Annotated in this window: 98 protein-coding genes, 1 tRNA gene and 1 pseudogene (1 of these 100 only partly in view); 37 read left to right on the top strand and 63 right to left on the bottom strand. The window is 59.3% G+C overall.

Annotated elements, in window-relative coordinates; all coding sequences use genetic code 11:
• Positions 1–506: the 3' portion of an LssY C-terminal domain-containing protein gene (locus N554_RS0109575; protein WP_371259470.1), read on the top strand. It extends 265 nt beyond the left edge of the window; only the last 506 of its 771 coding nucleotides appear in the window; its start codon lies off the left edge, out of view; the stop codon is at positions 504–506.
• A 285-nt stretch (positions 507–791) separates the two neighbouring features.
• Complete coding sequence (locus tag N554_RS0109570) at positions 792–1,979, top strand: pyridoxal-phosphate-dependent aminotransferase family protein (protein ID WP_029583264.1); 1,188 nt, start codon at positions 792–794, stop codon at positions 1,977–1,979.
• A gap of 232 nt (positions 1,980–2,211) precedes the next feature.
• Here N554_RS0109570 and N554_RS0109565 read toward each other — a convergent pair whose 3' ends face one another.
• Both N554_RS0109565 and N554_RS0109560 read right to left on the bottom strand, forming a co-directional pair.
• Complete coding sequence (locus N554_RS0109565; RefSeq protein WP_029583263.1) at positions 2,212–3,321, bottom strand: hypothetical protein; 1,110 nt, start codon at positions 3,319–3,321, stop codon at positions 2,212–2,214.
• Entirely contained in the window at positions 3,321–4,757 is a 1,437-nt protein-coding gene (locus N554_RS0109560) for an MBOAT family O-acyltransferase (RefSeq protein ID WP_029583262.1), read from the bottom strand. Before N554_RS0109560 ends, N554_RS0109565 begins: the two co-directional genes overlap by 1 nt.
• Positions 4,758–4,916: 159 nt before the next feature.
• Between N554_RS0109560 and N554_RS0109555 the strand changes: the two genes are divergently transcribed.
• The 3 genes from N554_RS0109555 to N554_RS0109545 all read left to right on the top strand — a co-directional run bounded on the left by N554_RS0109555 (position 4,917) and on the right by N554_RS0109545 (position 8,229).
• Complete coding sequence (locus tag N554_RS0109555) at positions 4,917–7,034, top strand: S9 family peptidase (protein WP_245283563.1); 2,118 nt, start codon at positions 4,917–4,919, stop codon at positions 7,032–7,034.
• An 8-nt stretch (positions 7,035–7,042) separates the two neighbouring features.
• A complete protein-coding gene (locus tag N554_RS0109550) occupies positions 7,043–7,603 on the top strand; it encodes a flavin reductase family protein (RefSeq protein WP_029583260.1) in 561 nt (186 codons plus the stop codon).
• A gap of 188 nt (positions 7,604–7,791) precedes the next feature.
• Positions 7,792–8,229: a cupin domain-containing protein gene (locus N554_RS0109545; protein ID WP_029583259.1), complete on the top strand. Its 438-nt coding sequence runs from the start codon at positions 7,792–7,794 to the stop codon at positions 8,227–8,229.
• A gap of 156 nt (positions 8,230–8,385) precedes the next feature.
• Here N554_RS0109545 and araD read toward each other — a convergent pair whose 3' ends face one another.
• From araD to N554_RS0109520, 4 genes are all read right to left on the bottom strand, one after another.
• On the bottom strand, positions 8,386–10,122 hold the full coding sequence (araD, locus tag N554_RS0109540) for an L-arabinonate dehydratase (RefSeq protein ID WP_029583258.1): 1,737 nt from the start codon (positions 10,120–10,122) through the stop codon (positions 8,386–8,388).
• 267 nt (positions 10,123–10,389) lie between these two features.
• Positions 10,390–11,025, bottom strand: a complete 636-nt coding sequence (locus N554_RS0109535; protein ID WP_029583257.1) for a response regulator transcription factor — start codon at positions 11,023–11,025, stop codon at positions 10,390–10,392.
• A gap of 320 nt (positions 11,026–11,345) precedes the next feature.
• Positions 11,346–11,663, bottom strand: a complete 318-nt coding sequence (locus tag N554_RS0109525; protein ID WP_029583256.1) for a hypothetical protein — start codon at positions 11,661–11,663, stop codon at positions 11,346–11,348.
• A 4-nt stretch (positions 11,664–11,667) separates the two neighbouring features.
• Entirely contained in the window at positions 11,668–12,549 is an 882-nt protein-coding gene (locus N554_RS0109520; protein WP_029583255.1) for a CheR family methyltransferase, read from the bottom strand.
• 615 nt (positions 12,550–13,164) lie between these two features.
• Here N554_RS0109520 and N554_RS0109515 point away from each other — a divergent pair.
• The gene (locus N554_RS0109515) at positions 13,165–14,343 is read left to right on the top strand and encodes a hypothetical protein (protein ID WP_029583254.1); all 1,179 of its coding nucleotides are present in this window, start codon (positions 13,165–13,167) and stop codon (positions 14,341–14,343) included.
• Between the two features lie 122 nt (positions 14,344–14,465).
• On the opposite strand, the gene N554_RS39755 is transcribed toward N554_RS0109515, so the two are convergent.
• Positions 14,466–14,618, bottom strand: coding sequence for a hypothetical protein (locus N554_RS39755; protein WP_156041863.1), 153 nt, complete (start codon positions 14,616–14,618; stop codon positions 14,466–14,468).
• Between the two features lie 300 nt (positions 14,619–14,918).
• Between N554_RS39755 and N554_RS0109505 the strand changes: the two genes are divergently transcribed.
• Both N554_RS0109505 and N554_RS0109500 read left to right on the top strand, forming a co-directional pair.
• A complete protein-coding gene (locus N554_RS0109505) occupies positions 14,919–16,253 on the top strand; it encodes an MFS transporter (RefSeq protein ID WP_029583253.1) in 1,335 nt (444 codons plus the stop codon).
• 127 nt (positions 16,254–16,380) lie between these two features.
• Positions 16,381–16,767, top strand: a complete 387-nt coding sequence (locus N554_RS0109500; protein ID WP_051677425.1) for a hypothetical protein — start codon at positions 16,381–16,383, stop codon at positions 16,765–16,767.
• 53 nt (positions 16,768–16,820) lie between these two features.
• Here the strand turns inward: N554_RS0109500 and N554_RS0109495 are convergent, their stop codons facing one another.
• Positions 16,821–18,323, bottom strand: coding sequence for a GH1 family beta-glucosidase (locus N554_RS0109495; RefSeq protein ID WP_029583251.1), 1,503 nt, complete (start codon positions 18,321–18,323; stop codon positions 16,821–16,823).
• A gap of 554 nt (positions 18,324–18,877) precedes the next feature.
• On the opposite strand from N554_RS0109495, the gene N554_RS0109490 reads away from it, so the two are divergent.
• The gene (locus N554_RS0109490) at positions 18,878–20,032 is read left to right on the top strand and encodes an EAL domain-containing response regulator (RefSeq protein ID WP_245283562.1); all 1,155 of its coding nucleotides are present in this window, start codon (positions 18,878–18,880) and stop codon (positions 20,030–20,032) included.
• 35 nt (positions 20,033–20,067) lie between these two features.
• On the opposite strand, the gene N554_RS0109485 is transcribed toward N554_RS0109490, so the two are convergent.
• Positions 20,068–20,274: a hypothetical protein gene (locus N554_RS0109485; protein WP_029583249.1), complete on the bottom strand. Its 207-nt coding sequence runs from the start codon at positions 20,272–20,274 to the stop codon at positions 20,068–20,070.
• Positions 20,275–20,831: 557 nt separating this feature from the next.
• Entirely contained in the window at positions 20,832–21,263 is a 432-nt protein-coding gene (locus N554_RS0109475; RefSeq protein WP_029583247.1) for a VOC family protein, read from the bottom strand.
• A gap of 260 nt (positions 21,264–21,523) precedes the next feature.
• Here N554_RS0109475 and N554_RS0109470 point away from each other — a divergent pair, with 260 nt between their 5' ends.
• On the top strand, positions 21,524–22,627 hold the full coding sequence (locus N554_RS0109470) for a HoxN/HupN/NixA family nickel/cobalt transporter (RefSeq protein ID WP_081851205.1): 1,104 nt from the start codon (positions 21,524–21,526) through the stop codon (positions 22,625–22,627).
• Between the two features lie 177 nt (positions 22,628–22,804).
• Positions 22,805–24,781: an acyltransferase family protein gene (locus tag N554_RS0109465; protein WP_051677422.1), complete on the top strand. Its 1,977-nt coding sequence runs from the start codon at positions 22,805–22,807 to the stop codon at positions 24,779–24,781.
• A 244-nt stretch (positions 24,782–25,025) separates the two neighbouring features.
• On the opposite strand, the gene N554_RS0109455 is transcribed toward N554_RS0109465, so the two are convergent.
• On the bottom strand, positions 25,026–26,585 hold the full coding sequence (locus N554_RS0109455) for an ATP-binding protein (RefSeq protein ID WP_197033521.1): 1,560 nt from the start codon (positions 26,583–26,585) through the stop codon (positions 25,026–25,028).
• A gap of 252 nt (positions 26,586–26,837) precedes the next feature.
• On the opposite strand from N554_RS0109455, the gene N554_RS0109450 reads away from it, so the two are divergent.
• Entirely contained in the window at positions 26,838–29,588 is a 2,751-nt protein-coding gene (locus N554_RS0109450; protein ID WP_197033519.1) for a LuxR C-terminal-related transcriptional regulator, read from the top strand.
• 200 nt (positions 29,589–29,788) lie between these two features.
• Here the strand turns inward: N554_RS0109450 and N554_RS0109445 are convergent, their stop codons facing one another.
• Both N554_RS0109445 and N554_RS0109440 read right to left on the bottom strand, forming a co-directional pair.
• Entirely contained in the window at positions 29,789–32,659 is a 2,871-nt protein-coding gene (locus tag N554_RS0109445; RefSeq protein WP_051677419.1) for an ATP-binding protein, read from the bottom strand.
• 406 nt (positions 32,660–33,065) lie between these two features.
• Positions 33,066–33,461 (bottom strand): response regulator transcription factor, encoded by a 396-nt coding sequence (locus tag N554_RS0109440; protein WP_029583241.1) that lies wholly within the window; start codon positions 33,459–33,461, stop codon positions 33,066–33,068.
• A 588-nt stretch (positions 33,462–34,049) separates the two neighbouring features.
• Between N554_RS0109440 and N554_RS0109435 the strand changes: the two genes are divergently transcribed.
• Positions 34,050–34,697 carry a response regulator transcription factor gene (locus N554_RS0109435; RefSeq protein WP_029583240.1) on the top strand — a complete coding sequence of 216 codons (648 nt, stop codon included), beginning with the start codon at positions 34,050–34,052 and terminating at the stop codon, positions 34,695–34,697.
• Positions 34,698–34,812: 115 nt separating this feature from the next.
• On the opposite strand, the gene N554_RS35625 is transcribed toward N554_RS0109435, so the two are convergent.
• Positions 34,813–37,200 carry an ATP-binding protein gene (locus tag N554_RS35625; protein ID WP_197033517.1) on the bottom strand — a complete coding sequence of 796 codons (2,388 nt, stop codon included), beginning with the start codon at positions 37,198–37,200 and terminating at the stop codon, positions 34,813–34,815.
• A gap of 506 nt (positions 37,201–37,706) precedes the next feature.
• Between N554_RS35625 and N554_RS37285 the strand changes: the two genes are divergently transcribed.
• Positions 37,707–39,071 carry a helix-turn-helix domain-containing protein gene (locus tag N554_RS37285; protein ID WP_197033515.1) on the top strand — a complete coding sequence of 455 codons (1,365 nt, stop codon included), beginning with the start codon at positions 37,707–37,709 and terminating at the stop codon, positions 39,069–39,071.
• A 118-nt stretch (positions 39,072–39,189) separates the two neighbouring features.
• Here N554_RS37285 and N554_RS0109415 read toward each other — a convergent pair whose 3' ends face one another.
• The 4 genes from N554_RS0109415 to N554_RS0109400 all read right to left on the bottom strand — a co-directional run bounded on the left by N554_RS0109415 (position 39,190) and on the right by N554_RS0109400 (position 43,694).
• Entirely contained in the window at positions 39,190–39,834 is a 645-nt protein-coding gene (locus tag N554_RS0109415) for a helix-turn-helix domain-containing protein (protein ID WP_156041862.1), read from the bottom strand.
• Positions 39,835–40,109: 275 nt separating this feature from the next.
• Positions 40,110–41,831: a ubiquinone-dependent pyruvate dehydrogenase gene (poxB, locus tag N554_RS0109410; RefSeq protein WP_029583236.1), complete on the bottom strand. Its 1,722-nt coding sequence runs from the start codon at positions 41,829–41,831 to the stop codon at positions 40,110–40,112.
• A 131-nt stretch (positions 41,832–41,962) separates the two neighbouring features.
• Complete coding sequence (locus tag N554_RS0109405; RefSeq protein WP_029583235.1) at positions 41,963–42,763, bottom strand: acetoacetate decarboxylase family protein; 801 nt, start codon at positions 42,761–42,763, stop codon at positions 41,963–41,965.
• Between the two features lie 130 nt (positions 42,764–42,893).
• Positions 42,894–43,694, bottom strand: a complete 801-nt coding sequence (locus N554_RS0109400) for an acetoacetate decarboxylase family protein (protein ID WP_029583234.1) — start codon at positions 43,692–43,694, stop codon at positions 42,894–42,896.
• A gap of 581 nt (positions 43,695–44,275) precedes the next feature.
• Between N554_RS0109400 and N554_RS39750 the strand changes: the two genes are divergently transcribed.
• Positions 44,276–44,479 (top strand): hypothetical protein, encoded by a 204-nt coding sequence (locus N554_RS39750; protein WP_156041861.1) that lies wholly within the window; start codon positions 44,276–44,278, stop codon positions 44,477–44,479.
• A gap of 24 nt (positions 44,480–44,503) precedes the next feature.
• Here N554_RS39750 and cyoD read toward each other — a convergent pair whose 3' ends face one another.
• From cyoD to N554_RS0109370, 5 genes are read right to left on the bottom strand one after another with little or no spacing between them, the layout of a single operon-like run.
• A complete protein-coding gene (gene cyoD, locus N554_RS0109390) occupies positions 44,504–44,899 on the bottom strand; it encodes a cytochrome o ubiquinol oxidase subunit IV (protein WP_029583233.1) in 396 nt (131 codons plus the stop codon).
• Positions 44,896–45,531 (bottom strand): cytochrome o ubiquinol oxidase subunit III, encoded by a 636-nt coding sequence (cyoC, locus tag N554_RS0109385; protein ID WP_029583232.1) that lies wholly within the window; start codon positions 45,529–45,531, stop codon positions 44,896–44,898. The genes cyoD and cyoC overlap by 4 nt, the downstream gene beginning before the upstream one ends.
• Complete coding sequence (gene cyoB / locus N554_RS0109380; protein ID WP_029583231.1) at positions 45,528–47,519, bottom strand: cytochrome o ubiquinol oxidase subunit I; 1,992 nt, start codon at positions 47,517–47,519, stop codon at positions 45,528–45,530. Before cyoB ends, cyoC begins: the two co-directional genes overlap by 4 nt.
• Positions 47,516–48,394 (bottom strand): ubiquinol oxidase subunit II, encoded by an 879-nt coding sequence (gene cyoA / locus N554_RS35620; RefSeq protein WP_051677415.1) that lies wholly within the window; start codon positions 48,392–48,394, stop codon positions 47,516–47,518. Before cyoA ends, cyoB begins: the two co-directional genes overlap by 4 nt.
• Before the next feature lies 1 nt (position 48,395).
• Positions 48,396–49,463, bottom strand: a complete 1,068-nt coding sequence (locus N554_RS0109370; protein WP_081851201.1) for a heme o synthase — start codon at positions 49,461–49,463, stop codon at positions 48,396–48,398.
• A 346-nt stretch (positions 49,464–49,809) separates the two neighbouring features.
• Here N554_RS0109370 and N554_RS38140 point away from each other — a divergent pair, with 346 nt between their 5' ends.
• From N554_RS38140 to N554_RS0109340, 6 genes are all read left to right on the top strand, one after another.
• Positions 49,810–50,169, top strand: a complete 360-nt coding sequence (locus tag N554_RS38140; RefSeq protein WP_081851200.1) for a hypothetical protein — start codon at positions 49,810–49,812, stop codon at positions 50,167–50,169.
• Between the two features lie 222 nt (positions 50,170–50,391).
• Positions 50,392–52,476 carry an FUSC family protein gene (locus tag N554_RS0109360; RefSeq protein WP_051677414.1) on the top strand — a complete coding sequence of 695 codons (2,085 nt, stop codon included), beginning with the start codon at positions 50,392–50,394 and terminating at the stop codon, positions 52,474–52,476.
• The gene (locus N554_RS0109355) at positions 52,473–52,676 is read left to right on the top strand and encodes a DUF1656 domain-containing protein (protein ID WP_029583226.1); all 204 of its coding nucleotides are present in this window, start codon (positions 52,473–52,475) and stop codon (positions 52,674–52,676) included. Before N554_RS0109360 ends, N554_RS0109355 begins: the two co-directional genes overlap by 4 nt.
• A gap of 7 nt (positions 52,677–52,683) precedes the next feature.
• A complete protein-coding gene (locus N554_RS0109350; protein WP_051677413.1) occupies positions 52,684–53,853 on the top strand; it encodes an HlyD family secretion protein in 1,170 nt (389 codons plus the stop codon).
• A 63-nt stretch (positions 53,854–53,916) separates the two neighbouring features.
• Complete coding sequence (locus N554_RS0109345) at positions 53,917–55,248, top strand: NAD(P)/FAD-dependent oxidoreductase (protein WP_081851199.1); 1,332 nt, start codon at positions 53,917–53,919, stop codon at positions 55,246–55,248.
• Positions 55,173–55,751 carry a hypothetical protein gene (locus tag N554_RS0109340; RefSeq protein WP_210165374.1) on the top strand — a complete coding sequence of 193 codons (579 nt, stop codon included), beginning with the start codon at positions 55,173–55,175 and terminating at the stop codon, positions 55,749–55,751. The genes N554_RS0109345 and N554_RS0109340 overlap by 76 nt, the downstream gene beginning before the upstream one ends.
• Positions 55,752–55,835: 84 nt before the next feature.
• Here N554_RS0109340 and N554_RS0109335 read toward each other — a convergent pair whose 3' ends face one another.
• From N554_RS0109335 to N554_RS0109285, 12 genes are all read right to left on the bottom strand, one after another.
• Positions 55,836–56,411 carry an NADPH-dependent FMN reductase gene (locus N554_RS0109335; RefSeq protein ID WP_029583222.1) on the bottom strand — a complete coding sequence of 192 codons (576 nt, stop codon included), beginning with the start codon at positions 56,409–56,411 and terminating at the stop codon, positions 55,836–55,838.
• 310 nt (positions 56,412–56,721) lie between these two features.
• The gene (locus tag N554_RS37280; protein ID WP_197033513.1) at positions 56,722–57,123 is read right to left on the bottom strand and encodes a hypothetical protein; all 402 of its coding nucleotides are present in this window, start codon (positions 57,121–57,123) and stop codon (positions 56,722–56,724) included.
• A 48-nt stretch (positions 57,124–57,171) separates the two neighbouring features.
• Positions 57,172–57,609: a thiamine pyrophosphate-dependent enzyme gene (locus N554_RS37275; RefSeq protein ID WP_051677411.1), complete on the bottom strand. Its 438-nt coding sequence runs from the start codon at positions 57,607–57,609 to the stop codon at positions 57,172–57,174.
• A complete protein-coding gene (locus N554_RS0109325) occupies positions 57,606–59,453 on the bottom strand; it encodes a 2-oxoacid:acceptor oxidoreductase subunit alpha (protein WP_029583221.1) in 1,848 nt (615 codons plus the stop codon). Before N554_RS0109325 ends, N554_RS37275 begins: the two co-directional genes overlap by 4 nt.
• Before the next feature lie 3 nt (positions 59,454–59,456).
• Positions 59,457–59,972, bottom strand: coding sequence for a flavodoxin domain-containing protein (locus N554_RS0109320; protein ID WP_029583220.1), 516 nt, complete (start codon positions 59,970–59,972; stop codon positions 59,457–59,459).
• A 335-nt stretch (positions 59,973–60,307) separates the two neighbouring features.
• The gene (locus N554_RS0109315; RefSeq protein ID WP_029583219.1) at positions 60,308–61,246 is read right to left on the bottom strand and encodes a ring-cleaving dioxygenase; all 939 of its coding nucleotides are present in this window, start codon (positions 61,244–61,246) and stop codon (positions 60,308–60,310) included.
• A gap of 103 nt (positions 61,247–61,349) precedes the next feature.
• Entirely contained in the window at positions 61,350–62,135 is a 786-nt protein-coding gene (locus N554_RS0109310; protein WP_029583218.1) for an enoyl-CoA hydratase, read from the bottom strand.
• Positions 62,136–62,219: 84 nt separating this feature from the next.
• Entirely contained in the window at positions 62,220–63,446 is a 1,227-nt protein-coding gene (locus N554_RS0109305) for a CaiB/BaiF CoA transferase family protein (RefSeq protein ID WP_029583217.1), read from the bottom strand.
• A 37-nt stretch (positions 63,447–63,483) separates the two neighbouring features.
• Entirely contained in the window at positions 63,484–64,335 is an 852-nt protein-coding gene (locus N554_RS0109300) for an enoyl-CoA hydratase-related protein (protein ID WP_081851197.1), read from the bottom strand.
• Positions 64,336–64,391: 56 nt separating this feature from the next.
• Positions 64,392–65,612, bottom strand: a complete 1,221-nt coding sequence (locus tag N554_RS0109295) for an acyl-CoA dehydrogenase family protein (protein WP_029583215.1) — start codon at positions 65,610–65,612, stop codon at positions 64,392–64,394.
• 87 nt (positions 65,613–65,699) lie between these two features.
• Complete coding sequence (locus tag N554_RS0109290) at positions 65,700–66,677, bottom strand: 3-hydroxyacyl-CoA dehydrogenase NAD-binding domain-containing protein (protein ID WP_029583214.1); 978 nt, start codon at positions 66,675–66,677, stop codon at positions 65,700–65,702.
• A 21-nt stretch (positions 66,678–66,698) separates the two neighbouring features.
• Entirely contained in the window at positions 66,699–67,616 is a 918-nt protein-coding gene (locus N554_RS0109285; protein ID WP_029583213.1) for an SMP-30/gluconolactonase/LRE family protein, read from the bottom strand.
• 474 nt (positions 67,617–68,090) lie between these two features.
• Here N554_RS0109285 and N554_RS0109280 point away from each other — a divergent pair, with 474 nt between their 5' ends.
• A complete protein-coding gene (locus N554_RS0109280) occupies positions 68,091–68,801 on the top strand; it encodes an SDR family NAD(P)-dependent oxidoreductase (protein ID WP_029583212.1) in 711 nt (236 codons plus the stop codon).
• Between the two features lie 334 nt (positions 68,802–69,135).
• Here N554_RS0109280 and N554_RS0109270 read toward each other — a convergent pair whose 3' ends face one another.
• Complete coding sequence (locus N554_RS0109270) at positions 69,136–69,753, bottom strand: hypothetical protein (protein ID WP_245283564.1); 618 nt, start codon at positions 69,751–69,753, stop codon at positions 69,136–69,138.
• Positions 69,754–71,028: 1,275 nt separating this feature from the next.
• Positions 71,029–72,030 (bottom strand): UDP-glucuronic acid decarboxylase family protein, encoded by a 1,002-nt coding sequence (locus N554_RS0109255; RefSeq protein WP_029583208.1) that lies wholly within the window; start codon positions 72,028–72,030, stop codon positions 71,029–71,031.
• 946 nt (positions 72,031–72,976) lie between these two features.
• Between N554_RS0109255 and N554_RS0109245 the strand changes: the two genes are divergently transcribed.
• Entirely contained in the window at positions 72,977–73,726 is a 750-nt protein-coding gene (locus tag N554_RS0109245) for a Crp/Fnr family transcriptional regulator (protein WP_029583206.1), read from the top strand.
• Positions 73,727–73,761: 35 nt separating this feature from the next.
• Here N554_RS0109245 and N554_RS0109240 read toward each other — a convergent pair whose 3' ends face one another.
• The 4 genes from N554_RS0109240 to N554_RS0109225 all read right to left on the bottom strand — a co-directional run bounded on the left by N554_RS0109240 (position 73,762) and on the right by N554_RS0109225 (position 78,751).
• Complete coding sequence (locus N554_RS0109240; protein ID WP_081851196.1) at positions 73,762–74,049, bottom strand: hypothetical protein; 288 nt, start codon at positions 74,047–74,049, stop codon at positions 73,762–73,764.
• 61 nt (positions 74,050–74,110) lie between these two features.
• Entirely contained in the window at positions 74,111–75,487 is a 1,377-nt protein-coding gene (locus N554_RS0109235; protein WP_197033511.1) for a sugar transferase, read from the bottom strand.
• A gap of 208 nt (positions 75,488–75,695) precedes the next feature.
• Entirely contained in the window at positions 75,696–76,700 is a 1,005-nt protein-coding gene (locus N554_RS0109230) for an NAD-dependent epimerase/dehydratase family protein (RefSeq protein WP_036052751.1), read from the bottom strand.
• A gap of 665 nt (positions 76,701–77,365) precedes the next feature.
• The gene (locus N554_RS0109225; protein ID WP_081851194.1) at positions 77,366–78,751 is read right to left on the bottom strand and encodes a polysaccharide biosynthesis/export family protein; all 1,386 of its coding nucleotides are present in this window, start codon (positions 78,749–78,751) and stop codon (positions 77,366–77,368) included.
• A gap of 132 nt (positions 78,752–78,883) precedes the next feature.
• Between N554_RS0109225 and N554_RS0109220 the strand changes: the two genes are divergently transcribed.
• The 3 genes from N554_RS0109220 (at position 78,884) to N554_RS0109210 (ending at position 82,498) form a co-directional block, all read left to right on the top strand.
• Positions 78,884–79,882 (top strand): WecB/TagA/CpsF family glycosyltransferase, encoded by a 999-nt coding sequence (locus tag N554_RS0109220; protein WP_245283561.1) that lies wholly within the window; start codon positions 78,884–78,886, stop codon positions 79,880–79,882.
• A gap of 211 nt (positions 79,883–80,093) precedes the next feature.
• Complete coding sequence (locus N554_RS41880; protein ID WP_036052748.1) at positions 80,094–80,936, top strand: helix-turn-helix domain-containing protein; 843 nt, start codon at positions 80,094–80,096, stop codon at positions 80,934–80,936.
• Between the two features lie 332 nt (positions 80,937–81,268).
• Positions 81,269–82,498 (top strand): hypothetical protein, encoded by a 1,230-nt coding sequence (locus N554_RS0109210; RefSeq protein ID WP_245283560.1) that lies wholly within the window; start codon positions 81,269–81,271, stop codon positions 82,496–82,498.
• Between the two features lie 79 nt (positions 82,499–82,577).
• On the opposite strand, the gene N554_RS0109205 is transcribed toward N554_RS0109210, so the two are convergent.
• From N554_RS0109205 to N554_RS0109175, 7 genes are all read right to left on the bottom strand, one after another.
• A complete protein-coding gene (locus N554_RS0109205) occupies positions 82,578–84,191 on the bottom strand; it encodes a GMC oxidoreductase (protein ID WP_029583198.1) in 1,614 nt (537 codons plus the stop codon).
• On the bottom strand, positions 84,181–86,181 hold the full coding sequence (gene asnB / locus N554_RS0109200) for an asparagine synthase (glutamine-hydrolyzing) (protein WP_197033507.1): 2,001 nt from the start codon (positions 86,179–86,181) through the stop codon (positions 84,181–84,183). The genes N554_RS0109205 and asnB overlap by 11 nt, the downstream gene beginning before the upstream one ends.
• 10 nt (positions 86,182–86,191) lie before the next feature.
• Positions 86,192–86,377, bottom strand: coding sequence for a hypothetical protein (locus N554_RS40910; protein WP_029583196.1), 186 nt, complete (start codon positions 86,375–86,377; stop codon positions 86,192–86,194).
• 677 nt (positions 86,378–87,054) lie between these two features.
• A complete protein-coding gene (locus tag N554_RS0109190) occupies positions 87,055–88,470 on the bottom strand; it encodes a right-handed parallel beta-helix repeat-containing protein (protein WP_245283558.1) in 1,416 nt (471 codons plus the stop codon).
• Between the two features lie 91 nt (positions 88,471–88,561).
• Positions 88,562–89,917 carry an O-antigen ligase family protein gene (locus tag N554_RS0109185; RefSeq protein WP_051677406.1) on the bottom strand — a complete coding sequence of 452 codons (1,356 nt, stop codon included), beginning with the start codon at positions 89,915–89,917 and terminating at the stop codon, positions 88,562–88,564.
• A 30-nt stretch (positions 89,918–89,947) separates the two neighbouring features.
• Positions 89,948–91,258, bottom strand: coding sequence for an MATE family efflux transporter (locus N554_RS0109180; protein ID WP_051677405.1), 1,311 nt, complete (start codon positions 91,256–91,258; stop codon positions 89,948–89,950).
• Positions 91,259–91,313: 55 nt separating this feature from the next.
• Positions 91,314–92,267 carry a Wzz/FepE/Etk N-terminal domain-containing protein gene (locus N554_RS0109175; RefSeq protein WP_197033505.1) on the bottom strand — a complete coding sequence of 318 codons (954 nt, stop codon included), beginning with the start codon at positions 92,265–92,267 and terminating at the stop codon, positions 91,314–91,316.
• Between the two features lie 351 nt (positions 92,268–92,618).
• On the opposite strand from N554_RS0109175, the gene N554_RS0109170 reads away from it, so the two are divergent.
• The 6 genes from N554_RS0109170 (at position 92,619) to N554_RS0109145 (ending at position 98,254) form a co-directional block, all read left to right on the top strand.
• A complete protein-coding gene (locus N554_RS0109170) occupies positions 92,619–93,563 on the top strand; it encodes a glycosyltransferase family 2 protein (RefSeq protein ID WP_051677404.1) in 945 nt (314 codons plus the stop codon).
• 124 nt (positions 93,564–93,687) lie between these two features.
• Entirely contained in the window at positions 93,688–94,503 is an 816-nt protein-coding gene (locus N554_RS0109165; protein WP_029583190.1) for a glucose-1-phosphate cytidylyltransferase, read from the top strand.
• Positions 94,500–95,153, top strand: coding sequence for a PIG-L deacetylase family protein (locus N554_RS0109160; RefSeq protein WP_029583189.1), 654 nt, complete (start codon positions 94,500–94,502; stop codon positions 95,151–95,153). Before N554_RS0109165 ends, N554_RS0109160 begins: the two co-directional genes overlap by 4 nt.
• A 16-nt stretch (positions 95,154–95,169) precedes the next feature.
• On the top strand, positions 95,170–96,234 hold the full coding sequence (locus N554_RS0109155) for an NAD-dependent epimerase/dehydratase family protein (protein WP_029583188.1): 1,065 nt from the start codon (positions 95,170–95,172) through the stop codon (positions 96,232–96,234).
• 14 nt (positions 96,235–96,248) lie between these two features.
• Positions 96,249–96,824, top strand: coding sequence for a dTDP-4-dehydrorhamnose 3,5-epimerase family protein (locus N554_RS0109150; RefSeq protein ID WP_029583187.1), 576 nt, complete (start codon positions 96,249–96,251; stop codon positions 96,822–96,824).
• A gap of 62 nt (positions 96,825–96,886) precedes the next feature.
• A complete protein-coding gene (locus N554_RS0109145; protein WP_029583186.1) occupies positions 96,887–98,254 on the top strand; it encodes an NAD(P)H-dependent oxidoreductase in 1,368 nt (455 codons plus the stop codon).
• An 84-nt stretch (positions 98,255–98,338) separates the two neighbouring features.
• Here the strand turns inward: N554_RS0109145 and N554_RS0109140 are convergent, their stop codons facing one another.
• The 12 genes from N554_RS0109140 to N554_RS0109080 form a co-directional block, all read right to left on the bottom strand.
• Positions 98,339–98,644 carry a hypothetical protein gene (locus tag N554_RS0109140; RefSeq protein ID WP_029583185.1) on the bottom strand — a complete coding sequence of 102 codons (306 nt, stop codon included), beginning with the start codon at positions 98,642–98,644 and terminating at the stop codon, positions 98,339–98,341.
• Between the two features lie 664 nt (positions 98,645–99,308).
• Positions 99,309–100,283, bottom strand: coding sequence for a Bug family tripartite tricarboxylate transporter substrate binding protein (locus N554_RS0109130; RefSeq protein ID WP_029583183.1), 975 nt, complete (start codon positions 100,281–100,283; stop codon positions 99,309–99,311).
• A gap of 105 nt (positions 100,284–100,388) precedes the next feature.
• The gene (locus N554_RS0109125; protein WP_029583182.1) at positions 100,389–100,904 is read right to left on the bottom strand and encodes a flavin reductase family protein; all 516 of its coding nucleotides are present in this window, start codon (positions 100,902–100,904) and stop codon (positions 100,389–100,391) included.
• Positions 100,905–100,907: 3 nt separating this feature from the next.
• Positions 100,908–101,822: a fumarylacetoacetate hydrolase family protein gene (locus N554_RS0109120; RefSeq protein WP_029583181.1), complete on the bottom strand. Its 915-nt coding sequence runs from the start codon at positions 101,820–101,822 to the stop codon at positions 100,908–100,910.
• Between the two features lie 25 nt (positions 101,823–101,847).
• Entirely contained in the window at positions 101,848–103,434 is a 1,587-nt protein-coding gene (locus tag N554_RS0109115) for a 4-hydroxyphenylacetate 3-hydroxylase family protein (RefSeq protein WP_029583180.1), read from the bottom strand.
• 15 nt (positions 103,435–103,449) lie between these two features.
• Positions 103,450–104,652: an amidohydrolase family protein gene (locus N554_RS0109110; RefSeq protein WP_036052745.1), complete on the bottom strand. Its 1,203-nt coding sequence runs from the start codon at positions 104,650–104,652 to the stop codon at positions 103,450–103,452.
• Positions 104,653–104,707: 55 nt separating this feature from the next.
• Positions 104,708–105,106: a RidA family protein gene (locus N554_RS0109105; protein ID WP_051677402.1), complete on the bottom strand. Its 399-nt coding sequence runs from the start codon at positions 105,104–105,106 to the stop codon at positions 104,708–104,710.
• 99 nt (positions 105,107–105,205) lie between these two features.
• Positions 105,206–105,841 (bottom strand): MarR family winged helix-turn-helix transcriptional regulator, encoded by a 636-nt coding sequence (locus tag N554_RS0109100; RefSeq protein ID WP_051677401.1) that lies wholly within the window; start codon positions 105,839–105,841, stop codon positions 105,206–105,208.
• Between the two features lie 154 nt (positions 105,842–105,995).
• Positions 105,996–106,787 (bottom strand): ABC transporter permease, encoded by a 792-nt coding sequence (locus N554_RS0109095; protein ID WP_029583176.1) that lies wholly within the window; start codon positions 106,785–106,787, stop codon positions 105,996–105,998.
• A complete protein-coding gene (locus N554_RS0109090; RefSeq protein WP_081851189.1) occupies positions 106,784–107,593 on the bottom strand; it encodes an ABC transporter permease in 810 nt (269 codons plus the stop codon). Before N554_RS0109090 ends, N554_RS0109095 begins: the two co-directional genes overlap by 4 nt.
• Positions 107,577–108,533, bottom strand: a complete 957-nt coding sequence (locus N554_RS0109085) for an ABC transporter substrate-binding protein (protein WP_029583174.1) — start codon at positions 108,531–108,533, stop codon at positions 107,577–107,579. The genes N554_RS0109090 and N554_RS0109085 overlap by 17 nt, the downstream gene beginning before the upstream one ends.
• 41 nt (positions 108,534–108,574) lie before the next feature.
• Complete coding sequence (locus N554_RS0109080) at positions 108,575–109,453, bottom strand: ABC transporter ATP-binding protein (RefSeq protein ID WP_197033503.1); 879 nt, start codon at positions 109,451–109,453, stop codon at positions 108,575–108,577.
• A gap of 893 nt (positions 109,454–110,346) precedes the next feature.
• Here N554_RS0109080 and N554_RS41470 point away from each other — a divergent pair.
• Positions 110,347–110,715 (top strand): hypothetical protein, encoded by a 369-nt coding sequence (locus N554_RS41470; protein WP_156041859.1) that lies wholly within the window; start codon positions 110,347–110,349, stop codon positions 110,713–110,715.
• Positions 110,716–110,850: 135 nt separating this feature from the next.
• Here N554_RS41470 and N554_RS38125 read toward each other — a convergent pair.
• Positions 110,851–111,095 (bottom strand): annotated as a pseudogene (locus tag N554_RS38125) (helix-turn-helix domain-containing protein).
• Positions 111,096–111,252: 157 nt separating this feature from the next.
• Between N554_RS38125 and N554_RS0109060 the strand changes: the two are divergent.
• The 3 genes from N554_RS0109060 (at position 111,253) to N554_RS42930 (ending at position 112,722) form a co-directional block, all read left to right on the top strand.
• Entirely contained in the window at positions 111,253–111,831 is a 579-nt protein-coding gene (locus N554_RS0109060) for a DUF4339 domain-containing protein (RefSeq protein WP_029583170.1), read from the top strand.
• A 164-nt stretch (positions 111,832–111,995) separates the two neighbouring features.
• Entirely contained in the window at positions 111,996–112,301 is a 306-nt protein-coding gene (locus tag N554_RS37270) for a PP2C family protein-serine/threonine phosphatase (protein WP_029583169.1), read from the top strand.
• Positions 112,294–112,722: a PP2C family protein-serine/threonine phosphatase gene (locus N554_RS42930; protein ID WP_029583168.1), complete on the top strand. Its 429-nt coding sequence runs from the start codon at positions 112,294–112,296 to the stop codon at positions 112,720–112,722. The genes N554_RS37270 and N554_RS42930 overlap by 8 nt, the downstream gene beginning before the upstream one ends.
• 156 nt (positions 112,723–112,878) lie before the next feature.
• On the opposite strand, the gene N554_RS0109045 is transcribed toward N554_RS42930, so the two are convergent.
• A tRNA-Ser gene (locus N554_RS0109045) sits at positions 112,879–112,968 on the bottom strand.
• A gap of 142 nt (positions 112,969–113,110) precedes the next feature.
• Between N554_RS0109045 and N554_RS0109040 the strand changes: the two genes are divergently transcribed.
• Positions 113,111–113,974, top strand: coding sequence for an alpha/beta fold hydrolase (locus N554_RS0109040; RefSeq protein ID WP_029583167.1), 864 nt, complete (start codon positions 113,111–113,113; stop codon positions 113,972–113,974).
• A gap of 205 nt (positions 113,975–114,179) precedes the next feature.
• Here the strand turns inward: N554_RS0109040 and N554_RS0109035 are convergent, their stop codons facing one another.
• Entirely contained in the window at positions 114,180–115,274 is a 1,095-nt protein-coding gene (locus tag N554_RS0109035; protein WP_029583166.1) for an ROK family protein, read from the bottom strand.
• Positions 115,275–115,343 lie beyond the last annotated feature (69 nt).

Below are 115,343 nucleotides of genomic sequence, written 5' to 3'. Positions count from 1 at the left end.
TGGACCGGCCCTATCGCGACGCGCCGGTCAGCAGCCTTTATTATCTCGACCGCCGCGAGGACCTCGCCTTCGAAAAGCCAGACGGCAACAGCGCCGATCATCGCCATCATGTGCGTTTCTGGAAGGTGCTGGACGCCGGCGAGGAAAAGCGGCCGGTGTGGCTCGGCGACGCCACGTTCGACCGAAGCGTCGGGGTCAGCCGCTATACCGGCGCCATCACCCATCATATCGGTGCGGATATCGACGCCGAGCGAAAGTTTCTCGCCACCGACCTGGAAGCTGCCGGAATGGTTGAAGCAAAGTATCAGGTGACGGGCATCGGGCCCACGCTGGCGGGGTATAACGGCGGCGGCGATCGCTATTACACCGACGGCGAGGTCTGGATTTTGCGTCTGGTCGAGGCGTGCCAGAAGCGGACAAATCCCGCCGCGATCATTCCCAGCCCGCCCGCGACCGAGATCAAGGATCAAATCTGGCAAGCGATCGCCGGCGCCTTGAATAAATAGACTGCCGCAGGCCGTGATGGCGAGGAGCGAAGCGACGAGGCATTCCAATCTTCCTTGCAGCCCTGGATTGCCTTCGTTGCGCTCGCAATGACGGCTTCAACCCATTATCATCATGTTCCAGCTTGAATTTCCGGTCATTCCCTTGCATCCCTTTCCCAGAGCGTTTTCAAGCGAAGTGGAGACCGGTTCACATCAAGAAGACGCGTCAAATCAAGAATCTAGAGCCCGTTTCGATTCTATCGAAACGGCAAAGGCTCTAGGGCATACCCAAAAGGAATAAACCCAATGGTCGTTCGCGCGGGCCGGGAATTTCTGGCTATCCCCGGGCCCACCACGATGCCCGACGAAGTGTTGCGGGCGATGCATCGTCCGGCGCTGGACATCTATTCCGATCAGATGGTCGAGATGACCGACAGCCTGTTGCGCGATCTCTCGAGATTGTTCGCCACCAAAGGGCCCTCCTACATCTACATCGCCAATGGGCACGGCGCCTGGGAAGCCGTGCTCAGCAACGTGCTGTCGCGCGGCGACAAGGTTCTGGTGCTGGAGAGCGGCCGGTTTGCCATCGGCTGGGGCATCGCCGCGGCCGCCATGGGCGCCGACGTCGAAGTGCTGAAGGGTGACTGGCGGCGCGCGATACGCCCCGCTGAGGTCGAAGCACGGTTGCGGCAGGACAAGGATCACAAGATCAAGGCGATCCTTGCGGTGCAGGTCGATACCGCCTCGGGGGCATATAACGACATCGAAGCCATCGGCCAGGCCATCAAGGCTTCAGGTCACCCGGCACTGTTCATGGTCGATGCGGTGGCCTCGCTCGGCTGCATGCCGTTTGAGATGGATGCGTGGGGCATCGACGTCGCGATGTCCGGATCGCAGAAAGGCCTGATGGCGCCGCCGGGCCTCGGCTTCGTCGCCGCCAACGATCGCGCCCGCGAGGTGCATAAAACCGCCGGACTGCGGACGCCCTATTGGGACTGGACCGAACGCGAAGGCGCCGAGCACTATCGGAAATACGCCGGCACCGCGCCGGTGCATCTGCTGTTCGCGCTGCGCCAGTCCATAGACATGATATTCGAAGAGCAGCTTGAGAACGTCTTCCTGCGTCATCGCCTTTTGGCCGAAGCGGTTCGCCGCGCGGTCGCGGTTTGGGCGCAAGGCCAGGTGCTCGGCTTCAACATCGCGGAAGCCGGCGAGCGGTCGGACACGGTGACAACCGTCGTCATGTCGAACGGCCAAGATCCGGTCGCGCTGCAACGCTATTGCAAGGAGAAATGCGGCGTGGTGCTCGGCGTCGGGATCGGCGACCTCGCAGGCCAGGCGTTTCGGATCGCCCATATGGGGCACGTCAACGCCCCGATGATCCTGGGCACGCTGGGCGTCATCGAGGTCGGCCTCAACGCGCTCGCTATTCCGCACGGCAAGGGCGGCACCGAAGCCGCAATCGAGTGGCTCGGCGAAAGCGTAAGTGCATGATGAGGCGTCATTGCGAGCCAACGGGTCGCGCGAATGCGCGCCCGATGACAGGCTCCGCGAAAGCAGACGCGCGCAAGAGCGCGCTCCTCAGAGTGTGATGGAAAATGCAGCCGGCATTTTCAACCCCGTCTCTAGCCACCTGAACGCGATTCGCTTTTCGTCATGGCCGGGCTTGATTAGAACGGCCAACTTCGTTGGCTGTATTTTGAGTCAGACTCTCAGACGAGGCCCCCTACCGGGGCTGTTCGATCCGGTACGCCTCGATCTGCGTCTTGAGGTGCTCGAGCGGTGCCGTTGGCGCCGCGCGATCAACGACGTATTTTCCCTCGGCCAGCATCGAAAGAACTTTCAAATCGATCGCGGGCGAGTGATGAACCATGTCGGCGTAATTGTTCAGGTCGTGCGTGATTTCCTTTGCCGCGCGGAAGTCATGAAGGCTGACATTCGGATACTGCAGCAATCGTGAAGCTGCGTGGGTCGAGAAATCATACACGATCTTCAGCGTCGCCGGCGAGGTGTCCCGCATCGCCACGAATTGCAGGATTGAATACGGCGGAAAATAGATGTCGAATTTGACATCGGGATTTTTCCCGATCAGGCCGATCGCATCCTGCTCGAAACGCCATATCATCGCGTCATAATTGTACCCCTCCGCCAGATAGGCGCTACGCGCGGCCGTCATGCGCGTGAACGCGGCCAGCGCCTTCTTGGAATTATACGCTTCGGACACGTCATAGTCGGGCCGAAGAGCATTGATATCGTCAACCCGGGCGATCGGAAACTTGAACAGCACGCCATTGGTCAACCGGGCGACCAGCGGCTGCAGTGGCGGAATCGATCGCGCCAGGAGCCAAAGCGATTCGCGCGCCATGGCGCCGTCAAAGAGGTAACTTGCGACACCTTTGGTATTTCTGCGGTAGAGGTCGGCCGGAAGATGGATGTTCTTGTCGATGTCCGTCGCCTCGCGGAAGATCCATTCGTCCATCTGCCAGACCACCCGCTTCGGGCGGCGCTCAACCGCGGCGGCAAGCACAAAACTTTGCTCCTTTGAGCTTGATCCAGGCATTGCCAGCTTTAGTGAACGAACGCCGAGGATCCTGTCCATATCGCTCTGCCGGAAATGAATGGCGAGCGACGTACCCATGAAGACAGTGTCGAAATCCTGGCTTCGGATCAGCCCGGCATTCTGCATGCGCGTATCGGGCGAGTACATCGCCGGAAAGATGCGCGCGGGCCTGAACAGTTGCAGCGGATCGACCGCAAAATTGAGCGCGGCCGCCATCAGGAGGATGAGCCCGCTCGTGCACAGAAGCCGAAGCAGATTCTTGGCCGGTTTACTCATCAGAACCTGAAGTAAATGAATTCGCTCTGCTGCTGGATTCCGAGAATCCCGAAAGCCAGCGCTGCCGCCGACGCATAGAGCAAGAGCGGGCGCAGCGGCAAGGCGCCGGGCGCGGGGCCTACGGTCCGATTCTTGTGGTCATAGCCCATGATCGCCTGCGTGTTCGGGGCAAACAATGCGATCGCGGCGTAGATGATGATGAACAGTGTGTAGGTCATTTCCACGCGACCGAATGCGATCTGCGTGGGGTTAGCCATCTTCGACAGCACATGGATCGCCGTCGCCATGCTGTCGGCGCGAAAGAACACCCAGGCGATGACGACCGACAAAAATGTCAGGATGAACGCGGCAGCATTAGCAACAGGCGCGAAGCGCGGCGCAATCGCGGGACCATAATTGTTCCAGGCGTGATTGATGCAGAGATACGCGCCATGCAGCGCGCCCCATACCACAAAGGTCCAAGCCGCGCCGTGCCAGAGCCCGCCGAGCACCATGGTGATCATCAGGTTCACGTAACGCAGGACCGGGCCATGCCGGTTGCCACCGAGCGGGATGTAGAGATAGTCGCGCAGGAATTGCGACAGCGTCATGTGCCAGCGCCGCCAGAAATCGATGATGCTGGTGGCCTTGTAGGGCGAGTTGAAATTAAGCGGCAGGAAGATGCCAAACATCAGCGAGATGCCGATCGCCATGTCGGAATAGCCAGAGAAATCGAAATAGAGCTGAAATGTATAGGCCAGCGCACCGATCCAGGCCTGATCGAATGTCGGCGCATTGGGGCCGAAGGCGAGCGAGACCAAGGGCTGGATACCGTCGGCGAGACAGGTCTTCTTGAATAGGCCGATCGCGAAGATGATCACGCCGCACAGGATCAGATGCGCGTCGGGCCGTTTCGCCTCGGCGCGCTCGAATTGCGGGATCATGTCCTTGTGGTGAAGAATCGGTCCCGCGATCAGATGCGGGAAATAAGTGACGAACAGCGCGTAATGCGGCAGCGCGTAACGCGCGACCTTTCCCCTGTAAGCATCGACCAAAAACGCGATCTGCGTGAAAGTGTAGAACGAAATTCCAACCGGCAGCAGTATATTGAGCGTCAGACCGGTCGAGAAGATGGCGTTCAGGTTGGCGGCCAGGAAGCCGGCGTATTTGAAATAGCCGAGCGTCAGGATATCTCCGGCGACACCGATCGCCAGGGCTGCAAAGCGCGGTCCGGGGCCCAACCATTTCGAGAGCAGCAGCAGGCCGATGACATAATTGAACGCGATCGACGCCAGCAGCAGCAGCACGAATTGCCAGTTGCTCACGGAGTAGAAGACCAGCGACGCCAGCGCCAGCCAGATCACGGGCGCCAGATTGCCAAGCCGCCCGAGCACGAAATAGCCGGCCAAGGCGATCGGCAGGAACAGGAAAATGAACTGGTACGAGTTGAAAAGCATGGGTCCTTGGTCCCGGGCTCGCCGGAAAGCCTAACCCTACAATCTGTCAACATGCTGGCCGCAGCTCTGGCGCCGTGGCGGCACTTCTGGCAATCCGCTGGATCGCACCGATATGACATGAGGGGCGGCCGCCTCCGCAGGACCAGACGAGAGGACCGAGTGACACAACCGATAAGAACCAAGAGCTCGCAGCCGGTGCCGCTGGCGCCGCGCCGCCCGCATTCATTCACTACCCACGGAATCACGGTGACGGACGATTACGCGTGGCTGAAAGATGCCAACTGGCAGGAGGTGCTGCGCGATCCTTCGATCCTGAACGCGGATATCCGTAATTACCTCGAAGCGGAGAACGATTACACCGACAGCCTGCTCGGCCACACCGCCGGCCTGCAGAAGAAGCTGGTTGCGGAAATGCGCGGCCGGATCAAGGAAGACGATTCCAGCGTGCCCGCGCCGGATGGCCCCTACGCCTATTTGCGCAGATTCCGCGAAGGCGGTCAGCACGAATTGTTCGGGCGCTGCCCGCGCGATGGTGGAGAGATCGAAATCATCCTCGATGGCGACCAACTCGCGGCTAATCATAGATACTTCAAGTTCGGCGGCGCCCGGCATTCACCGGATCATCGGCTCGAGGCCTGGAGCGCTGATATCAAGGGCTCGGAATATTTTTCAGTTCGCGTGCGCGACTGGGCCAATGGTGCGGACCGTGACGACCTTGTCGAGGAAACCGACGGCGCGGTGGTGTGGAGCGCGGACTGCAAGAGTTTCTTCTACGTCAAGCTCGACGACAATCACCGTCCGATGCAGGTCTGGCGTCATCGCCTGGGTACGCTGCAGGCGGACGATCTGCTGGTTTACGAAGAGCACGATTCCGGCTGGTTCACCCATATCCATGAAAGTTCCAGCGGCCGCTTTTGCGTGATTGCCGGCGGCGACCACGAAACCTCCGAGCAGCGGCTGATCGATCTGGCCGAGCCCGACGCGCCGCCGCGCCTTGTCGCGGAGCGGGAGGTCGGCGTGCAATATTCGGTGGCCGACCGTGGAGACGAACTGTTCATTCTCACCAATGCCCATGATGCCATCGATTTCAAGATCGTCACCGCGCCGCTGCGATCGCCGGGGCGTGCCAGTTGGCGCGACCTGATCCCGCATCGCGCAGGCGTCTACATCATCGACATCGAGCTGTATTCGGGTCACCTGGTGCGGCTGGAGCGCGCCAACGCGCTGCCGGCGATCGTCATCCGCGATCTCAAATCAGGCGACGAGCACGCCATCGCGTTTGCCGAGACGGCGTATTCGCTGGACACCATGGGCGGCTATGAATTCGATACGACGAATTTGCGTTTCTCCTATTCGTCGATGACGACGCCGTCGGAAGTCTACGACTATGACATGGCGAGGCGAACGCGCACGTTGCGCAAGCGTCAGGAAATTCCCTCCGGTCACAACCCCGCCGATTACGTCACCACCCGCATCATGGCCACTTCGCATGACGGCGCAGAGGTGCCGGTCTCGATCCTGCACCGCCGCGATCTCAAGCGCGACGGACACGCGCCGCTGCTGCTCTACGGTTACGGCTCCTACGGCATGGCGATGCCGGCGTCGTTTTCCGCCAACCGGCTGTCGCTGGTCGATCGCGGCTTTGTTTATGCGATTGCGCATATCCGCGGCGGCACCGACAAGGGCTGGGGCTGGTATCTCGACGGCAAGCGCGAGAAGAAAACCAACAGTTTTGATGATTTTGCGGCCGCGGGCCGGGCACTGATCGACGCCAAATACACCGGCGCGAAACGCATCGTCGGCCATGGCGCCAGCGCCGGCGGCATGCTGATGGGCGCGGTCGCCAATCGCGCAGGCGAGTTGTTTGCAGGCATCGTCGCCGAAGTGCCGTTCGTCGACGTGCTCAATACCATGCTCGACGACACGCTGCCGCTGACGCCGCCGGAGTGGCCGGAATGGGGCAACCCGATAGAAAGCGCAGCCGACTTCAAGACCATCCTGTCCTATTCGCCATACGACAACGTGGCGGCGAAGGAGTATCCGGCGATCCTGGCGATGGGCGGTCTCACCGATCCGCGCGTCACCTATTGGGAGCCGGCGAAATGGATCGCGCGGCTGCGCGCCACCATGAGCGGCGGCGGCCCGGTGTTGTTGCGCACCAATATGGGCGCCGGCCACGGCGGCGCCTCCGGCCGCTTCAACCGGCTCGACGAAGTAGGCATCGTCTATGCGTTTGCATTGTGGGCGGTGGGATTGGCGGAGCAAACCGGGGCGTGAGAAGAGCCATGCCGAATTATACCAAGAAGGATTTCCCCACCAGTAATGTCCGCCGCTTTCTCGAGCCGGGACCCATCGTCCTCGTCAGTTCCGCGCACAAAGGCGAGACCAACATCATGACCATGGGCTGGCACATGATCATGGAATTCACACCCTCCCTGATCGGCTGCTACATCTGGACCCAGAACCATAGCTTCGAGATGATCCGCAGCAGCAAACAATGCGTGATCAACATTCCGACCGAAGACCTCGCCGCCAAGGTCGTGAAGATAGGCAACAGTTCCGGACGGGATATCGACAAGTTCGCCGAATTTGGCCTCACGCCAAAGCCCGGCAGCCAGGTCCGCGCTCCGCTGATCGACGAATGCTACGCGAATTTCGAATGCAGGCTGACGGATTCAAGCTTGATCCGGAAATACAGCCTGTTCGTCCTCGAAGTGGTGAAGGCGCATGTGGCGACCTCGCCCAAATATCCGAAGACGATTCACTACCGCGGCGACGGCGAGTTCATGATCTCGGGCGCCAACACCAGCCGATATCGCAAGCTGTTCAAGCCGCAGATGCTGTGAGTTCACCGCGGCTCCGCAGGGCATGACAGCGGTAACACAATTTTCAGCGGCGTTGACGTTGCGCCGTAATGCCCGCCGCCCAAATTGAAGACCGGGTTGACGGTATCCGGCCCTGCTATCCGCGCTTCAGATCATGGTTTTTGAAGCCGGCGCTGCATGAGCGCGCAATGCTGGCGAAGGAATATCTCATGAGAAGAATGTATGTAACGGCCGTGGCGCTGATGCTCGCGGCACCGCTGTCCGCGAAAGCCGATCCGGTCAAGATAAGCCCGTTGCTCAGCACTGCCGTCACCTCAAGCGGGCAGCCGATCGTGCTGCCGCAGGGCAAGATCCAGCTCATCACATCGATTTACGAGATTCAGCCGGGCGCCAAATTGCCCGAGCACGAGCATAACTCCCAGCGCTACGGATACATGCTCTCCGGCCGGCTGCGCATCACCAATACCGGGACCGGCAAGAGCGAGGAATACAAGTCCGGTGACTTCATCGTTGAATCGCGCGGACAATGGCACAAGGCCGAGAACATCGGCACGGAGCCGATAAAATTGCTTGTCATCGATCAGGTCGAACCGGGCGAGAAGACCACCGTGCTGCGGAAACAGGACGCCACGGTGGGTCGGAACTGAATCGCCTCAGTACTCGTAGCCCGGGCGCGATGCAGCCGCATAGCGGTGCAACCCTTCGCGCGCCGGCGACAAGCGCTACGCACTTGCGCGCGGGCGACAAGCGCTACGCGCTTGCGCGGGGCGACAAGCGCTACGCGCTTGCGCGGGGAATGACGATCAGTAAATCGATGGTTCGCCGACCGGCGCGCCGAACCCGGTTTCGAGGAAATCGAAATCGCAGCCTTCATTGGCCTGCCGGATGTGGCGCGTGAACATCCAGCCGTAGCCGCGCTCGAAGCGAGGCTCGGGCGGCTTCCATGCGGCGCGGCGCTTCGCAAGCTCGGCCTGGGTCACATCGAGATTGATAGTGCGCGCCGCGACGTCGAGCGTGATGCGGTCGCCGGTGCGCACCAGCGCCAAGGGCCCGCCGATATAGGATTCCGGCGAGACATGCAGGATGCACGCGCCGTAACTGGTGCCGCTCATGCGGGCATCCGACAGCCGCACCATGTCGCGGACGCCCTGCTTCACCAGTTTTGTGGGGATCGGCAGCATGCCCCATTCCGGCATGCCCGGACCGCCCTGCGGCCCGGCATTGCGCAGGATCAGGACATGATCGGCAGTGACTTCGAGATTGGGATCGTCGATCGCCTTCTTCATGGCAGGATAATCGTCGAACACCAGCGCCGGACCGGTATGCTTGAGGAAGCGCGGTTCGCAGGCGCTGGGTTTGATCACGCAGCCGTCCGGGGCAAGGTTGCCCTTCAGCACGGCGAGCGCGCCCTCGGCATAGATTGGGTTGGCAACCGTGCGGATGACATCATCATTGTAGACTTCGGCATCAGCGATGTTCTCGCCGAGCGTCTTGCCGGTGACCGTCACGCAATCGAGGTGCAGATGATCCCGGATCCGGCTCATCAGGCCGGGCAAACCCCCGGCATAGAAGAAATCCTCCATCAGATAGGTGTCGCCGCTCGGCCGGACGTTGGCGATCACAGGCACCTTGCGGCTGGCGGTCTCGAAATCATCGAGCCCGATATCCTGGCCGGCGCGGCGCGCCTGCGCGATCAAATGAATGATCGCGTTGGTCGAGCAGCCCATCGCCATCGCCACCGTGATGGCGTTTTCGAACGCCTTGCGGGTCTGGATCTTTTTCGGCGTCAGGTCTTCCCACACCATCTCGACGATGCGCCGGCCGGATTCCGAACTCATGCGGATGTGGCCCGCGTCCGCAGCCGGAATCGACGACGCCCCCGGCAGCGTCATGCCGATCGATTCGGCGATCGCGGTCATGGTGGAGGCGGTGCCCATGGTCATGCAGGTGCCGTAGCTGCGGGCGATGCCGGCCTCGACATCGACCCAGTCCTTGTCGGAGATTTTCCCCGCACGCCGCTCGTCCCAGTATTTCCAGGCGTCGGAACCCGAACCCAGGGTCTTGCCCTTCCAGTTGCCGCGCAGCATCGGCCCGGCGGGCAGATAGATCGCCGGCAAATTCATGCTGGTGGCGCCCAGCAGCAGCGCCGGCGTGGTCTTGTCGCAACCGCCCATCAGCACCACGCCGTCAACGGGGTGACCGCGCAACAGCTCCTCGGCATCCATCGCCAGCAGATTGCGGTAGAGCATGGTGGTCGGCTTCAGGAAGGATTCCGACAGCGACAGCGCCGGCAATTCCAGGGGAAAGCCGCCGGCCATGAGGATGCCACGTTTGACATCGTCGACGCGCGACTTGAAATGCATGTGGCAGGGTTGCGCGTCCGACCAGGTATTGAGGATCGCGATAACCGGACGGTCCTTCCACTCCTCCGGCGCGTAGCCCATCTGCATGGCGCGTGAGCGATGCCCGAAGGCACGAAGATCGTCGGGCGCAAACCAGCGCGCGCTGCGGAGCGTTTCCGGGGTTTTCTTGTTGGTCATTATGGTCCCTGTTGGATGTCCCGTTAGGTCATCTCACAGGCCGTCCACGCCGAGCAAGCCCCGGCTTTGGCTGTCGTCTATCCAATAAGCGCTAATTTTAAGCGCGAATTCCTGCCACTGACCCGAGGCCGATGGTTCGGATGCAGGATTGATCATTCACCACGGCCGGCTCGACGCCGGCGTTTTGCCGCTCGCCAAGCCATACCGCAAATCCGATATGGCCAGGATGATCCGGAAGGCACTCGCCGGTAATGCCCCGACTGCTTCTCAGGAGTTGCGCGGAGCGGTCATCACAATCCGGATCAGATCGGCTGCGTTTCTTGCGCCGAGCTTTTTCATGATGTTGGCGCGATGATCTTCGATCGTGCGCGGGCTGATTCCAAGGTGGCGCCCGGCCTCCTTGTTGGAAGCGCCGGATGCAAATTGCTCCAGCACTTCGCGCTCGCGCCGCGTCAATGGCTCGCGCCCGGGCAAATGAAGCGATGCGACTTTTGACGCCAGAGCCTCCGCCTGTCGGCGTGCATATGCCCCGATCGCTTCATCCAGCCGGGCAACGATCTCGTTGCCCCGGAACGGCTTTTCGATGAAATCCAGCGCACCGTTCTTGATGGCGCTGACGGCCATGGCGATATCGCCCTGCCCGGAGATCATGAAGATCGGCGCGGGATAATTCTCGCCGTGCAGTTCCTTCAGAATATCGAAGCCGGATTTACCGGGGATATGCACGTCGAGCAGGATGCAGGAAGGGGTTCGCGTTCGCACGACTTCCAACAGCGCGGCACCGTCTGCGAAGCAGACCACCTGATAGCCGGCGGCCGCCAAAACCGTGGAAAGCGTGTCGCGTACGGCAGGATCGTTGTCGACCACGAAAATTTCGCCGCGAGCGGTTAGTTCCTCGGCCATGTGTCATCGTCCATACAATTTGAAAAACGACGCATGCACGCCAGAGAGTGCTCGACTGCCAGATCGGGACTTGCCGTATTTGTATGGGACGATGACTTGCCGCACAAGTCGCGCGAAGGAGAGCACGCATGCAGAATTGAATAGCAGCGGCGCTTCGGCGCAATTTGGTGTGCGTGCAATGTGTGCAACGCGAGCTCGGCGCAGCCGTTGATTTTCTGCTTGGATGCCATGAAATTCAAAACATGGAACCGGCATTCGGCCGTTTCGTCGCAGTCGCAGCAGCATCACCGGACTGAGCGAACTCAGCCGGCCCGATGCATTCACTGGCTCATATGAGTGTCTTGACTGACGCCCGACTTCTTTTTCTTGTTCCTTGCCTTCAGAAACTGGATGTCAATTTCCGCGCCGTTGACGCGGACAAGTTCGCATCGGCGATAGGCCAGGCCGGTCGACGACAACAGCAGAAAGAACTCCTTGAGGTTGAGGCCCTGAATAGACCCCTCCACCGTGAGCATGGCGTCGTTGTCGGATATCGCGTTGAGAACACAATCCCGACGCCACGTTCCGTCAATGCCCATGATGCAGACGCCGTATCCATGACTGAACGTCACGCGCGGGGTTTTGTTGTCATCCATCATTTTGTCATAAACTCGCCATCACAGCGACCTTCGGCGCAACCACGCCAACGGCAGGCATCTTCGTGGGTGTCGCGCGCGCCGCGCCAGGGCGAAAGAGACTGGCGCGTTGCGGACAGGGCTTGAAGGCATCGGTCAACCCGACCACGGTTTCCGCCGCGCCGAGCACGAGGAAGCCGTCCGGCTCGGTCGCTCTGGCAAGTCGATTGAAAGTGTTGATCTTGGTGTCCTGATCGAAGTAGATCAGAACGTTCCTGCAGAAAATCACGTCAAAGGCACCGAGTGCGGAGAAATCGTGCAGCAAATTCAGCTGCCGGTGCTGAACCATCGCGCGAATGTCGGGATTGATTTGCCATAACTCTCCGACCTGCTTGAAGTACTTGAGCAGCATTTGAATCGGAAGGCCACGCTGGACCTCGAATTGACTGTATATTCCGGACCTGGATTTCTCGAGCACCTCCTGCGAAAGATCGGTCGCGAGGATTTCTATTCGCCAGCCGGCGATCGCGGTGCTCATTTCCTTCAGGCACGTCGCCAGTGAATAAGGTTCCTGACCCGTGGAGCCGGCGGCGCACCAGATCCGAATGCTCTTGCGGCTGGCGCGCGCCCGCAAGATTTGCGGCATAATCGAATCACGAAAGTGTTCGAACGGAACCTTGTCGCGGAAAAAGAAGGTCTCGTTGGTGGTCATGGCCTCGACCACCTGGGTGGCGATAGAAGCGGCGCCGCCTTTCATTTTCTGCACGAGTTCGCTGATGCCGGACAGACCGGCTTTCTGCGAAAGCGGCAGCAACCGGCTTTCAATCAAATATTGCTTGTCGGCAGACAGATCGAGGCCGGAATGGTACTTGAGAAGCTTGCGCAGGTATTCGTAATCGGGCGGGGTCACGGGCAGACTCTCGAACGAAGCGAATCGGAAAAATTCCAGGCGGGTATCGCAGAACGATTTCACCGCGACGCGAACACCAATTCGCCAGGCTAGGTGCGCGGATGACAGACGAAAACGCAACCCTGCAGGGAATCTGCCGCGGCGGTTGGTTGATGACTGATGTCTCGACCTGACACAACTTGATACAAACTTCCGACGCGGCCTACACCGGTGCCGCGCCTGCGAAAACTCGTGGGGGCTGCCTGATCCCGCCCAGGTAGCGTAACAGCGCGGTCATTGGCCCGTTGAGCTGACGCAGCAATTTCTTAAACGGGCCTAACCTCGTCGCTGGTTAATTTTTACTTAGCAAGGCCACGAAGATTTCGACAAAGGCTCGAACGGAAAAACGTCGTCATTGCAAGGATTCGGCGCGAAACGATCGCATATCGCGGTGAATGTCGCGATGACGGACCAACCTCCGCAGCTCAACTGAGAAGAGGGCAAACGCATGCCCGTAGTTTCACGGGGCTTTTTTAATCCAGCGAGAACTGTTTGCATGCTTCCATCCCGCCAGCCGCGCCTGTGGGCGGCGGACTGATGCTTAATATTTCGTCAACTTGCGGAAAATTCGCTGTAATGGCCCAGGCCACTCGGATCGAGGCGTATCTGAACAAGCTGACGCCGCTGGCGCGCGGCAGTCTTTTGACCGAACTCGAGCGGCTGGAGGTCTGCGGCACCGAGATGCCCGGCTCCGCAGAGATTCTGGCCAGACTGCGCGCCGAATTCCGCAAGGATGAGTCTGCTCAACATCGCGCCGGCAATCCCTCGCGGCATTTCTTTGCGCCGTTGGAACCGTTGCTCGTCGACGGCGCTCCGGAGCATGCCAATTCCGGCCGGATCCTGAGTGGTTCGCTGTCTCCCCTCTGGGAATGGATCAGCCGAGATCTGCTGCCGACGATGGCGCGCGACTATGTCAAGGAGATCAACCGGCTGATCGCCGCCGACAATCTGCGCCAAGCCCGCCGGGTCGCCGCCACGTTCCAGACCAAGGTCGGCAAATATCTCGATAGCACGCTCAGCTCGCCGGACGGCGCCGATCAAACCCGGAACAAACTCGCGACCTATACTACTTCACGCGCGGCCTATGGCGACCTGATCAAGATGATGTGCGTGCTGCGCGCCCGCGACGCGCTGGCGCAGTTCAATGATGCGCTCCCCTCCACGATCGCAAAGTTCGATGACGCGCGGATTCTCAAGGTAACGGCGTTGCTGGACGCGTTCGGAAAAAAACACCCCGACGCACTTCCCTTTGCGCTGACGCTGGTTGCCAACCAACTCAAAACTTCCTGGCACCTGATCCGTCTTGCCACCAAGGCCGCGCCCAGCAAAAACGCCGCTGACGTCGCTGCCACCCCTTATGCCATTACAATTTCGATGGTGCTCGACCGGCTGGAGGACAAGCGGTTGGCGCTGCGCAGCGCGCTCAAGGCTAATCGGGTTCTGGTCGCCAAGCATCTGCTGACCGATCTCTACGACACCGAATACGCATTGCAGGTCCGGATCGATCTGTTCGACCAGTCCGATTGGGGCGCGCGGCTCCGCGATCTGATGAACGCGATCGCCGTTCTGGTGGAAGCCGAGGTGAGCCGGTTTCCAGACAATATCGGCCATGTTCTGGGATCGCGCAGCCTGCGCCGCCATCAATCCTTGACCGGACGCCTGACTCATCTGGCCTGGAAGGGACGCGATGCGCTGAGCGAGGGAGCGGCCTATTGCAAGAAGTTAGTCGGCCAGCCCGAGAAATCGCGCGCCTAGAGCCTTTTCCGTTTCGATGGAATCGAAACGGGGCTCTGGATCCCTGATTTGGCGCGTTTTCTTGACGCGAACCGGGCTCCACCCCGGATCACGTCCGGGGCAGGCTTTCGCTTGAAAACGCTCTAGACAAGAGTCTTACGGTCGTCGTCCGGTGGAATGCATTGCCGCAACGACGCTGCGAACGCCTCTTGCATTGCAAAGTTCAGGAATTTCTCAATGAAGCGTCCTGAGACGACCAGCCAGAACCACCAGTATGCCATCCGCCGCGTGCTCATTGTGCCGTCCTCCATGCTTGGAGTGACCCCCTGCACCCGTCATAGCGCGGAAGCCTGCGACCCGGTGTGACATGCTTCACATTTGGCAAAGCAGTTACGGCAGAAGTTGACCGCGACGCGCGAGCCTTGAAAGCCGCGTTCTGCCGGCATCGCCTTGGCAATGCTCTTCCACCGTCTCACGCAAGCGTGCCGCGCATTCCTTCAAATCCCTGGCAACCGTGTGGAACCCGGACGTGAGGCGCAAGTTTCCCCGTCAACCGTTCACTTGGCTTGAGAAAACGCCGCCGGAGAGGCACCTTTATGACCAAACCTTCCAATCGCGATGGCCTTGGCCTCACCGCGAGCGAGCATCAGGTTCAGCTTCGCCGCGCCGTCATCGCATCCACCATCGGGACCGCGATCGAGTGGTACGATTTTTTCCTCTACAGCACCGTCACGGGCCTCGTCTTCGCCAAGCTGTTTTTTCCGCACTCAGACCCCTGGGTCGGAACGCTCGAAGCCTTCGCGATCTACGCCGTCGGCTTCATTGCGCGCCCGGTCGGCGCTGCGATTTTCGGTCATTACGGCGACCGTATCGGCCGCAAGTCGACGCTGATCGCGACGCTGCTGCTGATGGGACTGGCGACGTTCGCCGTTGCGCTGGTGCCGACTTATGAGAGCATCGGCATCTGGGGCGCGGTGATCCTGACGGTGCTGCGATTCATCCAGGGCGTCGGCGTCGGCGGCGAGTGGGGCGGCTCGGTGCTGATGTCGATGGAATGGGCGCGCGACGATCGCTCGCGCGGGCTGATCGCATCCTGGCCGCAATTCGGCGTTCCCTGCGGCCTGTTCCTCGCCAATCTCGCCGTGCTCGCCTTCAGCCATATGTCCGGCGACAATTTTTTGACCTGGGGCTGGCGCATTCCGTTTGCCGTGAGTCTTTTACTGGTCGGCGTCGGCCTTTACATCCGGCTAGGCATTCTGGAGACGCCCGTGTTCGCCAAGCTGCTCGCCGAGCGCAAGGTCGAACGCACCCCGATGCTGACGGTCATCAAGCGGCACCCGAAGGAAATCCTGCTTTCCGCGCTGGCGCGCATGGCCGAGCAGGCGCCGTTTTACATCTTCACCGCCTTCATCTTTTCTTACGGCACCGCGTCGCTAAACGTCTCGCGCGACTTCCTGCTCACCGCAGTGCTGTCGGCATCCGTGCTGTCGTTTGTCTCGATCCCGCTGTTCGGTCACCTGTCCGACCACATCGGCCGCAAGAATATGTACGGGATCGGAGCGGCGGTGACCGGCGTGTTCGGTTTCATCTATTTCGCCATGCTCAACGCCGGGTCGGAAACCGTGATCTTTTTGGCGGTGATCCTCTCGCTCATTCCGCACGACATGATGTACGGACCGCAGGCCGCATTGATCGCCGAAAGTTTTACCGGGCGCTTACGCTACAGCGGCGCCTCGCTCGGCTATCAGCTCGCCTCCGTCATCGCCGGAGGCCCGGCGCCGCTGATCGCGACGTGGCTGTACGGCACGTTTCATTCGTCTTATGCCATTGCCATCTATATCGCGATTTGCGCGGTGATTACGCTGGCGGCGACAGCCCTGATGACCGACTACACCGGCAGAGATATTTCCGGGGAGTATCCATCACGGTGATTTCAGGTTTGCAGGCCCGGTTTGTCCGGGATGATCTCCGGGTGCAATCACCCTTCAAGGGTGATCGGACATCTTGGAAAGGGAGATGGCGATGGGTCGAGGGATCGGATCACTAATGGCCATCGTGATGGCGGCCGGCGCTTCGACGTTCAGTTCAGCCACCGCCGCACAAACGGCGACGGCGCCGGCCGAAAACGCGGCGCCGACGGCGGACAATGCCGTTCTGCTCACGATATTTTTAAAGCACGACCAGTCGCGTCCGTTAAGCGACCTCAACGCGCAGCTCGAGAGGCAAGGTTTTTACAAGGCCTTTCCCCCGCCCGGCATCGAAGTCGTGAGCTGGTACATCATGATGGGGATCGGACAAGTCGTCACGCTCCGGCTGCCGGCGCCGCGGCTGCGCGAGGTCAACCGCGTGTTGGAAAACACCGCCTGGGGCAGCTATCGCACGGAATTCTATCCGACCTACGACTACAAGGCGATCGGCATCGGGCAGCACGACAACGCGCAGTAGGGCGTTGCACACTCCCGACGAGAGGTAGCGGACCCCGAACCGGCATTCACCGGCTAAACCACCGCGTTCCTGGCGACGGCTTCGCGGAAATAGGCCGCGCTGAGTTTTGGTATCCGCTTTTGGGTTTTGTAGTCGACATAGACGAGGCCGAACCGGTTCGCAAAACCGTCGCTCCACTCGAAATTATCCATCAGGCTCCAGTGAAAGTAGCCCTTGACGGGCACACCCTCCGCGGTTGCCCGCTGGAGATGCGCGAGGTGGTTACGAAGAAACATGATGCGGTCGGAGTCGTCGACGGTCCCGTTGGCGGACAGCTCGTCGCTCGCTCCGCAGCCGCTCTCGGCAATGTAGATTTGTTTGGCGTTCCATAGCGACTGCACCTGCCGCGGAGCCCAATACATCACCTCGGGACCCAGCAAGTGCCACAACGAAAGCATCCGCGGGTGCGACTTATTGAATGGTATCGGCCGAAATCCCCGGTCCGAAGCCACGACATAGGCGGCGGGCCGGTAGAGGTTGAGGCCGATGAAATCGACCGGTGAGGAGATGACCTCCAGGTCTTCGTCGGTGAATTTCGGCGCGTCATTCCCGGCATTGGCGAGATAGGTGTCGGTGTACTTTCCTTCGAGAATCACGGTCAGGTAACCGGCGTTCATTTCGCGGGTTGCCATCTCCGCCGCTTTGATGTTCTCGGGTGTTTCGATCGCCGGCACCGCCGTGCTGAGATTGTCCGCCGGTCCGCACCTGGTCCCTGCTCTTCCGTTGGCGCGGATCGCCTGGACCGCAAGCCCCTGGGCGAGGACGGCGTTGTGCCGGACCTGATTCAGCTTGGCGTTTGACAGTCTCAAACCCGGAGCAAGTTCGAACCGGACCTTCTTGCCATCGACCATCGTATCAATGCCGCGATGGCCTATATCCACGAACGAGAAGAATTCGTTGATCGTGAAGAAGTTCTTGGTCCGGTCACTAAGCTGCCCCGCGACATAACCCGCATAGTTCGCAAATGCGCCGGCGGTGTCGCGAGATTGCCACCCGCCCTTGTCCTGCAGCGCCTGCGGCAGGTCCCAGTGATAGAGTGTAGGAAATGGTTCAATGCCGGCTTCGAGAAGCGCATCGACCAGGCGGCGGTAGAAGTCGAGGCCTTTTGCGTTCGGCTGACCGGTGCCGTCGGGAAAGATTCGCGGCCAGGAGATTGAGAAACGGTAGGTCCTGACGCCGATATCCTGCATCAGCTTCACATCATCCTTGTAGCGATGATAGTGATCGTTGGCGACGTCGGCGTTGTCGCCGCTCGCGATCTTGCCCGGCGTATGCGTGTAGGTGTCCCAGATCGATGGGCCGCGACCATCTTCCTTGACAGCGCCCTCGATCTGAAACGCTGACGTGCCGACGCCCCAGGAGAAGTCGTCCGGAAACGTGGCGGCACCCTGCGCCAATTTCGGCCGTTTTTCCGCCGATGTCTGGGCGAGGCCGGCCGACGACGGCAGCGTTGTCATCCCGAACGTGGCAGCACTGACGACTTTGGTGAAGTTCCGCCTTGAGAGATGGGTAGACATGTTCACCTCGGTGCATTGCGATTGAAGAAAGCCGCGAGATCGAATTGCTCACGCCGCGAAAGCGAGCAGTGCCAGCCAATGCGTGCGTTCGCTCAGCAGCTCTCCGTTTCAGATTGGCCCATTTTAGAACAAAAACCCGCGCGGCGCTGCACCCGCGTCGAAACGCTCCGGCAGCGCGATCTTTGAAAGCAACAACGCAGGGTTATCGCGCGTGGTCGCGGCTGGAATTTCGCGCGTGTCGTTCTCTTCAATCGCTTGAGCTGCCGCGCCGGTCTTGCCGCGCAGGCTGTCGGTCCGAATGATATGCTTCTGGCCTTGGTTGATGCGCTCAGCGCCACATGCTTGAGCGGTTATAAATAATTTCGCGACAATTTTACTCTTACTGCGCGGTTTAACGTTACTCGGTTAATTCAATTCTGAAAACGAAGTATCTCCATATTTGAATCCATGCGCGCCGCTAGACCGTCTGCACAACGACGGGGAGATCAGCGATGACGGACACTCTGTGCGACGGCGATCTAGCGGAAAGATGCACAACCTTTGGGCGGCGGAAAATGACGCCTCGGGCTTGCGTCGCGGACAGCAAGAAGCACCTGCGAGCATTCCTCACCGACGTGCTTGAAGATCTCGGCTTCGTAACCAGCGAATGCGCAAAGGCCGACCAGCTGGGGAAGATACTGGAGTCCCAGCTTCCGGATCTGATCGTTTTCGGGGTGTCGGTCGATGGTATCGAGGCCGGCAAGATTCTTGAAATCCTGGTGCGCCGAGGATTCGGCGGCAAGGTTCTCACCCTCGGCGCCCGTGAGTCGATCATCGTCAAGGCGGTGCAGCAGGTTGGCGAGGAATACGGCATCGCAATGCTGCCGCCGCTCACCACGCCGTTCGCCGCAGATACGTTGCGTGAGCGAATTGCCATGCTTCTGCCGGAGGAACCGGCCCCTAGCCCGGCAGTCCACGTGCCCGAGGCGCTGCACGCCGGTTGGCTCGAATTGTGGTACCAGCCGAAGATCGATGCCCGCACGCTGGTTCGCTGCGGTGCCGAGGCGCTGGTGCGGATGCGACACCCGACCTGGGGCGTAGTCCCGCCAGGCTATTTTATCCCGGAAGACGACGATCCAGATTTCCTGCGCCTGTCGGATTTCGTGATCGACCGCGCCATGGAGGACTGGCGCTACCTGCTCGATCAGCAGAGCCCGACCGACATCTCGATCAACCTGCCGGTCTCCTTTCTCAGGAATCCCCGGGCGATGCCCGATCTTTGCCACCGGATGCCGACGCATCCCGCATTCGGGGGACTGCTGATCGAAATCAACAGCACCGAGGTCATTGACAATCTGGATCTGCTGATCGAATTCGCGAAGAAAATGCGCCTTCACAATGTCGCGGTCTCGATCGACGATCTTGGGACCGACTGGCCGGCGCTGATGGGGCTCGACACCTTCCCCTTCGCCGAACTCAAGGTCGATCGGCAATTCGTCACTGGCTGCGCCAATGACCGGCTGAAACGGACGGTGTGCCGTCGCATCATCGAACTCGCCAGGGGGTACGGCGTCCGGGTCGTTGCCAAGGGAATCGAGACCCGCGCGGATTTTGTCGCGGCGAACGAGATGGGTTTCGACCTGGTCCAGGGCTATCTGTTCGGCAAGCCCATGGCGGTCAAAAAATTCGCCCGCTCTGCTCTGGCCGAGCCGGTGCTTGTGTCGAAGTAGTGGGATCAGCCGCGTGAAGGAACACTGGCCGCCGATCAGTCGAGCCGGCGGATCTGTTCCTCGGTCACGACGCGCTCGACGTTATCGGTCTTGCTCTTGATGCGATAGCGCGGGCGGCCGTCCGCTTCGATCGGCAGGCACGTGACGATGGTATAGATGCTTCGCTGCTTGAGATCTGCGCGGCCCTGCGGCCCCTGCAGCTGGTGATGGACATCGTCGTTGATCGAGTAATTGTGGGCCATCGCCTGTCCTTCGGTTGAAGACGGGCTTGTAGGCCCGAGCGCCCGGTAAAGCAACAAATCTCGTGGTCTCGGGCGGGCGGGAGAAGCCCGGAGCACGACGTCACTATCGCCGAAATGGCTGCTGCGGCGCCCGAGTCCAGGGAAATGGGGCGGGTGGCGGTGGGCTAAAGACTTCGAGGGCCGCCAGCACCAGCCAAACCATTTTTCGTCAAAATTGAATGAAATTTCAGTGACTTAACAATTAACCGAGAGGCAGCCCGTGCGTCTCTGCCTCACCACAACCTGGATAAATCAGAAAATCCAGGCAGCTGCGGCGTGGCATCGGCGCCACTGGCTGCTTGCCCGGCAGATGTTCTTCGCGGACGGGCGCCGATCGAACGAGGTCCAGACTCATAAAATACACCAGACGATAGCCGCAACGAGGCAGACGGAGGTGAGGAAGTTTCTCGCCAGCCTGTCGTAGCGAGTGGCGATGCGCTGCCCTTGAGCCGACAGAAGGCGTGCTCTGTGTGGCGGCGTTGCTTGCAGGCATGAGCTCTCAGTCGACCTCTCGACAACTAAATGTCCGCAAACACCTCCAGTAGATTTCCATCCGGATCACGGAAGAACAGCGTGCGATGTCCAAAGACCCGGTCAGTGGGCGGTGAGAGCAGATTGACGCCCTGCCGCACGAGTTCGTCGGCGCACTGATCAACTTCGGGAGCGGAAACCTTGAATGCCAGCTGAAGTGAGGCGCTGCCGTTGGGCGTTGGAACATCTGCTGCAGTCAGGCTTGGCTTGGCCAAGGCCAAGGTGTTGCCGCCCACCCGATATTCGATCCAAGCTGGCGAAAGCTCTTTTAGCAGTGGGAAACCAAGGATGTCTTCGTAGAAGCGACGCATCGCTGCCATATCGCGCACGAAAATGACCGTATAGTCGATCGCCCGAATGGCTTGAAAAGCCGAAGCAGACTGCGGCTTCCGTTCGTTCGTGGCTGCTTGTTCATTCATCTATGGGTCCTTAACATTTTTAATCCTCGCGACTGTCGCATGGCCGACAACGCATCGACAACCGATTCATCCTGCAAGGCTTTTATTGGGTTTTGGCCTTGGGCTTTCAAAAAATTTGTCACTCAGGGGCCATTTGCCATACATATTGGCGAGCCGACAGGCGCTCGGCCGACGTCCCACAGGACGGTGGGCGCGCCTGCCGGCAGTTTCGTTTTGGTCTTCCGGCGCGCGATCACCACAACCGATGGATGGAATGCGAGATGGCGACTAGGCCCACGACCACGCCTGCCCCCGTCTTCGCCGTGCCGACGTCTGCTTCCCCGATCGTAGTTCGTGCCACCGGCAAATGGTCCGGCTCTGCCACAGGCCTGTTCGCGGTCTTGATTGCTTTCAATATCGCGGCCTGGGCCTGGGCGCTTGTGGTCTCACAGGGGCGGCCGGCGCTGCTTGGCGCCGCGCTGCTTGCCTGGGTATTCGGGCTGCGCCACGCTGTCGATGCCGACCACATCGCGGCGATCGACAACACCGTGCGCAAGCTGATGCAGCAAGGCGAACGCGCGATGACGGCGGGGCTGTTCTTTTCGCTCGGCCATTCAACAGTCGTCTTCGTCGCGGTCGGACTGCTCGCGGTAACGGCCGCCGTGGTGAAAGACGACCTCGCCACCTTCAAGAGCTACAGCGGCGCCATCGGCGTTTCGATTTCCGCGATCTTCCTGCTGCTGATCGCGGTCATCAACCTGCTCATTCTTCGCTCGGTATGGCGTTCGTTTCGCAACGCCGCGCGCCGCGGCGCCCTCGATTGCGATAGAGGCGATGAGACGCCTGCCGGCGGCGTGATCGGCAGGATATTTCGCCCGTTGTTTCGTTTCGTGAACAAGGCTTGGCACTTGTATCCGATCGGCATTCTGTTCGGCCTTGGCTTCGATACCGCTACCGAGATCGGGCTCTTGAGCATTGCAGCGTCTGACGCCGCGAATGGCCTGTCGCCCTGGCACGCGCTGGTGTTTCCGGCGCTGTTCGCAGCCGGCATGGTACTGGTTGACACTGCGGATAGTGCGCTGATGGTCGGCGCCTACGGTTGGGCATTCGTCCATCCGATCCGCAAGCTGTGGTATAATCTGACGATCACCGCGGTATCGGTCGTGATTGCGCTGTTCATCGGCGGCATCGAAGCGATCGCGCTGATCGGGGAAAAATTCGGGCTCGGAAACGGGTTCGTGGGCTGGATCAGCGAGATCAATAACGATCTCGCCAATTTCGGCTTTGTCATCGTCGGCATTTTCGTCATCGCGTGGGTGGTGTCGGCGACGATCTACTGGCTGAAAGGCTACGACCGGATCGCCACGGCGCAGCCTGCCGAATAACAGCTGGCCGCCGGCCGCGACGCCGGCCGTCGTCACTCATCGACTTCAGGATTTCCTCTCGATCTTCAAACGCTCGCCTGAGAGCGGTACTCTCCTCTAATCCCAAGCCTATCGGCTCGACGCCGGCAATCCCTGTTTCTTCAGAATTTCAACACGATCCGAGGCAATGTCTTGGGTATGACGAAGCCCTTTCCTTCGCCGCAGGCCACCGACCACTACCGCCCGGACATCGATGGGCTGCGGGCCTTTGCCGTACTTGCAGTAGTGCTCTATCACGCCTTCCCGAAAGAGGTCCGCGGCGGCTATGTGGGCGTAGACATCTTCTTCGTCATTTCGGGCTTCCTCATCTCGTCAATACTTTTCGCTGAAATAGCCGAGCACCGCTTCTCGGTCACGACCTTCTATGCGCGACGCATCCGGCGCATCTTTCCGGCGCTTGCTGTTTGCCTGGCCGCCGTGTTGGCTTACGGTTTCGTCTCCCTGACGCCGTCCGAGCTGGCACAGCTGGGCAAGCATGTGTTCTTCGGCGCAGGCTTCCTCTCGAACATAGCGCTATGGAGCGAAAGCGGCTATTTCGACAGCGCCGCCAGCTTAAAGCCGCTCTTGCATCTGTGGTCCCTGGGTATCGAAGAGCAGTTCTACATCCTCTGGCCGGTCTTGCTATGGATGGCCTTCCGGATGAAGGCCAGGGTGGGACGACTGCTGGCCGTGCTGTTCCTGGCCTCCTTCGCAATCAACGTCGCGCTGTCCATCACCAACATCTCCGACGACTTCTATTTACCCGTCTCACGTTTCTGGGAGCTCTTGGCCGGGGCGGGTCTGGCCTGGCGGCGCCGGATTGTCCTTACGCCCCTTGTCCGGTCCTGGATTTCCTTTGCGGGCTTAGCCGCCCTGTTGACATCGGTGGCGCTGTTCACGCCAGACATACGCTTTCCAGGCTGGCCTGCTCTGCTGCCGGTGGCGGGAGCCGTGGCGATAATCCTGGCCGGCCCCGAGGCGACGCTGAACCGAATCGTCTTCTCCAACCGCGCCGTCGTCTTTGTCGGACTGATAAGCTATCCGCTCTATCTCTGGCACTGGCCACTGATTTCTTATGCCTATGTCATTCGTCTGGGCAAGGTCCCGACGCCCCTGATGGCCACGGCACTTGTGGCTGCGAGTTTTCTGCTGGCTTGGGCCACTTACCGTTTCATCGAGTATCCGATCCGCTTTGGGACGCACCGCCACCGTGGCACCCAGATCGTCGCTGCTTGCGTGGCGGTGCTCGGTGCCTGCGGCCTGGCGGTGTGGATCAACAATGGTTTCCCAGAACGTTTCCCCGCCCTTCCCGGCATCGACATGCGCAAGATCGGCGACGCCAAGCTCGATGCGGACTTCAAGCCGACCAAGGGCATGAAGGTGTTAGACCACGACTGGACTTTGGTCGCGCATCTCCGCCACGGCGAGCGCAAGGTGGCGCTAAGCGGCGACAGCCTGCTGTTCCACTACGGGCCCCGCGTGCAGCAACTGGCCGACGAAGGGCAGCTGGCAGCCAATACCTATTTCGTGACAGGCCCCAGGTGCGCTCCGGTGCCGGGACTGATCCAGCGGGACAAATTTGCGCGTTGCGCTGGTTTGCCCGGCATTTTAGTCGACTTGGTACAGCGTGAGAAAGTGCAATCGGTGGTGCTGGGTGCTGCATGGACAGGCTACAGCGACGAAGGCATGCTGATCGAGCGCGAGGGTAAGCGTTTGCCCTTGAACACAAAGGAGGGCATGGACGCCTTCTACGCCAATCTTGAAGACTATGTACGCTTGTTGCAGGGCGAGGGAGCCAACGTCTATTTGGTGCTTGGGGCGCCCGGACACCACCGCTTCAATCCCGGCGAGATGGTGACGCGCAGCCTGACCGGCTTTCAAATAGCTCCGGACGTTGAGAAGGCAATACCCATCGCCGACCTACAAGCCATCCATGCTGCCGTCGACGCCAAACTGCGCACCGTCGGCGAGCACACTGGCGCAACGCTACTCGATTCCTTTCCCGACATCTGCGGCAGCGGCGACGGCTGCTTGCCGTTCTTCGGAGCGGGCGAGCCGAAATTCTCAGACAATACACATCTACGTCCCGTCTTCGTGCGGGAGCATCTGCGTTTCCTCGATCCCTTGTTGAAGTGAGCAGTGGTCGCGAAGGTTGCACTCGCGCCTGCGCGTACTGGTCGCAAAAGTGTTCTGAGCGATGACGCCGTGGCGCTATCGCGCACTCAAAATTGCTCTTCGTTCGTCAAAATTCGCCACCGTCTGCCAGCGATTCACCGATATCCAGGTGTACGCACGCATTCGAAGCGAGCGAGCTCAAGCCCGCGATCGGCATGGAGACGAGCAGCAACGAGACCATCGAGCGCGGGCGCCGCAATTAGGCTCACTGCGCAGGTTCGTCGCGAACATTACTTAGGTGTCCGGAATGGATTGTGAATCTTTCGGCTTTTGGCAGAGCCAAAGGCGCTATTCTCAGTGATTCAGGTTGTTCAGCGACATATTGCGCGTGCCGCAGGGAGATTAAATCGAGCTCGGCATGCTCCTCCAATTTTCCGAGCGCATATGCGCGCGTCGTGTGCAGAAGTCGATACTGAGGCTGTCCCTGGTCAAGCCGAGTTTCTAATAATGACTTTTCAAAGAGACCGGCGATTGCGTCCACAATATCCGAGGTGCCCGAACCTGGATCGCCAGCAACGCCTTGCGCGGCCTCCAAGGTGAAATGGCCGACGAAAAGGGCAATGCGTCTAAAGACAATCCTTTCGATGTCGGATAGCAGGTCGTAACTCCAATCCAATGTCGCCCCAAGAGTCCGATGTCTGCGAACTGTCGTCCGATGGCTCAGTTTCAGCAATTCCAGCCGAGATAGCAGGCGTGCAACAGTGCCTTTGACACCGAGTGCAGCCACTTGACCCGCCGCCAACTCGATTGCCAACGGTAGACCATCGAGTTTTCGGCACATTTCCGCGACAAATGGCGCCTCCTCGTTGGTAAGAACGAAAGTTCCATCTCTTGCAGACACGCGCTGTGCAAACAGTTGAACCGCCGGGTATTGAAGCACGACTTTTGCCGTTTGCGCCGAGCCGCCTGGTGGATACTCGAGAGCACGAACGCGGCAGCAACGCTCGCCCTCTACTTTCAGACATTCGCGACTCGTGTTCAGAAGATGGACCTGCGCCGTTTCCTGGTAGAGTTGCTCGGCAAGCAACGCGACCGCCTCGATCACGTGCTCACAGCTATCGAGAATGATAAGCAGCTTTCGCGAAGCAACGAGGTCGACCAGTTCCAGGCTGGGATCTTTCGATTTGAATGCGAGTCCCAAGGATGCCGCGACAGCCCCCGCAACATGGCGCGGATCGGTGAGGCCTTCCAAATCAATAAAATAGACTTCCCCGCCAAACTCCTCGGCGGCGGCGCGACCAACGGCGGAGGCAATGGTCGTCTTGCCGATGCCGCCGGGGCCAAGCAGTGTTACGAACCGCCCATCTCGAAGCTTGTTCTTGACCTCGCTGATCACCGATTCACGGTCAATCATCATAGGCGGTCGCGGCGGGAGCCTGCCTTGCTGTCGGGACCTGTCGTTCCTGCTCTCTGTACCGCCTGCGAGAGGGACGACGGTGCCGACGAACGAGTAGCCCCGTGCCTTGACGTTTGCGATGTATCGGTTGCCAAATTGGCCGTCACCAAGCGCCTTGCGGATTGCGGCGACGTGGACTCGTAGGCTTCCCTCCTCGACGGTTACGTCCGACCAGACGTGATCGATGAGCTCCTGTTTCGCGATGACCTCACCCGGGCGGTCGGCAAGATAGATCAAAATATCCAGCGCCCGACCGCCAAGGGGCAGCACGTGACCGTCGCGCCGGAGCACCCTCTCGCCAATCGAAAGCTCAAAGGGGCCAAACTGCAGATTCCTACGAACATCATCGTCAGCCGTGGCTCTTGGCATGGACTTGGTCTCTTGTCCGGGATGTTCAATTATCCGTGAGAAACCCAAGCCTGCGTTCCTGATAGACATGAGCTTGCTTCGTCTCTCTGCGGGCAGCTTTGCCCAAAAGGATCAGCACGCGGCGACCGGCGGCGGGACGCTTGCAGCCAATCATGCCCGGCGCTTCCCTCTCGCCAGCAGAGGTCGTAGACTTTCGTCCCTGTCGGTACCCCCCGAATGGGGGGGAGGACTCACGGGGATAAGGGGGAGCCCTTGATCCAGTCGCGCTCGAGCAATCTTGCTATTGGAACGGGCACCCTGCCTGCCAGAGAACAGCTGCCATTCCTCGCGACCAAAATTTTGCCGGCACAATTCGGCGGGCTGGTCGCACGTCCCCGGCTCGTCGCTATCTTGTCCGAACTCCGGGCTAAGCGACTTGCCGTCATCAAGGCGCCAGCGGGCTTCGGCAAGACCTCGCTGGCGGCCGCCTGGGCCGAGAAGCTTGAGCAAAGCGGCAACTGTGTTGGGTGGCTAACCCTCGATTCAGAGGACGACGAGGCCACGCGGTTTCTATTTTACGTATCTCAGGCCCTACACCATGCCTGTCCGGACGTTGGCGCCGGCGCGATTGGGCTGATCCTCGAGAACAACCTGATCGACCCGACAGCGATCCTGTCGAGCCTGATCAACGATCTGGCAGAGATGGAGGATGATGTTTATCTGTTTCTCGAAGACTATCACTGGCTCAGTGCTTCTCGCATCCATCAGACGGTCGCGTATTTTCTGAAGCACGCGCCGTCTCACTGTCACGTGGTGCTTACGACGCGTACCGAACCTTCCCTGCCACTCGCGACCTTGCGAGCCCAGAATCAGTTGGTCGAGATTGATGCCGTAGCCCTGCGGTTTGATATGCAGGAGACACAAGCCTTTCTGGACAGCACAAGGCCTGGAGTCCTGGAGCTCTCCGACGTCCAACTGTTGCAACGCAAGACTGAAGGGTGGCCCGCCGCCCTGCGAATTATCTCATCCATGCGCTCGCAGCCCGGATTCCGCCTGAAGGAGTACGTACATAATCTCTCAGGTTCGCAGCGTCCAATTGCCGCCTATTTGACGGAAATGCTGGATGGGCTTGCGCTCGATTTGGTCGACTTCATGCTACGAACGGCCATTCTTGATCGGCTCTCCGGCCCTTTGTGCGAAGCCGTAACCGGTTCGAGCTCGAGCCGCACAATCCTGGCATCGCTTGCTCAGTGCCAAATGCTGCTCACGCCGCTCGATAATGATGGTGTCTGGCTTCGTTATCATACGCTGCTCGCCGAATATTTGAGACAGAGGCTGGAGACGGACCGCGGCGTTGAAGTTCCCGAGCTGCACGGACGTGCCGCTCGTTGGTATGCCTCCCACGAATTATGGACTGAGGCGGTTCAGCACGCGATCGCAGCCGGCGATTTTGATCGTGCGATCAGCTGGATCAAGAATTGCGCAATGACTTTGATAAAGAGAGGTGATCTCTTCACCCTGCTCGAATGGCAGCGCCAGTTTCCCGATGAACTCATGCGAGGTCAGCCCGAGGTCAGGTTGGCCATCGCCTGGGGATTGGCACTCGCGCTTCGTTTTGATGAGGCCCTGAAGCTCGCAACTGACATAGAGGGCGATATCGCTGCAGCGCGTTTGCCAGATAGCGACTTGCTGCACGAATGCCAAGCGATCCGCTCTGTTGCTATCGCGCTGAAGGATGACAGCGAAAGAGCGCTGCCTCTGGCGGAGGATTGCGTCAGCCTATCTCGAGATCCGTGGACCGCCAATGTCGCCTCCAATGTTGTTCGCTTTGGCCACATGCAAGCTGGCGACCTCAAGCAATTCTACGCGACGCCCTGGATACCCTATTCGCTCGAGGAGGATCGGAGGAACGTCTTCGCATCGGTATATCGGCGCTGCCTTCAAGGGATCGCAGAGATCCGGCAGATCCGTCTCGCCGCGGCGGAGGAGCATTACCGTGAGGGGTTGCGCGTTGCGGAGCAGTATGTTGGCCCGAACTCGGTTGCAGCGGCGTTGCCTGCCAGTCTGATTGCACGGATTTTGTACGAGCAAGGCCACTTGGACGAGGCGGAAGCTTTGGTGATCGATCGCGCATCGCTGATCAACTCTGCGGCGATGCTCGACTGCGTTCGGAGCGCCTATTTCGTGATGGCTAGGGTCGCTGCTGCTCGGATGAACCTCGAGCGAGCCCACACGCTCCTGGAGCGGGCTGAAAACCATGGCATCTCACGAGGCTGGGGAAGGCTGACGGCGGCCGCGACAGCAGAACAAGCGCGGCTTTACCTCAACGAGGGCCGCGTGGATGAAGGCGCGGCGTGCGTCGATCGCCTGGAGCGACTTGCGCGAAAGTACCCCGCGCCCAGGCTTTGCGCTTGGTCGGAAATTCAATGGGACCACAAACTAGCCTACGCTCAATTGTTAGGACGACGAGCCCGCCCCGAGGAGGCGATGACGTTCCTGCGGGAGCTGCAGCGAGAAACCGAAGCAGCACAGCATCGCTATTTCTTGATCCGAATCGAGATTCGTATCTCAGCCCTTCAGCTAAGCGTGGGCAAAACCGCGGAGGCAACGGACCGATTTCGCCGTGTCCTTGCTGCATGCGCGCACGCTGGTCTCTATCAGATCATCTTGGACGGGGGTTCGCTCATCTCCGAGCTCGTTCAGATGGTCCAGCGGAGTGGGAGCATCAGCGAGCATCTAATGTCGTATGTCGATCGGCTCGTGGCCGGTTCTCGAAGGGCTCCGCAAGATCGCATCGTCCCGATCTCCAGAGCCCAGGCTCTGGGCGGATTGAGTGCCCGTGAGACCGAAATCCTCAAGCTGATCGCCCAAGGATTGTCCAACAAGGAAATCGCTCGGAGCCTTGATATTGGTCCTGAGACTGTGAAGTCGCACCTCAAGAGCGTTTTCACCAAGCTGGGTGTGGAAAGGCGCGCGCAGGCGGTATCACGCGCGCAGACCCTGGGCCTTGTCACCACGCAGTGAAGCTAAGCCCAGGTGCCTGACGCCTGCATTCCCGCAAGGTTTCAACAATGATATCCGCGACCAGCTTGCCCATCGCATTCAAACCTTGCTGTGACCATATCTGCCACAACGTGCATCCAACCGCAGATCTGGGCTTGCATCGGAATGCGAGGACTTGAATCCGACTGCGCAGACAGCACACAGTACTCGAAGGTGACGCCCTAGCCGACGGCCGCCCTGGTGCCGGATTGGAGCTGGTTGAGGATTTTCAGGGCGCGCGTGTGAGCGGGGGATACAATTCCGGCTGGCATTCCATCAAGAGCCGCGCTGAGATGTTTGTAGGCTTCTGGCACGCGCCCCTGCTTTAGCAATAGCTCGGCAAGGTCCGTCACAGCCTTCAATTCAAATAGGGTGGCGGACTGGCGTTTCGCCCAGTCGATTGCCGACATCAGACTTCCTTTCGCTTCGAAATAATCCTCAGCCGATCGAGACGCCAAGATAAGCCCCTTCATCCTGAACAAGGCGGGCATGTGCAGAAATTTTCCGACGCGCTGCTGGACATCGATCGCGTTCAGGACCAGCCTCAGCGCCTGCTCGTGCTCACCAACCTTCATGAGAGCCGCGGCCAGATCGCAGGCGAAATCCATATTCAGCATTTCGTGACGCTGAGCGTGAAGCTCCTCCAAAGCCCTCTTAAGCAATGAAATTGCATCAAGGAGATTGTTTTGAAGGAGCAACCATTGACCTCGCAGGCCAGTCGCTATGGCGCAGTATGGTTTCAAGGAGTGCGCCGCCGAGAGATCGCTCAATTCGGCGATGTACTGATCCGACCGTTTGGTGTCCGCCATGGTCAGAAAGACAGGAACGATTAGAGCCAGGGATCGGCAAAATGTGGCCGGATGACCCGATCTTTCACCTTCCTCTATGGCGAGCTTCGCATACTCCAGCGATCGATCGAGCAAGCCTCTATACAGCAGAGAACGCGCCATGCCGACGAGCAAGAAGCTCGTGTAATGAAACAGGTGCTGTCCGGCTCGAAAGCGCGGACCGGATCCCGAGTAGCGGAGACCGGAATCGCAATGTTGTTGTGCGACGATGTGATTTCCCAGCAGATGATTGGAGGCGGCCAACATCGCTTCTGCCAGCGCCATGTCATCGGGATCCCGCGTCTTCAGCGCTAATTTCCTGCTCCGGGCGGCGATGTCGGTCGCACCGCGGATATCCATGGTCCAATGCGAATACATAAAGAGTCCGCTTAGGAGTCTCAGCTCATAGGCAAGGTCTCCCTGATTGGTCGCAATCTCAAGCGCGCGCGAAAAAGACGCTCGAACGTGTTGATCGTTACCTTCAAGATGCACCAATACCAACGGTAGCGATGCATAGATTTCCATTGCCCGGCGAGAGTTTTTATTTCGAGTTCCAAGGCGCGCTATCGCCCGTTCCGCCCACGCCTGGCATTCGATGAGTAGTGATAGATCTAGAAACACTTGTGCTGAAGCGGCGGCCAGTCGCGTCGCTATTTCGTCGTCGCCGTTTGGACCAAAGCTCCATTCGAGCGCCGCACGGATGTTGCTCAATTGGTCGGAATAGGCTGCGGTCCTCCTCGCTCTCGGCAAGGCCAGCATCATCTCGCTCTGCGATTCGAGAAATTCCGCAACGTATTTCGCGTGTCGGCCGGAGGTCACATCGAGCTCGTCATGCTCCTCCAATTTTCCGAGGGCGTATGCCCGCGTCGTGTCAAGCAGCCGGTACCGTTGCTGACCGTCGTCAAGCCGAGTTACGATCAACGACTTTTCGACCAGGCCGGCTATCGCGTCAAAAATTTCTCCGGTGCCTACGCCGAGTTCGCCTGCGACATACCGCGCGCCCTCAAGGGTGAAATGGCCGACGAAAGGAGCAATGCGTCGAAGAACAATCCTCTCTCCGTCAGACAGCAGATTGTAGCTCCAATCCAATGTCGCCTTAAGGGTCCGGTGTCTGGGAACGGCCGTCCGATGGCTTAGTCTCAGCAATTCCAGCCGAGATAGCAGGCGCGCAACAGTGCACTTGACACCGAGTGCGGCCACTTGACCCGCCGCCAACTCGATTGCCAACGGTAGACCATCGAGTTTTCGGCACATTTCCGCGACAAACGGCGCCTCCTCGTCGGTGAGAGCAAAACTTCCCGCTCTCGCCGCCACGCGCTGCACAAACAACTGCGCTGCCGGATATCGAAGCACGGCTTTTGCCGTTTGCTCTGAGCCGTCTGGTGGAAAATCGAGGGGAAGAACCCGGCAACAACGCTCGCCCTCTACTTTCAGACATTCTCGGCTGGTGGCCAGAAGATGGACCTTTGCCGTTTCCCGGTAGAGTTGCTCGGCCACCGAAGCGACCGCCTCGATCACGTGCTCACAGCTATCGAGAATGATAAGAAGCTTTCGCGAACCAACGAGGTCGACCAGTTCCAGGCTGGCATCTTTCGATTTGAGTGCAAGTCCCAAGGATGTCGCGACAGCCCCCGCAACATGGCGCGGATCGGTAAGGCCTTCCAGGTCAACAAAATAGACTTCCCCGCCAAACTCCTCGGCGGCGGCGCGACCAACAGCGAAGGCAATGGTCGTCTTGCCGATGCCGCCGGGGCCGAGCAGTGTTACAAACCGCCCATCTCGAAGCTTGTCGTTGACCTCGCCGATCACCGATTCGCGGTCAATCATCATACGCGGTCGCACGGGGAGCCTGCCTTGGTGCCGGAACTTACCGTTCCTGCTCTCCGTACCGCCGGCGAGAGGGACGACGGTGCCGACGAACGAGTAGCCCCGTGCCTTGACGTTTGCGATGTATCGGTTGCCAAATTGGCCGTCACCAAGCGCCTTGCGGATTGCGGCCACGTGGACTCGGAGGCTCCCCTCCTCGACGGTTACGTCCGACCAGACGTGATCAATGAGCTCCTGCTTCGCGATGACCTCACCCGGGTGGTCGGCAAGATAGATCAAAATATCCAGCGCCCGACCGCCGAGGGGAAGCACCACACCGTCGCGCCGGAGCACCCTCTCGCCAATCGAAAGTTCGAAAGGGCCGAACCTCAGCTTCCTATGAACCGCGGCGCCAGACATGTGTCAGCCAAAATGATGGATTTCCCGCCCCCCTGCCTACCGTCGGTCGGCAGATGCCGCAATTGTGCACGCGTAAAGTTGGCCACAACGAAGCTCGTAGGTTTTCCCCAGCCTTTGGAAAGGACGAATTAAACCTTGGTATATCTCAATCACTCTCAACGCGGAGGGTTGGGCCGAACACCGCGCCGCTGCGACCAATGATGGCACGAGCAGCATGCGTCGGCACGACCGTCCCGCGCTGCGCGTCCAGTCGCTGAACTCGGTTGCACAAAGATCAACCAGCAGATAGCGGACAGGTCTTATGTTCGCGCCATCTGCGATGCCGATGTGAATTGAGTTGCATCGCCGGCGGCCAGCGGAGGCGACCTGTCGCGGGCCTAGTGGCCGTTGACGCAACGTGGGCAATCTAAGGCGCGCCACTATTTCCCTTTGCGCGATCTAGCGCGGCCTGAATACAATTCAGGAGGCCGCTCTCATCGAACGGCTTGGGCAGATAGCAGATGACCCCAGCCTGAAGTGCACGGGCACGAATCTCATCGCTCGGATACGCAGTTATCAGTACGGTGGGAATCTCTTTGCCCAATCGAGACAAATTGTTGTGCAGATCAAGGCCGCTCATATTGGGCATGTCGAAGTCGACAACCAAGCAGCCGGTGCGGCTCAGTTCGGGTGAGCGCAAGAACTCCTCTCCGGACGAAAATGCCTGGGCGACCAACCCCATCGAACGCATTAAAACTTCGATTGCGTTTCCAACCGCTTCGTCGTCATCGACTATGGCAATTATTGGTCCGCTATTTGGCACTTGGCAAGACCGGTAACCGCGAGCAGCGTTTGGAAGAACGGATGTCGTCCGCGAGATTCTTTCTTGTTCAACCTAGGCGCAACCGCTACGTGCTTCGATTATACAAATGTATAGGAACTCAACGATTGGCTTCGGAGGCCAGAAATTTTGTGGTCCATGGAGCAAGCTGCGTCACAGGCATCGACCTGATAACACCCTAACCCCTGTTAACTCACGAGAGCCCCTCCAGCTTGGACCGCGCTGGAGGGGCAAGGGAGGCCGCAGGGAGTGATCGGCCTCGAGGGAGGAGAACTTCACCATAACGGCACGCATTGGCGCTCACTATTGAACTATCGGAAAGATCGAGTACCAAATGGGAATGTGCGCACTATACGAAGGTTGTGCGCTGCCAGCTCTAGTCGGTTCGACCTTGGTCGGCAGCTGGCGCCTGACGCAAAACCCTGGGCCGACTTCAACCGGCCAGTTCGCCGATGGCTGCGATTCGTCGGAGCGGAATTGGGCTAATGGTTCCCTCTATCGTCCACGCGATAATCTCGCTATGCTCCATGTCCGGACCGGTACGCTAGTGCGCATGTCAACGAGGAACATGTGGTAGAGCAACCGCCAACAGTGATAGTCATCGACGATGATCCGGGAGTGCGGGACTCACTAGGCAGGCTGCTTCGATCGGCCGGCTTTCGGGTCAGCCTACTCGGTTCCGTGAGCGAATTTCTCAAGGCAGATCGGCCAGAAGGACCCGCTTGCCTGGTGCTTGACGTGCGGCTTCCCGGCCAGAGCGGACTCGAACTGCAGCGCGAACTAGCAGGTGCCAAAAGACAGCTGCCAATCATCTTCATCACCGGACATGGTGACATTCCAATGTCGGTGCAGGCGATGAAGGGTGGCGCGATTGAATTCCTGACAAAGCCATTCCGAGAGCAGGATTTGCTTGACGCGATTCAGCTCGGTCATGCCCGTGATCGAGCGCGGCTTGAGCAGGAACGAGCTATGGCAGAGCTGAAAGTTCGTTTCGAGACTTTGACGCCGCGGGAGCGCGAGGTCATGGCGTTCGTGGTGAGCGGGCGGTTAAACAAGCAGATCGCAGCCGACCTCGGCGTAAGCGAAATCACGGTAAAAGTTCATCGGGGCCAAGTAATGCGCAAGATGCGGGCATCGTCCTTGCCTGACTTGGCGCGCATGGCCGACCAATTGCAACTGACGCCGACAAAGCCGCGTAACCCAGGTCGCGTTGCCTAGCGCAGACGCTCAGCCTGCATCTATCGCAATGGTCCCATTGAGTCTCACCCTAGAAGGTCAGGGTGCCTGCTAGACTCGACGTCTGCGACGTCTTCGATCCGAAGCGGCACTTCACTCACGATGCGGCGGTCGGATGAGCAGGCGCAATGAAGCCAAAGATAGCGCCACGCGGCACGTTAGGGCTCGCCCACAATCGTCCGTTATGCGCTTCGATAATCGAACGGCAGATCGACAGCCCAAGCCCCAAACCGCCCGGTTTCGTGGTGTAGAACGCCTCGAACACGCGCTCAAAAGCCGCCGGCGCGAAGCCTGGACCCGAATCTCGCACCTCGACTGACACGCCATCCGGTTCGTTACGGGTGCTGATGAGCAATTCCCGCTCTTCTTCGCCGACGTCGCGCATCGATTCGATAGCGTTGATGATCAAGTTAAGTAGTACCTGTTGCAGCTGGACCCGATCTCCCTCGACACGCGGCAAGCCCTCCGCCAACTGCGTCCGCACCAAGATGCTATTGTTTGCGGCCTCCGTACGGGTGAGAGCAATAACCTCAAGGATGGCATCGTTGATCGCTACGGCGTCCTTTCGTGCGGGCGCCCTCTTAATGAGCGCGCGGATTCGCCCGACGACCTCGCCTGCGCGATTACCCTCCCTGACAATAAGAGAGAGCGCGTCATCCACCTCGCGAAAATTTGGCGGCTCCGCGTTTAGCCAGCGCCGAGCGGCTAACGCGTATGTGACTGCCGCTGTAATCGGCTGGTTCACCTCATGGGTGATCGAGGCCGTCAACTGGCCCACCGTCGCGACGCGGTTGGCGTGCGCGAGCTCCAGTTGTGCCTTTCGGTATCGCTGCTCGCTTTCGCGAGCTTCTGCTTCTACTGTCCGCAACGATGCCTCTGCTTGTTGCCCGCGTATGATCGCTGTCACGTCGGTGCCGGTGCCGCGATAACCGCGGAATTCTCCATTGGCGTCAAACACTGGCTTGCCGCTAACCTTCACGTACATTGGAGAGCCGGTACCGTCCACGGAGCAATATACGAAGTTGTGGAACGGCTTGCGTGAATCGAGAGTTGCCCAAACAAGCCGCCACTTCTCCGGTTCGGTTTCAATGTCGCGAGCGTGATCCCAACACAACGTGCCGATTCGATCCGCCGGATTCGAATGAAACGCATTCTCGGTCAACAGCGTAAATTTGTAGTCCGGACCGATTTCCCACAGCCAATCGGAAGCGGTTGCGGCATAGTCGCTGAACTTCGCTTCGCTTTCCCGCAATGCTTCCTCGGCGCGCTTGCGGTCGCTCATGTCGATGACGAAGACGACCCCCTCGTCTGTCTTTCTCTCGAAAAATGCGCCGCCGACCAGAACCGGGACGCGACTGCCGTCTTTGCGGCAATACTCCTTCTCGTAAGGTCTGCAGGTTCCGGTCCGGCTCAGCTGAGCCAACGCATCCTCGTCGGCGGGGGCCCACTCAGTGGGCGTCAGTTTCGTCCAACGCATCCGACCGGAGTTAACGTCATCATGGCCGTAGCCCAGCATCTCGAGAAAGGCATCATTGGCTTCGATGATCCGCCCCCGCGAATCCCCGATAAAGATGCCGATGATGTTGGAATCGACCAGGCGCCGAATCCTCGCTTCGCGTTCTGCGAGATCGCGGTTCGCCTGCGCAAGCGCCAACGTGTGTTGCTTCTCGGCTTCGAACAGGCGCACGTTTTCGATCGCGATCGCCGCATGGTCGGCGAAGGACTCGAGAAGCGCGATCTGGTTGTCGGAGAATGGTCGGACCTCCCATCGCCGGAACAGAATTACTCCAATGGGGGTCCGCTCGCGCAGCAACGGTGTTCCGAGCGTGGTGCGATGGCCCTGGCGTTTTGCGTCACTGCTGCCCGCCGGGTATTCGCTATCCTCTGCGGCGAGATCGTGGACATGAACCGACCGCCGATCACATATGGCTCGTCCTATCACCCTGTCGCGATTTGCGGGAAATCCCTCACGGGCTTGAATATGCACCGGTATTTCCCCGTATGAAGCTACCAGCCGAAGAAGGTTGTTCTCCAGGCGGTAGATCTCCGCATTGTTCGAGTCGCACAGGCGTGCGGCATGTTCGGCCACCGCGTCCAGCACCGACTGAAGCGGCGAATCGGAGATGATGCGCAGCATCTTGGAGGTGGCAGTTTGCTGCTTCGTCGCCTCGGCAACGCGCTCACGCGCGTGAGCGATCTCCCGCCTGCATGCTCTGAGCTGCTGTTCGAGATCGGCCCGAGTCTTCCGAGCTCTACCAACCCGCGCCTTCGCTTCGGTCAAGTGAAGCTTGCGACTTCGCGTTCGGCTCTTCGCACCTTTGCGAGACAAGGTCACCTCCCTCGCCGGACTAGCCCCAATGCTGATCGTCACAGCCGGGACGGGGGCTGCGCGGAGAATAGCATCCAACCCAGAGCGCGGGTCGGTGAACCGTCCCATCGTTGTGATGCGCTCGACGCGCGCCAGATCGACCTGCGCCTCGCGCAAGGCTTCTCTTTCAGTATCGTCTGGCGCGACGCCCAGATGTCCCGTGTCGATCATAGTGCTCTCCTTTGCACTTTGCATGTTCGGACCGGAGCACAACCGAAGGCCTGTCCGATGGCGTGAGCATCCTACGAATGATCAAGCCCCTCTTGGAGGGACTTGATCCGGCCCGGAGGCCTTTGCTTTTTTTGCGTGGAATTTCGCCCTGCTGCGCCTGTCAGGGACGGGTCAATTGTCCAAATCCGGCAAGGCGGGCTACTTCGGGATCACCAATTTGCGCGCACTGTGCTAAAAGGCGAAAACAGCTCCGTCAGTTGCCCCCTGCGGCGATTGCGGGGAACTCCGCGTGGGTTACCTTGATACCGCTTAGACGCCTTTTTGGGTGTCCGCGGTCTTCGAAAAGCTGCGGCGCCGTTCGTCGCGACTGCGCGTTGGCCACGCTCGGAAATTGGACGGCGCGCCGTCGCTAGGAGCGCGTCCATCGTAGACCAGGTGCGGTGATGAGACACTTGGAGCGCTCTGCAAGCTCGCTCGACACCATCGCGGGGCACGCTGAACACGTTTGTTCGGTTGCCGAGGGGGCGACGCTTCCGCCGGGGATACAAGCGGTATCAAGCTCGTGGCAAAGATCAGCAAAAAAATACCGCCTCGATCCACTCGATAGCAAGGCGCCACGCATCCTCACGTCTTCCGAACTGAAACAGCTTCGCGAACCGCTGGGTAAGCTCATCTTCAGTGCCCAAGAGGAGATGGATGAATTGTACAAGGTGGTTCGTGAGGCTGGATACACCATCTTGCTCTGTGATAGCTCGGGCGTCGCAGTCGCGCATCGCGGTGATGATGCGCGGGCAAGCCAGTTCGAGTATTGGGGAACTTGGCTCGGCGGGGTGTGGTCCGAGGAGGTGGAGGGCACAAACGGCATCGGCACCTGCATCGTCGAGGAGCGGCCCGTCACTGTTCACAGGAGCCAGCATTTTAGGTCCAGACACATTAACTTGAGCTGCTCTGGCGCGCCGGTGTTCGGGGTGGACGGCCGACTGATAGCAGTCTTGGACGTCTCCGCCATCGATCCTGAGCTCTCCGAACGAGCGCACGCGCTGACTGGCGCGCTCACAATACGATCGGCGCACGCGATAGAAGAGCGATTTTTTCGTGAGCAGTTCCGTCGAGAGTGGATCGTCGCGGTAGCGCCGCCGGAGCGAGACGCTCCAGGCATGCTCCTGGCGATTGACAACAACCAACGCATTGTCGGCGCAAATCGGGCCGCTCGCACGTCCCTCATGCTCGATGACCGCGGGCTCCGGGCGGGTACCAGCTTGTGGTCGATCTTCGAGCGAGATGTCGACCTCTTCCGGCGCCGGGACCGGAGCGATATCTCTGCGCGATTGTTGATCGCCGGCAGCAATGACAGTCGGCCCGCGCTCGTGACTCCACCCGATCACCTTGTGAGTGCCTCGAGCACTCCAACGAACTGCAACCTGCACACGCGCCCGCGCCTGGGCTCGATTGATATTTCGATGCTGCCGCCAGCACCGCAGGCACATGGCGGATTGTCACCCGGCGCGATGCGTCGGTTGCGGGAATACGTGGAAGTGCATTTGGACGAAAGTATCGATCTGTCGATGCTGGCTCGAGTCGCCGGACTATCGGTGCATCATTTTGCGCGACAATTTAGGCAATCCGCCGGGGTGACGCCGCATGTCTACCTCACGCAAAAGCGAGTCGAACGCGCCCAGGAGATGCTGGTCCAGACGGATCTCTCGTTAGCGGAAATTGCGTTCACCGTGGGCTTTTTCGACCAAGGTCATTTAGCGCGTCATTTTCGTCATATGCTTGGTACCACTCCTCGAGAGTTTCGGTGGTCGCAACGCTAGAAACAAATGACGTTTTTGATTCACACACTCCTCGAAGAACCATCAAACAAGCTGAGGACCATGTTTCCGATCGACAGTTCGAAAGGGCCGAAGCTCAGGACTTTGCCGCGCTGATCGCTCATGGGGTACTCTCATCCATGCCGGTTCTCGAGGTGACCTCGCCAGAGATCCCGCGCTCGCGTCGCCAGTGGGCCGGACTTTGACCAAAGGCCTGTCTGAAGAGCCTGCATAGATGTGCTTGATCCGAAAAGCCTACGCTCAAGGCTATTTCACTCAGTGATGCCGCACTGGTCATCATCAGGTGGCAGGCTTTTTCAAGACGCCTCCTCACCACATAGGCATGTGGCGACTCGCCAACAGCGAGCTTAAATTTCCGAGAGAAGTGCGCCTTGCTTCGACGCGCGACGGCACTGAGATCCCGGATATGAATGGTGCGATGTAAATTGCTGTCAATGTAAGCTCGCACGCGAAGCATCTGCCAGGCCGCCAGACCGCCCCTTGTGGAACCGTTAGCGCCCGACCAGCGCTCGATCTCCGCTTGCAGGATGTGCGATGCTGTGACCAACGACGCCTTGGCCGCCTCCCGATCACGCTCCAGTTCTCGCCTTGCGGTTTCAAGCAGCTTGGCCAGGCTGTTCGCAACGAAGTGAAACTTTTGGTCGGCTCCAGAAGAAGAATCTGGTGCGGTAGTTTGAAGCCCTTCCATAATCAATTCCCTCGACGAACCATCCGACGGCTTCGGATCGGCGCGAGAGTGCAGCAAAGGGTCTCCTTTGGCTCGTTAATCAGCGTTATGGAAAGTTAATCCTGCCTACCCCCATGGAGCGACTTTAGCCTTAAATATCAGCATGTTACATCTTGGCGAACCTGAGTTCGCAACGATTCAGAACACCTCGGGCGTCACTCAGATCCAAAATGCGATGAGAGAGACACCTGGCGCTCTGCAATTGTGTGGAATGCTCTGAAACAGAGCCGCGCTGAATCAAACAGCAGAAGCTCGACCCCCATCATGTGTTTGCTCCCTTTACCTCCCCGCAGTCAGCGGAAAAGATTCACCTTCGCAAGATCGATCAGCTGGGTCGCCCGGCCGTCCAGAACGGCCTTCGTCATGAAGATCCCAAAATTATAGGCCTGCTCCAGTGTCGTCCTGGGCGGCATGGCAAGCTCCTGTCGCGCGCTCGCCACGTCGACCAGAACCGGCCCCTTGTGCGCAAGCGCCGCCTCGATAGCGGTCTTCAACTCCTGCGGCTTTTCGACCCTGATGCCGCGGATACCCATGGCTTCCGCCATCAGCGCAAAGTCGGGGTTTTTAAGATCACAACCCGTGTCCAGAAATCCGCTCGCCTTCATTTCCATTTCGACAAAGCCGAGCGTTCCATTGTTGAGGACGATGACCTTCACCGGAAGCCCCATCTGGGTCAGCGTGATGAAGTCGCCCATCATCATGCTGAAGCCGCCGTCGCCTGACATCGAGATCACCTGGCGATCTGGATATGTCGCCTGTGCGCCGATCGCTTGCAGCATCGCATTCGCCATCGACCCGTGATTGAACGACCCGATAATGCGCCGCTTGCCGTTGACCTTGAGATAGCGTGCCGTCCAGATGATCGGCGTTCCCACATCGCAGGTGAAGATCGCATCGTCGGCCGCCATTTCGCTGACGACGCGGGTGACATATTGGGGATGAATAATGTTGCTGTTCGGACCACTCTCCGCCAAGGCGTCGAGATCTTTGCGCGTTCTCTTGTAGTCACTCAACGCTTCGCTGAGATGACTTGAATCCGTCTTTTCCTTGATCGAAGGCAGCACGGCATCGAGCGTGTCCTTGACGTTGCCGAGCAACCCCAAATGAAGCGAGCAACGATTGCCGAGTGCTTCAGGCCGCACATCCACTTGTGCTATTCTTGCCTGCTCCGGATAGAACGCCCGGTATGGAAAGTCGGTGCCGAGCAGCAAGAGCGCATCGCAATTCTTCATCGCAGCGTAGCCGGATGCAAAGCCGACCAGGCCGGTCATTCCTACGTCGTAGGGGTTGTCGTATTCGACAAACTCCTTACCGCGGAAGGCATGCACGATCGGGGCCTTCAGTTTGCGGGCGAGTTGGATGACCTCTGCATGCGCGCCTGCGCACCCGGCGCCGCAGAACAAGGTGACCCGGGATGCTTTATTGAGAAAATCTGCCAGATGCCCGATATCGGCCTCGCTTGGCCGCAAGACCGGCGCAGTCGGCGCTATCCATTCCGGGACATCGTCATCGATCTTCATCAGCGCGACGTCGCCAGGCAGCACAACGACTGCAACACCTCGCTTGGCGATCGCGACCCGGATTGCGCGCTTCAATATCTGCGGAAGCTGTTTGGGATTGGAAACCAACTCGACGTAGTGGCTACAATCCCTGAACAGGCTTTCTGGATGTGTTGCCTGGAAATAATCGATTCCGATTTCGCTGCTGGGGATGTGGGCGGCGATTGCCAGGACCGGCACGCCGTTGCGCTGGCAATCGAAGAGGCCGTTGATCAGATGAAGGTTGCCTGGACCGCAGCTCCCGGCGCACACCGCAAGGCTCGCGGTAAGATGAGCTTCAGCTCCCGCCGCAAAGGCCGCGGCCTCTTCATGACGCATGTGAATCCAGTCAATCGACTTTCTTCGCCGCAGCGCGTCAGTAAAACCATTGAGCGAATCTCCGACCACTCCGTAGACGCGCTTCACGCCCGTCTTCTCGAGGGCCTCGACCAGATACTCGGAAGCAGTTTTGCTCATAAACTTTCTTTCCCATCTCAAGAACATCTCCCCGCCGAGGGTCTCCGCGCGAAGGGGGGTGCCGCGGAGACCCTCTCGGCGAAGCGAGGGACCGTACGCTTCGCCGTTACGGCAGGAGTACTTTCAGTCACCTACGAGCAATGGTCCTCGAGGATCTTCAGATCGCTAACCGAGTAAGAGAGTGAGTAACGGAACCCTGACTCGATCCGGTTCGGCGCGAGCGCGTGGAGTTCTTCGCCATTCGTTTCCGGCAAATTGAGTTCGCCCTTCCCGATCCACGCCCCGGCAACGGTGAGATTGTCGGTGATCGACATCGCCAGCTCGTTGACCGTAGGCTTGTCCTGGTAACCGGCCGCCAATCTCGGGAAGTATCGCAACAAGACCGTGGGCCGGCTGAGGAGAGACAGTCCGTTTTCGACCGGCTTGTGCAAGGTGACACAGGCTTCCGCAAGACGTTGGCCATGCGCCGAGAGGCTCGCGCCAAATCGGCTGCCGGACGCAACCGGCGCCGCCGCGGGGCCTGAGGCCGCAAAGGAGCGCGTCTGAAAAATGCTGCCTATTTTCTTTGGAAACCCCTGCGTCCAACCGCACGCCAGCGCGGCGTCATTGTCGACATAAATGTATGGACACCACATGACCGGCACGTCGCGATACATTGCGCCGACCAAAATAAACGCCTCGCGGCATTGATAACGAGCCGGATCAAGATATTCATCGTCCTGGGCCGTGAATTGCCAATCCAGGAACATCATCACGGCGCGGCCGTTTGACTTCGGATCTCGGGAAAGACCAATCGGCAATGTCGCTGCCGTCGCGTCGGGGTCCGTCCAGAATTCGACTCCAACAGCATCGCCGGCATAGTGCCAAGGTGGTGGCGGAGTTAGAGCGGCCTGGCCGAATGGCGATTTCGGAACTGTAAAACCCTTTAGCATTCCCGTGTCCTGATCCATCGCTTTCGGCAAAGGCTACCGAAACCAGCCACAATTGATTTGATCGAAGTGCGTCGACTTGTTTATTCCTGCCGCAATCCAGAACGCGCTTGTTGGGATCAGCCACGATTTGCTAGGCGGTCAGATCTGCCAGAATCTCGATATCGGTGACGGAATAGGAAAACGAGAATCGATATCCGCGCCCCACCTTCAGCGGCCCCAGCACGTCCAACTCTTCGCCATAGGCTTCCGGAAAATTGAGCTCACCCTCGCCGATCCAGATGTTTGTGATCACGAGCTGGTCCCGGATGCATCGAACGAGCTCATCCACAGCTGGCTTGTCGTGCCTGCCCGCGGAGAGCCGCGGAAAATACCGCCGTCCCACAATGCGGCGATCGAGCAAGCCGACCAGACGCTCTGTTTTTTCGCGTAAGGTGACACGGGCTTGCACCAGCAACCGACCATTAGCGGACATGCAGGCGGAGAACCTGCTATCGTGCGAGAGTGGCGCGGAAGCCGCGCTCTCGGCGGCAAAAGTGCGGGTCTGGTGTACGGCACCGAATTTTCCTGGATAACCCTGGATCCAACCTCTCATCAAGGCAGCGTCGTTATCGGCATAACAATATGGACACCACGCTATTCGTGATCCCTTCCACATCGCGTCGAGGAGGACGGTGAATCCGCGACTTTGATATCTTGCAGGATCGAGATACTCGTTGTTCTGCGCGGTGAACTGGTAGTCTGTGAAGAGCGCAACAGAGTGGCCTGGACATTTCTTATCAAGCTCGACACCCCCCGGAAGGGTAAAGACTGACACATCGGGATCATTCCAAAACTCCACCGCCAGAACGTCACCCGCGAAATGCCAGGGTGGCGACGGCACCAATGCAGCAGCTCCCAGAGGGGACCGAGGGGCAGTGAATCCTTTCAGCATTTCCTCTTCCCCACCACCAATAGCGTATCGGCCGTGCGTCATTTCAACATGAAACGTTAGCGTTGGTGCGTTCCCAACGCTTGGACAGACGTGCGATGACTTGGTGGTTGGTGCGCCGCCGACGTTGATACGAAACCGACTGAACCGAGCAACCTCGTTTATCTGCTCGATGCTCCGCACCGCCATTTTGGGAAGCGGAGGGACTGCAGCGGGGTCGAAAGCTACAAACTCCGACGTTTCGCGACAAGCGCTCGCTCCGGCAAGAGTGTATCGAGGTCTGCCATGAATCCTCTGATGAACATGGAAAGCCTGAGAAAATGGATGCTGCTTCAACCGATGCCTTTGGCGCAGTATGCGTGTCGCCGGCCTTGCTATGCGCGGACCGCCTCGCCCGCTCCTTCTCGCAAGGAACACCGGAGCAGCGGAAGGCGGCTGATGCTTGAGACGCAGCCCATCTGACTCTGTCCTGACCTGAAAAGCCGTTGCAGTACGAAGCGACGCCTACAACGCTACTTCCAGCTTCAACGGGACTGAGTGACAGCATGTACCACGTAAGGAATAATCGGAGGCTCACAAGACAGTTGACAGCTCACGTTTGTGCTCGCCCTGCCATTATCGTCGACCTTTGCGACGCGGCAGCGTTCATTGACATGTACGGCGGCCGCACCCAGCTCTGGGTCACCGCGGAGACCGCCGTCAAGTGCGCCGATCGCAACCCCCGCCTGATCGACCAGGCCACCAAGACTCTCGAAAACGCACTGCGCAGGGAAGGCATGCTTGACTAGCCGCCTGTGTCCCTGCGACGCTCTTCAGTGCTGCATCTGCAGATTCATCAGCTCTGCCGCAGGCATCATGTTGTCGTTCAGATCTGCCATGATCAAAAGCGATCCGACGACGACCAGGACGACGATCAGCACACCAAACGCCAGTGCCATCACGTTATTGGTGTTGTCCGGCCCCGTGGTGACGTGCAGGAAAAACACCAGATGGACACCCATTTGCGCGATCGCGAGGACAGTCAGGCCGAGAGAGACACCGCCGGCCCAGAGCAGCGATGTGTTGGCGACCCAGAACGACATGGCCGTGAGGACCACCGCGAGAGCCAATCCGATTGTGTAGACAAGCACGCCCGACGACGTACCCTGTTCCACGTCGGGAAGTGCTGACGCGTCTCCCGGTGCGCGATCGTACTGCGTGTCGGTCATGAAAGGACTCCCATCAGATAGACCACCGTGAACAGCCATACCCAAACGATGTCGAGCGCATGCCAGAACAGTGAAAAGCAGAGCAGACGCCGTTCGACGGCCGCGCGAAAGCCCTTGATTGCGACCTGGGCCATCATCACTACCAGCCAGACCAGGCCGGCGGTGACATGCAGCCCGTGACAGCCGACCAGGGTAAAAAAGGCAGAGAGGAACGCGCTGCGTTGCGGACCGGCCCCGATCGCAATCATGCCGGCGAACTCCCGCAGTTCCAGCACGAGGAAGCAGGCCCCAAGCACGAAAGTGACGAGGGCCGCCAGGTAAGTGGCGGCAAAGCGCCGCGAGCCAATCGCCAAAGACATCAATCCGCAGGTGTAGCTCGAAGCGAGAAGGCAGCCGGTTTCGATCGCCACGCTACGCTGGTTGAACAGCTGCCCGCCACTTGGCCCGCCTGCGGTCGCATGGGCGAGCGCCGCGTAAGCGGCAAAGATCGCCGCAAACATCACGATGTCGCTCAAGAGGAATACCCAGAAGCCGAAGCCAACCACGATCCGCTTTGGAGCGGGCCCGGCCTCACTTGCACTTGGCCGCGCCTCGTAACGAACCTCATCATCAACTGCAACAGCGATGCTCATCCTGCAATCTCCGCCTGGTTCGCCAGCTCGAAACGCGCAATCTGATCGGCCGGGATTTTGATTTCCTCTTCGTTGCGAAACGCGAAGGCAAGCATGGTCAGAAAGACGCCGATTGCCCCAGCACCGGCCATCCACCAGATGTGCCAGATCAGCGCGAAGCCGGTAACGACTGCAAAAAATGCCGTGATGAAGCCGGTCGCGCTGTTCTTCGGAATCTCGATCGGCTCGAATTTGCGCTCCTTCGTCGGCTGGGCTTGTTGCGTGCGCTCGCGCTGCTTCCTTTTCCAGAAGGCGAAGGCGTCGATGTCTGTGACTTGCGGCAGCATGGCGAAATTCCAGGCCGGCGGCGGCGAGGCAGTCGCCCATTCCAGCGTGCGGCCGTTCCATGGGTCCGCGGTTACCTTCACTTGTTCGCGGTCGCGGATCGACACCACAAGCTGGATAACCTGGCTGACAATCCCCGCGAAGATGACAACGACGCCGACCGCCGCGACCACCAACCACGGTTGCCAGCTGACGACATCGTAATGCTGCATGCGGCGGGTCATGCCCATGAGACCCAGCGCGTAAAGCGGCATGAAAGCGAGATAGAAGCCGATCAGCCAGCACCAGAACGAGGTTCTGCCCCAGCGTTCGTCGAGCTTGAAGCCGAATGCCTTGGGGAACCAGTAATTGTAACCCGCCATCAAGCCGAACACCGTGCCACCGATGATGACATTATGGAAATGCGCTATCAGGAACAGACTGTTGTGCAGCTGGAAGTCGGCGGGAGGCACGGCCATCAACACGCCGGTCATGCCGCCGATCACGAACGTCACCATGAAGCCGATCGACCACAGGATCGGGACGGTGAACCGGACGCGGCCGCCATACATCGTGAATAGCCAGTTGAAGACTTTGACGCCCGTCGGCACGGCGATGATCATCGTCATGACCCCGAAGAAGCCGTTGACGTTCGCGCTGGCTCCCATGGTGAAAAAGTGATGCAGCCAGACAATGAACGACAGCACGCAGATCGACATCGTCGCGGCGACCATGGAGCGATAACCAAATAGCGGCTTGCCGGAGAACGCCGAGACGACCTCGGAAAAGATGCCGAACGCGGGCAAGACCAGGATGTAAACCTCCGGATGACCCCAAACCCAGAACAGGTTGACGTACATCATCGCGTTGCCCTGGCCATCGATCGTGAAGAAATGAAACCCGAGGTAACGATCGAGCAGAAGCATCGCCAACGTCGCAGTCAGAACCGGGAAGGCTGCGACAATGAGAAGGTTCGCGGCGAGCGACGTCCAGCAAAAGACGGGCATGCGCATATAGCTCATCCCCGGTGCGCGGGTTTTCAGTATCGTCGTGACGAAATTTATTCCGGTCATCAACGTGCCAACGCCGGAGATTTGCAGCGCCCAGAGATAGTAATCGACACCGACGCCGGGCGAGAATTGCAGCTCGCTCAGCGGCGGATAAGCGACCCAGCCGGTTTTCGCGAACTCGCCGACCGCGAGCGAGATGTTCGTCAGGAGGATGCCCGACGCGGTCAGCCCCAGAGCTACCGAGTTCAAGGTCGGAAATGCCATGTCGCGGACGCCGAGCTGCAGCGGCACCACGAAATTCATCATTCCGATCACGAACGGCATCGCCATGAAGAAGATCATGATCGTGCCATGCGCCGAGAAAATCTGATCAAAGTGGTCAGGCGGCAAGTATCCCTGTGCGCCGCCAGCTGCGACCGCTTGCTGCGCCCGCATCATGATGGCGTCGGCAAAGCCGCGCAGCAGCATAATCAGCGCCAGTATGATGTACATGATGCCGATGCGCTTATGGTCGACAGAGGTGATCCACTCTCGCCACAGGTAAGGCACGTAACCCTTGAGCGTGACCCACGAAAGGATGGATACGATGGCCAGGACCACGCCGCCCGACGCGCCCATAATGATCGGCTGGTCGAAGGGAATCGCACTCCAATCCAGCTTGCCAAGTAGATTCATTTTTCCGCCCTCATTGATGTCGGATACCTGCGGCACATTGCATCGTCGGACTGCATTTCGGAGACCCGGATGCTGTCGAACAGACCGGGCGCAACTGAGCGATAGGTGAATGGCGCCACCGCAGCACTCGGCTTCGCCAGATCCGCATAGCTCTTCGCGTCGAGCTCCGGACCGGCGCTGCGCGCTGCGTCAAGCCACTGCGCGAACTTTTCGTCTGGCACGGCATCGGCGTCGAAATGCATGTCGGAAAAGCCGTCGCCACTGAACTGAGCGGAAAACCCGCGGTACGTTCCAGAATGGTCGGCTTGCAGGTGAAGACGGGTGATCATGCCCGCCATGGTGTAGATCTGGCTGCCAAGCTGCGGCACAAAGAAGCTGTTCATCACGCCTGAGGAGGTCAGTTCCAGACTGACCGGCGTGCCGACGGGAATGGTCAGTCGATTGACGCTTGCGACGCCCTGATCGGGATAGATGAAGAGCCATTTCCAGTCGAGCGAGGCGACCTGAACTCTCAGGGGCTTCACGGTGGATGCGATCGGTTTGCGCGGGCTCAAGTCGTGCGAGCCAACCCACGCAACGCCGCCAACCAGAAACACCGTCATGGCGGGGATTGACCAGACGAGCATCTCAAGACGGCCGGAATACGCGAAATTTGGCCGATAGCGCGCACGCTCATTCGATGCACGAAACCAGAAAGCAACGCCAAGTATCGCAAGGATCACCGGGATCACGATCGCCAGCATGATGCCAAGCGCGTTGAGCAGAATTTGCCGCTCGGCGAAGGCAATCGGCCCTTTCGGATCGAGCACGCCTTCAGTGCAGCCACCGAGTGTCGCGGCACCGATCAGGACGACGGCCTGCAAACTATATCGCATGTTAGACCTCGCCCATGCTGAGGTTGATGAAACTGCTTGCGCGAACGGCGCGTGGCAGGAGCTCGGCATGCACCGACCCGACGGTGCGGCCAGCATGCGAGGCACGCATGAGCGAGAATAAACTGCCACCATGGTCGACCAGGAGAGCCGCAAACAGCACGAACAAGTAGGAGATGGAGAACACGAACAGCCTGTGAGGAGCGCGGCGATCGGCCCCAGTGCTCCTGTTCAGCTGAAGTGCGAACAGGAGGAAAAGCGCGCCGCAGATCGCGGCGATCGCGCCATAGATGGTCCCTGCAAAGCCGAGCACCCAGGGCAGCTCCGAGGCCAGAACCAGGAGGCCGCTGTAAATCAGGATCTGCCGCGTTGTTGCAGCCCTTCCCGCAACAACCGGCAGCATGGGGACGCCTGCACGGGCATAGTCATCGGTACGATTGAGCGCCAGAGCCCAGAAATGGGGCGGCGTCCAAAGGAAGATAATGAGGAACAGTGCAAGCGGCTCGAGTCCGATTTCTCCGGTTGCTGCGGCCCATCCGATCACAGGCGGCAGCGCTCCGGCGGCGCCGCCGATGACAATGTTCTGTCGCGTGATCCGCTTCAGCCACGCCGTGTACACGACAATATAAAAGACGATCGCGCAGGCCAACAATGCGGCTGCTGTGAGATTCGTCGCCAAAGCGAGAACCACCACAGCGAAACCGCCAAGAACGAGTCCAAAGACAAGGGCCTCGAACCGGAGGACCTTGCCCCGCGGAATTGGCCGCATCGCGGTGCGAGTCATGACCGCATCGATATCGGCGTCGTACCACATGTTAAGCGCGCCGGCGGCTCCAGCGCCCGCGGCAATGGCAAGAACCGCGGCAAGAGTGGTTAGCGGATCAAGTCGAACTGGAGCGCTGCTCAATCCGACAAGCGCGGTGAAGACGGCAAGAATCATCACACGTGGTTTTGTGAGTGCGACGAGGTCGGACACACTCCAATGACCAGCCAGCGAGTGAGCGGAATGAGACGATAGTGCAAAGCCAGCTCGTCTTTCCCCAAGCCGGCCCGCAATAGATTTCACATTCATCTCGCTGCTCCGGGTTCTTTCAAAAAAAGAGCTGTCGTGTTCAGTTCGAACAGCTCACCAATGCGTGCATTCAATATGCATTCTCACTGCCAGCCGTGATTGAACGCGGCTGCTCGATTGGGGCCAATCGTGCTCAAAACTGTGAGCTGACGAGTTCGGATAAGGACGCGCGTTGCGACCGCACGATTCAGGATAATCCGAGCACGTTTCAACAAGCGCACTGCGCTAGCTTTTCCTAAAGCAGATCATCGTTCGGAGATCTGCAACGGACCGCCCCTGGTTCGAATATCGACGAGGTCCGTTGCGTTTGCTCGGAAGGACCGCCTAGCCCTACGGAGAAATATCAATGAAGACGCCGTCGCTCTGGATGATTGCAGCCATCTGCCTTATGGCCCCGGCATCTGCCGCGCAGGCGCGAACCGCCTATGATGGCTCCTGGGATCTCGTCTTCGTGACGCAAAGGGGCGCATGCGATCCCAGCTACAACTTCACTGTCAATGTTTCTAACGGAGTTGTGACTCATCCCAATCTCGTAAGATTCAAAGGATACGTCGCAAACTCCGGTTTGGTTCATGCGTCGGTGACGGTTCAGGACAAATTCGCTTCCGGCACGGGCAGGCTTTTCGGAAACTCGGGTCGCGGTAGATGGAGCGGCCGCGCGGCAAGTGCGCGATGCTCGGGCTACTGGACCGCGCAACGCAATTGACCGATCTGAAAAGCGAAACACCGTGCTTCGAGCCGCTGATTTGCGAAAGGCAGCCTTGGACACGATCGCCCTGGCGGCAACTCCGCGGTTCGCCCGCGGCCGAACCACGAAACGAACAATTGCCGCCGCTGAACGATATCGCGCAGAATCGCGCAGATGGGCGGCAGGCACGAGCAAGCTAAAATCCCTCCGTAAACCGTCGCAAATGGACGAGAACTGGTGATGGCAGATGCATTCGACCAGGCCGGACCAATCGCTGATGCAGGTGCTATTGGCCGATGGAACTCGGCCTTCGCGAAGGCGGCGAAGGCTGCTCCGCCACTGCTGTACGCTCTTCGCCTCTGGGCGGCGGTGTGCCTCGCCCTCTTCGTCGCGTTCTGGCTCGAGCTCGACAATCCGTTTTGGGCCGGCACCTCTGCCGCGATCGTGTGCCTGCCTCAGCTCGGCGCTTCGCTGCGCAAGGGCTGGTTCAGGATGGTCGGTACCGCGGTCGGCGCCACAGCGATCGTAATCCTGACCGCTTGTTTTCCGCAGGATCGGATCGGCTTTCTCGGACTCCTGGCCCTCTGGTGCGGCATCTGTGCATTCACCGCTACGGTACTCCGCAACTTCGCGTCCTACTCGGCCGCGCTAGCCGGCTATACTGCGGCGATCATTGCCGCCGATAATCTCGGCGCGACCGGCGGCGCGAGTTCGGATGTCTTCCTGCTGGCGGTCACGCGCGCGAGCGAGATCTGCATCGGGATCGTGTCCGCCGGCGTGGTCCTCGCCGGGACCGATCTCGGCGGCGCCCAGCGCCGTCTCGCAGAATCATTTGCAACTCTTGCGGCCGAGATCATGGATCGATTTGGCCGCATGCTCGCCCTTGCAGAGGCGCAACTGCCGGAAACGAAAGCCGAGCGCCGCGAGTTCGCCCGGCGCGTCATCGCGCTTGACCCCGTCATTGATCAGGCGCTCGGGGAATCCAGCCACATGCGCTACCACTCGCCAAAGCTGCAAGCAGCTATGTACGGTTTGTTCGGGGCGCTGGACGGCTGGCGCGGAGTTGCGACGCATCTCAGTCGTTTGCCCGAGGCCGCAAGGCGGCAGGGGGCCCACATCATCCTGCGAAGCCTCCCGTCCGAGCTTCGATCGGTACCGGAGGGGGGCTCGCCGGTGCTCTGGATCGCTGATCCTTTGGCCCTGCACCGCGTCTGCGAGGAGGCGGTGCGGACATTGGTTGCCTTGCCCGCCGACACGCCATCGTTGCGGTTGCTCGCTGACGAAACGGCCAAGGTGCTAGCCGGCCTGTTGAAAGTGCTCGATGGTATTGCGCTGCTTGTCGATGCTCCCGGCCACCCTTCTCCTCGCGCTCCTCGCGTCCGGCTGACCGAACCCGATTGGCTGCCTGCTCTGATCAATGCGGCACGCGCATTTCTCGCTATCGGTGCTGTCGAGCTTTTCTGGGTCACGACCGCCTGGCCAAACGGCGCCTCGGCGATCGTGTTCGTAGCGGTCTTGGTTCTGTTGCTTTCGCCGAAAGGCGATCTTGCCTACGGCGGATCGCTCGCATTCGCGCTGGGCATCGCTGGCGCCGTAGTTTGTGCGGCAGCCATCAAATTCGCGATGTTGCCAGCGCTGCAAACGTTCCCCGCATTTTGCGCCGCCTTGGGTCTCTTCTTCTTGCCGGCCGGCTTTGCAGTGGCCGTGAGCCGGCAACCAATAGTGACCGCCGCCCTAACCGCCATGGCGTTCAACTTCATCCCTCTACTCGCGCCCACCAACGAGATGAACTACGACACCACACAATATTACAATTCCGCGCTTGCAATCGTCGTAGGCTGCGGCGTGGCACCGCTGGCATTTTTGCTGTTGCCTCCGTTGTCGCCGGCCCTTCGAGTGCGCCGCCTTCTCGCCTTGACCACCTGTGACCTGCGTCGCCTTGCGATCGCTCCCGTGCTTCCGGCGCCCGACTATTGGGAGAGCCGCCTTTACAGCCGGCTCACAGCGTTGCCGGATCAGGCAACGCCATTGCAGCGCGCACAACTGCTTGCAGCGCTATCCGTCGGCACCGAGATCATCGGCCTTCGCCAAATGGCTACGCACCTTGGGACGACCGCGGAGCTCGACGCCGCACTCAATGACATCGCGCTCGGACACAGCACGAGAGCGATCGCGAAGCTGCGTCGATTCGACGACCGACTCGCCTCTACGCGTGAAACCGGCACTGAGGCAACCATGGCCCTTCGAGGGCGTGGCCGCGTCCTGATCATCTCCGAGGCGATTGCCGAGCATGGCCATTACTTCGACGCAGGAGCGCCCGCATGAGATTTACCGATATCAACCTCTTCGGTGTCTACGTTGCGCCGATCTCAATCATGATGATCGAAGCCTGGCTCATTGCCATCGTACTGCGTCGGGTCGCTGACCGCTGGGGCTTGCTGCGGTACGTCTGGCATCCCGCTTTGTTCGTGTTTGCAGTGTACATCATCGTTCTTTCGTCCCTCATCCTGACCATTGCCGAGTGAGCTCGTCATGACCATTACCGGAGTTACATCGAAACGCGACAAGGCGGTGGATGATCTCGACAAAGCCGCTCCTTCGCGCTCGCCGGAATCCCGCGCCATCACCAGGCGTCGTGTGGAGATACGTCCATTTTTGATCACGCTGGCGGCCGTCGCACTTGCCGGGCTGCTCGGTTGGGGGACGTGGAGCGTTTATATGGAGGCACCGTGGACGCGCGACGCCACCGTGCGCGCCTATGTCGTCACGATGGCGCCGGAGGTCGCTGGACGCATCGTCGAGCTACATGTAATCGACAACAAATACGTTCGCAAAGGCGATCTACTGCTGGTGATCGATCCGACCAACTTCAGGATCGCGGTCAGTCAAGCCGAGGCAACGGTGCAGCAGGCGCAGGCGAACGTGCAGAACATCGACGCTCAAATGGACGTTCAGCAGGCACAGATCAATGCCAGCCAGGCACAACTACGGCTGGGGCGCGCCGCGCTCGTATTTGCACAGCAACAGGCCGAACGCTACCAAAAACTGGCGAAGGACGGCTGGGGCACCGTTCAGAATGCCCAGCAGTTTACATCCCAGCTGCATCAGCAGGAAGCGACGGTGCAATCTGCACAGGAAAACCTCAATCAGACGCTGCGGCAAGTCGAGACGCTGAAAGCGCAGCGCGTGAGTGCCGAGGCGGCTATCGCGCAAGCCAAAGCCCAACTAAACCAAGCGCAGGTGAACCTCGAGCGCACGCGAATTCTTTCACCGGTCGACGGTTATGTGACGAACCTGCTGGCGCAGCTTGGCGACTACGTCAATGTTGGCGCGAACACGATTTCCCTTGTCGATGCCGATTCGTTCTGGGTCGACGGATACTTCGAGGAGACGAACCTTGCTCCTATCCGGGTGGGAGATCCCGCTCAAATCAAGCTGATGGGCCGCGATCAGATAGTGCGCGGTCACGTCGACAGCATCGCCCGCGCAATCAACGTTGCGAACGCGCAGCCCAACAGTCAAGGGGTTGCTAGCGTCAATCCCATCTTCACCTGGGTACGCCTGGCCCAACGCATCCCGGTTCGCATCCATATCGATGAGGTGCCCCCCAATGTCGTCCTGTCGGCCGGCATGACCGCCACAGTTGAGATTCACAGTAAGAGGCACGATCGTTCAATGCACCGCAGCGTCGTCCAAGATTAGCCCGAAGCTCCGCTGTATCCGGTGCTAATCGGGCGACTGGCCCTGGAGACCGTCGGTGCATCCATGACTACAGTTCTGACCAAATCGTTCCCGCAAGAAAAGCCACCTGTAATAAAGGCGACCCCGGACAAAAAACGCGTCTTGATCGTCGGTGGTGGCTTTGCCGGTATTGCGGCAGCGCGGGCACTAAAACGGACCGATGTCGAAATCACGCTAATCGACCGGCGTAATCACCATATCTTTCAGCCGCTCCTGTATCAGGTCGCCACCGCTGTTTTGTCACCCTCCGAGATAGCAGCGCCGATCCGTCAGCTTGAGGCGAAACAGAAGAACCTCAGCGTATTGCTGGCGGAGGTTAAGGGCATCAATCTCGGAGCTCGCACCGTCGAGGCTGTTTGCCCGGGGATTGGCAGTCGAAAACTCGAGTACGACTTCCTGGTGATCGCCACTGGAATGCGTCCGAGCTATTTCGGTCATGACGAGTTCGCGCGCTTTGCGCCAGGCCTCAAGAGCCTCAGCGACGCTGAAACGATCCGAACCAAGATCCTGAGTGCGTTTGAATTGGCGGAGTCGACCGATGACCCGAAAGAACGCGCCCGCCAAATGACCTTCGTGTTGGTGGGAGCTGGCGCGACCGGCGTCGAGCTTGCCGCTTCGATCGCCCAACTGGTCTCGGTGACCCTGCGCAAGAATTTCCGCAAGATCGACCCTGCCAAGAGCCGAATTGTGTTACTGGACGGCGGCGCTCGTATTCTTCCGACCTTTGCAGAGTCTCTGTCACGAAAGGCAGCCAAGCGACTAACCAAGCTCGGCGTTGAAGTTTCGACGGGCGTAAAAGTCGAGAAGGTTGACGACCAGGGTGTCATCGCGGCTGACGTCCGGATTCCCAGCGCTACCGTGCTGTGGACAGCAGGCGTTAGCGCCTCGCCGGTTGTGAAAATGCTCGGGACGACGACGGACCGCGCCGGGCGCGCATCCGTTGGCGCTTTCATGGACATCCCCGAGGCGCCCGACGTGTTTGTGACGGGCGACGCAGCCACGATGATCCAGGATGGTCACCCCGTGCCCGGAGTGGCGCAGGCGGCCATTCAACAGGGAAGATTTGTCGGGCATGTCATCGCCAACCGAGTCAGAGGACGCAAGGATGGTCGACCGTTTCGGTACCGCAACAAGGGCAGTATGGCGGTGGTCGGCAAGAACTTCGCCATCCTTGAGGCGGGTCATTTGCGCAGCAGCGGCTTTGTGACCTGGCTGGTGTGGGCGGTGCTGCACGTGCTCGAGCTGCCGCAGCTTCAGAACCGGTTCCGCGTTCAAACGCAATGGTTCTGGTCTTATCTGTCGGGGCAACGGAGCTCACGGTTGATTTCCGAAGGGCCGCGACCGCCTGCGTCATAGTGGTCGTGAGGCCCGGTAGTCATCACTTCCGGCAGCTGTTGGGAACTCCACCTGTGGACGCCTCCATCATCTCCGCGCTTGCCGCCCTCACCGGAGCAGCTGTCGGCGGCTTGACGAGCGGAATTGCGAATTGGCTGAACCACCGAAGTCAGCTCCGCGCCCAGTGGCTTCTTAACGAGAAGAGCCGCCGGCAGATCCTTTACAGGGATTTCATCGAGGAAGCCTCCAGGTGTTACATTGATGCGCTCCAGCACAACGAACCCGACATTCCCGGCCTGGTCGGTCTTTACGCGAAGCTGAGCAGGATGCGGACACTGTCATCAAGGCCGGTGGTCCATCGCGGCGAAGACGTTGCCCGAAAAATCCTGGACACCTATTTGGAGCCGGACAAGAGCTTCGTCGAACTGCGCGAAATGGCCGTCGACGGCACGATCGACCTGTTGCAAGGCTTCAGCGACGCGTGCCACGACGAATTCGAGGAGCTCCGGTCAAAACAATTTTGAGCTTCACCCGCGTCGTCTCTTGTGCATCAGCAATCGCAATCTGCTTACCCGGATGCCGCGCTCGCTCGCGCTTGCCGCAAGCCGTCAGATGCCCTGGCCCTGAGCTCGACTCGTCTCGACCCAATTCGCGAACGCCTGCATGAACTCCTGCAGGAATTTGCGGGTGCCGTCGCTGACGAGCTTGCCATGTTCATCGAAGAGCTTGTCGGCATGACCGAGATAGGCTTCGGGCTGCTGCATGGTCGGCACGTTCAGAAACACAAGCGACTGCCTCAGATGATGATTGGCGCCGAAGGCTCCGATCGCGCCCGGCGAGCCGCTGACAACCGCACCAGGCTTGCGGTCCCAGACGCTGCTTCCATACGGCCTGGAACCGACATCCAGTGCATTCTTGAGAACGGCCGGCACCGACCGGTTATATTCTGGCGTGACGAACAGCACTGCGTCAGCGGCCTTGACGCGCTGGCGGAACGCGGTCCATGGCGCGGGCGGAGCTGCGGTCTCAAGATCCTCATTGTAAAAGGGCAGTTGTCCGACCTCGACGACGTCGAATTTCAGCGAGGACGGCGCGAGCCAGATCAGCGCATTCGCCAGCATCCCGTTGAACGACGCCTTCCGCAGGCTTCCAACCAACACGCACACATTAATCGGCTTATCCATGGTCATTTTCCTTTATGATGTTTCCGTTCGAAGCGAATGCGGTTCGCTTCATTCGTGAGCTTCCAGGCGGGCAAGGCGGCAATCAGCCTCAGCGGGTGACCAACCGGGATAGAGACGGCCGGTGTGGCTCCAGAACACGGTGAGCCGCCGCGGCGTTTGGCGGAAGTTGAATTGCGTGGCGGCAGCGATCGCGACCGGCGTCCAATCTCTGTTCGGCAACAACCGAATTCGTGGAGCATAAAAATGCTTATCACCACGTCCTGACTATCATCGGCACCAGCAGCGACTCCGCACCAGCGGGGACATTTCCTTACACCAGTTCCTTCCAATACTCGCTCACATCATACCTCCGCACCTCCTCGACGCAGGTCGTCTTGAGTTCTTGCCGCGGAATTAGCCGGTCATAGAAGTGTGGAATGTCTTCGCGTTGATAGAGAATGCCGCAGGCGATGCGATCCTGAACCTGCGTAGCGAGCGCCTTCGCCTGCTGCAGATTGCCTGGGTCGTGACCATTGGCATTTGCATCGAAGTACCTATCCAACAGATATTCGTGCGTCGCGAAGTGATTGTATGTCGGACAGGCCTGGAGCATCTCGACGAAGGCAAAGCCGCCGTGCTGAACGGCGGCTTTGAGAATGCGAGTCATCAGTTTAATGTCGCCGCTAAAGCCGCGGGCAACGAAAGTGGGGTTGAGCGAGAAGATCAGGTCCATGCTCGCCAACGTATGCTCGGGGATGCCGTTGGGGCTTGTGTTCATCGGCTAACCCTGTGGCGTGAGCGAACTCGCCTGCCCAGTCGTTAGCCCGTAGTTTGTATTGTTGTGCAGGACGAACGTGATGGGATAATTGCTCCTCACGCCATGGACCAAATGCCCGATACCTTCCGAGAAAGTCGCGCCATCCCCGCCGAAGGCGATGACCGGAACCTTCATATTTGCAAGCTTCGCGCCTGCTGCAAACGGGATGACGCGACCATGGAGCCCGTGGAAGCGGTAGCCCTCAATTTTGTCCGAGCCGTTGCCGTGACAACCGACGTCATAGCAAAGGCAAACCTGCCATGGATGCAAATTCAGCTCCACCAGCGCATACTTCACGGCCGTCCAAATGCCATAGTTGCCGCAGCCGTCACACCAAATGCATTTGGTTTCCGAATAGTAGTCGGAAAGAGCGGGCCGGCGGGTCTGCGGAGCGATATTCATGACAAGGTACCTGCATAGTCGAAACCGGATAAATTCTCTTCGTTTTCCGAGGTGCTCGCACATCTCTCCATCACCGACGAAAGAAGCTCATCGTAGAAAAACGGTCGACCGTCGTACTTGAGAATTTTATCCGAGATATCCAAACCGCACTCCATCCTGATGAGCATACCCAACTGCCCCTGATAGTTCTGCTCCACCAGGACAATGCGTTTCGACCGCTTTGCTAATCTCTGAAGCTCCTGGGTGCGGAGCGGCCAGAGATACGTGTAGTGCAAATACGCGATCTTCCGCCCTCGCAGTTCATCGCTGCACATGACGTCTTGAAAGATCTCACCGGTGCTTCCCCAGCCGATCGCGAGCAACTCGATTTCGTCACCTGTATCGATCCAATCGGTCGTCTTTGTATTGCGACCGCCAATATGTAAACGAGGTGCGGGAAGCTCCGCTTTTAATCCTTGGAGCTTCCGCAATCGCTTTTCCATCTGCACCTTGGTATTGAGGCAGGCCTCATCCACGGCGCCCATGGCATCATGTTCATCGGCCTGGGCGCAATAGGTCACCGCCTCGCTGCCGGGAAGCCATCGCAACGAAACGCCGCCCACGGCGTGCGGGTTAAATCGATCAGAGGATTTCAGGAGTTTCAGCTTCTCGGGATCGACGACGAGCCTGCCACGATCAATGTCGGCCTTTTCCAGATCGTAAGGGTGCTGCGTGTAGAGCGCCTCGGCGATCTGCTTGTCGGTGAGGACAATGACACTGATTTGATACTGCTCCGCCAGATTGAACGCGACCGGCATCAAATCGAAGGCATCCTGACTGTTGCTGACCGCGATGACGCAGCGCGTGAATTCGCCGGCAGAGCAACTCGCGGCCTGTAAGAGACCGCCTTGAGCCGTCCAGGTCGGCAGGCCCGTCGCCGGGCCGGGGCGTTGCGCCAGCACAAACACCGTCGGGTTCTCGATCATGGCATTCAGCGACAGTGTCTCGCTCATAAGATCAAATCCGACACCGGAGGTGGCGGTGAGCGCGCGGGTTCCCATGTACATTGCCCCGCTGACGATCTGCGCGGCGGTGATTTCGTCTTCCGCCTGCTTGACCACCATGTGAGTCTTGTTTTCGAGCTCGGCAATGAATGACAACAGCGGGCTGGAGGGCGTCATCGGGTATCCGGCATAGAGCCGCACCCCCGCATGAACCGCGCCGAGTCCCATCGCTTGACTACCGGTAATTAAAAGGTGGCTGGCGAAACCCTTGTCAGGTGACGGCAACGCGACGGAGATCGCCCCTTGCTCTGGATCGACAAAGGAGTATCCTTCATCGATACATCGCATGTTGAGTTCGAGCAGAGCTTTCTTTTTCGCAAACGTCTCTCCGACGAGGGACTTGAGAGCATCGATATCCTGGTCCAGCATGGACCAGACAAAGGCGGTCAGCAGCACGTTCGAAAGAATTGCCCTCGCGCCGAGGCGATTGAGCATGTCATCAACCGGGAAATAGATGACGCGAAGGCTTCGCTCCGCGATCACTTTCCGATGATGCTCCGGAAACTGCCACTCGGGCGTCACGTGCAGCACGATCCCTCCCTGTTTCAGTTCATCCATGTTCAGCTCGAGACCGTGATGGTTGAGCGCGACAAGCACGTTCACCTTCGTTTCGGTGCTGCAAATGCGTTCATTCGAGACGTCCAGTTGATAGCTCGCGTGTCCGCCTTTTATGAGGGAGGGATACTCGCGGTAGCCGAACACGCAATATCCGGATCTCTTGAGACCCTTGGCGATAATCGCGCCAATGGAATTTATTCCCTGTCCGGAAGCGCCGACGATTTTGAGAGAGATGCGGGGCATCGCCTAACACCAACCCGCCGGCTTCGAAGCGTCCACAAACTGTTTGCCCCAAACTCTTACTGCCTCCTCCTGGCCGTAGGGCTCGTCTATGATTTTAAGCGTTGGAACAATCAGCCGACCGTGATGGGCCTTAACGTAGTGCTGCAAATGATCCGCCGCTCGCGCCGTGTAGAAGTATCGATGGTCCCCGAGTCCGATGCACGCACACGGTTTTCCGGCCAAGTCCAGAGTCTTCGCCTTGTCATGGAGCAGCACCCACATGTGTGGATTCAATTGCCCCTCGATGCCTCCTGTATTCCAGGTCGAGGAGGCGAGCAGGAGTACATCTCCGCTTAGCAAATCCTGTGGCTGCGCTTTCTCGGCCATCGTTTCCTTGATCTCCCAGCCTGGGGTAATGCTCTTCAAAGAATCGATCAGCGCATCCACCACGTACTCCGTGTGACCGCTAGTCGAGGCAAAGACGATATGGAGGACTCGACGCTGAATGAACTGCGGGATAGCCTTGGCGGCATTGTTCACGAGTTACCTCCGCTTTCCACCAGTGACGGTTCCCGGCTGGCCTACCTTGACGCGGCCAGGTAATTTCATCAGGTCCCTGACCTGGATGTGTGCATGATCTAGTGTTCGATGTGTGCGGGGATCGATTATCCCCCCGCAATGTTCGCTGGTGATGCCAGGCGCACCTCTCGGCTTCGCCGATCCGCCTCTTCCAGAAGACAACAACGCCGAATTCGGCGACACCATGGTTCCGAGCTGCAGGAGATCGTTTTCGTCGCCGCCAGTACCGTGCAGGAGAAGGAGCGGAGACGCTCCTTTCCCCTTCGACGGCACGAAGCGGTGGGTGAATTTGCTCGTCACGACGCCGCGTTCTCGAGAACTGGCAGCACGCCCTCGATCTCCTTGCGACGTGGTTCGAGAAAGTTCGGCAGCTCCAAGTCCCGACCAAGGGCCTCGACCGGCTCGTCGACCGCAAATCCGGGAATATCGGTCGCGATCTCGAACAGAACGCCGCCGGGTTCGCGGAAGTAGATCGAGCGGAAGTACTTGCGGTCCTTCTGTTCGGTCGGGTGCCGGCCGTGGCTGCGGATCAGCTTCTCGGTCATTTGCGCCTGCTGTACGTCGTCCGCGGCGCGGAAGGCGACGTGATGCACCGAACCGCGTCCCTGGTGCCCTCGCAGAACTCCCGCGGCTTCGTAGATGTCGACCACGCCGGCTTTCACGTCGCCCGCCGCAGCGAAGCGGATCACCGATCCTTCACGGGCGACCTCGCGGAAGCCGAACACATCGGTCAGGATCGCTGCCGTCTTCTGCGCGCTGTCGAGAAGCAGCGTCACGCCCCGCAAGCCGCGGATCGCATGTTCGGAGGGGATATCCTCGTTGCTCCAGCCCGGCTCATTCTCGGCATCGGCGATGCCGACGAGCGCGAGCGCCATCCCATCCTGATCCGTGAAAGGCAGCACGGACTCACCGAAGCGCTTCTCCGGCGTTTGGTAGGGAATTCCCTTCTCGATGAAGCGCTCAGTCCAGTATCCGATTGAGCGTAGCGGAACGCGGAAGGTGGTCTGGCGCGTTTCGCCAACACCGCGCCGGCCTGCCGTGGCGTTTGTCCAGGGGAAGAAGGTCAGGATGGTGCCAGGGCTACCGGTCTCGTCACCGTAATAGAAGTGGTAAGTCGACGGATCATCGAAGTTGACTGTCTTCTTGACAAAGCGCAGCCCGAGATCGCGTGTGTAAAAGCTTAGATTCTTGAGGGGATCGCCGGCGATCGCCGTCACGTGGTGGATGCCTGGCATACTTGCCTCCTTGATGAGTGCGCCGCTCTGCGCGAGACATTGAGGGCTTGCCGTGACTCTTCAATCACGGTGTTCGCGTGTCGGCGGAATCGTTTGTTCGTGCCTATACGGTCGCTGCAGATTTGATGTTCCTCGTGAAGTCGGGCTTGCGCTTTTCCAAGAAGGCCGTAAGCGCCTCTTTTGCGTCTTCAGAGCGGACTTGCGCGCTGAACTCTTCATTCTCGGCCTTCATCGCCGCCTTGATCTGCTCGCGAAATGGCTGCTTCATGAGCCTCTTGCTGGCTTGCAGCGCTGCGGCCGGCTTCGCTGCCAACTTCCCAGCCGTTTCGGTCGCTCTCGCCAGCGCGTCCTTATCGGACACGACTTGGGTAACGAGACCCAACTCCGCAGCGCGCCTGGCGTCGAAGGGAACTCCCAACAAAATCAACTCCGCCGCACGGACGTGACCGATCCGCGCCGGCACGGAGCAGCTCGATCCGAATTCCGGCACGACAGCAAGATTGATGAAGGGCATCTGGAATTTCGTGCTCTCGCCCGCGTAGATGAAGTCGCAGTGCGTCAGCATGGTGGTGCCGCCACCGATGGCGGCGCCGTGGACCGCCGCGACCAGCGGCTTGTCGAAGTTGACCAATGCATTCATGAGGCCGGCCTGTGGCGATTCGCCTGGCCCTGGAGGATTCTTGAGAAAATCCTCGATATCGTTGCCCGCGCAGAACGAATCCCCCGCGCCATGCCAAAGGACAACACACGTGTTCTCGTCGTTCGCCGCCTCGTTGAAGATGCCTGCGAGGGCCAGGTACATGGCTGAGGTCATCGCATTCCGCTTTGTCGGGCGGTTCAACTGGACGCGCAGGATGCTTCCTGTCTGTTCGGTAACAATATCATCCATTGTCGACGTCCTGTTGCCTTTGGTGAATTTCACTGCAAGTCGAGGTTCGGGGCGGCTCCCGCCGCCCCCGACAGTGTCGTCACGCTAAGCCGCATGTTCCTTTGCTTTCGGAATGGCGCCGCTCGCACGCAAACCATCGATTTCGACGGCGCTAAATCCGAGCTGCCGGAGAACCTCGTCGTTGTGTTCTCCAATCTTTGGGGCGCGCTTCGCGGACACCTTGGCGACGCCATGCACCTGAAGCGGGCTGCTGATTGTGGACGTCAGCTTGCCGCCGGCGCCTTCAAGCGGAACGATGATGTCATTCGCCTGGAGCTGGGGATCGTTGACCACCTCTTGCGGCCCACGCACCGCGCCGAACGTCACGTGAACGCCGTTGAACACCTCGTACCAATGGGCCATCGGCTCGGCGCAGAAGATCTTGTCGAGGATCGACGTGAGCTGCGGCATATTCGACGTCAACTTCGCCGGATCGGAGAACCGCGGATCGGTCAGGAGATCAGGGCGGCCGATGGCCTTGGCGACGGCTGCCAGCTTGTCGGGTGTGACGATGAGGACGAACCACGTGTCATCCTTGGCGCGATAGACGTTCATTGCCGCATTCGCAGGATTCTTGCGATCGTGCAGCCCGAAGAATTTCGCATCGCACAGCGCGGCCTGGATCGAAACGCTGGCGGACCACACGCCTTCGGCGAGAAGCGAGGTCGTGACATGCGCCCCCTCGCCGGTGCGCTCGCGACGATAAAGGGCGGTGACGATCGCCGAATAAAGCCCGACGGCGGTGGCATTGTCACCGCTGCCGGCGACCGGCCAGGTCGGCGGCGCATCGGCATCGCGCGTCATCGACAGCAATCCGCTGCGTGCCCAGTACGACGTGATGTCAAAGCCGGGAAGATCAGCATCAGGTCCCTTGTCGCCGAAGCCCGAGATGTCGGCGTAGATGAGGCGCGGATTCCACCACACCACATCCTGATATTCGAGCTTCAATCGTGCGCGCGCGGGATGCGGTGTATTGACGATGAGCACGTCAGCCCATTTGACGAGTTTTTCGAGAACTTGCTGCGCGCTCGGAGATTTCAGATCAAGAGCGACGCCGCGCTTGTTGCGATTGGCGAGGTGCCAAGGGTAGGCATCCTCGGAGACCGGCTGCGGCGGCAGGTGGTTCGCAATTCGCCATAGGTCGCCGTTCGGGGGCTCCACTTTGATGACGTCAGCGCCGAAGTCCGACAGGATCACTGCGGCGCTGGGACCGGCGATGAAGCTCGCCAAGTCCACCACTTTCAGTCCTGAGAAAATGTTGTTGCTTGCCATGGCTTTCCTTTCTGAATCGCTGTGTACGGCGGCTGCCTCACCGACCTCGAAACTGCGGCGTACGTTTTTCGAGGAAGGCGGAGGTACCTTCCTTCTTGTCTTCGGTGGCGGCGCAAATGCCGAAGTAGGAAGCTTCCAATGCAAGGCCTTCGCTTTGGCCGGTCTCCATCCCCTTGTTCGCGGCTTCCAGCGAGAACTTCACAGCGATCGGCGCGTTAGCCATGATCTGCTTAAGGATCGTCTCTGCACGGTCAATCAAACTGGCTGCAGAAACGACTTCATTGACGAGGCCAATGCGATAGGCTTCCTGCGCGGAAATCGGCTCGCCTGTGAGGATCAGCTGTAGTGCACGCCCCTTTCCCACCAGGCGCGGCAAACGCTGCGTTCCGCCACCGCCGGGCAACAGGCCCAGCTTGACTTCGGGTTGCCCAAATTTGGCATGCTCTGCTGCGATCCTCATCGTGCAAGCCATTGCCGTCTCGCAGCCTCCGCCAAGCGCAAAGCCATTGATCGCCGCGATCACCGGCTTGCCGAGATTTTCGATGAGGTCCAGCACACCCTGTCCGAAGCGGCTGGATTCCTCCGCATCGTAGGCGTCGACATGCGCAAGTTCACTGATATCTGCGCCGGCGATGAAAGCCTTGTCGCCCGCGCCGGTCAGGATCACGCCGCGCACAGACGCGTCGGCCTTTGCATCCTCGAATGCGGCCTGCAGATCGGTCCAGGTCGGCGTATTGAGCGCGTTGAGCACCTTGGGCCGATTGACCGTCACGTAGGCGATCGAATCCTTCTTTTCGTACCGGACGTTCGCAAGCGCCAACGCCGCTCTGGGCAAGGAGTTGGGTACTGTTGCGGGCGAAGGGATGAATGAGGCAGTTTCCGAAACCATAGTCATATCTCCTGGATGGGGGCGGCCGGCGTCGGAGCGCCGGCGCCGCTGGGATGTCACACGAAGGCGCCGTGACCGGTGATGGCTTTGCCGACGATCAGATTTTGCATCTGATAGGTGCCTTCGTAGGAGTACAGCGCCTCGGCATCGGCGAAGAAGCGCGCGACATTGTAGTCGGTGACGATGCCGTTGCCGCCCAGGACCTCGCGGCCCCATGCGACTGTCTCGCGCGATTTCGCCGTGCAGAACGCCTTCGCCAGCGCCGCATGATGGTCGCCAAGCTTGCCTTCGTCATCAAGCTGCGCCAGGCGGAGCATCAGGCACTGGCACGCGGTCAGATTGGCAAGCATCTTGGCGAGCAGATCCTGAATCATCTGGAACGAAGCGATTGGCTTACCGAATTGCAGTCGCTCCTGGGCGTACTTGAGAGTTGCTTCGAATGCGCCCATCTGGATGCCGGTTGACGCCCAACCCACCATGTATCGCGTCATCCGCAGCACGCGTGCGGTATCGCGGAACGAATTGCCGCCCTGCAGGCGGTTCGCTTCAGGCACCCGTACATCCTTGAGGGTGATCTGCCCGTTCTGGACCACCTTGAGCGCAATCTTATGCTCAATCTTCTCGACGCTGAAACCGGGCGTCGACTTGTTCTCGACGATGAATCCCTTCACCTGATTGTCGGCAAGATCGCGCGCCCAGATGATGGAGAGGTCGCACCATGGCGCGTTACCGATCCACCGTTTCTGTCCATTGAGAATCCAGGTATCGCCTTCACGCTTGGCCGTTGTCGTCAGACCGCCGCTCGTTCCCGAACCGACCAGCGGCTCGGTGAGGCCGAAGCAGCCGATCTTTTCCCAACGCGCCATCGGAGGCAGCCATTTCTGCTTCTGCTCCTCGGATCCATCGAGATAGATCGAGCCCATCGCCAGGCCGCTGTGCACGCCGAAGAACGTGCAGAACGACGCGTCGACGCGCGACAACTCCATCGCGACGAAACCGAATAGCTTCTGGCTGCCGCCCGCGCAGCCATAGCCCTCAAAGCCGAGCCCGCCGATGCCAAGCTCCTTGAACGATGGCAGCAGCTCGAACGGAAACGCGTCATCGGCCCAATAATTGTTGATGATCGGCTGGACCTTGGTCTCCATATATGCCCGCACCTTTTTGACGACCGCTTTCTCCTCGGGCGTGAGAAACTCGATCAGCTGATAGAAGTCGCCGTTGGGTACAGGCACCGGCTTCGGCGCGGCGATCTTGCTTGCTGCGGCTGCAGTGGGCATTTGAGACTCCTTTGGCTGCGGCTTCAAAGCCGGAAAAATTGAAGGACGTGTCGGATGTGTGATCGATCTCGCCGGCGGCGCCTGGCCTCAGGCAACCGGCTCCGTCGATTTCCTTTGGCTCGACTTGGCAATTTTGTTGCGCAGCTCAATCAGGCCGAGCAGGACTTCGTCGCGCTCCGCCTCCAGCTCCTCGATGGTGCGCGATCCGACCTCGGCATGGACGCTGTTGATGAGCTTCTTTTGCACTTCCGGAGTTAGTACCGGCGAGCCGAGGGTCTTCCACCAGGCCGTCATCGGGCCTGTGAACTGTTGGAAGAAGTGCTCGATGCCGCCCGGACCGCCGCCGAGATGGTTGAGCATCAGGTTGCCCATAACGCCCCAGCGCAGGCCCGGCCCCCAGGAGAGAGCCGTGTCGACATCGGCGGCGCTCACGACGCCCTCGGCAACGAGGTAATAGACCTCACGGGCCAGCGCGGCCTGGAGGCGGTTAGCGACGTGCCCCGGCATTTCCTTGTTGAGGCGAACCGTCCGCTGCCCGATCGACGTATAAAATTCCGCTGCGCGCCGGATCGTCGCTTCCGAGGTCTTTGCCCCGCCGACAATCTCGACCAGCGGGATCAGGTGCGGCGGATTGAACGGATGGGCGATGACGCAGCGCTCCGGATGGGACGCGGCGCCCGACTGAATTCCGCTCATGGTGAGCCCCGACGAGCTTGATGCGATGATCACGTCGGGCGGCAGCAGCTCGTCTAACTGCCGATAGAGCTTCTGCTTGAAATCGATCCGCTCGGGCCCGTTCTCCTGGACGAGGCCGGCGCCGGGGAGCGCCTGCGCGAGGTCGGCCGTGAACGTCAGGTTCGACTGCGACGCTCCGGGCGACAGGCCCAATCGCTTGAGCGCCGGCCAGGCGGTCTCGACGAACTTCCTCAGCGCGGCTTCTGCGTTCGGCGCGATGTCCGTCGCGACGACCTGCAATCCCTTGGCGAGAAACAGCGCGGTCCAGCTCGCGCCGATCACGCCGGTGCCGATGATGGCGATGCGGCGAATGGGCTTGGTATCGGTCATGTCATTTCTCCGATGCGTTTGTCAGACTTCGGCATAGGCAATGCCGGTGAGGTTGCCTTGTGCGTACAGGAAATTTCGTTCACCGGATCCATCGAGCCGTGCGGAGTAAACTGAGCCGGCGAAATCAGTCACGAACATGCGATCGTTTTGAACGTCGAGCGCGATACCGATCCCCTCCATGAGATGGGTCACCACGATCTCTGGCTCGACAGGCTTGTTGTCGATCGAGGCCCGGTTCACTGTGTTGCCGCGCGGAGGGTCGCCGCGGTCGGTCCAGTAGAGAACACGGTTCTTGTGGTCGAGCTCGATATCGATCGGCTCCGGCAGACGGTCGAAGAAGATTTCGATATCGGACCTGGTCGCTGCAGTTTGGCCGGCGGGAATTTCGACATTGGCACGGAAGAGGCGACCGAGCCCGGCATTGTCTGGGCCTTTTTGCGTCCAGTAGATATGTCCGAATTTCGGGTCGATGGTCAGCCCAACGCACCATCGCGTCGAATCCCGGCTGTCGGCTTCGCCGCGCCCGGCCTCGATGAGCGTCTCCCGCTGCGAGCCGTCGAGGTTGCAGCGCATGACCCGCATGCCCTCGCGGTCGCACCAATAGAGCTTGCCGCCTTTCTTATCGAGGATGATCTGCTTCGGAGTGTGGGTATCTCCCTGTGCGACGATGACCTTGCGGTTCTTGCCGTCGATGTCGACGCGCTCGATGGACCCGTCATTCAGGTTTGGGATGCCCATGTTGGTCCAGTAGATATGGCCAGCCTCAGCATCGATGACGATGCCGTCGGGCAAATGGCAGTCCGTCACGATGGTCTTTCGGTCGGAACCGTCCGTATTCATGGAGTGAATGCGGCCGGCGTTAATCTCAAGAACAAAGAGACGAGGGGCGACGGCGCTGGCGCGAGCGCTTCGATTGTTCTTCTTGACGGCTTCAGACATGTGGCACCTGTATTGCGATCTGATGCGAAATTGGTCAGCGCTTGACCGCGACTGTGCCGCGAATATTTGCCACGATATTGAATGAGACGATCGTCACTGGAATGGGTGTGCTTCTTCGTCGCTGTCGTGCAGCGCGGCACGTCCCTGCTGCGCACTTACACATTTCGTACGGGAAGGATATTTCGGCACCGGTCTATGACCGGTTCACAGAGGGGTTTGCGACTGCGGACATGCGGACCATGCGATCCCCGCTCGACTCGCTCCTGCAGCGTCTTCCGTAGCGCTCATTTGCTGGCGACAGCCGCCGGGAACTGACATTCACGTATTGGTGAGGCGCCGCGACTCGACCATTGAACCGTGCTGTAATCCAAAAAATTCCGAGTGCTGGGAGAGTGGCATGAAGTCAAGGGAGCACTTTTATCGCTTACCGTACGGCGGTAGCTCCTTGAAAGCCATTCAAAGACCGGGCGTGCCATGAAGACAGCGATCGTGATCGGAGTAGGGCCAGTCCGGGGGCTTGGAGCTCAGTTGTGCACACGTTTTGCTGCCGACGGGTTGAAAGTGATTGTCGCTGGCCGAACAAAATCGGCCATCGAAGCGGTCGCAAACGACGTTGCGTTGTCCGGCGGACGGGCGATCCCGGTCATAGCGGATGCCACTGATGAGACAGATATAGTCGCGCTCTTCAATTTCGCCGGTACTGAACTGGACTTAGCAATCTATAACGCAGGAAATAATACCCCGGGACGTATCATCGATATGGATGCAGAGTATTTCGAGCGAAGCTGGCGCGTCGCTTGCTTTGGTGGCTTTCTATTCGGTCGCGAGGCGGTCCGCCGAATGCTGCCGAACAGAGCCGGTACCCTTCTCTTCACGGGTGCCAGTGCTTCCCTCCGAGGGCGTTCTGGCTACGGCGCATTCAATTCAGCGAAGGCTGGGCTGCGGGCTCTCGCGCAGGCGATGGCAAAGGAATACGCCGGCGAGGGAATCCACGTAGGTCATGTCGTTGTCGATGGCGCCATCGCGGGAGACAAGATTTTTCAGCGATACCCCGACGCGGCTAGTCGGCAAGAAGATTTAGTCAGCATCGAGGGGATCGTGGACGCGTTTGCGTTTCTTTATAAGCAACCGCCACGGGCGTGGTCATTTGAAGTTGACGTTCGTACGTCTAAGGAAAAGTGGTGAAACGGGTTATGCCGCTCTCGACTGCAGCATAGAGACGACCTTCTGAGCCCGTCAGCCTGGCGTTCGCGACCACCGTCTTCACCAACGGCTTCAACCGCATCAAGATCGGTGCGAACATCAGGCCTCCGCTGAGCGCCCGCATCGTCTTCGAGATCGAAATTGTCGTGTAGCGCCATCACACCGTCGGGACGAGAGCCGCTAAGATGCCGCCTGCGCACAACTTGGAGGCGGACGTGAGCCGACGCGACGCCGTTGCGTTGGGCTCAAGGGAACTGCTCTATCGCTGGCGCCCAGCGTCAAGCAGACTCCAGGCATCTCTAAGAAAGGTTCGGTATCAAAATGACATTGGGTGCAGCACGACATCGAGCAAGAGTTTCTGGAGCCCGACGATTTCTGCCCCGACGCCACGGCGAGTTTCCCACCACCGGTCGGGGTCAAAATTTGAGTAGCGCGCGGATCGAACCGTGACGCGTGTCGAATGGCCTTTCATGACTCGGTCGAGCACTCGCCGCGCTCGTCGCGAGTGATCCTTATCGGCCACGAACACAACGGATTGGAGCTGATGCTCGTCGCACCATGGCGGAAGCGCCTGCCCTTCACCTTCGGTCGACCCTCCCTCGATTGTGGAGATTCGCACCACATCTGTCACGCCAAGCGACCTCAGTTGACGAATCTGATCTGCCCCCGCATTCTCGTAAGGGAGCCCCCGCCGGATGAACTCATGGTCTTCTAGACTCGGAGGGTCCATAAAAACCGCAACTCGCTTTGAGATGCCGCTTTGCACGAGGTCCGCCGCTTCGAGCGCCCCGACGCCACCGGAATCGAGCGATATGATTATGATGTCCGCGGACGCGACCGGTTCGTTTACGACGAGCGCCCATCCTGCGGCTCGCAGAACCGGCTCCCGCAGGGAGCGAACGGCAACGATCGCAAACGCGGTCAATGCGACCATCACTAGGATCGGGGCCCACCAAGGCCGCCGGGAGATCGTACCCGGATTCATTGGGTTACTACACGAAAGCGCTATGTCTGCCGGGGCAGCATCGGCCATGCTCCGCTAACATCGGCCATGCTCCGCTAAGATGTCTAGTCCGGTGTTGGCACGTTTGAGACCTGCCAACAGGCACTGAAGATGTCCGGTTATCGGGGTAGGCCGGAAGTCATCCTTCGAATTTTCCGAGTGACGTTATTCGATATATGGCAAGAGCTGCTTTGGAGGCGGCGCGCACTGCATAGAACAAGCCGCCCGGGCGATCGCCGGACCGCTCATTCCGCGACTGTCGGCACGGCCGCCGGTCCCATCGCACATTGCTTATTTCGCCGGGACCGTCGCCCTGGGCAGAGCGGCGGTCCCTTATCGAGCGGTACGCATCGCCGGGGTTGGTGTGGGTGTCGGCAAGATCCGCACGACAACAATACGCTAAAGCTTAAAATGCGATTGGCAATTGCAATTTCGAATTAGCCCTTAAGGCTATGGTGTGTGTACGAAAAATCCTATCCGAATTGATGACGTGATGGAATCGCCTAAGCCGGCGGCGTGATGGAATCGCCTAAGCCGGCGGAATGATCGGGCTACTCTGTTTCGTACTGGCCGTTTTGGGATTGCCATTCAAGTCGAAGCTGCGGCTTGAGGCTGAGAACGCGGTGCTTCGACATCAGCTGGTGGTCTTGACGCGTAAGCTTCATGGTCGCGTCCGGCTCACCAGCCATGATCGCTGGTTCTTCATGCCAGCTGTATCGCTGGTTTCCATCGATCCTAAAAGTCCTCACGATCATCCGGCCCGAGCGCCTCGGCGCTGGCCTCGGCGCATCGATGCATTTGCGCGCTGTCGGCATCCGTTAGGAACCATCGAAATAGACTTCCCGACCGAGCGCCAGCCAATCATTCTCATGGCCGTAGCCGCAGTAGAGGTTACACATGCGACATCCGCCGCGTTGGGTTGTGCGAGCCACGCGATCCAGCCGTGATAGCGGGCTTCGTATGCATTCCCGGCGCGACCGTGCCAATAGAAGTTGTTCGGTCCATGGAACTCCCAGTGGTCGCGACCGTCGTACCATACCCAAGCGTCGCGCAATTTGGTTTTGGGCGCGAATTGCTTAACCGCCGTGTGAGCCTCCGCGAGAAGGGCGCGGCTAAATGCGATGTCGATGGAAGCCATTTTCAATCTCCCAGTTTAAGCCGAGGATCAGGCTATGCCCCAATCTTAACCGGATAGCATGCTTGCGATTATTGGTCGGCTTCGGTGAATGCCTGCGCACCGGCAACCGAAAGCAACTGGTCGAAATACGAAATTGTTCTCTGTAGGCCTTCCGTGAGCATCACCGTCGGCCGCCAGCCCAGCAGCTCTTGTGCCTGACTAATATCCGGACGACGCTGCCTCGGATCATCCTGCGGCAAAGGCCGGTGAACGATCCGTGAGCGAGAGCCGATCATCGCGATCACCTTCTCCGCCAGTTCGCGAATCGTGAACTCATTCGGATTTCCACAATTCATCGGTCCGGTAATCTTGTCTGGGGAATTCATCAGACCGATCATTCCACTGACCAGATCATCGACAAAGCAAAACGAACGCGTCTGCTGCCCGTCTCCGTGGATTGTTATGTCCCGGTTATTGAGGGCCTGAATGACAAAATTTGAGACGACACGACCGTCATTCGGCTGCATGCGCGGTCCATAAGTATTGAAAATTCGCAATACTTTGATTTTCAGATTGTGCTGCCGACCATAGTCGAAAAACAAAGTTTCGGCGCAACGCTTGCCTTCATCATAGCAGGAGCGCGGCCCGATCGGGTTCACATGACCCCAATAGGATTCTTGCTGCGGGTGAACCTGAGGGTCGCCATAGATTTCAGATGTCGACGCTTGAAGGATTTTGCCTCGTAACCGCTTGGCCAGACCAAGCATGTTGATGGCACCAATCACGCTGGTCTTGGTCGTCTGCACGGGATCCCATTGATAATGAACGGGCGAGGCTGGACAAGCGAGATTATAAATTTCGTCGACTTCGACATAGAGGGGAAAGGTTATGTCGTGCCGCAAAAACTCGAACCGCGGGTGGTCACGCAGGTGCTCGATATTGCGCCTGGTCCCGGTGAAGAAGTTATCCACGCAGAGCAAATCGCAGCCGATTTCGAGCAGACGTTCGCACAGGTGAGAGCCAATGAAACCTGCACCGCCCGTCACAAGTACGCGTCGCGGCGGCAGAGTTGCTTTCGGGAACGGCGCCATCGCACTGGTTGGCGCTATGGTCCGATCAAAGCCGACTGGAAAATCCATATTTGTTACTCTGAAACTTGTTTCTGTAACTCCCAAGGGACGGCACTGATGCGTCACGTATGATCGCTATATTCTCAGGTTCCGTGATCTTCGGCAGCAGCCAATCCGGGTTGCGGTCGTTGAACGAGGCGCTTCAACAGCTCTCCACATCTGCCGCTTCAGCACGAGCGAACATGTTCCATGTATCCGGGTCACGATATGAGATTACGAAGCCGCAAGCTCGAATTTGCGGCCGACGTAGCCGCGAGCGACCAGGATATTCATGCCGCACATTTACGTTTTTACCGTACGCGTTCCGAAACATTTGTCTGTGGCGCGCAGGGAGTACTTCTTTGTGCCAACCCAGAGGCACCTGCAGGGCCGGCATTGGCGAATTGAGGCCAATTCGCCGTTGTTGGATTTGACGAAGTTCGGCAGCGAAGCCTCGTCTGCCGCGCGGAGGCCGACGGATGACGAAACAGCGCCTCAATTCGCACCGGATAGTTTGCCATCGAAGGAAGGTGTAGCAACCGAACAGTTTCCAAATCAGATCGCTATGCCATATCGCGACTTCCAGCGCCGCGATCCCACGAAGCCATTGGATGTCGTTGTGCTCTTCACATCCTATGCGCGCGGGGACGGATGCTTCCACGCAGGTGCTAACAGTCGCCAACTCGCTCTATGGATGCGCCCCCAAGGCAATTGGATGCAGAGCCAAGTTGGTCCGCAAAGAGCCTGACCGCTGCACTTAGGGATTACCACGGACGAGGCGGGTTGAATTACACTGTCCAAGGGTGCTCCAAAGGTATATGTTGCGAACGTCCGAGATTGCATAATGACAATCCGACGTTGTGGTTACAGATAATTTGCAATTACCAAGCTTGGGGCGGGTTTTGTATCAATTTAAGAAGTACGTGACATGCATGCCTTGGCACGGAAGCTCAGAAATTTAGCGACGATTGATGATGAGGAACTGCAAGCCCTTGTCACGATGTTTAGGACCAAGAGAAATATAAGGCGCGGAGACGACATCCTAACCATTGGCAGCAGCTCGGCGTATTCAACTGTGCTGCTGCAAGGCGTGGCGTGCCGGTACAAGATCGTCGAGAATGGCCGTCGCCAGATTTTCACGTTTCAGTATCCTGGCGACTTTTGTGACGGCTATAGCTACATCCTGCCGACCCAAGACAGCGCAGTCAGCGCGCTGACGGAGTGCTCGGTTAGTATCATTCAGCACAAAGATATCGAACGGATCACCGCAACATTCCCGAATCTCGGCCTCGCCTTGTGGCGAGATACAATGATCGAGGCCAGTATCTTCCGCGAATGGAATGTCGGCCAACGGCCTGCGCGCGAACGGATCGCACATCTGCTCTGCGAGCAAACCGTTCGGCTTGAAGCCATCGGCATCATTGGCGGCGCGATCCCGATGACCCAGGTGGACTTGGCGGATGCGGCGGGCCTTTCGACGGTTCACACGAATCGTACAATCCAGGATCTGCGGCAGCTCGGCGTCCTCCTGAGGAATAGGCGGGCGATCGCGGTGGCCCATTGGGACCGCCTTGTCGAGATCGCCAAGTTCGACGCACGTTACCTCAATATACCGCAAGTGTTGTCAAAGTGGAGCTCGCCCGCTCAAATTTGTCACGACGCTCGCAATCTGCATTAAGATTTACTTTGAATAATCCGCGGAATAATCCGCGCCTATCGGAGCAAAACCCGCCGGGGACGCATCGGATAAATCGCGGGAAGCAGCTGATCGCGAATATCGTCGAGGATGCGCAGACCCGAATGAGAGCAGGCTCCCTCCTTTTGCTTTTCCGCGCACCGCCAGATTGGCCAAGTCGGCTCATGAATTGGAATGCGATCGGCGTTCAGCTTTGCGATTTTGCCGACATCGCAATCGACGCATGAAACCTCATGACTCATCTCCGCCAGGCAAACGCCCCGACCAGGCCCACGTCGACCACGCCAACAATGACGATTGTTCATCTTGTCCCAAAAATAGGCAAGACGTACGCAAAGCGATCGAGGTCTTGGCGCCTGCTCGGGGTTACTTTGCGCCCTGCGCGCCAATCACCGCTGGCAGTGTTGCGATTAGAATATACAGGTCGAGCCAAAGGGAACGGTTCTTGATATAGAAACAATCCTGCGCGCGTTGCACGTCGAGGTCGCCGTTGCTGCGCGATGAGATCTGCCACAGGCCGGTCAGTCCCGGTGGGACCGTCGCCCGCAGCGCCTGAAATTCTGGGTCGAAGGCGTCCAGATGGTAGGCGGGAAACGGTCGTGGCCCCACCAGGCTCATGTCGCCGCGGATCACATTCCAGAGTTGGGGCAGCTCATCTAGGCTGGTACGGCGCAGCAGGTTGCCGACATGCGGCAGGATGCGCGGATCCTGCGGCAGCTTGAAATAGCGCTGCCAGTGATTACGCAGACCGGGATCGCTCGCCAGCACGCGCTCGAGCCGCTGCTCAGCATCTCTATACATCGTGCGCAACTTCAGAACTCGAATCGGCGTGCCGTAACGGCCAATGCGCCACTGGCCATAGAAAGCGGGGCCCGGATCGGCGAGCTTGATCGTCAGTGCGAGCAGCCCGATGATTGGCGCGGCGAGAAGCAGGAGCGCCAGCGCCAAGGCCAGATCGATGGCGCGCTTCAGCCCCTCGCTGGGCTCGCGGGGCTGTCCGCTCAGCTCCAAGGCGACGAAGCGGGCCGCATTGCGAACCTGAAGGCCGAAGGATGGAAATTCGCCGAGTCGGTTGATCACCAGGACTTGCCGGGCGCCCAACCGATACAGGGCGGCTGGATCACGCGGGAGGACTTCGCAATCCGGCACGATCACGACTTCGGCGCCGCCGTCGGCACGCCATCCATCAAGCGTGCCGAGCACGGGCAAGGCCGCACTGGCACCGTCAGTGCCATGTCGCGGCACGAACTCATCGACGTCGTCGTCGGGGCATGCGCCGTCATCGATGAATCCTATCGGACGCAGTCCACAGTCCGGGTGGCTCAGCAACAGGCGGGCGAGCGCGCGGCTGCTTGCGCCGGCGCCGAGAATGGCGGTCGGAGCGCTATAAACATCGGACCTGGCGAGGCGCGCGCCGATCAGGTGCTCGGTCCACAAGCCGAGCACAAGTGCGAGCGCGCCAACCAGTGGCACGATCGCCAGTTCGACTGACGGCCCCTCACGAACCCACATCAGCATGCCTGCGAAGATGAACAGTAGCGTCGCCGTCGCGCGAAGGCGGAAACGCTCCATCGGACTTCTGATGTTGGACCGATAGAGGCCGAGCGAACAATTGATGCCAATCAACAGCAGCAACAGCACGCACAAATGCATCTGCACCCGGCCGACCAGTCCAATCTGGCCGGCCGGCCACGCCACGGCGACAATCACCGCAACTGCAACGATGGCCATGGTGCCAGACACGATGTCGCCTGCAAAAAGGCCCGCGGCGAAAAGTCGGCGTCGTCTGATCCCTTTCGCCGCTAGTGCCCCGCGGGGCGCGCCCCCACGAAGCCCGAACGGCTCGCCATCGGGTGGCGACAATGTGTGGGCCACTCGTGCTTCGACGTTTGACATGAGCCATCAACCGTTCGATGACCGGGCTAACGGGACTTCTATTGTTCAGGACTGCCTATTCCGCCGCGACACTCGCGCCGGTTACACTCATTTCTACCGAGGCTGCGGCCGCCATTTGTTCAGCGATCCAGTGGTAGGTAGGAGCAATTCCCTTGCGCAATGTCATTTGCGGCTCCCACTGCAGCACCGCGCGCAGCCGCGTATTGTCGCTGTTGCGACCGCGCACGCCCTGCGGCTTGGTGAGATCATGCACGAGCGCGATCTTCTTCTCGGAGGCCGTGATCACGATTTCGGCAAGCTCATCGACGCTGACCAGTTCATCCGTCCCGAGATTGAGCGGCTCTCTATAATCCGATCGCATGATGCGATGAATGCCCTCGACGCAATCATCGATATACATGAACGAGCGGGTCTGCTTGCCATCGCCCCATACTTCGATTGTGCCTGGATTCGGGGCGCATGCGACCTTGCGGCACATCGCCGCCGGCGCCTTTTCACGGCCGCCGTCATAGGTGCCCAGCGGGCCATATACGTTATGGAAGCGCACCACGCGCGTGGAGAGACCGTAGTCTTCCATATAGTATTGGCAGAGTTTCTCAGCGTACAGCTTCTCGAGGCCATAACCTTCTTCGGGCTCCGCGGGAAACGCGTCCTCCTCGCGCAACGGCGTTACATCTGGGGAGGTCTGCAGGCCCTGCGGATAGACGCAGGCGGAGGATGAAAACAGGAACCGTTCGACGTTGTTGCAGCGCGATGCTTCGAGCATGTACAGATTCATCAAGGAATTGTTGTAGGCGATCCCCGCATGTGAGCCGGTGATATATCCGATGCCGCCCATGTCGGCCGCCAGGTGATAGACGCGATCCATCCCGATGGTGCAGGTCTGGCAATTCTTCAATTCTCGAAGGTCGAGCAGCATGAACTCGTCAGCATCGGTGCCGCTATATTCGGGTCGCTTGATGTCCGCACCGCGCACCCGATAGCCCGCAGCCTTCAGATACGACACTAGATGATGCCCGATGAAGCCGCCCGCTCCTGTGACCAACGCCCAAGGCTTCATTGGTTTCGACATTTTGTCTTCTCCATCACAGACGTTCGGTGTTCACACTGGTCACGTTACGGCGGATGGTGGCACCCTCAAGCGCCAAGAGGGAGTAGCCCAATTGTTAGAGGTCTCTGCGCCACGGCGACGCCAACGGGGCGGCACTGCGCAAATGGAAACGCGCCTATGAGCTTGTGCCAGACGTCTTGACACGACGGCGCGTGATCTGTTGCGCAGGCCGATATTCACGAAGTTGGATACCAGGGTCCGAAAATGGCCTCGGCCATGGCTGCCGCCGGTTGCTGGAAGATCGAGATGGCCAAAAAGCGTTCCGATCTCTACCGCTTCCGAGTATGCATTGCGGAACATGGTCGTGAACGACGAACACGATCCGTGCCGCGTCTCTGTCGGAACATTCCCGAACCACTTGCGCCCGGGCCACGATGTAAATGGCACTCTGGTGCGGCCTGATAAGGGTGCGGGCCACGAGATGGCGTATGTCGCGCCACCTCGCAGCCACCGCGACGTCAAACAGACGTCAGCATCGAACTTCAGCCGTTTGAGTGAAACGAGCGACAAGACGACATGTCTGACAGGGCGGCGTTAGCCAAGGCCGTGGCATCCACGGGTGGTCCGACCGTTGTCATGTGGTGCCCCTCTGGTTGAGTGAAATGGCTGTACGCTCAATCGAGCGGCCGCGCCGATCCAACGGCGGCCGCTCGCGCCGCCATAGCGTCTCCCGTCCGAGATGGGGCCTCGCTTTGTGCCGTTTTTTCCCTGGATACGCCGAACTGATCCAGCGGCAGTTCAGGCACGGGCGGAAAAAGCGAGCCGACCTGCACTACGTCTCCGGGCTGTAGCGGGAAGTCGATAGCGGCATCGTGCTTTACATTCGTGGTGCCCTTGGCGCGGGTCACGGTTATGGCTGGCTGCTGCACTTGTTCCGCAGTCAGTAATCCGAACTGCTGCGCGCGTGCCGCGCGCGTGCGTTGCGCGGCCGGAAGCGTAACGGTCAATTCCAATAGCGATCGCTCTGTTTCCCGCAGTTCGGTCATCACGCGACGCTGGTAACCGTTGTGCAGTTCGGTGATCTTGAATTGCAACTCGCCGATCGAGAGTTCCGCCTTCAGCGAATCCGTTTTCAGACGCCCGATGTTTCCTTCGATGCGCGCCTCTTCGCGCTTGACCTCAATGTAGGTCGACTTGCGCGCGAGTCCGGTTTTCATCAACTGCTCGTAGTCCGCAACCAGTTCGTGATTGAGGTTACGCTGTTGCAGCTCGAGTTCCGCTTGGCGGTTGAGTGAAGCAATCTCGGCCTCCAAACGCGGAAGCTGCTTCCGCAGGGCCTCGGTCTCTTGTTGCGCGGCTTCCCGTTCCGCTATGAACGCACGCTGCTCGCCATCGCGGATCTGAGCGATGCGGGCCGGATCGACAACGGGTCCCGACATATCGGGGAAATCGATGCGATCATCGCCGTTCTGCAGTGCGATCAGCCGTGACCGTTTTGCAAGGAGGGCCATACGGCTGATTTCCAGTACGCGAACACGTTCTTCTGCCTGCAACAAATCTCCGAGCACGCCGCCTTGCCGGCTTTCGGACACGCCGATGCCGCCCGCGCGCGCTATGGCTCCAAGCACCGACAGCCCTTCACGGTACGGATAGAGGCCTGGCGTCCGGACCATGCCCAGGACATAGATCGGACCAAACTCCGCTATTTTTACGCTGACCGTCGGATTGCGGACATATCCCTGCTCCAGCGAGTGAGCGATGCTTCTTTCGAGCTCACTCAGCGTAAGATTGACTGCGTAAATGTCACCGATGATTGGCAGCCGGAGATTGCCACTCTGATCAACAGTTGGTTCACCGGATAGGTCGGGTTGGCCAAAAACGGTTACGCCAATCTTGTCGCCGGCCATGATCCGGTATGTTTGCCCAGCCGGCGACTGTGCCGTGGCAAGATCAATCGTCCATGCATGAAGGATGACGAAGATCGCCAGCGCCCGGCCACCGGCAGCCAAGGAACACCATCGTGCTTGTCTGCGCCGCTGTTTCCCAAAAATTGAGATCATCACGTTACCGGCCTGTTGGGTAAGTCGCTATGCCGTATGGTACCTTATTATAGGCAAAACTTACTGGGGAGCGCCGGCGATCCACGGTCTAAGAAGCGGTACCCCGTCGGATTGGCAGCACCATTCCGTCAGATGCGCAATCTTCGCGCCTACTACCAATGCGGTGCTTGCCCCATTGCGGGTGCGGCGCAATCATTACAATGCGTGAATGGCCCAAGGCTTTGCAATGGCCCAAGGCTTTGCACCGAAAATGAGAATAACAATGATACGCTCACCGGCGCGGAAGGTCGTGTGATTGTCATGTCAGTCCAAGACCCATGTACGAAGTCGGTGCTTGATCGTGCGTTCATTTTGGGAGTCGGGGTTAGCGCGATCACGTTGGACCGAGCGGTTTCAACCATCGAACAATGGATCGAACGCCGGACTAAGAACTATGTTTGCGTCACCGGCGCCCATGGCGTCATTGAAAGCCGTCGTGATCCGCAGCTACGCCACATCCACAACGAGGCCGGCATGGTCACGCCGGACGGAATGCCCCTTGTATTCATGGCGCGCCGTCTCGGCTTCAAGCCCGTATCCCGCGTTTACGGCCCAGACTTGATGCGGCGCCTGACCGAGATTTCCGCGCAAAAGGGTTATCGCCAGTTTTACTACGGTGGGGGAGCCGGAATTGCCGAACATCTCGCGGCAACATTGAAAGCCCGATATCCCACGCTCTCAGTCGCCGGCACCATGACGCCGCCGTTCCGGCCGCTTACGCCCGAAGAAGGCGAAGCGACGGTTGCCCGCATCAACGAGGCTGCGCCGGACATTGTATGGGTCGGCTTAAGCACGCCGAAGCAGGAACTCTGGATGGCGTCGTACATTGGTCGGCTGAACGCTCCGGTACTGGTGGGGGTAGGTGCAGCATTTGACTTTTTGGCGGGCACGAAATCCCAGGCGCCAGTCTGGATGCAACAGAGCGGGCTGGAATGGGCTTACCGGCTGGCACAAGAGCCACGCCGGCTGTGGAAACGATATGTCCATATCGTCCCGCTTTTTTTCGTGCTTGCGCTAACTCAAATTGTTGTCCGGCGCGTGGCCGGCATTGTCAGTTTGAGGTTAAAGAAATCAACAGCGTCGATAACGTAAAAGTGAACCAGGACTTATCGCAGGTTAATTTCTCGTCTCACATACTTCCTTAATTTGATCGAGGCTGGAAGGGCCATGCTGCAATTTTACAATCGATAAGGGGACCGCGCGAATGCCGCGCGGGGTGTCCCAGGCTTCGGTCGTGCGTGTCTTCCTTCCTCGATCATCAGTTCGATTCCATGCTGGAACAGACGTCAACGAGGGGGTCGTTATGGCGATATGGACAGCGACTATCATCGTCGAACCTCATTTGCTTGTACGCGAAGCGCTTGATTCGTTAATTAAAAATTATGGTTATGGCGTCGTTTGCAGTGTCGGATGTACTGCGGACATCGGCGGTCCATCGATGGTCGGTGATGGACCCAAGCTTGTAATCTTGGGCGCGCAGTCCGCCGACAATGCGATCACCGAGGCTGGAAACATTCGCAAACTATGGTCCGATAGCAAGATCGTTTTGCTGTTCGAATACGCTTCCTTCGCCGATTTTCAGAAGCTGCTAACGTCGGAAATCGATGGCTGTGTTCCGTTGTTCGTATCTCCCGAGACGCTGATTAGAACGTTAGACCTAGTTATGATGGAAGATGCCCGCGTTATGGTCACGGTCGGCACAAGGCGTCCTTCTATCCAACCCACACAGACAGAGGATTCACATCAGCCTGAGGGTGAGATGGACGAGCCCGGGTCGGGCAGCACCGAGCATGAGGCCATACCAATCACCGTATCCGCCATACAGCCAACTTGGCCTAAAGTGAACGGCCCCGGCGCGTCGCATCTAAACGGGCACAAGGGTGAGACGCGGTGTGTGCCTGCGCTACGAAATCGCCCCAGACTGTCAGAGCGCGAGGCTCAGATTCTCGACGGTCTGGTGAAAGGGCATGCCAACAAAGTAATCGCGCGCTCCTGCGACATCACCGAGGCGACGGTCAAGGTCCACATGAAATCGATCCTACGGAAGATCCAGGTAGCGAACCGCACACAGGCGGCTGTTTGGGCGCTGGAGCACGGCCATTCTACCGACGAAATCAAGGACCGCCTGCTGACGGCGGCCTGCTAAAGCGGTGGAACGATCGTCGGCATCGGTAATTCCGTGCGTGTCGCGAGCTTGTTATAACGAAGGCCATCGCCGAGGTCTGTTTCGCTCGCGTCGCCGGCTGTCGATTATTCTGCAGACTGTGCCCGGCACCTGCCTAAGGACTACCCCTTAAAAGACCAGTCATTTCGCCTTTTTCGAACGCTGGCTCACCAAAGACATCGGGTTAGTATGCAGCGACCTAGTGGGCCTCCCCTTCCGACAGGGGGGAGAGAAGACGGCCACCGTGTCAGCGTCTGTCGGCGTTCGCGTCAATAGCTCGAAGGTCACCTTGCCGGACTGGATAGGACATTGACATGAAAGCGTGTGCAGGCGACTGGGTAGAGGTCTTGAGCAAGGAGGAGATCCTCAGGACTCTCGACAAGAATGGACGCCTCGACGAGCTCCCCTTCATGCCGCAAATGTTCAAATATTGCGGTCAGCGTTTTCGTATTTACAAGCGCGCGTACAAGACCTGCGATACGGTCAGCGGGCATTATACAGGGCGACGCCTGCAAGACGGGTTCCATCTCAGCCTCCGCTGTGATGGCCAGGCCTACGGCGGATGTCAGGCCGGCTGCCTCATATTCTGGAAGAGCGCTTGGCTCAAGCCCGTCGACGGGCCGGCGCAGGTCCAGTACGTGCCGAAACTCGTCCGCTCGCCGAGCGAGGAGACGCCTCCACCATTACGTTGCACGGAGAGCGACGTCTTGGGCGCCACAAAGCGGCAGGGCGCCGGCGGAGATCCCAGATATTCCTGTCAGGCCACCGAACTTCTCAACTATACGACACCGCTCCGTTGGTGGGATGCCCGGCAGTATGTGGATTCCTACAGGTCAGGCAACAGTACGTTGCCGGAGATAGGTCGCGGCTTTTTGTATTTGTTCTACTACTATGGAACGCTGGCCTTCAGCGACAGATGGGGACGCCCAGCCCGCTGGCTATACAATCGCATCCAGTGGATCAGCGGCGGCACTCCGTTCCCCCGATTGAAAGGAACTATCCCGGTCGGTCAGCCCACGCCCAGACGCGATCTCGGTCTTCGGCCGGGCGACTTGGTGCGGATGAAATCCTATGAAGAGATCCTTGCGACGCTGGACGTCAGACTTTCGAACAGAGGTCTCTCGTTTGACGCCGAATTCGTGCCATTCTGCGGCAAGGTCTTTCGCGTCAGTACCTGCGTCGAACGCTTCGTGGACGAAAAGACCGGACAGTTGAGGCGGATGAAGACGCCGGCGGTTATCCTGGAAGGCGTCAGCTGCAAAGCGCTTTTTAGTGGTCAGCGAATGTTCTGTCCTCGCAGCATTCATTTGTGGTGCCGCGAAATCTGGCTCGAACGCGCCTCCATCGACGCGTACCCCCGAGCCCCAGTCCGGGCTGGTGCGTACGCAACGGCGGACAAGGCTGACGCCTTGATGGATGTGGGAGAGCAAACAGTCGAGACTGTCCGCTCAACCAGTCAAGATGAAAAGCTCCCAGTGAGTTCCCTCAAAATACAGCGTGCAACGCCGATCGCGTGTGATTTGCAAGAACGTACAATAAATTAACGCCTGGTTAGCCTCAGTCCTTTATCCTGCACTCCAAATCCAACCTCATTTTGCTGAAGGGGCTCGACACAATGGGTCTCTAGTTCGGCGTCAATCTGAGATGATCGGCGAGCCGAAGAGAGAGCGCGACGATGGTCAGCGACGGGTTGGCATAGCCGCCGGTGGGAAAGACCGACCCTCCGGCGATGTAGAGGTTGCTCATCTCGTGTACTCGACAGTTCTCGTCCACGACTCCACGAGCGGGATCGTGGTGCATCCGTGTCGTACCGAGGTGGTGCCAGTTGCCGAAGACCGCCGGCGGATGCTTCCCGACTCCAAGGGTCGAGATCACAGTGCCCACGCCTGCCTCACGGACGGCGTCGCCGAAGATCTCCACGGTCCGCCGGATCGAGTCCCAGTCCATGCTCGTCAGCCGCCAATCGAGGATCGTCATGGGGACGCCGAGTCGATCTCGGCGTCGGGCGAGCTTCACTCGAGAGGACATCGTCGGCGCCTGCTCGGCCATCACGTCGATGCCGAAGACCTCCGGTGGGCGCCCGGAGCGCCAGGCCGCGTAGTGGCGGAGGATCTGTGGTGCCCCCAGGATGGTCCGCAGCGCATGCCTCGCCAGCCCCGGCGTCGCAATCCCGTGGTGCACCGATCTCCGGACGACCTGGGCCGATTGCACGGCCGCCGTCATGCCGGAGCGGTAGGTGTGTCGTAGGCGCAGCACGGCGTTGAGCAGTCGCTCCGTTCTCAAGGCAGAGTCGCTCAGCCGAAACATGGCTTCGACCCTGAGGTCCTCCCCAGCGCGCTGGTACTGGTACAGCCTGAACGCGCTTCGATCGAGCTCCGGATTGGGAATCAGGTATCCGGCTGCGACATCCGGATGTTCCATGAAGGACCGGCCCACCAGGTCGCGGTTATTGCCGATGCCAGCGGGCTGGCTGTCCCTCGAGACCAGCAGCAGGCGAGCGGTCTCGATCGCCCCCGCAGCGACGACGAACGTCCGCGCGTGGACGCCGAATCGGTTGCCTGACAGCGTCGCACAGTCCATCCGGTTCACGCGGCCGTCCCTGTCGGTGAGGTGTACGGCGTTGGCGTGGAGCACGAGGTTGACATTCTCGGCCCGCGCGAAGTCATCCTCGTATCGGTCGAATCTGCTGCGCTTGCCAAACTGGAAGATCACCGACTCGACGAGATTGGGATCCAGGGGTAGCGGAGCCCCGTAGCCTCGGGCTTCCCATGTCTTCGCGTCGTAAGCAAACGGGCCCAACCCGCACAATTGCTGGGCCCGTTCGTAGAAGGGCTCGAGCTGCGTCCTGTCGATGGGCCAGCCGTGCTCCGGCAAGCCGTCTCGTGTCCCGAAATCGATCGCGTCGAGCGGGCGGACGTGAACGCCGCGATCTTCGTGCCAGGCCCGCGACGAGCCGCCGAACGCGCGCACCCTCGCAAACCGGAGCGGATAGTAGGGTTGTCCGGCGTTCCGGCCGCTGGCCAGTGCTTGCTCCCCCAGCGTATGTCGTCGCAGCACGGTCGGCAGATCGCGAAGGGACTTCGTGAACTCCAGGCCGCCTCCTTCGAGGAGTACGACGCTCTCAGGCCGACCAATGAACTCCCGCGCGATCGAGATCCCGGCGATCCCCGCACCGACGATGCAGATGTCGGCCTTCAGGATCGAGTCCGCGGCGATATGTCTCGCGTCAGTGAACACTCAGCAGCCTCCGATCCTCATGCACGGTGGCGTCGGGATCATGATGCTTTAGCCAGGACCTGAACATGAGCACCGGCCAGAGATGGTCGACCCGGTCTCGCCGGCCGGAGAGATGTTCGTGCCACTTCACTCGGATCGGATCTGGGTCCAACAGCCCCTCTTGGCGGATGCAACCTGGGTCCAACAGGTCCTCGGCCCACTCCCTCAGAGGTCCTCTGAGCCACGTGCTCAGCGGCAGATGGAATCCCATCTTGGGTCGCTGATACAACGCTTCGGGAACGTGTCGGTGGAGGACCCGGCGAAGGATGTACTTCCCCGTCTCGCCGCGCACCTTCAGGTTAGGCGGCAGGGTGAAAGCGAATTCGACGACGCGATAGTCCATGAACGGCACGCGCGCCTCTACGCTCACGGCCATGCTCGCGCGATCGACCTTGTTGAGCTGCGTGTCTACGAAGGTCGTGACGAGTTCATGAGCAAGCATCCGCTCCAGGATTTCGAATTCGCCGTTCAGTTGAACGAATGAAAAATCGCTCGGCGGTTGCTCGGGATCGTGACCCACGACGAGCCGGTCACCGGGATCCCACCGAGTGGACAATACGCGGTACATCTCTTCCTGGGAGGCAGAGGCCATCCAGCGTGCCAATCGGTGAAGCTTGGCGCCAGGGGTTCGCTCCCGTAGCCGGGAGGGGACCGCCGGCTCGATGATGCCGAAGACCTTGTCCCACGTCGCCGGCGGGATCGCCGTTAGCGCTCGCGCTCCTTGCTTCCGGATCCCGGCCGGCAGCCAACCGAGCTGTCGGCACACCCTTGGCAGCCATCGATGGCGGTGGTAGCCCGCGAATAGCTCGTCGCCTCCATCGCCGGCCAATACGACGGTCACGCTCTGTCCAGCGAGCCGATAGGCGACGTGATTGGATACATAGGACGGATCGGATTGCGGTTGGTCGGATAGCCGAGCGAGCGAAGGGATCAGCCGGATGATGTCGTTCGGCGCCATGTAGAGCTCGGTGTGATCCGAGCCGATGTGAGCGGCGATTTTCCGCGCGGCAGGCGCCTCATCGAGGCCCGAATCGGGGAAGCCGATCGAGAAGCTTCGGATCGCCCTGAAGCTCTCCTGCTGCAGAAGCGCGAGTACCGTCGAGGAATCAATCCCGCCCGATAGCAGGACCCCCAGCGGAACGTCGCTGACCGCACGCAAGCGAACCGCGTCCCTTAACAAGCCGTCCAATCTCTCGACGGCCTCGTCTTCGCTTCCCGGGAAGCGATCCTGGCATCCGATCTCGGCCTTGTCGGTCACCGACCAGTACACCCGCTCATGTGCCCGCAGCCCCCGGTCGAACGTCACATACGTTCCCGGGCGGATGCCGCGAACTCCTCGGTAGATCGTGTCCTCGGATTGCCAATGTATCTCGCGCAGGTATCGGTCCAGCCAGTCGCGGTCGATCGTCAGCGCGGCGTCGGGATAGACCGAGATCGCCTTCAACTCCGAGCCGAATACGAGTGCGCCGTTGAGGCGACCGTAGTAGAGAGGCTTTACGCCGAGTCGATCTCGCGCCAGGCACAGTGTTCGCTCGCGGACATCCCAGAGCGCGAACGCGAACATGCCGTTGAACGACCCGAGCGCCCTGTCGAGGCCCCAGGCTTCGATGGCCGCAAGGATCACTTCGGTGTCCGAGTGACCGTGCCAGCGTGGCGCCAGATCTGCCTGCTCGAGCGTGCGAGCGATCTGCGCAGAGTTGTAAATTTCGCCGTTGTACGTGATCACGTACCGACCCGATGCGGAGTGCATGGGCATATGGCCCTCGGGTGATAGGTCGATGATCGCCAGCCTTCGATTTCCGAGCGCGACTCCCGCGATCGGGTCAACCCAGGCACCCTCGTCGTCGGGTCCGCGGTGCGCGAGGCAGTTCGTCATGCCGAGGACATGTCGCCGCATCGATTCGGGACCGCGACTACTGCCGGGGTCAAGGAAGCCTGCGATGCCGCACACGAGGAGCCTCTCAGTTCTGATTGTCGATGATCCACCGTTCCATCCGCACGCCGGGCAACGCCACCCACACGAAATCCGGATCGGCGCGATTGAAGGTACCCTGGTGAAGAGCAGCGCGGACTTCTGCCTTGTTGTAGCAGGGCGCCACCACCGATAAGCATGGCGCCATCAGGTCGGGTGCCGCCAAGTCTGACATGGCCTAGTCAATCGGAACGCCTCCTACGCTGATAAGGATGAGGCAGTTCGGCTTTGGCTGCACTAAGCCTTTGGTGATTCATCGGCGAAATTCTAGGGTACCACTAACGCAAACCGCGGCATCTCACATCAGCTAATGGCGTACGCCCAACTCTATCGCTGCGATCGCCTCCTAATGCTCTATCCGCTCAGGCTGGGCTCACCAAGACGGGTATCCAGGCCAACTATGAAATTGCAGTTCCAAGTAAGCTCGCGCAGGACCGGCTGCAGATAGCAACTGTGGACGTGGGTCAAGAGATCGCTGCCATGGCAGAGGCGCTACGTCCGGTCCTACTCGACGTGATGGGCAACAAAATCCGGACGATCATCGGTCTAAGACCGGTCCCGCTCAAGCGAGGTCCCGAGTGCCTCGGTCGGCATTTGTGCATTGCCACGTTCCAAGCCCCAATTCGTTTCAAAGCTTCAATCGCGCTGATGATCAAAGAGCAATTCTATCATCAGTTGCCAAGCGCGATCACCGGGAATCCTTCCACATCTTTGTCGCGGCATTGTCGGATCAGAACGAGTGCGGCCTCAAGGGTTCCCTCGGAATGACTTCCCCGGCACACCAAACTGATCCACGATCGAGCCGAGAGATTTCGAGTACTCTCATGACACCGTCCCCGTGCCCCCTGGCCATCATTTGTCGGGCAAGACCAGGCGGCCGGACTGCTCCAGACCCTTGCGCCGGAAGCCGCTCCAGTCGGTGACGTCCTGGCCCCACACGAAGCGGGACGGGTCGCTCGCGGCCCGAACACGATATGTGTTGCCGTCGAACCGGTTGTTGCCATCCGTGATGATCGTGAAGTTCTCATTCCCGGGCTTGGTGTCGGAGACGCCGCCGGCACAGACGGCACCCTCGAATGTCATCTCGTTGCCGCGAACGGTATTGTTGCGCGTCTTGTACTGTCCGCCCGCGTCGTTCTTGCGCCCTTGATCGATCAGCATGATTCCGCATCCGCCGGGCGCGACGGTCACCGTATTGCCAGTCACCTCGACATCCTGGGAGGCGGCAACCGTGATATCGGCCCCCCAAAACCACCTTCTTTTGCCGCTGCCATTGTACCGGACCACGTTGTTACGAATGACGGCCTTGAATGAAATCTCGTGAAAGATTCCCGACTGCTGGTTGCTCTCGACAAGATTGTCCTCGTAGATAACGTTACGGCAGTCGATATCGCACCATAGTCCGGGACCGTTGTTGTCATGCACATGATTGTCGCGGAACGTGACGCCATCACTTTCGGCGATCTTGGCGCCGCCGGCTTCCCAGTCTGGATCGAAACCACGGATGTTGTTCGACCAGATTCGGTTGCCCTCGATGAGGATGTCCTCGCCGTTGCCATTGATGCCGATCTGGCCATTATGATGAATGTCGCAGTTATGCACGCGAGTGCCGGACCCGGCGCTGATCCCAACACCGCTGTTCAGGTGCACTACGCAATTTTCGATAGTCCATCGCACTCCCTCATTAGCGTGGATCGCGCCTTTTTGCGCGCGGCTCCCATACTTCTCGACCGTGAGATTGCTAATCGACACATCGGGTGCAGCGCTTTCGAACGCAAACAACGCGGCGGTCACCTCGACTTTGTGGTTCGTCGGGTCGTCGACGATGTAGATCCTACCGGCGTCGTAATCGACGTAGAACTGATTGCTTGCGAGCGCGTCCTTGCTCACCACTTTGGTCAACGGCCGGTCGTCTATGAACAGTGCGTCCGGACGATCGCAGGCCGGCGCGCTGGGCAGGCATTCGCCATACTTGGGGGCGCCCTGAGGTTGGCTGCTCGCCACCCAATAGCGATCTTCGCGCTGGAAGGCGGTCAACAGCCGGCTGCCATTCAGGATGGTGGCGTCCTCCCCGTTGAAATGCTGCCGCGGCCGCGGGCGAACCGCCTGCGCTCTATGAATTCCGTTTTTCAGACAGAACACGGCACCGTCAGCCGCAGCTGCGACCGCCGCTTCAATTGAAGCGCCGGGCTCAATGGCGATCGCGTCTCCCGGACAGGACGCGCTTTGGACGCCAACCTTCGCCGGCGGGACAAGCGGAAACCTCACGACCGACGCCGCGAGCCCCAGCACGCAAACGCCGAATACGGAGAGCAATGTTGGGCGTAACCACAAGCTTCTATGCCATGCCATCATCTACCTATACTGCATTCCTTTCTGCCGCGCCGTAAACGCGATAGACCATCACCGATCCGATCCCGAAGCCAAACAGGCACCAGAACCATATGCCCTGCATCGGACCCTCGAGCACGACGTCGAACGTCGCGTTGATAACAATCGCCGCGGCATAGCAGCCGATGAATAAGAACAGGTTCGCCCAATCCTTGTGGCCGCGGGCGCGGGCCGTCAGCATCGCTCTCATCAGCATGCCAAACCAGGACACGAGGACTAGCGCCCACAGCACCACGCCCGGAATCCCAGCGCGTGCCAACAGGGTCATGTGCGCGTTGTGCGGGCTGCGTAACGGCGGATGCGGATTGCGCGGATGGCCCGTGCCGCCGAAGCCGTCGGCATCGGCGAGATTTATTCCGAATCCTCTGCCGGTCCAGAAGTTGGGTCCATGGATGGTATCGTTGATGATGATGTCCCACCAGTTGAGACGCCACCGCGTGGTTCCTTCCCTCTGTTGGCCGGATTGACCAATAATGCTCTTGGCGTTATCGACGATCTGGTGGGCGCTGACTGGACGTGCCCACGAATCCCTCGAATCATTTTCCTCATATTCGCCGAAGGTGGCTTCGAGCGCGAGGAGAGCGGCGAATATGCTCACGGCCGCCACCACCGTGGTCAGCAGCAAGCGGTACCGTCCGAGAACGAGCATCGTGATTGTGACCGGCACGATGACGGCAAGCGTCGCGCCACGATTGGTAGCACTGACCAAAGCCAGCGTGGCTAACCAGACGAAAACCCAGAGGAAAGAGACTTTGCGATAGCCGATCAGGACGAAAACCATGGCGCCCGCCAAATGCGTTCCAGCCATGGTCGCCCCGATCTCCACGATCGGCACCGGACCATACAGCCGCGGGATGTAATTTCCCCAGTACTTGGTGAGCAATATCCCCACGAATATGGCGGGAAAGCTCGCCAGCATGATCCCGTAATAGCGAAGCAGGGTGTTGATCCGGCTCGCATCTTCGAGCAACAGACCAATGACGATGAAGGCGAAGCCGCCATACATGACGATGGCGCTGTCGCGCAAGGAATCAAACCCGTACAGGCCAAAGAAGGGGAACGTACGCGCCAGGACCCAGGCCATCAGTGCGACCAGCATGAGGGCCGGCAGTGTCGCGAGCGCACCGACAAGGGCGCCGGTCCTGAGAAAGACAACGATCCCCGTGAGGAAGGCGATCTCGCCCATATAGAGCGGCGGGAAGCCGAGATAGGCGAAGCCTTTCCCCATCAACGCATAGCCCAGCAACACGATCGCGAGGAACGCGAGATAACGATCGCCCTCGGAAAGCGCGCCCCGGGATCCCGTTTTGAATGTGTCCGTCATTGTTCTTTGCGTGTCGGGCTCCATGTTGCATCATTGCTCTGCGGGCACGCCGACGACCTTATTGGCCGGTCCCGGACTGCCGACCGCCCCAGAGCGGGCCCGCTCGCGCGATTTTTCGTCAGTGATCAGCCATGCGATCGCGATCACGGCGCCGGTCGCGCGCACCAGGTTGGCGATCAAGAGAGCCTGGCACGCACCGAGCACGCCCAGTGTGCCGATGAGGGCGAAGGCCAGCACTGCCGCCACGCCAACGGCCACAACATTGACCGCAGAGGCGAGCCTGCCGGCTTGAACGCCGAGCAGCGTCTTGTTGATCATTTCCGCGATGTAGTCGAGTACCCCGGCGACCGCGAGGAACTGCAAACCCATGGCGGCGGCGAGGTAGGGCGATGACGGACCGTAGACCGTCCGCAGAAGCAGCTCCGGCATCAGAACGGCCGCGGCGGAAACAACCAGGATCGGCGCCAAGCCGAAGAGGACATAGCCATAGGCCGCGCGCGACGCGCTGATGACGCCCCCGGTGCGGTGCGCGTGAGCCGCGACCTGCGGGATAGCATTGCCGATTCCCATGATGATCGGGTTCATCATGTTCGCAATGTTCAGACCGGCCTGAAGCGATGCGGTGGCCGCGGTCCCTGCAACAGCCGCCAACACCCACGGAAAGAGCTGAGCGCGTGCGAGCACGAGCTGGTAATTGACGAAAGACCACTTCCCGACGGAAAAATATTCACGGGCCAATAGCCGCGTTTCGGCAAGATCCGGCCAGGCATATCGCAGCTTCGACGCATGCACCAAGGCGCCGATGGCGAAGGTCGCCGACATAATATAGAGCGCGGCCGGGAGCGTGATGGCATCGAGCCAAGCCAGCAGCGCGATCAGCAAGGCCTGTCCGACGTAAGCGATGCCGTCTCCGGCTACCGCCGCACGGTAGCGGAAATCGGCGAGCAGGCATCGCCGCGACGTCTCCTGCGCCTGCCAGCACAAATAGCAGAGGCACGCCGGCAACCTGATGTTGTCGACCTCCAACAGCGTGGTTCCAAGCGCCATGGCCACGACCAGGACGAGACTCAGAGCCGTGGTAAGCAGGATCGTGTTCCCGAGCAGCCCGGCGCGCTCCTCATCGCTTGTGACGCACAGGCGCACAGACAGCGGGTAGGAGATGAACGAGTAATCGATATTCCGCAGTATGAAGATGGCGCCGAGGAAAAGCGCGAATTCCCCATAATCCACTTCGCTGAGCGTGCGCGCGAGCAGCACGTTGAGCAGGAAATTGCCGAAGCTTACCACGCCCTGATCGACGAGCGTCCATGATGCTCTCTCGATGAGAAGTTTAGCGCCCATGGAAATGCCCTCGACAGTCTTTGTCGCTCGCGGGATGCAGGATTGGACGTCCGCGCTATTGTGGGTGCGGCTGGTGACCGACCGTGTGCTTGCGTTTAGCGTCCCTGCGATCGCGCCAAATGGCCAGGCCAACGCCGGCCAGCAAGGCCGACAGGAAAGACAGTCCGAGGATCACAAATCCCTTGGGACTCGTCGGGGTCCGATTTGGCACCGCCAGCTTGACGGTTTCATCGCTTGTGACCTCGTCCTGACCACCGTCCTGCGGGCTCATCGCGGCCTTCAACGAGGCGCGCGCCGCGTCCAGTCCCTCCGCGGCCTGCAAGACCTTTGGATGCTTTTCGCCGTAAATCGCTAGTTGACGCCCCAGTTCATGCTCGGCCGCCGCAGCCCCATCTCGTCTCCGTTGCAGCTCCTTGTCCCGGAGGTATTCGATGGCGAAGGCGTTGACGACCCGCGCGGCTTCGTCGGCGGACGGCGCCGTGAAGGAAATGGAGATGAGATATGAACGTGTGTCGTTCATTACCGCCACCTTGTCGCGCAGCATCGCGACCGCCCGATCGAATGGCGAATGGTTACGGGTTTCCGGCAAAAGCCTGGCCCGAACCCAATCCAGGCCCTGCGTCGCCCACGACTGCGATTTGGCGGCCACGGGGTCCAGCCCAAGGCGCTTTACGACTGCCCGCAGGATCGCGTCGGAACGGATCAGACGAGCCTCGCTGGAGACAATCGACGCCGCGTCGACGCTTGCCAATGCTACGGCCTTTTCTTGCTCACGGGAGAACAGATTCGGATAGATGAGAGCCTCCGCCGAATATTTGCGTGGCATCAGCGGTATGATGATGCACGCGATCGCGAGCGCGAGCGCGACCAGCGATGCGATGAGCCCTCGGTGCCGCTTAATCGACAGTAAGCTGTGGGCGGCCCAATCCTCATAGTGGGCTCGAAAATCCGAGCCCTCCCGCTGAAAAATAGGCCGCATTTCATGATCGAATTTGAGCGGTGTGTTCATCATTGATTTCAATAGCTGATGGGAGCGCGCAGCGGGCAGCACTTTGGGCGACGTATACGCTGCAAAGTGACTACCTCGAAAGAAGCGGCGGCAAGCTCCTCGTCAGCTCCGCCCGTGTACAGCGTTCCAAGGGAGTACCCCGGGCGGTTCGTTGACTCCGTGCACCGCCACCGACAGGCTTCACTTCTACCTTCACCTGGTATCCTGGCGAGCTGACACCTGAACAATCGGCGTTGTGGAGTGGCTGTGGAGTAGAGCGGCCGCTTGGACAATACCCGGCAAGCTTGCGCTTATGTTCCGGCAAGACGGACGGGGAGAATAAGAATGGCACAGCATCCACCTGTTAGTCTCGTGCCCAAGCTGTCGATCGGATTGCCGGTCTACAATGCAGAGGAATTCCTCCCGCAAGCGCTCGACTGTCTCTTGGTACAGACTTTCAGGAACTTCGAAATCATTATCAGCGACAACGCGTCGACAGATCGCACCCCGCAAATCTGCCGGGAATACGTCAGCCGCGATAGTCGTATTCGCTATTTCCGAAGCGATAGGAACCTGGGCCTCGTCGCTAACTTCAACCGGACATTCGAGCTGTCGGCCGCACCACTCTTCAAGTGGGCCGCTCACGACGACCTCCACCGAAGCCACTATCTCGAGAGCTGTGTGCGGCTGCTCGACGAGGATCCGGCCGCCGTGTTGGCGCACAGTGGCACGGCGTTCATCGGCGATGATGGCCAGGCGTTCCCGTTCGAGTCCGACACTGGGACGTATGTCGATCCGAAGACCGGCGCTCGACAAAGGCCCGACAGTCCAACGATCGGCGACAGCCCGATCGCCGTCGAGCGCTTCTGGCATGTACTCGCGCGCGCCCGCTGGGGGAGCCACATGTTCGCGGTCATGCGCCGCGAGGCGCTCCAGCGGACGCACCTGCTGCCGAACTTCGCTGGCAGCGATCGCGCCATGCTCGCCGAGCTCGCGCTGCTCGGCCGCTTCCGCGCTGTTCCCGAGCGGCTTTTCCTCAAGCGCTTTCACGCCGGCGTCTCCTGGGCGCTAAATCAGCGCGAGTTGAAGAGCTTCCTGAGCACCGACGGAAAGGCCTACTCCCGTAGGGCACGGCAGCTCAAAGCCTTCTTCTCCGCGCCGAGCGGCAAGCCGGTCGGGATCCTCACCAAAGCAACATGCACGGCCATGGTCGCCGTGCACTGCGCAAAAATCACGGCGCAGATGCTTGCACGCAAGGAGGCGCGCAACGCGGCGCAGGGAACCGTCTGGCGCAGCAAGACGGAAGTTTCGGCTTAATTCACCTCAGGCGCGATGACCACGCGCTGTGAGATCGTACGTTCGCTATTGGTCCGAGATACGGCGTTGAGTTGAGATGCGTACAAGCCGGCACGCGACACACACGAGAAAAGGCCGCTGAGAGATGAAAACAGTTCTGTTCTGTGGCGGCCTCGGCACGCGCATTCGGGATGTGTCCGAAAGCATCCCGAAGCCGATGATTCCAATCGGCGAACGGCCGATCATCTGGCACCTTATGCATTACTACAGCCAGTTCGGCCACAAGGACTTCGTCCTGTGCCTTGGCTACAAGGCGAACGTCATCAAGGAATACTTCCTGAACTACAAGCCGCAGACCTACGCCGACTGCGTCGTCACGAACTTCGGCAACCAGGTCGAGATCCTCGGCGATCCGCAGCAGGACTGGCGCATCGCGATGATCGACACCGGCATCTGGCGCAATATCGGCGAGCGGCTGTGGGCAGTGCGCGAGCATGTCGCGGGCGAGGAGATGTTCCTCGCCAACTACAGCGACGGCCTTGCCAACGTCAATCTGCCTGAAATGATTAAGGCCTTCCGCGCGAGCGGAAAGATCGGCTGCTTCACCGCGGTGCGGCCGTCGTTCAGCCTGCATCTGGTTGACATGCGGCCGAGTGGGAAGGTCGAGCGCATCCGCGCCAGCCAGGACGCCAATCTCTGGATCAACGGCGGCTTCTTCATCTTCCGCAAGGAGATATTCGACTACATGCGCGAAGGCGATGAACTCGTCGAGGCCCCATTCCAACGCTTGATCGAAGCCGACCAGCTCATGGCCTTCCGGCACGAAGGCTTCTGGCGCCCGATGGACACGCTGAAGGACAAGCAGATCCTCGAAGATCTCGTCGAGAAAGGTACGATGCCTTGGCTCCTCAATCGGGACTCCCGGGCCGCCTCGATCCATGTCGAGAGGAAGATCGGATGAAGCTCGTTGGACTTGCAGGCTCGGGCGACCGCCTCTCCGTTCTTTGTATCGGCGCTCATTCGGACGACATCGAAATCGGCGCCGGCGCAACGATCCTCGGCTGGATCGATCGCGGCGTGCGCTTGGACATGCACTGGGCGGTGCTCAGCGCCTACGGTGCACGCGCTGCCGAGGCGCGTGCATCCGCCGAGGCATTTCTAGCTGATGCGGCACGGTCGGTCATCGATCTGGCGGAATTCAAGGACGGCTTCTTCCCGTACCAGGGAGCCGACATCAAGAGTTGGTTCGAGGCGCTGAAACGGCGCACGTCGCCCGATGTGATCCTGTGCCACTCGCGCAACGATGCGCATCAGGATCATCGCGAAGTGTCCATGCTGACGTGGAACACGTTTCGCGACCACGCGATCCTCGAATACGAGATTCCGAAATGGGACGGCGATCTGGGCCAGCCGAACGTCTTCATCCCGGCCAGCAGGGCGCTGATGGAGCGCAAGGCAAAGCTCCTCTACGAACATTTCGGCACGCAACGCTCGAAGGATTGGTTCGACGCACAAACCTTCATGGGGCTGGCGCGTCTGCGGGGCGCGGAATGCCGCGCGCCGGACGGATTCGCGGAAGCCTTCCACGGACGAAAGATCGTGGTGCAGTGAACAGAGGTGAACGGTCATGCGTGTAATGGTGACAGGACATCTTGGCTACATCGGAACCGTGATGGTTCCGATGCTGCTGCGGTCTGGCCACGAAGTGATCGGCCTCGACAGCAATCTCTATGAGCGCTGCACCTTTGAGGCGGGCGGCCGCATCGCGCCTGTGCCGCATATCCGCAAAGACATCCGCGATGTCGCGCGCGAAGATCTCAAAGGGCTCGACGCCATCATCCATCTGTGCGCTTTGTCGAACGACCCGCTCGGCAATTTCCGCCCCAAACTCACTTACGGGATCAACCACGGCGGCAGCGTACGCCTGGGCACGCTTGCCAAGGAGGCGGGCGTGAAGCGGTTCCTGCTCGCCTCCTCGTGCAGCAATTACGGGCAGGCCGGCGAGGCCATGCTCGATGAAACCGGCGCGCTGAACCCGGTCACAGCCTATGGCGAATCCAAGGTCCGATCGGAGCGCGATATTTCCCCGCTCGCCGGCAACGGATTCTGCCCGACCTACATGCGTCCGGCGACCGCCTATGGCGTCTCGCCACGCATCCGCTTCGATATCGTGCTCAACAATTTGGTGGCCTGGGCGGTCACGAGGGGTCTCATCTACCTGAAGTCGGATGGATCGCCCTGGCGGCCGATCGTCCACATCGAGGATATTTCGCGCGCCTTCATCGCAGCGCTCGAAGCACCGGCGGACCTGGTCTTCAATCAGGCATTCAATGTCGGCCAGACCGCGCACAATTACCGCATCCGCGATATCGCCGCGATCGTCGCCGATGTGGTTCCGGGCTGCCGGCTCGAGATCGCTCCTGATGCGAGCCCTGACACGCGCTCCTATCGTGTCAATTTCGACAAGATCGCGCGCGTGCTGCCCGCCTTCAAGCCGCAATGGGATGCGCGGCGCGGCGCCGAACAGCTCTACAACGCCTATCGCCAATCGAACCTGACGCTGGAGGAATTCGAGGGTCCGCGCTACCAGCGCATCGGCCACATCCAGAAACTGATCGCCGACGGCATCCTCGCTGACGATCTGAGACATCGGCAGGCCGCCGAGCCAGAGCTTGCCGTCGTCAAGGGCTAGACCGGAGGCGAACCATGATCTTCACCGAAACGAAGCTTAGAGGCTCCTTCATCATCGATCTTGATCGCAAGACGGACGAGCGAGGCTTCTTCGCGCGTGCCTTCTGCCAGAACGAGTTCCGCGATCATGGGCTGAAGCCTGTGATCGCTCAGGCCAACGTCGCCTCGAACGCAAAGAAGGGCACGCTACGCGGCATGCATTTCCAGTATCCACCGGCTGCCGAGAGCAAGCTAGTGCGATGCACACGCGGCGCCATCCGCGACATTATTGTCGATCTGCGGCCCGAGAGTCCGACCTACCTCGAGCACATCTTCGTCGATCTCAACGAGGACAATATGACGGCGCTCTACGTGCCGGAGCGTTTCGCGCACGGCTACCAGGCGCTGCGCGACAACACGGACACGAGCTACCAAGTGGGCGAATTCTATACGCCGAACGCTGAAAGCGGACTCCACCACGACGATCCGCGGCTGGGACTCATTTGGCCGCTGCCGGTCTCGGTGATGTCACCGAAGGATCAGGCGTTCCGCCCGTTGAGTGAGATCGAGGAGGAAGTGAAGCGCAGGATGTCGATTGCAATGGCGGCGTGACGATTCCTGCAGATTTAGCGCCTCTGGGTTACGGGTGAGTCGAGCGGCGGAGGAGGAAGGCCATGTGGATCGTCGATACGGCATTGAAGGCGCGCGCAGATCAGAATCGGCCCATCCGCGTCGGCATCGTCGGTGCCGGCTTCATGTGCCAAGGCCTGACCAACCAGATCGTCAACAGCACTCCTGGTATGCGTGTCGTCGCGATATCCAACCGGCGTCCCGAGAGAGCCGTCGCGGTCTTCAAGTATGCGGGCTGCGAGGACATTGTCGTCGCGGAGTCGCAGCTCAAATTCGACGATGCTGCCGCGGGTGCGCGTCCGGTGGCGACCCATGACCCGATGCTCCTCGCACGCTCGCCGCATATCGACGTGCTCGTCGATGTCACCGGCTCGGTCGAATACGGCGCCCACGTCGTGCTTGAGGCCTTCAGGCATCGGAAGGACGTCGTGCTGATGAACGCCGAACTCGATGGCACCATCGGTCCCATCCTCCAGACCTATGCCGACCGGCTCGGCGTGATCCTCACCGGCTGTGAGGGCGACGAGCCCGGCCTGCAGATGAACCTTTATCGCTGGGTCAAGGGCCTTGGCCTCACGCCACGCTTGATGGGGAATGTGAAGGGCCTTCAGGATCCTTATCGTAACCCGACGACGCAACAGGGCTTTGCCGAGCGTTGGGGACAGAACGCCGCGATGGTGACGAGCTTCGCCGACGGCTCCAAGATCAGCTTCGAGCAGAGCATCGTCGCCAATGCGACGGGCTTCAAGGTGCGCTCGCGCGGCATGTCGCGCGGCCGGCACTACACGGGCGATGTCCTCAAGATCGGCGAGTTATACGACGTCGAGGAACTGCGCAAACTTGGGGGCGCGATCGACTACGTGGTGGGGACGCCGCTGACCAAGGTCTATTGCCTGGCCGAGCATCCCGACCCAAAGCAACAGCACTATCTGAACCTGTACAAGATGGGACCGGGGCCGCTCTATTCCTTCTTCATCCCCTATCATCTGGTGCATTTCGAAGCGCCGAACGCGATTGCGCGCGCTGTGCTGTTCCGCGATCCGACCACCAAGCCGCTCGGCGGTCCCGTGGTCGAAGTCTGCGCCGTCGCCAAGCGCGATCTCAAGGCCGGCGAGGTGCTCGACGACTACGGCATGTACATGACCTATGGCGAGGCCGTGAATGCCGATGAGATGAGCGCCGAACGCTACCTGCCGGAAGGCCTTGTGGAGGGTTGCCGGTTGAAGCGCGGCATCGCCAAGGATGCTGTCATTACCTACGACGACGTCGTCCTTCCCGCCGGGCGCCTGGCGGATCGTCTGCGGGCCGAGCAGTACTGCAAGTTCCGCGGCGAGACGTGGCTCAAGGACCTATTGACTGCTCCGCAGGTTACCGAACAGACACGACTAGTCGCAGTCTCCGCCGATAGCTAACCAATGATATGATGGTGCGGGCTCACTGGGCGCTATTTCCCGAATGCCTGGGACGCTTCAACGATTAATTCTTTGTTGCCCGCTTTAGTCGCAGACGCGCTCCTTGCGCGTGATCCTGCGGCCGTCGTCCCGTTCAATCATGGTAGTCTCCATGCGGCAGCGCTGTCGTGGGCCGACGGTGACACCGCCTGGACCGACGCCGACTGTGGCGTTGGAGTCATACCGGCGACGGTCCCTATAGTCGCGGTCGTCGCGATCATTGCGGTCGTCGAGGTGCAGCCCGGTCTGCATATTGACTTGGGCCATCTTGACGCCTTGGGCCTTGGCCGGAGTTACGAGCGGGGCAGTCGTCAACACCGCTGTCGCCACGACAAAAGCGATTTTCATCATGGGGAGTCCTCCTTGGACTTGAAGAACTGTAACGGGCACGAGCACTGAGAGGTTCCACTAGGCATTGCGTGGAAGGAGGCCTGGATTCGTGCTGGCCAAAATCCAGAGTTGGCTTCAGAACGGGCGCCCGACTCAATTCATGGACCTACGCAAGGATTATTCTGACGCCGAGGCTCCGCACAAACTGGCGAAATCAAGAGACCACAGCCCGGTGATTAAACGCTTCAAAGAGGAGATGAAGGCATTGTCAAAGATGCCTCCAGCGCTCGAAGGGAGGGTGAGATCATTCGCGGGGAAATTTGGACCATGGCATTGGCTGCGACGAAGATTATGGAAGAGCAGCAACGTGGTTTCGAACCTCACCCCCGGAAGAAGCGCAAGCCACCTGAACGATCCCGTGTGCAAGAGCAGAACGTGCGTGCCCGGGCAATCGAAGACCCTACCGGCACGCCAACCAACTACCTGTCCAGATCGAGACGCTGATCGTCACGAACAACCTGCTCGAGCAGGAACTCTCGGCGCTCTGCGCGAAGGCGTCGCACGGATTTCTCCGCAGCCGGCGCGTGCGGACGAGGACCACGGATTCGACTTCCGCCGGCGAATGAATGCTGGCCTGGGTTCCCGAGGCGGTAAAGGAACTATTCAACAGATTGAACACTCGGAATTACTTCGTCACGGGCAATTGAATGTCGTTGTCTTTGATCAGCTTGGCCCATTTTGCAATATCGGAATTGATGTAGTGCCCGAATTCTTCAGGCGTTTTGGGCTCGGGTTCGGCGCCAAGCATCGCGAGATGATCGCGGAATTCTTGCGTATCCATCGCGGCTATAATGACTTGATTGATCTGCTTGACAATCTCAGGTGGAGTATGTGCCGGCGCCAGCAAGCCGAACCAACCGACAGATTGATAGCCCGGCACGCTTTCGGACACTGCCGGAACACCAGGATAAAACTTCGATCGCTTGGTGTCGGTGACGCCCAGCGCCTTCAGATGACCGGACTGCACATATGGCTGCACTACGGGTCCCGGCGCGAACATAACATCAATGCGTCCGGCCACCAGATCGGTCACAGCCGGCGAGGTACCCCTGTAGGGCACATGGAGCATCTTAATTCCCGTGCTACTTGCGAAGAGTACGCCGGAAAGATGAGATGCCGCCCCGACGCCGGAGGAGCCAAACGTCAATCCATCCGGCTTTTCCTTGGCAAGGCGGACCAGATCGGCAGCCGACGTAACTGGCAACGTCGAGGGAACGACGAGCAGATAGGCCGGCGCTGCCCCCATCGCAATCGGAGAGAGTACTTTGCTGACGTCAAGCGGCGCGCCGTCGTCCGCACCGGCGGACACCATTGGGAGGGAGCCGGTAGACGCCATCAGCAGCGTATAACCATCCGGCGCTGCTTTCATTACAGCCCGCGTGCCGATGGCGCCGGAAGCACCCGGCTGGTTTTCCACCACGACCGGCTGACCCCATTTGGCGTTGAGCGCTTGCGCGACGAGACGCGCCAGAACGTCGGTGGCGCCGCCAGCGGCAAATGGTACGATCATTCTGATCGTACGATCGGGGTAGCTGGCCGCAGAAACCGGCAGGGTAAGGGCGCAAAACGCCAGCACCGTTGAAACCATTCGAAACAGCATTTTCAGGATTTTCCAAATCGTCTCGAATCCAGGTTCGAGTTCGGGGTGAGCTGGATGAACAATCGATGATTGGGAGCAATGATTGTCAATTTGATCGTGCCACACTTAAATCGCGAGTTCAGTGGGTCTTGCGTAACTGCGGTTGGAATAAATGAGCGGTGATCCTCCCGATTTCGGCAGGAACACATGGGCGATGGAGCCTATGATAATATAATGCGTTCCGACTCGGTGCTCTCCGCTCAATCTGCAATCGAATGCGACAAGCGGATCGATCACGCGTGGCGCTCCGGTTATGCCGGTGGTCCAGGATGCGCAGGCGAATTTATCGTATCCTGCCGAGCCTAGACGACCTGCAAAGCTATCTGAGATGCTTGACTGATCTTCGCGAAGAACGTTCACGCAGAACACGCCATTGCGAAGGACCGCCGCCGCTGCCGGGCTCGCTTCGTGGACACAGACAAGAAGGGTAGGACACGGGCCGTCCGCCGAGACGGAAGACATCGCTGAAACGGTGACTCCCTGGCGGCCGGCGGGGCCGTCCGTCGTGACAACGTTCACCGTGGAAGCGGAAAAGCTCATACCTTTCAGGAACTGCTGACGGATATTCGGCTCTTCGCACATCGATTATCCTCCGGCAATTGTCGTTCGAAGTGTCATTAGCCCTTCGAGGCCGATTTCCATCTTGTCACCGGGCTTGAGGTACAACTCGGCAGCGTTGGGTTGTCCCATGGCAACGCCTTTCGGCGCTCCCATCGCGATCAGGTCGCCTGGCTCGAATGGCATGTACCGGGTAAAATGCTCAAGTACCTCTTCGATCTGGTAGATATATTGTGAGGTATTCTCCCTCAGACGAAGCTCGCCGTTCACGTGACATGTCACCCAGAGGTCGAACGGGTCTTTGACCTCGTCCAAGGTCACGACATAGGGTCCGATGGGAGCAAACCCCGGCATATTTTTCGCTGTCCAAAATCGGGTTCCCGAAGCCACCTCGCGCTTTTGAATCTCCCGCGCGGTCAGATCATTGAACACAGTAATGCCGGCGATGTAGGATCTGCCCTCGCCTTTTTTCACCCGATGCGCGTGGCGGCCCACCACCAGCACAAGTTCCGGCTCATAATCGAGGGTGGTGATCCCTTCCGGCCGCAGGACCTCGACGTCATCACCCACCATGGTCTGAACCAGCTTGACGAAGCCGGTGGGCTCCGATGGCATCTCCTTGAGCATGTCGTTCGCGACAAGCTCCTGACGGTGCTGCCGAGAATTCTTCCCAACACAGAAGAATTTGGACGGGTTGCTGACTGGCGGAAGAAACACAACGCTGTCTGCCTGCACAAAGAAGCCACGCTTTTCACCCTCGGTGGCCAAGCGATCGACCGCTTCAAGCGTCCGGGAGCCGAGAGCACTGATCATGTCTTTCGCCGGCAGCGCGCAACCAAGCGCGGCAGCGGTCTTTTCCAGGTCAATCAGTCCCCCCTCGCGCACCACGCCGAGGCGCGGAGCGCCCGGACTGTTTCGTTTTGCAAAGGTTGCAAGTTTCATCGCAGGTATCCTCGATCCCGATTCGCTAGGCTGCGGCCGTCCTGGAGGACGGCACCGGTTTGCCCGCCCTCTCCAGAACAAGCTCTCGATAACCGCCGAGGCTCCTTAGCGCGCGCTCAGCCTCTTTCTCGACGACGTCCCAACGGAAGAAATGCCAAACGCGCATCCGGTTTACAAACTGCGCACCGTTATAAAACAATTCGTATTGCGAATGCCGGCTCGCATATTCGGTGCCGACGAGATCCCACGCTAGACGCATGAGCTTGTAACGCTCGACCGCGTCTTCCGGCTCAGCCATCACAAACCTTGAATACAGCTCGTTCGTTCTGGGATTGTCGAAGACGCTGACATCCGCCGGTTGCTGGAACGGATGGCTGCCCAGCAGCTCGCGCACCGAATTGATAAAGTTCTGATAATTTGTCGTCGACCACGCCATTGTGGCGTACATCGCCTGCCGGTCCTGCGAAATATATCCATTTTTCCATGTTTCCGGCTTGGCATTCTCGGCTTCGATCAATCCTTCAAGCATGGCAACCTGAACGGCCAAATGCGAAAGTGTGTCGCGCACCGGCTGGAGGCCAATGATCGCATTCACTTCGGTGACTTTTTTAATCACGCCCAGGATGAGACGCATTTTCGCCAGCAGCCGAATATGAGCTTGCGCATTGCCAAGGGTATGCGCCGGCGTGTCGCTGAACGCGGCTCGCGCCATGTCCACATGATTATGGGTAAGTACGCGATCCCATGGCACCAGAACGTTTTCGCAATACACCACGACGTCGGTTTCATCGTAGCGGAACGCGAGCGGGTCATCGAGTTCGCTGGACGCGGTCATGGCGAACGGCCGGCGCGACCACAGCGTCATGCCAGGTGTTCCCACGGGAAGCGCGAAAGTCGCAGCAAACCGCTCCTGCCCTTCGGCAAGAGATTGAAAATTTCCGAACAGAATTTCATCGGCGAGCACCGCGCCGGTTGCCAGGATCTTGAAGCCGGAAACAACGATTCCATCGGGTCGTTCGTCCACAACCTGAAGACCCGCAGCGCTCCCCCAACGGGCGTTGGGAATGGACGTCTGGGCCTTCGCTACCACGGCGTCCGTGCTCTTGACACCGGCAGGCGGAACGATCGCATAGGCAATGTAGAGGTCGTTCTCACGTGCGTAGTCGAAGTACCGCATCAGATTGGAGGCGCGGCCCTCCCCGTAGATGTCGAAGCTTTCCGGATTGCACGCCATGCCCGCAATCCAACCGGCTACGTGGTCCGGCGATCGTCCGAACAAACCCCAGGAGAGACCGGCCCAGGCAGTATGCAGGCGATTGCGGGCATCGAGGTCGGCTCGGGTTCGTGGCCGAAGCCACATATTGTTATATCGCTTGCCCGTCTCGGGATCCACATGGGTGAGGTCAGCCTGGTTCGCCGGATCGGCCGCCATATCGTAGAGACTGGCCACCGTGCGACAAACGTTTGCAAAGGCCGGGTGAACCGTTACGTCTTCGACTAGCTCCCCGCCGATGTAAATTTCACAAGACCGCTTCCGCAGCATAGCGAGGTAGTCACTTCCCGTGCGCATCGTCGTTCCTTTCAACAGATCGCCTTGATTGGCAGCGGACATCGACCAGAAGTGCGGTTAGTGCAGAAGCCCCGGCGGCTCAAAGACACTCGGAATTCTGTTCACCACAACTTCCGGAATTCGCATCGGCGGCGGCGTGCAGCGGCTGCGGCCGATATATCGGGCAATACCCGCCGTGAAGCAGGCAACGTCGGCCACCACATCGCCATTCTTCATGCTTTCCAGTGCCGTTGATTTCGATGCGCCAAATGCCGCGTCTATCAAGAGCAGATCGGCGTCACACCCCTCACGAAGAAAACCGCAGTTGAGCCGGTAAATCTTTCCTACATTGCCTGTGGCGGCAGCGATCATATGCTCCGCCGAATAGTCGGACAGCGCGCACATCTCCACCACGGTTTTAATCATCCCTTCCGGCATCGTACCAATGCCGGTTGGCGTGTCGGTCCCGATAATGAATCTGTCGAAACAATTGTACGAGGTAACGAGATCGAGGGTCTTGAGTGCAGTACGAAGATTCCCGGCCTGACAGACCTGCAAGGCGGCGCTGCTGTCACGCACGATAAGTTCGAAATCCTGGTCCGGAATTGCGATCGGGCCGCCGTTGATATGAAAGGCGACATCCGGCTGCATCGCGACAATATGCTCGCCATAGATCGAGTTGGCCAGCGAGAGAGAAGCACCACCGGTATGCACGTTGGTGATCATTCCTGCCCGCTTCGCGGCCTGGATAAGAGGAACATAGTCGAATGGCGTCTTCACGCTTCCGAAGCCGGCCTTGGCGAGCCAGATTCCATGTCCCGCAAGCTCCTGAAAGTCCTCGTCAGTAAGGCCTGGCTCAAGCAGAACATTGCCACCGTAAACGCGCATGCCGGCCGGACGCACATTGTCCCAACACTTCTTTGCCGCAACAGCGAGCGCCTTCACACCTTCGACGTCGCTCGGCCGACCCGGCACATGAACCTCTGACGCAGAAATTGCAGTCGTTGTTCCTCCATAAAGATAGTCTTTTAGAAATCCCGTCGTCGCGAATCTTGGCGCGTAGTCACCGAACGCGATATGAACGTGAGAATCAATCAAGCCCGGGCATGCGGTCACACCTTTTGCATCGACTACGAGGTCACAGCCTTCAAGTTCGGCTTTATCGAACTGTCCGACCTTTGTCAGAAGGCCATCTTCCATCAGGATACGATCGCCGGGAGCGATAGGTGCTCGCCAATCACCGGAGACAATGGTGCCGATATTCACTATCGCGATTTTCATCCACGGCTCCCGAATATCCAATTTGGCGAATGTCGGCTGACTCTTCGGTTAGCTCTTAAAGCGCAGCTGTTGCCTGGAATTCGATGAGAAGGCCGGGATCTGCCAGGTGATTGACTTCAACGATCGTGCTCGTTGGAAGGTTGCCCTTGAAGAACTCCATCCGAGCTGAAACGATCTCTTTGAACTGCCTGATGTCGGTGGTGTACACGACGAGCGCCACGATGTTGGCGAGCGTTCCGCCAGCGCTTTCCAGAACAGTCGCCATATTTCGAATGGCCTGCCTGACCTGTTCCGCCATATCGCCAGGACCCACTAACTGACCCTTGGCGTCCCGCGATAGCTGTCCGGAGAGAAAGATCAGTGATTGAGGCTGATCGACCCGCACGTAGTGGTGATAGATCGTCTTGCGAACATTAGTGAAACCGGGCGGATCGCCCCGCGTAATGGTCGTCATTGTCGCCTCTCGATTCCAGTTCAAACAGAAATGGACGTTCCGAGATGGCTTTTTAACATCGCTTTCTTAGAAAGTCAATTTGAAAATACAATTTAGATGTCAGCGGCCACGACGGGTTGATCCGCGTTTCGGGGCTTTAGTCGCGGCCGTCTGTCCCCGCTCTGCCCGCTTCAAATAGTGTAGCAAGGTAAGGGCAGCCTGGCTGCTGTCCGTAAGTTTTTCAAGCATGGCTAGCAGCTCGAGAAACTGTTCACGAGATAGCCCGGCAAACTGGACGTCGTTCACCTTCCGCTGAAGGGAAGCCAAGTTGTCCAGCAACTGAGCACCTTTCTTAGAAACGGTGAGTAAGATTTTCCTCCGGTCATCCTTCGATTGCTTTTTTTCAACCAACCCAAGCATCTCAAGCTTCTTGGTTTCGTTTGTAATGAACGAGCCGCTGAGGCGGAGCTGCTCCGCAATATCTCCGATCGACATATCGTCGTCAGTTCCAAAATGACGGATGATCTGAAGTATCGTGTATTGGACACCTCCCAACCCGACATGCGCGGCATACGAATCACGTATCGCTTCGTGTATGGCAGCGAACGTGAACACGCCTTGGACAAGTCGTCGGAACTTTTGATCAGACCCGTCGATCAACATTTCGGGTCGGCCGATTGTCAAAGCTACCGCGGGCAGCTTTCGCATCGAAACAACTGACGCTTTTGCCAGATCTGCCTTTTTTGATTGCGCCATGAATTGCTCTCGAGATGGATACAAGGGTCCAGAAATCATCCCGTTATGTCATGAAGTCTGAGAACCTGAAAGGATTTCGCCTGCAGGATCTTACGATTATACGACGCTTAGCTTAACTCATGCGGCGTTCGTTGGAAGTAGAAAGCATCTTTGATCAGCTATCTCGGGCCTCAGTCTGCCCATAATGCCAAAATAGGAGCTTATGTTCGGACCAGAGATTGATCCTGTTTATCAGCAGAGCACATACGGCCAGCACGATAATGCCGGCAAGACCGTCGGCCATCTGGAAACTTTCCTGCTTCTGCCGGAGAAAAACTCCAAGGCCATCGGTGCTCAAAAGCATCTCAGCCGTTACGCCGATAAGAAGCGCCACCGGAATACTCGTTCGGATGCCGGCAGCGATCTGAGGGAAAGCGGCCGGAAGGTACACGAACAGAAAGCGTTCCGGAACTGTCAATCTTACCGATCTAGCTGCGTTGACCGTGGTCGGGTGGATGGATCCAACACTCGAAATGCTACTGAGCAGGATCGGAAACATGACTCCGTAGAAGACAATTGCAATCTTCGCAGAATCACTCACGCCCGCCAAAAGCATCACGAACGGAATGATCGCAGGTGTTGGCAAAGGCCGCAGGATTTCGATGATCGGCCCTAACACACGCGCCAGCCCTTGAATGCGCCCAATAGCGAGGCCAAGTGGGACCATTGTCAGCGTTGCAATCAACAGTCCTAGGAATGCACGTTTCAAAGTTAGAAGAAGCTCCCATCCGAGCTCGGAGCGAAGTTGCCATGCACGAATTGCAACGACACTCGGTCCAGGCAGTTCGACGCCTGACGACAGCCGAAGATGCGACAGCCATTCCCAAAGCCACAATACAGCAGCGATAGATATCGCTCCCAGAATAGCGGATATCATCCGGTCCATGTTGGAGAGCAGCTTCATCATGCCGTCGCCCCGCCATCGAGCTCGGCGCGACGGCTCAAGGCAAGCTGCCAACCAGTCAGAAACGTACTCACGCTCAAAAGCAAATAATTGAGCAATATTCCAATGAAGCCGCACAGGATTACGATGCCGAACATCTCCGCCGTTCGTAGGGCGAACGCTGTCTCGAACAGGCGATAACCAAGCCCCCGTTGACCGGCCAGCATCTCGACCAAAATGGCGGCAAGCAACGCCATGCCTCCGCCAATTCGGACACCTGTGACAATCTCGGGCATCGCGTTGGGCAGACGTATATAAACAAGCAGCGCCCAACGGCCGCATCCAAACGAACGGCCCGTCTCAATGAGCGTGCGGTCAGCCGACCGGAGCGCATTGGCAGTGACGACGTAGATGGGCCAAACTGACGCAAAAACTACTGTGAATATGAATAGACCGCGGCCGATTCCAACAAAAAATATCGCAATGGGGATCATCGCCGCCGAAGGAATCGGGCGCAGCAGCTCAACGATCGGCGCAAGCAACCCGTCGGCAATTCGCGAGGTAGACGTCAGGATGGCAAAGAAAATCCCCACAATGGTAGCTATCAGGAGGCCTTGTAGCGTCCTTAAGAGCGTCATTGTCATGTCAAGGATTAGTCCACCCTCGTTGAAAGCACGAACGAGTGCGAAAAACACCGACGAAATCGGCGGAAAGAACTGCGCCGGCATCAGCCCCGATCGTGACGTCAGCTCCCATGCAAGAGCAACGGCAAATAAACCGACGCCACGATTGAATGCACGACGCCAGGCGCTGTTATTTGTTAAGGTCATAGATCAGTTCACTGGCCTCAATTCGCTTCGGAACGGTCCCGGTTGCCGCAGCGGCGTCGATAACGGCCTGAAGCGAGGAGACCGGAAAGTCTGTTTGAGCGATCGACAGCACGACATTGTTCGCAACCGCCGCGTCAATTTTGGTATATTCCATCAGTATTTTACGGGCTTCGGACTCGTTTGCGGCAATCTCCTTCATTGCCTTTCCAAGCGCAGCACGGAAGGCACTTGCCGTCGCGCGATTCTGCTTTAGCCATTCTTCATTGGCGAACAGGCCCGAGTGGAGCTGAAGCTCATTCTCATGCTCCTTCTGAACGAGACCCGCCATTACCGGAACATCGATGCGGAACTGTTTCATGCTCGTCAGAAACGGATCGTTGTTGCAGGCCGCATCGACGTTACCGAGCTGAACTGCAGCCTGCATCTGCGGAAACGGTATTGTGGTGATCCTGACGTCAGCAATGGAGAGACCGGCGTCAGCTAGGCGCAGACGTGCGATCAGCTCGCATTGCCCTGACCGCGCGTTCATTGCGATCATCTTGCCTTTCAGGTCCGCAGCCTTTTTGATTCCACTTTCCTTCGATGCAACATAGATGAGCGTGTGATTGGTCGGACCTTTATCCAGTGCAATTCCAGTGAAGTATTTCAGCGGCAATCCTTGGATGCGGGCGGCGATAAGAGGAACAGTTCCGGCATATCCGACCTCTGCTGAACCGCCCGATACCGCACCGATGACGGCGGCGCCTCCGGTTACAAGCATCGGCTCGACCTTGAGATTTACTTCGGCGAAATAACCTTTCTTGTCCGCGACGAAATAAGGTAGCAGATCAACCGCGGTGAGGTAGACGAAGCGTACCAGCACTGGTTGTGCGGCCGATACAGGGGGAACAAAGAGCAGCAATGCGGCGAAAAAGCTTACGATGGTTGCGAGGCGGGTCATTTCGCTCCTTGTTCAATTTGGGGTTAGCACTGCTTGTGGCGTCAACTCGGGGGAACCTGCCGGTTTTCCGGCGCGCGTTTGATCATCTCAAGCACCTGGTGCCGAAGCTCAAGGAATCTTGGATGCTCCTTGCTAAGCAAGGGATCCCGCGGCAAAGGCACGTCCACCGGAACATCCAATTCAATCCGCGACGGACGATGTGACAAAACGCAAAGGCGCGTGCTCAAATAGATGGCTTCCTCGATGTCGTGCGTGACAAGAATGCATGTCTGATCGTATTTCTTGAACAGATCGAGGACGAGTTCGTGCATGTCTGCCCTGGTCTGGGCATCCAGAGAGGCAAAAGGCTCGTCCAAAAGAAGGACTTCCGACCTCGCCGCAAGCGCACGGGCAATTGCAACTCTTTGCTGCATTCCACCGGAGACTTGCCACGGATAGTGATTCGCGAAATCGGCAAGGCCGACCGCAGCCAGCAAATCCGAAGCGATGTCGTATTTTTCGGACTTGCTCAGATTTTTTAGGCGCCTCATCCCGAAAAGCACGTTGTCACGGTTTCGCTTCCACGGAAAAAGGCTACGGCTATAATCTTGGAAGACGACTGATAGTCCCGCGGGCGGCGACAAGATCGTCTCACCGCGAAACTGAATTCGCCCGCCGCTCAAAGGCATCAATCCCGCGAGACAAAGTAAAAGCGTGGTTTTGCCACACCCGGACGGCCCCACCAGCGTGACGAATTCGCCTTTTCTGACCGTAAGGTTGACGTCCTCGATGACAACGTTCGTCTTGTGCGAACCTTGAAATTGACGACGAATGTGCTCGATCGACATCATGATCGGCGCCACACCGCAGTCGGCTACATTTAGACTGCGGCCCGAATGGCCGAACACCATCGGTTCAACCAGATTTATGACTCCGTTCATACATCACTCCCGACGCGCGAAGCCGAATTCCGTCTTCAGTCGCTTCAGCGTTGATCCGACCAAACTAAGGAAGGAGTTTTTATCGATAATCGCTTTGCTAGAAAGGTATGTCAAGATTATTTTTATGAAAGTTATTGTGCCGATTTGACTGGTCGATTTGACTGTCTGGCTAATTTTACGGCAACACGGCAATCAGCCCCTTAGCGATGGCTTAAAAGCATAACGTATGCTGTGCCAGATTGAAGGTTTTAATTTCCCGACGATCGATATCGAACTAATCATCCGTCGGAACATTAAGTCGCTTTCGCTCGGCTGCATATTGTAATAGGACGGCAAACCGATATAGGCCGTGAGCAAATTTGCCTGACGGCATCGTGATAAAGAGCGCAAAACTCGCCCCAAGTGCAGCGCCAGCGATGCGCGATTTGGTACTACCGGATGCGATCACGCGGAGGATATGAACCTCGGCAACCGGAAAAAGGTTGCCTCAAGCGGCAGCGGGCGAGGCACAGGAATAGCGATGAAGGACCGGTCGCTGTGTGGGGCGCTAGTTGTTTGGTCCGGAGAGTCGTGGCGCTATGCTGACCGGCGAGTCGGAGGGAGCGCTATGGCAGACATTCTTGACGGCGGCGTCCGCACTACGCCGCGAGTTCGATCGGAGCTCCAAGCGGCGAAAGAGACGACACCGTGACAGGGCTGTGGCGCCGCCGATATAGGAATTTGCAACACAATCGAGCGGTGATTATCCGCTGAGGATGCGAAGCCGAGCTTCCCCTTTAAACATAGACGCCGGTTTGCGTTTTAAGATGGATTTCTGTGTTTCGGCGTTTTTGGGGGATTTTCTTTACGGCTCGACATCAAGGAGAGCTACCCTTGAGTCCAATCTGAACTGGTTGAAGTCTGGCTCCCCGACGGCTCCCCCATCCGCCACCATAGATATCGACCCGCGGTTTGCGGATGCGCGGACCAAGCGGAAGCTGATAAGACGCAAGCTGCAGGCCAAGATCGCGTTGGAGCGAGGGCCGACGGCATCCGACGAGCTAGTGATCACGGTAGCCATCATATTCGCAGCGGCGGCGAAACGAGCAGCGCGGCTGAACGGCGTCCGGATTCAGCTACGCGAGTATATCGAGCGCTACGGACTTGGATACGGGCGTTGGTTCTTCCTCCACGATATCGCGAAGGAGACCAAAATCATGCGACGGATCGGAAGCGTCGGTCGGCTAGTGAAGCGAATCTTGCGTGCGTTCGAACGGTCGTGAATATCACGCTCTCGCGCTTCATTTCGTCTTTACCCAAACCCCGTCCCGAAAGAAAAGCCGGCGGAGCATCGGCATCGAGGCATGCTTGCGGGCCCAGATTGGATCGAATCGTCCCGCGCCTTCCCGTTGCAATTCCTACCTCTTCTTGCGCCCCTTTCGAAGGGTCGCTGGGGGCTTTTCACCGTGTCTTGGCGCGATCAGCAATTCACCTACCGCCACCTCCAACGCAGCGGCAAGCCGGTCCAAAGTTTCGACCGTCGGGTTTTCAACTCCGCGCTCGATCCGTCCGACATAAGAGCGGTCAACACCGGCGTCTGAGACAACCCGCGCCTCACGCGAAGCCGCCTAAGATTCCAAGCCACCAGAGCCGTCGCCTTCATAGAAAGAACAGACGGCTTTGCGGTCCATTAAAACACGGACTATAATGTCCCTATTTCAATATTCGCTTCGGGCTGAAGCGAAACATAGGCGGCCCTTGGATGAATCCTTTGCGACATCCTTGGGAGCCCAAGAGAGAACGAGGAAGCTGGGGCAGTAATGAGCGATACGGTCGAGGCAGATGGGGCAAGCGCCAGCAATTGGTATTTCACCGAGAACGGGCAGCGCAAAGGCCCGATAACCACGGCCAATCTGTTGGAGCTGTTGGAAGTAGAGAAAATCAGCGGCGACACGCCCGTTTGGCTCAAGGGTCTTGCCGACTGGCAGCCGCTCCGAAATACAGAGTTAGCTGGGCGCCTTCAGGATACCCCTCCGCCAGTAGCGCCCAACTTTGTGAACAACAGCCTTGTCTGGACGCTCGCAATTGCGCCGATCGGCTATGCTTTCCTCGCGGGATGGCGCGACATGCAAATTATGGAGGATCCCCTCGGAGATCACTCCTTCGCGCAGTTCGTTGCTCTAGGCCTACCATTGCTGTTGAACGCCACGCTGTGCCTCATAGACGAACAGCAACTGAAGCGCGCGGGTTACGCCGATAAATGGCTCACACTCTTCGGAATTCTTCTGGCGCCCGTCTACCTGTTCCTGAGAGCAAAGCGCCTGCGACAAACGCCGACCTACGGCTATACCTGGGTGGTGTCCTTCATCGTCAGCATTCTCCTGTCGATCCCTCACTAGACTTCGACAATCCAGCGACATCCGGCGGACGATCTTCTTGTCCGAGGTACGATTGCCCGGGTTGAATTCGACGGTCTGAAGGCCAACCTGCTTGGTAGCACCTGACCCTCTTCAAACAGTGTGCGCCCGCACGCAAGCCAGAGCTACCCGGCGAGCCATCTCTCATGACGAACTGGACCATAGCCGGATTCACCCACCGCCGCCGCGTACGTCAGGGCAATGAGGACGCCGTTGCGATCGATAGCCGCATCTTCACTGGCGACATGGCCACGCCGGTGGCTCTGACGTCACCGAATGATTGCTGCCTCCTGATGATCGCGGACGGCATGGGCGGCTACGCGCACGGCGCGGTGGCCAGCCGGGCCGTCCTCGATTATCTGGTTGCTGCGATCGATCGGCTTTCAAATCCCGCCACCTGCGCTGAGGTGGTCGAGGAAGCCAATCGACATCTCTTCGAACTCCATGCATGAGCACGAGGAAGCGCTCGGCATGGGCACGACGCTCATAGGAGCCGTTCTGTCGGCGGACCGGCTGATCACATTCAACGTTGGCGATAGCCGTTGCTACCTCTTCAGCGCAGGCCAGCTAATACAGCTCAGCTACGACGATGTACCCGTGGGTCAGAGCAACCAACTCGCTGCCCACCGATCTCACGCCCTCAGTCAGGCGCTGGGCGGGTCTTCGCTTCCCATAGCGGTCGAACCCCACATCTCGATCGACCCACCGCTTGGGTCCGGAGAGACCCTGCTCCTGTGCAGCGACGGCCTCACCGACATGGTCACCAGCGAGGTCATCGGCAGCACCTTGAGAACGTTGAGGACCCTCTTCGATCTGTGCGTACGCTGGCCGCTATCACGTTCAGGGCCGGCACCCGAGACAACGTGTCCCTAGCCGTAGCGCGCCGGTCGGACGCTCCAACGGAGCTATCTCACTCCAAGACGCGATTGTGAGCTCGTTTTCCGTCCGAACGGAAGTATGGGCCAGGATATGGGCCGCCAAGCAGCCAACTTCAGGAAGCGCTGGAAAATAAGAACTTTTCGGCCTGTATGGCGGAGAGGGAGGGATTCGAACCCCCGATAGGCTTGCACCTATGCCGCATTTCGAGTGCGGTGCATTCGACCACTCTGCCACCTCTCCCAGTCGCCAAAAAGGGCGCCTTCGCCCCTGCGGTGGGGACGAGTTCTAGGCGAGGATGGCGGGCCAGACAAGACGCGGGCGGAGAGATTTCCGCGGGTTGGTTGCGGTATATATAAAGACAGGATCGGACAAGAGAGCGGTCATGGAGCATTTGAAGGTCCATGCGAACGGCGCGGCCTTCCATGTCGCGCGGACCGGCAAAGGGCCTGCGCTGTTGCTGCTGCACGGCTGGCCCGAATTCTGGCTCACCTGGGAGCCGGTGATGGCGCGGCTCGCCGAGCGCCACACATTGTTCGCGCCGGACCTGCGCGGCTTCGGCGACAGCGACAAGCCCGACGGACCGTTCGGCCCGGACGATCATGCTGCTGATATGCTCGCGCTGCTCGATGCGCTCGGCCTCGGCCAAATCGGTGTCGTCGGCCATGACGTCGGCGGCGCGGCGATGCAGTCGCTGGCCAGAAAATCCCCGCAGCGGTTTTCCGGATTGTTTTTCTTTGATTTCGTCTATCCCGGCATCGGGCCGCGAATGGCAGAACCTGAGCGGCTCAACAACATCTGGTACCAGTCGTTCAATCAGATGGAGATCGCACCTCAGCTGGTCGGTACGACGCGCGAAAGCTGCCGAACGTATATCGGTTACTTTCTAAAGCATTGGGCGCACCGCAAGGGCGCCTTCGACGACGTCCTCGAAGCCTTCACCGATAACTTCTTGAAACCCGGCAACCTTGCCGGCGGGTTTGCGCATTACCGCGCGGCGCATGCCGGCCGCATCAAGATGATGAAGGGCGAGGCGCCGCAGCCCGCGCCGATTGGTGTGCCGACCTGCATCCGCTGGGCGGAGCACGATCCGCTGTTTCCTTTTTCCTGGACCGACCGGCTGGGCGAAACCTTTGCCGCCCTTGATCTCGCGCTGTTTCCGGACGTCGGGCACTTTCCACATCGCGAGGACCCCGATCGCGCAGCCGCGGAGATTGCCGCGTTCTTCAAACGCATCGGCTGGGGCTGATTGGTGGCGAAAGCCGAAAAGGGTGGGACCGCCGGACGCAACAAAAAAACCGGCGGTCCCGTGTCGCGTCATTGAAATTGCGGCCGGGAAGTGCGGCTTCGCCGGTCGCCTGAGCGACGAAAGGAGGCTAGCGATCCGCTCGAAATCGGCAATGCAATCCGCATCTTAACCTAACCGGTCAAGGTTACCGCGCCGGGCACACCTTTTAATCCTGGTCCTTCTTCTTGCCGTTCCTGCCGTTGTCCTTTTTGCGGTTGGTGAAGCGCGCGTTGCCAAGGCCAGTGCCGATGGTCAGCACGCCCCAGTGGTCGACGTCCTGCATGTACGGCACTTCGGAGAGGCCCTGCACCACGCCGTCATTGTGCATCAGCACTGTGGTGTCGTGATCGCCGATCTGCGGGATCGCCTCGACCAGGCTCACCGGCAGGTTGAATTTGCTGCTCGCCCAGTTGCCCGGCAGGTTCTGCGCGCCCTTCTCGATCGAGCCGTCTTCGTTGATCACGCCGGGACAGGCGATTCCGATGAACGGCGCGAGCTTCAGGCTTTCGGCATCGGCGGCGGCAATCAGGCCCTTGAGCATCTTGGCCAGACGTTTGACGGCGGCCTCTCGCGTGGGCTCGTCATCGGCATGTCGCCAGAGCTCGGACATCCAGACCGCCGCCTTTGACAGGTCGGGCGCTTTTTTGGGACGGCTCTCGACGACGCCGCAACGGATGTTGGTGCCTCCGATATCGACCGCGAGAATGCTGTCATGGCCTTCGAAAATCCATGACGGCGCCAGATGCAGGCAGCCGATCAGGCCAGCTTGATCGGGATGATAGCGGATCGGCTTCATATCGACCTTGAAACCTTCCGCCCTGAGGAGCATGCCGGTGCGCGCGATCGCGAGCTCGCCGACCCGGCTCTCGCGAAGACCGCCGCCGACCACAATGCGCTCGGTATCGGCCCAGGCCTTGGTCTTGAGAAATCGCTGCGTCACGTAGGCCAGCTCCTGCGCGAATTCCTCGATTGCACCGTGCACCAGCGCCGCAGCCCCGATGTCGTCACCGACCAGCGCCTCATCGAGTTCGTTCTTCCCTATGGCCTCGGCGGATTTTCTCCCCAAGGGATCCCCGCCGCTTTTCTTCAGCGGCTTGCGCTGCGCATCCAGTATCTTGCGGAATGCTCGTTTGCTGGCGCGGTCGCCGAGAAAGCCGTCCTCGTCCTTCAGTCCGATATTGAAGCTGTCGATGTCCACCGACGGCAGCCTTGTGGCGCCGTGGCGGGCGATGCCCGTTTTCGCTACGATATCTTCAGCCATTTTGCCCTGCCCGGTCGGAGGTCGTGAGACAACGGCGGCGGAACCCTTTGGTTTCACGGGCGGGAATGA

The sequence above is a fragment of the Bradyrhizobium sp. URHD0069 genome, from assembly GCF_000701345.1.
GTDB lineage: Bacteria > Pseudomonadota > Alphaproteobacteria > Rhizobiales > Xanthobacteraceae > Bradyrhizobium.
The sequence above is the reverse complement of the archived record's forward strand: the minus strand, read 5'-3'. Positions and strand labels throughout refer to the sequence as shown.

Bases quoted from the DNA above. Each gene is read 5' to 3' on its own strand.
- N554_RS0109155 (WP_029583188.1), top strand. From the start codon at position 95,170: ATGCGTGTAATGGTGACAGGACATCTTGGCTACATCGGAACCGTGATG.
- N554_RS0109400 (WP_029583234.1), bottom strand. From the start codon at position 43,694: ATGCTGAAAGGATTCACTGCCCCTCGGTCCCCTCTGGGAGCTGCTGCA.
- cyoD (WP_029583233.1), bottom strand. From the start codon at position 44,899: ATGACCGACACGCAGTACGATCGCGCACCGGGAGACGCGTCAGCACTT.
- N554_RS0109290 (WP_029583214.1), bottom strand. From the start codon at position 66,677: ATGACCGATACCAAGCCCATTCGCCGCATCGCCATCATCGGCACCGGC.
- N554_RS0109295 (WP_029583215.1), bottom strand. From the start codon at position 65,612: ATGCCCACTGCAGCCGCAGCAAGCAAGATCGCCGCGCCGAAGCCGGTG.
- N554_RS0109270 (WP_245283564.1), bottom strand. From the start codon at position 69,753: ATGGTCGCATTGACCGCGTTTGCGATCGTTGCCGTTCGCTCCCTGCGG.
- N554_RS0109165 (WP_029583190.1), top strand. From the start codon at position 93,688: ATGAAAACAGTTCTGTTCTGTGGCGGCCTCGGCACGCGCATTCGGGAT.
- N554_RS0109490 (WP_245283562.1), top strand. From the start codon at position 18,878: ATGACGCCTCGGGCTTGCGTCGCGGACAGCAAGAAGCACCTGCGAGCA.
- N554_RS0109160 (WP_029583189.1), top strand. From the start codon at position 94,500: ATGAAGCTCGTTGGACTTGCAGGCTCGGGCGACCGCCTCTCCGTTCTT.
- N554_RS42930 (WP_029583168.1), top strand. From the start codon at position 112,294: ATGCATGAGCACGAGGAAGCGCTCGGCATGGGCACGACGCTCATAGGA.
- araD (WP_029583258.1), bottom strand. From the start codon at position 10,122: ATGACCAACAAGAAAACCCCGGAAACGCTCCGCAGCGCGCGCTGGTTT.
- N554_RS0109505 (WP_029583253.1), top strand. From the start codon at position 14,919: ATGACCAAACCTTCCAATCGCGATGGCCTTGGCCTCACCGCGAGCGAG.
- N554_RS0109125 (WP_029583182.1), bottom strand. From the start codon at position 100,904: ATGTGCGAAGAGCCGAATATCCGTCAGCAGTTCCTGAAAGGTATGAGC.
- cyoB (WP_029583231.1), bottom strand. From the start codon at position 47,519: ATGAATCTACTTGGCAAGCTGGATTGGAGTGCGATTCCCTTCGACCAG.
- N554_RS0109550 (WP_029583260.1), top strand. From the start codon at position 7,043: ATGCCGAATTATACCAAGAAGGATTTCCCCACCAGTAATGTCCGCCGC.
- N554_RS37275 (WP_051677411.1), bottom strand. From the start codon at position 57,609: ATGAATATCGCTCCGCAGACCCGCCGGCCCGCTCTTTCCGACTACTAT.
- cyoC (WP_029583232.1), bottom strand. From the start codon at position 45,531: ATGAGCATCGCTGTTGCAGTTGATGATGAGGTTCGTTACGAGGCGCGG.
- N554_RS0109565 (WP_029583263.1), bottom strand. From the start codon at position 3,321: ATGAGTAAACCGGCCAAGAATCTGCTTCGGCTTCTGTGCACGAGCGGG.
- N554_RS0109310 (WP_029583218.1), bottom strand. From the start codon at position 62,135: ATGGATGATATTGTTACCGAACAGACAGGAAGCATCCTGCGCGTCCAG.
- cyoA (WP_051677415.1), bottom strand. From the start codon at position 48,394: ATGCGATATAGTTTGCAGGCCGTCGTCCTGATCGGTGCCGCGACACTC.
- N554_RS0109300 (WP_081851197.1), bottom strand. From the start codon at position 64,335: ATGGTTTCGGAAACTGCCTCATTCATCCCTTCGCCCGCAACAGTACCC.
- N554_RS0109515 (WP_029583254.1), top strand. From the start codon at position 13,165: ATGGCCCAGGCCACTCGGATCGAGGCGTATCTGAACAAGCTGACGCCG.
- N554_RS0109305 (WP_029583217.1), bottom strand. From the start codon at position 63,446: ATGGCAAGCAACAACATTTTCTCAGGACTGAAAGTGGTGGACTTGGCG.
- N554_RS0109150 (WP_029583187.1), top strand. From the start codon at position 96,249: ATGATCTTCACCGAAACGAAGCTTAGAGGCTCCTTCATCATCGATCTT.
- N554_RS0109115 (WP_029583180.1), bottom strand. From the start codon at position 103,434: ATGTCCGCTGCCAATCAAGGCGATCTGTTGAAAGGAACGACGATGCGC.
- N554_RS37280 (WP_197033513.1), bottom strand. From the start codon at position 57,123: ATGGACCTGATCTTCTCGCTCAACCCCACTTTCGTTGCCCGCGGCTTT.
- N554_RS0109325 (WP_029583221.1), bottom strand. From the start codon at position 59,453: ATGCCCCGCATCTCTCTCAAAATCGTCGGCGCTTCCGGACAGGGAATA.
- N554_RS0109465 (WP_051677422.1), top strand. From the start codon at position 22,805: ATGACGAAGCCCTTTCCTTCGCCGCAGGCCACCGACCACTACCGCCCG.
- N554_RS38140 (WP_081851200.1), top strand. From the start codon at position 49,810: ATGAAGACGCCGTCGCTCTGGATGATTGCAGCCATCTGCCTTATGGCC.
- N554_RS0109240 (WP_081851196.1), bottom strand. From the start codon at position 74,049: ATGAACAATCGTCATTGTTGGCGTGGTCGACGTGGGCCTGGTCGGGGC.
- N554_RS40910 (WP_029583196.1), bottom strand. From the start codon at position 86,377: ATGTCAGACTTGGCGGCACCCGACCTGATGGCGCCATGCTTATCGGTG.
- N554_RS0109445 (WP_051677419.1), bottom strand. From the start codon at position 32,659: ATGTCTGGCGCCGCGGTTCATAGGAAGCTGAGGTTCGGCCCTTTCGAA.
- N554_RS0109090 (WP_081851189.1), bottom strand. From the start codon at position 107,593: ATGACCTTAACAAATAACAGCGCCTGGCGTCGTGCATTCAATCGTGGC.
- N554_RS0109210 (WP_245283560.1), top strand. From the start codon at position 81,269: ATGAAAGCGTGTGCAGGCGACTGGGTAGAGGTCTTGAGCAAGGAGGAG.
- N554_RS0109285 (WP_029583213.1), bottom strand. From the start codon at position 67,616: ATGTCTGAAGCCGTCAAGAAGAACAATCGAAGCGCTCGCGCCAGCGCC.
- N554_RS0109225 (WP_081851194.1), bottom strand. From the start codon at position 78,751: ATGATCTCAATTTTTGGGAAACAGCGGCGCAGACAAGCACGATGGTGT.
- N554_RS0109470 (WP_081851205.1), top strand. From the start codon at position 21,524: ATGGCGACTAGGCCCACGACCACGCCTGCCCCCGTCTTCGCCGTGCCG.
- N554_RS0109455 (WP_197033521.1), bottom strand. From the start codon at position 26,585: ATGCCAAGAGCCACGGCTGACGATGATGTTCGTAGGAATCTGCAGTTT.
- N554_RS0109315 (WP_029583219.1), bottom strand. From the start codon at position 61,246: ATGCCAGGCATCCACCACGTGACGGCGATCGCCGGCGATCCCCTCAAG.
- N554_RS0109350 (WP_051677413.1), top strand. From the start codon at position 52,684: ATGACCATTACCGGAGTTACATCGAAACGCGACAAGGCGGTGGATGAT.
- N554_RS0109500 (WP_051677425.1), top strand. From the start codon at position 16,381: ATGGCGGCCGGCGCTTCGACGTTCAGTTCAGCCACCGCCGCACAAACG.
- N554_RS0109035 (WP_029583166.1), bottom strand. From the start codon at position 115,274: ATGGCTGAAGATATCGTAGCGAAAACGGGCATCGCCCGCCACGGCGCC.
- N554_RS0109140 (WP_029583185.1), bottom strand. From the start codon at position 98,644: ATGATGAAAATCGCTTTTGTCGTGGCGACAGCGGTGTTGACGACTGCC.
- N554_RS0109100 (WP_051677401.1), bottom strand. From the start codon at position 105,841: ATGGCGCAATCAAAAAAGGCAGATCTGGCAAAAGCGTCAGTTGTTTCG.
- N554_RS39755 (WP_156041863.1), bottom strand. From the start codon at position 14,618: ATGAGCACGCGGCGGATGGCATACTGGTGGTTCTGGCTGGTCGTCTCA.
- N554_RS0109280 (WP_029583212.1), top strand. From the start codon at position 68,091: ATGAAGACAGCGATCGTGATCGGAGTAGGGCCAGTCCGGGGGCTTGGA.
- N554_RS0109560 (WP_029583262.1), bottom strand. From the start codon at position 4,757: ATGCTTTTCAACTCGTACCAGTTCATTTTCCTGTTCCTGCCGATCGCC.
- N554_RS0109405 (WP_029583235.1), bottom strand. From the start codon at position 42,763: ATGCTAAAGGGTTTTACAGTTCCGAAATCGCCATTCGGCCAGGCCGCT.
- N554_RS0109095 (WP_029583176.1), bottom strand. From the start codon at position 106,787: ATGATGAAGCTGCTCTCCAACATGGACCGGATGATATCCGCTATTCTG.
- N554_RS0109085 (WP_029583174.1), bottom strand. From the start codon at position 108,533: ATGACCCGCCTCGCAACCATCGTAAGCTTTTTCGCCGCATTGCTGCTC.
- N554_RS0109335 (WP_029583222.1), bottom strand. From the start codon at position 56,411: ATGGATAAGCCGATTAATGTGTGCGTGTTGGTTGGAAGCCTGCGGAAG.
- N554_RS0109040 (WP_029583167.1), top strand. From the start codon at position 113,111: ATGGAGCATTTGAAGGTCCATGCGAACGGCGCGGCCTTCCATGTCGCG.
- N554_RS0109130 (WP_029583183.1), bottom strand. From the start codon at position 100,283: ATGCTGTTTCGAATGGTTTCAACGGTGCTGGCGTTTTGCGCCCTTACC.
- N554_RS0109175 (WP_197033505.1), bottom strand. From the start codon at position 92,267: ATGAACACACCGCTCAAATTCGATCATGAAATGCGGCCTATTTTTCAG.
- N554_RS0109120 (WP_029583181.1), bottom strand. From the start codon at position 101,822: ATGAAACTTGCAACCTTTGCAAAACGAAACAGTCCGGGCGCTCCGCGC.
- N554_RS0109220 (WP_245283561.1), top strand. From the start codon at position 78,884: ATGCGCAATCTTCGCGCCTACTACCAATGCGGTGCTTGCCCCATTGCG.
- N554_RS0109255 (WP_029583208.1), bottom strand. From the start codon at position 72,030: ATGGCGCCGTTCCCGAAAGCAACTCTGCCGCCGCGACGCGTACTTGTG.
- poxB (WP_029583236.1), bottom strand. From the start codon at position 41,831: ATGAGCAAAACTGCTTCCGAGTATCTGGTCGAGGCCCTCGAGAAGACG.
- N554_RS0109485 (WP_029583249.1), bottom strand. From the start codon at position 20,274: ATGGCCCACAATTACTCGATCAACGACGATGTCCATCACCAGCTGCAG.
- N554_RS0109495 (WP_029583251.1), bottom strand. From the start codon at position 18,323: ATGTCTACCCATCTCTCAAGGCGGAACTTCACCAAAGTCGTCAGTGCT.
- N554_RS0109525 (WP_029583256.1), bottom strand. From the start codon at position 11,663: ATGATGGATGACAACAAAACCCCGCGCGTGACGTTCAGTCATGGATAC.
- N554_RS0109080 (WP_197033503.1), bottom strand. From the start codon at position 109,453: ATGAACGGAGTCATAAATCTGGTTGAACCGATGGTGTTCGGCCATTCG.
- N554_RS37270 (WP_029583169.1), top strand. From the start codon at position 111,996: ATGACGAACTGGACCATAGCCGGATTCACCCACCGCCGCCGCGTACGT.
- N554_RS0109345 (WP_081851199.1), top strand. From the start codon at position 53,917: ATGACTACAGTTCTGACCAAATCGTTCCCGCAAGAAAAGCCACCTGTA.
- N554_RS0109245 (WP_029583206.1), top strand. From the start codon at position 72,977: ATGCATGCCTTGGCACGGAAGCTCAGAAATTTAGCGACGATTGATGAT.
- N554_RS0109185 (WP_051677406.1), bottom strand. From the start codon at position 89,917: ATGACGGACACATTCAAAACGGGATCCCGGGGCGCGCTTTCCGAGGGC.
- N554_RS0109180 (WP_051677405.1), bottom strand. From the start codon at position 91,258: ATGGGCGCTAAACTTCTCATCGAGAGAGCATCATGGACGCTCGTCGAT.
- N554_RS0109110 (WP_036052745.1), bottom strand. From the start codon at position 104,652: ATGAAAATCGCGATAGTGAATATCGGCACCATTGTCTCCGGTGATTGG.
- N554_RS0109360 (WP_051677414.1), top strand. From the start codon at position 50,392: ATGGCAGATGCATTCGACCAGGCCGGACCAATCGCTGATGCAGGTGCT.
- N554_RS0109475 (WP_029583247.1), bottom strand. From the start codon at position 21,263: ATGAATGAACAAGCAGCCACGAACGAACGGAAGCCGCAGTCTGCTTCG.
- N554_RS0109060 (WP_029583170.1), top strand. From the start codon at position 111,253: ATGAGCGATACGGTCGAGGCAGATGGGGCAAGCGCCAGCAATTGGTAT.
- N554_RS0109545 (WP_029583259.1), top strand. From the start codon at position 7,792: ATGAGAAGAATGTATGTAACGGCCGTGGCGCTGATGCTCGCGGCACCG.
- N554_RS0109570 (WP_029583264.1), top strand. From the start codon at position 792: ATGGTCGTTCGCGCGGGCCGGGAATTTCTGGCTATCCCCGGGCCCACC.
- N554_RS0109230 (WP_036052751.1), bottom strand. From the start codon at position 76,700: ATGAAGCCTTGGGCGTTGGTCACAGGAGCGGGCGGCTTCATCGGGCAT.
- N554_RS0109355 (WP_029583226.1), top strand. From the start codon at position 52,473: ATGAGATTTACCGATATCAACCTCTTCGGTGTCTACGTTGCGCCGATC.
- N554_RS0109145 (WP_029583186.1), top strand. From the start codon at position 96,887: ATGTGGATCGTCGATACGGCATTGAAGGCGCGCGCAGATCAGAATCGG.
- N554_RS0109340 (WP_210165374.1), top strand. From the start codon at position 55,173: ATGGTTCTGGTCTTATCTGTCGGGGCAACGGAGCTCACGGTTGATTTC.
- N554_RS0109105 (WP_051677402.1), bottom strand. From the start codon at position 105,106: ATGACGACCATTACGCGGGGCGATCCGCCCGGTTTCACTAATGTTCGC.
- N554_RS41880 (WP_036052748.1), top strand. From the start codon at position 80,094: ATGGCGATATGGACAGCGACTATCATCGTCGAACCTCATTTGCTTGTA.
- N554_RS0109370 (WP_081851201.1), bottom strand. From the start codon at position 49,463: ATGAATGTGAAATCTATTGCGGGCCGGCTTGGGGAAAGACGAGCTGGC.
- N554_RS0109535 (WP_029583257.1), bottom strand. From the start codon at position 11,025: ATGGCCGAGGAACTAACCGCTCGCGGCGAAATTTTCGTGGTCGACAAC.